We start from the raw sequence: 114,471 nt of genomic DNA on the forward strand, positions 1-114,471 counted from the left end.
GCCAGAAGGCGCAGCTGCGCGAGCGCATCGACCAGCTCCGCCAGGAGATCGATGGGCTCACCAAGCAGGCCGCCGCCAAGGATCGCGAGATTGGTCTCATCGGCCATGAGCTCGGCGGCGTGCGCGACCTCTACGCCAAGAACCTCGTGCCGCTCTCCCGCGTGACGGCACTTGAGCGCGACGCCGCCCGGCTCGAGGGCGAGCGCGGCCAGCTCATCGCCTCGACCGCTTCCGCCCGCGGCAAGGTTGCCGAGACCGAATTGCAGATCCTCCAGATCGACGGCGAGATGCGCACGGAGACCGGCAAGGATCTGGCCGAGATCCGCGGCAAGTGGTCGGAACTGCGCGAGAAGCGCGTCGCGGCCGAGGACCAGCTCAAGCGGGTCGAGCTGCGCGCGCCGCAGGACGGCTTCGTGCACCAGATGAGCGTGCACACGATCGGCGGCCTCGTCGTGCCGAGCGAGCCGGCCATGCTAATCGTGCCGGCCTCCGACCAGCTCCTGGTCGAGGTGCGGGTGCAGCCGCAGGACATCGACAACGTGCGGGTCGGGCAGAAGGCGGTCCTGCGCTTCCCCGCCTTCAACACCCGCACCACGCCGGAAATCGACGGCGAGGTGGTGCGGGTCTCCGCCGACGTGACCCAGGACGTGAAGACCGGCCAGAGCTACTACACCGCGCGCATCCGCATCCGCGAGGATCAGAAGGAGCGACTCGCGGGCTTGCGGCTGGTGCCGGGCATGCCGGTCGAGTCCTTCACGCAGATCGGGGAGCGCTCGGTGCTGTCCTACCTCACCAAGCCCCTGACCGATCAGATCGCCAAAGCGTGGCGGGAGCGCTGACAATCTTGCCTCGCAGGCGGGTTGTCTGATAAGGCGACCGCCTCCCCGCGATGTCGCCGACGTCATCGCCGGAGCGTCCTTGCGACGCTCCGTCCCTTCGAGACACCTTGAACAACAGGCGGCCGGTCTCGAATCCGTGCCGATGTGAGACCGATGAAGATTCGCAATTCGCTCAAGTCGCTCCGCGCCCGTCACCGCGACAACCAGCTCGTGCGCCGCAAGGGCCGCGTCTACGTCATCAACAAGACCCAGAAGCGCTTCAAGGCCCGCCAGGGCTGATCCCCGACGCCTGTCGGATTGGCCGCGAATCATACGCGGCACCGAAGCGCGTTGACGGGAGCCGGGTTCGGGGTGGAAGCTCCGGACCCATGGACGCTCGCCGCACTCCCCTCCTGACCGCCCTCTGCCTCGGCTTCGCGCTTGCGAGCGGCGGCCATCCGGCAGCAGCGGCGGAAAAGGCGCGACCTGAGAAGGAGCGCAAGGCGCACCCGCCGGTCAGCCTCGAAGACCTCTACACCCGCCTCAAGCTGGCAGGCGACGAGGGCGAGGCGAAGGCAATCGCCACCCTGATCGAGCGCCGTCTCGGCCGTTCCGGCAGCGCGACCGCCGATCTCCTCTCCGACCGCGCCCGGCAGGCGATGAGCGGCAACGATCTGCCGCTCGCCGTCGAACTGATGGACCGGGCCGTTGCCCTGGAGCCGAACTGGTCCGAGGGCTGGAGCCGGCGGGCGACCCTGTTCTGGCGCCTGTCCGATTCCTCGACCGCCATCGCCGACCTACAGCGCGCCCTGGTGCTGGAGCCGCGCCATTTCGAGGCCTGGGCGGCGCTCGGCAAGCTCTACCTCGCTCAGGACGACAAGGGCCGCGCCCTCGACGCCTTCCGCCGGGCGGAGGCGCTCTACCCGCAATGGGACGTGCTGAAGAAGGCGATCGAGCGGCTGAAACCCGACGTGGACGGTCGCGACCTCTGAGTCACCCGGTCGTGGGCCTCGCCGATCTCGTCCGCTTCGCCCTCGGCTCCTTCGCAGCGGCCGTCGGCCTCGTCGCGCTGGTGCTGGCCTGCGCGGCCGTTGCGACGCGGTTGATCGCCTGGCGCGTCGAGGCTCGCTATCCCGCCGCCGACCGCAGCATCAATGTCGAGAGCGGGCGCATCGCCTATCTCGAGGACGGTCCCACGACTGGAGTGAGGGCCACGGTCGTTCTCCTCCACGGCGCCTCGGCCAACGCCTACGACCCGATGGAGGGCGTCGGGCGTCATCTCGCCCGTGCAGGCTTCCGAGTCATCGCCTTCGACCGGCCGGGCTACGGCAACAGCGACCGAATCGCCGGCGCGCAAGCCGCCTCGCCGGCCTTCCAGGGCCGGGTTCTGGGTCAGGCTCTCGAACGGCTCGGCGCTGGACCGGTGATCCTTCTCGGACATTCCTGGTCGGGTGCGCTCGCCCTGCGGATGGCTCTCGACCGGCCGGAACAGGTCGCGGGGCTCGTCCTTGTCGCGCCCGTGGCGATGCCGTTCCCGCCGCGCCCGCTGCCCTGGTGGGCGGGGCTCGCCCTTACGCCGCCCGTGACGTGGCTGCTGACCCGGACGATCGCCGTGCCGCTCGGCCTGTCCTACCTTCCGTCGGTCTCGGTCGGCGTCTTTCGGCCGGAGCGGGCCGTCGAGAACTACATCGAGGCGAGCCGCGCGCCGCTGATCCTGCGGCCAGGCCCGGCGCTCGCCAACATTCAGGATCTGGCCGGCCTTCCCGCAGCCCTCGCCGAGCAGGCGCCGCGCTACGAAAGCCTCCGCGTGCCGAGCGTGATCGTGGCCGGCGAGGCCGACCCGATCGTGCAGACGCGCCTGCAGGCGGATCCGTTGAGCCGGGCGATGCCGCACGCCCGGCACGTCGTGCTGCCGGGCGCCGGACACATGATCACCTACACCGCCCCCGATCGGCTGGTGCGCGAAGTCGAGGGTTTGGCCGAGACGATGACTCGTTAGACCATTGTCTTGTCCCGAAAGCCGGCGGCCAGCTTTCGGGACGATGCTTCAGGCCCGCTCGGCGTGCTCGCGGGTGACGAAGGCGATGCGCACCATGTTCGTCGCGCCCGGAATGCCGAACGGCACGCCCGCTACGACGATCACGCGGTCGCCGATCTCAGCGAAGCGCTCGCGCACCGCGAATTTCGCCGCGCGGAACGCCATGTCGTCCACATCGCTGGCGTCCTTGGTGACGATGGGGTGCACACCCCAAGCCATGGTCAGGCGCCGCGCCGTCTCGCGCTTCGGCGTCAGGGCGATGACGCTGGCATTGGGCCGCGCACGCGCCAGCCGCAGCACCGTCGAGCCGGAATGGGTCCAGGCCATGATCGAGCGCAGGCCGAGGGCCTCGACGATCTGGTGCGCCGCCGCCGCGATGGCATCGGAGGCGGTCGGCTCCGGCTCGGAGCGCTGCGCCATCAGGATCGACCAGTAGAGCGCGTCGCGCTCCACCTGCTCGGCGATCCGGCTCATGGTGCTGATCGCCTCGACCGGGAACTGGCCGGCGGCGCTCTCGGCCGAGAGCATCACCGCATCCGCGCCCTCGTAGACGGCGGTCGCGACGTCCGACACCTCGGCGCGGGTCGGCACCGGTGCGGTGATCATCGATTCGAGCATCTGCGTCGCCACGACGACCGGCTTGCCGAGCCGGCGTGCGCCGCGGGTGATCCGCTTCTGCACGCCCGGCACCTGCTCGAGCGGCATCTCGACGCCGAGATCGCCACGGGCGACCATGATGCCGTCGGAGATCTCGATGATCTCATCGAGGCGTGAGAGCGCCTGCGGCTTCTCGATCTTGGCCATCACCTGGGCGCGCCCGGCAGCGACCTTCTTCACCTCGGCCACGTCCTCGGGCCGCTGCACGAAGGAAACGGCAATCCAGTCCGCGCCGGCGGCCAGACCGGCTTCGAGATCACCCCGGTCCTTCTCCGTCATCGCCGGCAGCGGGAGCACCGTGTGGGGCAGCGACACGCCCTTGCGATTCGAGATGCGCCCGCCGACCTCGACGCGAGTGACCGCGCGGCCCTCGCTCACCTCGGTGACGACGAGCCGAAGCTTGCCGTCATCAATCAGAATTCCGTGATCGGGCTCGAGCGCGGACAGGATCTCCGGGTGGGGCAGGAACACCCGATCAGTGTTGCCGGGCGTCGGATCCGAATCGAGCACGAAGGTCTGGCCGTTCTCCAGTTCGGCGGCGTCGCCGACGAAGGTGCCCAGACGCAGTTTCGGACCCTGAAGGTCCACGAGGATGCCGATCGGGCGCTTGGCCTCGCGCTCGATGGTGCGAATCACCTCGATCCGCTCGGGCAGCTTTTCGCGGGCCAAGTGGCTCATGTTGATGCGGAACACGTCCGCACCGGCGTGGAACAGCTTCTCGATCATCTCCGGCGTGTCGGATGCCGGGCCGAGGGTAGCGACGATCTTAGTGCGGCGCGAGCGCTTCAATGGAGCCTCCAACACCCGCTGGACCCGCCGATCGCGGACATCGCGCGCGGGAACGGCCCGGCAGATGTGCGGCACCTGATGAGGCGGTGCCGATGGCCGGACGGGGGCTTGCCGGCCACAAGCATCGCCCAGCCCCACAGGTCAAGGCCGCATCCCGAACCCGTGTCAGGAATTTTCCGACGGACGGAACCTTTGCTTCCAAACCTCATTCTCTCGGCCGTTTAACTTCGCGGTACTTGCAGCTTTAACGTTTCGTGAACGCAACCGGAGCGGCATCTGCGCTGCGTGTTGCTGGAAAGTCATAGGCAGCTTGGCCGCACCGCTGCTAACGTCAGCGTTGAAATCAGCACTTTCCGAAGGCGATCCACACCGTGATCAGAGCACTCCTCCTGGGCAGCGCCGCAGCGCTCGCGACCACCGCGGCCCTCGCCGCCGACCTGCCCCGCCGCGAGGCTCCGCCGGTCGCCTTCGCTCCGGTCCCCGTCTTCACCTGGACCGGATTCTATGCTGGCCTGCACACCGGCTACGCCTTCACCGACAACCCGAACATCCAGACCCGCGGCAACGACCCCTTCACCGGTGCCAACGTCGTGCTCGGCCGCCGCGCCGCCTCCCTCAAGAGCGAGGTCGACGGCTTCTCCCGCCTCGGCGGCGGCTTCGGCTACAACGTTCAGTTCACGCCCGGTTCCGGCTTCGTGGCGGGTATCGCCTTCGACGCCACCTGGCTCGATCTCGACAAGCGGACCGGCTTCTACGGCACGCCGAACCCGACCATCGGCAATGCCAGCGTCTACACGCAGAACCTCGACTTCCTCGGCACCGTCAACGGCAAGCTCGGCTACGCCTTCGACCGGTTCTTCGTCTACGGCACCGGCGGTCTCGCCTTCGGCCAAGTCAGCTACGGCGCCGACTTCTACAACCCGGGCGCCACCGTGCTGCAGTACACCGGCGGCGGTCGCAAGATCTTCGAGACCGGCTACAACTACGGCGGCGGCATCGAGTACGCCATCCCGGTCGACAGCTTCCTGAACTACTTCTCCATCGGTCGCTGGCTCGGCATCAAGTCGGACGTGACGATCAAGGCGGAGTACATCCGCTACGATCTCGGCAGCCGCAACGTGCTGGTCAACCAGACCGCTCCTGTCCCGCCCGGCTCCTACACCTCGCGCTTCTCCACTGAGGGCAGCCTGATCCGCGCCGGCTTCAACTACAAGTTCAGCGGCCTCTGAGCTTTACTCAGACGCTGACCAAGCCAGGCGGGCGCCCTTCGGGGCGCCCGCTTTCGTTTGAACGGATGGTGCATCCGACCCGGAAGGGCACCGCAGGCTTTCGGAAGAGGCGATGCGGAAACAAGAGGGATCGAGCATCGCGCTCGCTCCCGTGCGATGCCCTCGCAAAGCGATCCGCAGCACGACATCCTCGGACGGATCACGCCTGGCATTGCTTCGGGTTCGTCTCGCTATGTCGGGACGACCGAAGCAATCGGGCAACGATCGAAACTGCTTTTATCGCAAGCTCAATCGCCCGCCTCACGGTCCGCCCGCGAGCGGCTGTCCGGGATCGGAGAGCTGGATCGTCCAGTTCCGCTGTTGGCCGGTATCGACTTCGATGAAGCCATTGCGGTCGAAGCCGCGGGCGAGACAATCCTCAACCCCGCGGATCGTGAAAGCGGTGTCGCGGGTGCACATCATCGCGCGACCGCTCCACTCGCCGCCGCGCGTATAGTCGACGGCGTAGATATAATAGAACTGCGCCGCCAGGGACCCGCGAAGCAGAGTCTCGCAATTACGCGGTTTCAGCTCCCACCACCCTTCCGTCACCCAGCCCTGCGCATCGCGATAGCCCAGCGTCACGCCGACTTTGCTGGCGGTCTGGTTGCACAGGCGCAGGTCGGCTCGAGCGGGGACGGGGAGGGCGGCCAGACCCACCGCAAGGCTCAGAGCCGGAAGAGCCCGCCGCGGAAAGCGACGGACTTTGGATCGGGTCTCAGCCCACAAGGATGACGCGGCAATCGTTGACATTGGTTCGGGTGGGGCCCGGCTGAACGAGATCGCCGATTGTCGCGAAGAATCGCGTCGAATCGTTGTCCGTCAGCATCGCCTGCGGATCGAGCCCGGCCGAGCGCGCCCGTGCCAGCGTCGTCTCATCGACGAGGCCGCCCGCCGGGTCGGTCGCCGCGCCGCGCCCGCCATCGGTGCCATCGGTGTCGGCGGCGATGCCGGCGATGCCGGCGGCGCCGTCGAGGGCAAGGGCGAGGGCCAGTGCGTATTCCTGGTTCGGCCCGCCGTCACCCTCGCCGCGGATAGTGACGGTGAGTTCGCCGCCTGAGATCAGCGCAACGCGCCGGCCGGCCTGCTTTGCCTCCAGAGCGAGCCGGGCATGTTCGGCGGCAACCTCGCGGGCCTCACCCTCGAGGTCGGCCCCCAGCATCACCGGCTCGTAGCCGGCGCGCCGCGCCGCTTCGGCGGCCGCTTCGAGAGCATCGATCGGACGGGCGATGATGCGGTACTCGGCGCGCGCAAAGGCCGGATCGCCCGCCTTCGGCGTCTCATTGGCCGGATCGTTCAGAAGGGCCAGGGCGGAGTCGGGCAGGGTGATGCCGCGGCGCTCGCAGATCGTCCGCGCATCGGCCAGCGTCGAGGGGTCCGGCACGGTCGGACCGGAAGCGATCACCGACGGGTCGTCGTGCGGCACGTCCGAGATGGCCAGCGTCAGGATCGACTTCGCGTTCCGCGCGGCAACCGCGAGGCGACCGCCCTTGATGCGCGAGAGGTGCTTGCGCACGGCGTTGATCTCGTTGATCGGCGCACCCGAGCGCAGCAGCGCCTTGGTGATCGCCTGCTTCTCCGCCAGAGTCAGGTTGCCGGCCGGCGCGATCCAGTTCGCCGAGCCGCCGCCGGAGAGCAGCACCAGAACCTCGTCCTCCGGGCCGGCGCTCGCGGCGATGGCGAGCGCTTCCCTCGTCGCCTCGATGCCCGCAGCATCCGGCACCGGGTGGCCCGCCTCGACCATGCGGATGCCGGGCGCGTCCTCGCCGTAGCCGTGCCGCGCCACCGCGAGGCCGACGATCCGGTCCTCCGGCACGCCGTGCTCCTGGCGGTAGAACCGACTCGCCACCGCGGCCATGCTGCCGCCGGCCTTGCCCGCGCCGAGGATGATCAGCCGTCCCGGCGTCGGCGCCGGCAGGTGTCCCACGAGGCATTTGCGCGGGTGCGCGGCGGCGATCGCCTCATCGAGGATCGACGAGAGGAGGGCGCGACGCTCCGCGTTGGCCGGATCGGTCGGGCCAGGGGCGGTCATGGGGGCGGTCATGGGCGTCCTCGCACGTTCTTGTTTGAGCGTTTGCTTGCCCGAGCGCTGCCGTATCGGCAAGCCTCCACGCTTTCACAAAACTTTCGTGCCGCGGAGCATTCTTTTTGACCGCGGCGCGATCTATCCCGCCCGCAAGCCAGCCATACCGGGCCTGCCCCTTCCGATCCGGCCGCACCGGCCCAGATAGGTGCCTATGCTCTCCGTCGAACCTGAGATCCGAACACGCCCCGAACATCCTGTGGAACGCATCGAGGGCGATCCGTCCCGCGGTCTCCTGCTCATCTGCGAACACGCCTCGAATGCGGTGCCGGAGGATCTCGAGCGGCTCGGCGTTCCCGAGCGGGAATTCTCCCGCCACATCGCCTACGATATCGGCGCCGCCGAGGTCACACGCCGGCTCGCTGCTCGGCTCAACGTGCCGGCCGTGCTGACGCAGTTCTCGCGCCTCATCATCGACCCGAACCGGGGGAAGCGCGATCCCACCCTGGTGATGCGGCTCTCCGACGGCGCGATCGTGCCGGGGAACGCCCGCATCGACGCGGCCGGCATCGCCGAGCGGATCCGGCGCTTCTACGTGCCGTTCGACCGCGCCGTGGATGCGGCGGTCGCCGATGCGGAGGCCGCCAACGTGCGGCCGATGATCGTGACGATGCACAGCTTCACGCCGTTCTGGCGCACCATCGCGCGGCCGTGGCAGGTCGGGGTACTCTACGATCGGGATGCTGGCTTGAGCCGCCTGATCATCGAGGCGCTGAAAGCCGATCCGGCGGGTTTGTGCGTCGGCGACAACCAGCCCTATGGCGGCGGATTGCCGGGCGACACGATCGACCGGCACGCCACGGCTCGCGGCTTGCCCAACGCCCTGATCGAGATCCGTCAGGATCTCATCGGCGGCCCGGAGGGTCAGGAGGAATGGGCACAGCGCTTCGCCCGCATCCTCGGGCCGATGCTGCACCCGCCCGCTTGACGCAATGAGGTCGCGGGACGACCTCTGCGGCATCCGATCGACTGAGAGACCCGCACCATGTCCGAACCGATGAACGGAATCGACCCCGCGACGCAGACCGAGCTGGAGGCGGCCGTGTTCCGCCGCCTCGTCTCGCATCTGCGAAACCGCACCGATGTGCAGAATATCGATCTGATGAATCTGGCCGGCTTCTGCCGCAACTGCCTGTCGAACTGGCTCAAGGACGCGGCAGACGAGCGTGGCCTCGGCCTCTCGAAGGATCAGAGCCGCGAGCACGTCTACGGCATGCCCTACGAGGAGTGGAAGCAGAAGCACCAGACCGAGGCGAGCCCCGACCAGCAGGCGCGCTTCGCCTCCGGTCAGACCGGCGGCCACTGAGGGGCGGCCCCGGCATCAACGAGCGGGTAAGGTTGATGCCGTAACCCCTGGGCATTCGGCGTGGGTCTTCGGGCGCACGCCACCCCTCGCGTGAAGGAGCGCTGCCATGGCCGCCTCGCCTGCCCCCGCCGTCGATCCGTCCTCGGTCGCCGCCGACCAGCTCAAGAGCATCATCGAGCGCATCGAGCGCCTCGAAGAGGAGAAGGCCGGCATCGCGGGCGACATCAAGGACGTCTACGCCGAAGCCAAGGCCAACGGCTTCGACGTGAAGGTGCTGCGCAAGATCATCTCCCTGCGCAAGCGCGACCATGACGAGCGCCAGGAGGAGGAGGCGATCCTCGAATTGTACCTCCAGGCGCTCGGGATGGCGTAGGATCTGCCCGCGTCGCCGGGGCGGAGCTGAAGCGAACCGGCGACCAGCCTCGCGAGAGGGCGGGACCCTCGGTCTGCTCCGGCTCCGCCTCGTGAAGAGGCAGGCAAATTACGCCTCCGGCCGGGACCACCTCGATCCCGTCAGATTCGGCCATCCCTCCGAGCCGATGGTCGCGATGTTCTCGGCGCCACCCGCCCGTCGTGTAGTGATACGATCGCGCGGCGAAACCACAGCACCTCACCGAAGCCCCCATTCACGGCCTCGTCCTGCGTATTGCGGACATCCTCCGTCACACGGGCGAAGGCGCGCGGTGGGGTCGCGGGGCAGCAGCGGCGGCTCGGGCTAGCCTTCCCCGATGTCTTCGAGGATCACGGTCGATACGAAGATCCTGAGGTCGCCGTCGATCAGCACCGGCACCTCGGTGCCGCCGGTTCCGATGTCGTCGGGCCGCTCCGCCGCGAAAGTCACGCCCGTCTCGCGCAACGCGATCTTGATCTACTGGCTGTAGGACGAGACGGGGTGCTCGTAGAGCAGCATCGCGGGCCTCGGTTGGCGGGCGCGAGAAGTGGCGAGAGCGCCTCGCGCGTCAACGGGCGAGGGCGGGTCCGTTGGTGACGGAGCCGGTGAACCGCGTCGCCGAGAGCGGCCACGGCTTGGTCGAGAACCGGCTCGCGAGTGGCTCGGACGGAGTGTGCAGCGCCTCCGCAGGCAAGGCCTCGTCGGGGCGCGGCCGGGCGAGCGCCACGCGGACGGGAGCCGCCGGGGCCGTGGGCTCGGAGACACCTTCAACGGCCGCGAAGAGCAGGCCGCGCATCTGTTCGTGCGGATCGGCATCCGCGAGCACGCGGGGTGCCTCGGGTGCGCTGCGCTCCGTTGTATCGGATCCGGCTTCGCCCTCTGCCTGCGCCACATGCACCATGCCGCCGAGGCCTTCGCCGTTGAGGGAGGCGAGCCGCACCGGACGCTGCGGCGGAAGGGGAATGGTGAGAGCCGTGGCGACGACGGCGAATTCGGAGGGGCGCCGCGGTGGCAGCGGCGCGACCACGGATTGCTCCGTCTCGCCGGTCAGCAATTCCTTCGCCGAGGCCCCATCCCGGCGCAGGGTCGCCGCGCGCAGGGCCTCGGAGGCATTTGGTGCGGCATAGGCCATCGCTGCCGAGGCGTCGGCCGGATCGGCGCTCGCGACGGCGATGCTCGGCCTCGCCCGCGCCTTGGACGGCGTCGGCGCGTTGGCGAGCGCGGCCGGCGGCGCATCCGTTCCGGCGCCCCCGCCGAAGAGCGAGGCGAAGAAACCCTTGAGGCCCGGCCCGTCATCGATCTCGTCGGCGCTGGCGACCGCGGTGTAGCCGAGCACCGTGCCGCCGCGCGACAGGATTTCGGCGCGTGCCTCCTCGTAGCGGGCGAGCGGCTTGCCGTCGGCGGGCAGGTGGACGGTCTTGCCGTCCGGGAACAGGCGCGCGAGCTGATCGTGGCTCATGCGCGGCCAGGATCGGACCGAGCCGACATCGAGATGGACGAAGGGCGAGCCGGAGCGGGGATACCAGCCGACGCCGCCGCGCTGCATCTGCATGCCGATGGCACGGATCTGATCGATCGAGGCATCGGTCAGATAGAAATCCATGGCCTTGCCGAGCATGTGCTGGCTCGTCTCGGCCACGCCAGAGGAGCGGCGGCGCAGCATCCCGTTCGTCTTCGGGCTGCGATAGGCGGAGACGATCCGTAGCGGCGCGGTCGAACCGATGGAGCGCTGCGCCTCCCAGACCACATCGAACAGGCGCGGGTCCATCTTGATCGATTCGTTCTCGCGCCAATCTCGCAGGAGCCAGTTGAGCTGGTCGAGGGCGGCGCGATCGAAGCGCCCGTTGCGTTTGAACGTCACCGACAGACTCTCGCCGGTATGCTCGTGCGTCAGGGAGAGGCTACGCGTGTCGCCGTTGGCGACCGCGTTCTGGGTCTCTGCGGTCCCGACCAGAAGCAGGGCGGTCATGGCGCCGGCGGCCGAAGCGAGACGCCTCAGACGCGAAGTCCTGTTCGAGGGCAGGCGGTTCCGGATCGTGCGCAGCATGTCCTCACCTCGCGGAACGGGCGCGACATCGGCGATGCCGCGAAGGGCGCAAAGGTGGCCGAGGACCGGAAAGGTGGGTCGTCTCGGGGCCCATGCTGCTCGCCGTCTTCAGCGACCGCTACGGGCGAACCGTGGCAAAAAAGAGCCTCGCAAGCCCGTCACCCGGCGCTGTCCCGCACGGGATGCCGAAATTGCCGATCTAGGCGGGAACCGGCGGGGACTCGCGCCTACCAGAAGCTGCGCTGCGGATAGGCGTAGACCTGGCCGCCCTCCGTCTCGCCGAACATATCGGGCGCCCGACGCGGTGCGGCGCGGCGCTCGCTGCGCACCGCCTCGCGCGTCGCGGCCTGACGCGGCACCGAGCGGGCCTCGACGGCTTTCTTCGTTGCGGCGGGGGCCTTGGCCACCGCGTCCGAGCGGGAACTGAGACCCAGCGCCACCTTCATCGGGCCGTCATAGCCGTAGAGGTCGGGAAGGGTGCGGTAGGAGCCGAGATCGTCCACCTCCGCGGTGAAGTAGGCGAGATGCACCGGCAGCTTCTCGGGCAGGCGCAGCGTCCGCTCGCCTTTGCCGATCAGTTTCTTCAGGCGCTCCTGCGTCCAGTTCGGCAAGACCGCGTCGGCGAACCGGAACGGATCGTCCACGCGGACGCAGCCGTGGCTGAAGGCGCGGGTCGAGGCTGAGAACAGCGAGCGGTTCGGCGTGTCGTGCAGGTAGACCGCGTGCTGGTTGGGGAACATGAACTTGATGAAGCCGAGTGCGTTCCGCTCGCCCGGCGGCTGACGCAGGGAGATCGCGCCGCCCCGGCGCACGACCTCGAACCCGGCGGTGCGGCCGGAGGCGAGCATCTGCTTGAGGATCGACGGCGGCACGTACCAGGACGGGTTGACGACGGCATATTCCATCATCCCCGAGAAGGTCGGCGTCGGGCTCGTCGGCTTGCCGACGATCACCCGGGTCTCGTCGCGAAGGCGCCCCTCGCGAAAAACCTTCAGCTTGAATTCCGGCACGTTGACGAAGACGTAGTCCGGCCCGAGTTCGGACGGCAGCCAGCGCCAGCGCTCCATGTTGACGAGGAGGTCGGCCTCGCTCGCGCTTGCCTTCGGCACGCTCGGATTGGCGAGCGCAGCGACGGTGGCGCGTGTCAGCGTGCCGTTCGCCGGCAGGCCGCGGCTGCGCTGGAAGTCCCTTACGGCATCGGCGACGGAGCGGTCGTAGGCGTCGGACTCGCCAGGCGCGGCATCGAGCGTGCCGGCCGAGCGCGATTCCAGGCCGAAGCGGCTGCGCAGCAGCGGCACCCGCGGATCGTTCATCCCGAGCTTGAGGACGGGGCCGTCGGGAAGCTTGACGCTCGGCGCTCCCTGCGTCCGCCCGGCCCTTAGGCCGGCAAGCCGCTGCTTCAGGGCGAGGTAGCCCGGCTGACGCGGATTGTAGCCCTGCAGCGCCTCACCGGCCCCGGCGCCCGCCGCGGCGAGGCGGGTCAGCACCGCGTCGGCACTCGGCAGGTCGAGGGTAGGCGTGATCAGCTTCGAGATCGCGGCCGGGTTCACCCGTCCGCCGCGGGCATCGCGGGCGTAGAGGGCGAGCGAGGCGGAGAGCTTGAGGTCAGCCTCGGCGATCTCGGCATCCGTGTCCGGGCGGCTGAGCTTGCCCACCGCCGGAACCGGGTAGGCGTTCGGATCGAGCCCATCCTCGCCCGCGGCGCGTAGGCGCGCGATCGCCGCGTTGGCGGCGGCATTGAAGGCACCCTTCTCGATCCAGATCGGCTTGAAATCGCCGAGCGCGTAGAAAGCCTGGATCGCCTCGCGATCCTTGCCGGTCAGCCGCTGCAACAGCGGCGCGGTGTCGTTGAGGCGGGCATAGACGGCCGCTGGGAGCGGCTCGCTCGGGGCGACCGGCGCAGGCGGGCCTTGCATGACGGTGATCGGAGCCGGCTCCTCAGGCGGCGCCGAGGTTTCCGCAGCTGCAGGTGCCCCCTCGCTCGTGTCGGGGGAGAGGGCGGGGGCCTCCACCGGATCGACCGCGGCCTTGCGGATGACGACCTCGCCCCCGGCGACGGGCTCCTCGGCGCGGACCGGGGCCTGGCCGAAGGCGAAGAGGGCGGCCAAGGCGACGGACAGGGTCCGCGCGATGCCCGTTCCGGCTCCCGATGCAGCGCGCATGTCGGCAACTCCCTGGATACGGCCGAGAATGCCGCAGCTCTGCTTAAAGATCATCGACCCAAGCGGGACCGTGCGCAACCACACGGCCATGCTTTATGGCCAAGCCGGACCCTGAGAGCGAACAGCCGAGCCTGACCGACTGTTCCCTCCGCCCCCGGTATCAGGCGGCGTCCTCGGAGCGCTCCTCCTCGTCGAGGCCGAGCTCCTTGAGTTTGCGGTAGAGGGTAGATCGGCCGATTCCGAGGCGGCGCGAGACTTCGGACATTCGGCCGCGGTAAAATTGCAGAGCGAAGCGGATCACCTCCGCCTCGACCGTCTCCATCGTCTTCATGTCGCCGGTCTCCTCGACCACGAGGGACATGGCATGCGGATCACGCACTTCGATGCGGACGATCTCCCGCACCGGTTCCAGGCCGCCCGCGGGCAGGGCCGCCTGCACCGGGAGCGGCGGGATGCGCACGTCGAAGCCCTCGACCTGCGCGGCGATCTGCGGAAATTCGGCGACCGTCAGTTCGTCGCCGTCGGCGAGCACCACCGCGCGGAACAGCGCGTTCTCCAGCTGTCGCACGTTGCCGGGCCAGGGGTAGCGCGAGAGCAGCGCCATGGCTTCCGCCGTGATGCCGCGCAGGCGCTTGCCTTCCTCCGCCGCGAACCGCGCGCAGAACGAGCGCACCAGATCCGGAATATCCTCGCGCCGCGCCCGCAGCGGCGGCAGCGTCATCGGGAAGACGTTGAGACGGTAATAGAGATCCTCGCGGAACTTGCCCTGCTTCACGAGATCGAGCAGCGAGCGGTTGGTCGCCGAGATCAGGCGGATATCGACGCGCACGGCGCGCTTGCCGCCAACGGGATCGACCTCGCCCTCCTGCAGCGCCCGCAGGAGCTTCACCTGGGCGTCGAGCGGAAGCTCGCCGATCTCGTCGAGGAACAGCGTCCCGCCCGAGGCTTCGACGAACTTGCCGACATGCTTCTCGGTGGCGCCGGTGAAGGCCCCCTTCTCGTGGCCGAACAGGGTCGATTCGACGAGATTCTCGGGGATCGCGCCGCAATTCACGGTGACGAAGGGCTTGCCGCGCCGGTCGCCCGAGCCCTGGATCGCCCGGGCCAGCACCTCTTTGCCGACGCCTGACTCGCCCTCGATCAGGACGGGGATGTTCGACTTCGCCGCCCGCTCGGCGAGACGGATCACCCGCTCCATGTCCGGGCTCTTCGAGGCGAGGTCCTTGAAACCGAGCGCACCTGAGGCGCGACGGCGCATGCGGCGCACCTCCTCCTCAAGCTGATCCACCCGCAGAGCGTTCTTGATCGAGACCTGGAGTCGCTCGGCGCCGGCCGGCTTGACCACGAAATCGACGGCACCCGCCCGCATGGCGTTCACCACCGCGTCGATGGAGCCGTTCGAGGTCTGAACGATGACCGGCGTGTCGATCCCACTCTTGCGCATCTCGGCGAGCACGCCCAGCCCGTCCATGCCGCCCGGCATGACGAGGTCGAGCAGCACGACATCGACGTTCTCGCCGCCGCGCAGGAGGTTCAGCCCGTCATGCCCGTTCTCCGCGATCCGGGCCTCGAAGCCGAGGCGGCGCACCATCGCTTCGGCGAGGCGGCGCTGGACGGGATCGTCGTCGATGATGAGAACGGTGGTCGACATGCGGGGCGCCTCGCTTTCCGCTCGAGCCGGCCGCGGGCCGGCACCGTCTCCAAGGGAGATCGGCGGGCGCAGGGCGGCGGGCTGTTTCGTTTCGAGGCACAGGATCGCCCACGAGCGTAAAGCGCCGCTTAACGACGCTGAAAATTGATCGCGGCGACGCTCCAAAAGAGATTGCCGACGATCCGTGAGCCCTGCGGCTCACGGGATCGCGCAACGCGGTTGATCGTGCGGGCCTCGCGCTCGATATCTGACCCCGACCGTGTCGGGCTCCTTGCGCCGACCCGAGATCCGATGCGTCGAGGAAACAGCACATCATGTCGAGCCGAGCCGTTTTCGCTGCCCTGTCCGCGGAGTTGCCGAGGGGGGCCGAAGAGCTTGCGACCGTGCGCAGCGCGTTGCAGGCGGCCGATCTCGGCGTGCTGCCTGAATGGGACCTCACCGACCTCTATCCCGGCATGGATGCGTCCGCCTTCCGGGATGATCTCGACCGGGCTGAGGCTGAGAGCCGCGCCTTCGCCGCACGATATGCCGGCCGGATCGCCGAGATCGCCTCCGGACCGGACGCGTCTTCCGTCCTCGGTGAGGCGGTGCAGGCCTACGAGCGGATCGAGGATCTGATGGGGCGGCTGATGTCCTATGCCGGGCTCGTCTATTCCGGCGACACCACCGACGAGACCCGCGCTAAGTTCTACGGCGACACCCGCGAGCGGCTCACCACGGCGTCGGGCGACCTTTTGTTCTTTGGCCTGGAGCTGAATCGCGTCGAGGATGGCGTGCTCGACGCGGCGATGACGGACGGTCTGCTTGCGCGCTACCGGCCCTGGATCGAGGACCTGCGCCGCGAGAAGCCCTACCAGCTCGACGACCGCACGGAAAAGCTGTTCCTCGACAAGTCGGTGACGTCGAGCGCGGCCTGGGACCGGCTGTTCAACGAGACGATCGCCGCGCTGCGCTTCCCCGTGCAGGGCGAGCGCCTGACGCTGGAGCCGACGCTGAACAAGCTCCAGGATCCCGACGGCGCCGTGCGCAAGGAGGCGGCGCAGGCGCTCGGCGACACGCTGCGGGCGAACCTGCGCATCTTCACACTGATCACCAACACGCTGGCCAAGGACAAGGAGATCTCTGACCGCTGGCGCGGCTTCAAGGACGTGGCCGATGCCCGCCACCTCTCGAACCGCGTCGAGCCGGAAGTTGTCGCCGCGATGGTCGAGGCGGTGCGCGCGGCCTACCCGCGTCTGTCGCACCGCTACTACCGGCTGAAGGCCAAGTGGTTCGGCGTCGAGGCGCTGCCTTACTGGGACCGCAATGCGCCTTTGCCGAAGGTCGAGCAGCGCACGATCCCCTGGGCGCAGGCCCGCGATACGGTCTTGGAGGCCTACAACGCCTTCTCGCCGGACATGGCCGGCATCGCCAAAAGATTCTTCGATGGCGGCTGGATCGATGCGCCGACCCGGCCCGGCAAGGCGCCGGGCGCCTTCGCACACCCGACCGTCCCCTCGGCCCACCCCTACGTGTTGGTGAATTACCAGGGTAAGCCGCGGGACGTGATGACGCTGGCGCACGAACTCGGCCACGGCGTTCATCAGGTGCTCGCCGCTGGCAACGGCGCGCTGATGGCGCCGACCCCGCTGACGCTGGCCGAGACCGCCAGCGTGTTCGGCGAGATGCTGACCTTCCGCCGCCTGCTGAGCCAGACCACCGACCCGACCCAGCGCCGGGCGATGCTGGCGGCCAAGGTCGAGGACATGATCAACACGGTGGTGCGCCAGATCGCATTCTACTCGTTCGAGCGGAAGGTCCACCTCGCCCGCGCCAAGGGCGAGCTGACGGCTGAGCAGATCAACGAGCTCTGGATGTCGGTGCAGTCTGAGAGCCTCGGCCCGGCGATCACCCTCGACAAGGGTTACGAGCCGTTCTGGGCCTACATTCCGCACTTCATCCACTCGCCGTTCTACGTCTACGCCTACGCCTTCGGCGACTGCCTCGTGAACTCGCTCTACGGCGTCTACGCCCGCGCCGAGCCGGGCTTCGTCGAGCGCTACTTCGCCCTGCTCTCGGCCGGCGGCTCGAAGCCCTACGGCGAGCTGCTCAAGCCGTTCGGGCTCGACGCCAGCGATCCGGGATTCTGGCAGATCGGGCTCGGCATGATCGAGGGGATGATCGCCGAATTGGAGGCGATGGAAGACGCGTAGCCCACACTCCATGGGCTGGGGCCCAGCTGTGTTATACGCGTGTTGAACGCGGATGAGGCGCGAGGGCCACTTCCATGAAGCTCGAGATCAAGCGCATCGGAAATTCAACCGGTCTGATCCTGCCGAAGGAACTCGTCGGCAGGCTCAGGCTGGATCAAGGCGATTGGCTGCACGTCACCGAGAATCCCGATGGCACGCTGCATCTCTCGCCATATGATCCGACTTTCGAAAAGGGCATGAAGATCGCCGAGAAGGCGATGAAGACCTATAGAAACGCGCTCGCCGAGTTGGCGAAGTGAGCGAGATCGTCTGGCTGACCAGCGATCTCGTTCAGGCCATCCACTCACAGCAGCTCGAGCTTTTCGGCGGGCCTCCGGGCCTGCGCGACGAGGGTGTACTCGAATCGGCTCTCGGGCAACCCAAGAACCGTGCGGGCTAAGGTGAACCGGACCTGGCCGAACTCGCGGCCGCCTACGCCTTCGGCATCGTCAAAAACCACCCCTTCATCGACGGCAACAAACGTGCGGCGCTGCTGGCGCTCGTGACCTTTCTCGGCCTGAACGACATCGACTTTCTAGTTGCAGAAGCGGAGGCGGTTTTGATGATCCGTGGCCTCGCCGCGGGCGAGATCGACGAATCCGGTCTCACCCGTTGGCTTCGCGACAACGGGCCGAAGGCGTAACGCGATCCGCGGCGCGCCGTCCCAGCGCCCTGGGCGCGGCCCCGGACGGTGCCTATCTCCGGTGACGTCCCGTCAGGAATTGATCCCAGCCCATGGCCGAGACCGACCGCGAAGCCAACCGCTTTACCGCCCGCGCGAGCCGCTACGCCAGCGTCGGCGCCAATGTCGGAGGAGTGGCCGCGCGGATGGCGGCGGCGCGCCTGTTCGGCGGCAAGGACGGCGCGAGCCTGAACAACGCTGCGGCGCTTGCGCAGGCGCTCGGCGGCCTCAAGGGGCCGATCATGAAGGTGGCGCAGCTGCTCGCCACCGTGCCGGATCTCCTGCCGCCCGAATACGCCGCCGAGCTGCAGAAGCTCCAGGCCGACGCACCGCCGATGGGCGCGGCTTTCGTCAAACGGCGGATGATGGCCGAACTCGGGGCCGACTGGCAGACCCGCTTCGGCAGCTTCGACCTCAAGCCCGCCGCCGCGGCCTCCCTCGGCCAGGTCCACCGGGCCGAATCATGCGACGGCGCGCCGCTCGCCTGCAAGCTTCAGTATCCCGACATGCAGTCGGCGGTGGAAGCCGACCTCAAGCAGCTTCAGGTCGCCTTTGCCCTGCACCGTCGCATGAATTCCTGGCTCGATACCTCGGAGATCGCCAAGGAGATCGGCGCGCGGGTCCGCGAGGAACTCGATTACGGCCGCGAGGCCAAGCATGCCGCTCTCTACGGCGATGTGCTCAAGGACATCCCTGCGGTGCGGGTGCCGACGGTGCATCCCAGCCTCTCGACGAAGCGGCTCCTCACCCTCGGCTGGCTCGACGGTGAGCGGATCCTCAACTTCGCCGATGCCCCGATCGAGATCCGCAATCGCATCGCTCAGGCGATGTTCAAGGCGTGGTGGCACCCGTTCAGCCGCGCCGCCGTCATCCACGGTGACCCGCATCTGGGCAACTATACCGTCTTCTCGGAGGGTGGTGAGGCACAGGGCATCAACCTGCTCGATTACGGCTGCGTACGCATCTTCCACCCGCGCTTCGTCGGCGGCGTGGTCGACCTCTATCGCGGACTTCTGGAGGATGACCGGGACCGCGTCGTCCACGCCTACGAAGTCTGGGGCTTCAAGCGCCTCGACAAGGAAACCGTCGACATCCTCAACATCTGGGCCCGGTTCATCTACGGCCCCCTGCTCGAAGACCGCACGCGCACGGTCGCGGACGGCGTCGAGCCCGGCGCCTACGGACGTCGGGAAGCCTTCTCCGTGCATCAGGCGCTCAAAGAGCGCGGCCCGGTTACGGTTCCACAGGAATTCGTCTTCATGGACCGTGCGGCTGTTGGGCTCGGTGCCGTGTTCCTGCACCTGCGCTCCGAACTGAACTACCACCGCCTGTTCGAAGCCGAGATCGAGCGCTTCTCCCTCGAGACGCTCTCCGAGCGTCAGGAAACTGCTCTGGCCGAGGCTGGGCTACCGGCCCCGGCATAACAAAAGTCGGCTCACGATCCACCATCCTGACCGTCAAGCTGATTGCGAGTGGGTTAGCCTTGCGCTAAATCCGCGCGTGACAAGCAAAACGACAACAGGGAACGGGCGCGCAATGGCGGACACGAAGACCCTCACCGGCCTGAACTACAGCCCGGCGATGGACGAGAAGACCCACGAGCAGACCTACCGGGGCTTCGTCCGCTTCGTCGAAATCGGCACCGTCACCGTTCTGTGCTGGGTCGTGGCGCTGGCCATCGGCGGCGTGCACGAGGCCTGGGTGACCGCGATCATCGGCGTGCTGGTGTCCTGGGTGGCTGCGGCCGCCGGTGCCTTCGTCCCGGCCATTGGATGGAAGGCTCAGGCTTTCGTCCTCGCCGCACTCCTCGCGATCCTCTTCCTGAGCTGAGGGTCGAATGTTTCGGGCCGGCCCTCCGGGTCGGCCTTTTTCAGATCTGAACTTCCAAGAAGGCTCGGATACCGGCACGCCGAAAGGCGGCTGTAAGAACGGGAGCAACTGATGCGTATTGCCGTCTTGACGGAGACGGACCCGATAGAACCACGGGTCGCGGCCGTCCCAGAAACGGTCAAGAAGTTCATTGGTCTGGGCAGCGAGGTCGTCGTGCAATCGGGAGCGGGCGCCAAAGCCGGTGTCCCCGATGCCGAGTATGAGTCGGCCGGTGCCAAGATCGCCGGAAGCGTCGAGGAGGCTCTCTCCGGCGCCGATCTCGTCCTCAAGGTTCGCCGTCCGAACGCGGACGAACTGGCCAAGATCCAGAAGGGCGCCACGGTCGTCGCGATCATGGACCCCTACGGTCACGAGGATGCGCTGAAGGCCGCGGCCGAGGCGGGCGTGAACACCTTTGCCATGGAGCTGATGCCCCGCATCACCCGCGCGCAGGTGATGGACGTCCTCTCCTCCCAGGCCAACCTCGCCGGCTACCGCGCCGTCGTTGATGGCGCTGCCGAGTACGGCCGCTCCCTGCCCATGATGATGACCGCCGCCGGCACCGTTCCGGCCGCGCGCATCTTCATCATGGGCGTCGGCGTCGCCGGCCTCCAGGCGATCGCCACCGCCCGCCGCATGGGCGCCGTGGTCACCGCCACCGACGTGCGGCCCGCCACCAAGGAACAGGTCGAATCGCTCGGCGCCAAGTTCGTCGCCGTCGAGGACGACGAGTTCAAGCAGGCCGAGACCTCCGGCGGCTACGCCAAGGAGATGTCGGCCGAGTACCAGAAGAAGCAGGCGGAGCTAGTCAAGGGCCACATCGCCAAGCAGGACATCGTCATCACCACGGCCCTGATCCCGGGTCGCCCGGCCCCGAAGCTCGTCTCCGAGGAGATGGTCGCTTCGATGAAGCCGGGTTCGGTGCTCGTCGACCTCGCGGTCGAGCGCGGCGGCAACGTCGCCGGCGCCAAGGCCGGCGAGATCGTCACCGTCGGCAACGGCGTGAAGATCGTCGGCCACGTCAACGTGCCGGGCCGCCTCGCGGCGACCGCCTCGAGCCTCTACGCCCGCAACCTCTACGCCTTCGTCGAGACGATGATCGACAAGGAAGTGAAGGCGCTGGCGGTGAATTGGGACGACGAACTCGTCAAGGCCACCAACCTCACCCGCGACGGTCAGGTGGTCCACCCCAACTTTCAGCCTAAAGCCTGATCGGTCGCGGAGGATCTCACCATGGCAACCCCCCTTCCGCCCGTCTCGCCTGCAGAGCAGGCCCAGGCCGCCGCATCGGCCGCGCGCGCCGCGGCCGACATCGCCCATCAGAACGCCGCACAGGCGCAGTCGATTGCCGACTCGCTCGGACACGGTATCGCCGCCGCCACCCATGGCGCCGTCGATCCCACGGTGTTCCAGCTCGCGATCTTCGTGCTCGCGATCTTCGTCGGCTATTACGTCGTTTGGTCGGTGACGCCGGCCCTGCACACGCCGCTGATGTCGGTGACCAACGCGATCTCGTCGGTCATCATCGTCGGCGCGCTCCTGGCGGTCGGTGTGCCGCTCATCGAGAAGGGCACCGGCTGGGCCCGCTTCTTCGGCTTCATCGGTATCGTCCTCGCCTCCGTGAATATCTTCGGCGGCTTCCTCGTGACCCAGCGCATGCTCGGCATGTACAAGAAGAAGGCCTGAGGCGATGTCGGAAAACGTCTCATCCCTTCTCTACATCGTCGCCGGCGTCCTGTTCATCATGGCGCTGCGGGGTCTCTCGCACCCCACCACGTCGCGACAGGGTAACCTGTACGGCATGATCGGCATGGCGCTCGCCGTGCTCACGACCCTGATCGGCCATCCGCCGGCGGGACTTGGCGCCTGGATCCTGGTGCTGCTCGGCCTTGGTATCGGCGGTGGCGCCGGCGCGGTGATTGCCAAGCGGGTGCCGATGACGGCGATGCCGCAGCTCGTCGCGGCCTTCCACTCGCTCGTCGGCCTTGCCGCCGTGGCGGGTGCGGCGGCGACGCTCTACGCCCCCCAGGCGGTCGGCATCCTCGAGAACGGCCACATCCACAAGGAGTCGCTGTTCGAGATGGCGCTGGGCGCGGCGATCGGCGCGATCACCTTCACCGGTTCGGTCATCGCCTTCGCCAAGCTCGACGGGCGCATGTCCGGCAAGCCGATCATGCTGCCGCAGCGGCACGCCATCAACATCGCGCTGGGCATCGCCCTGGTGGTGCTGATCGCCGTGTTCATCGGCAACGAGAGCAAGCTGGTCTTCTGGTTGATCGTGCTCCTGTCCTTCGTCCTGGGCGGGCTGCTCATCATCCCGATCGGCGGCGCGGACATGCCCGTCGTCGTCTCGATGCTGAACTCCTACTCGGGCTGGGCGGCGGCCGGCATCGGCTTCACCCTGGGCAACCTCGCGCTCATCATCACGGGCTCGCTGGTCGGCTCCTCGGGCGCGATCCTGTCCTACATCATGTGCAAGGCGATGAACCGGTCGTTCATCTCGGTCATCCTCGGCGGCTTCGGTGGGGATTCCGCCGCAGCGGCCGGTGGCGGCCAGGTCGAGACGCGCCCCGTCAAGCAGGGCTCGCCGGACGACGCAGCCTACATCATGAAGAACGCCGAGAAGGTCATCATCGTCCCCGGCTACGGCATGGCGGTCGCCCAGGCGCAGCACTCCCTGCGTGAGATGGCCGACCTGCTGAAGAAGGAGGGCGTCGATGTGAAGTACGCCATCCACCCGGTGGCGGGCCGCATGCCGGGGCATATGAACGTGCTCTTGGCGGAAGCCAACGTGCCCTACGACGAGGTGTTCGAGCTGGAGGACATCAACGGCGAGTTCCCGCAGGCCGACGTGGCCTTCGTGATCGGCGCCAACGACGTCACCAACCCGGCCGCCAAGACCGACAAGGCGTCGCCGATCTACGGCATGCCGATCCTCGATGTGGAGAAGGCCAAGACCGTTCTCTTCATCAAGCGCGGCATGGGCTCGGGCTACGCCGGCGTCGAGAACGAGGTGTTCTTCCGCGACAACACGATGATGCTGTTCGGTGACGCCAAGAAGGTCGTCGACAACATCCTCAAGAACCTCTGATCGGCTAGAATCGGCGGTCAGATGCGGGGCGGGCGAGCAATCGTCCGCCCCGCTGTCGTTTGGAGGGCGCAGTTTTTGCCGTCTGAAGCGGCTATGGTCGCGCCGTGTCCGCTTCCATGTCCCTCGCCTCGCCCCTCGATCTGCCTCGCCCCTTCCTCGACGTCACCGCATCGGTGCTCGGGCGGCCCTGGCGCGAGCGGTGCGGGGATCCCGGTCTTCAGGCTCTGGCGACAACCATGACCCAGGCCTACGGCCTGCCGGATCTGCTCGCCCGCGTCCTCGTCGGGCGCGGCGTACGGCCGGCCGAGGCCGAGGCTTATCTGTCCCCGCGCCTGCGCGACCTGATGCCGGACCCCTCCGTGCTCGTGGATATGGAGGCGGCGGTCGATCGCCTCGCTCATGCCGTACGAACCCACGAGGCGGTGGCGATCTTCGGCGATTACGACGTGGACGGCGCGTCGAGCGCATCGCTCCTCGCAAATTATCTGCGGGCGCTCGGCGTCAAGGTGCGCATCCACATCCCCGACCGCATCACGGAAGGCTACGGCCCGAATGTCGGCGCCGTCACGGCTTTGCGCGAGGAGGGGGCGGGCCTGCTCGTCTGCGTCGATTGCGGCACTGCCGGCCACGAACCGCTGGCCGCCGCAGCGGCCCTCGGCCTCGACGTGATCGTGCTCGATCACCACGGTGCTCCAGAGGAGCTTCCGCAGACGCGCGCCCTGGTCAACCCGAACCGGCTCGATGACCTCTCCGGCCTTGGTCATCTCTGCGCGGCGGGCGTCGTCTTCATGACCCTCGTCGCGCTCGCCCGCCGCTTGCGGGGGGAGGGGGCTTTCGCTTCCACCGCCGAGCCGCGCCTCACCGACTTCCTCGACCTCGTGGCCCTTGCCACCGTCGCCGACGTGGTGCCGCTCGTCGGGCTCAATCGCGCCTTCGTTGTCCAGGGGCTTGCGGTGATGCGGGGCCGGGGCCGGCCGGGGCTGGCGGCCCTTCTCGACGCCGCAGGCCTGAGCGAGCCGCCGGAATCATGGCATCTCGGCTTTCTCGTGGGGCCGCGCATCAATGCCGGCGGCCGCATCGGCGACGCCGGCCTCGGCGCACGGCTCCTCACCACGGGTGATCCGATCGAGGCGCGCAGCATCGCCGAGGAACTGGACCGGCTCAATCGGGAGCGCCAAGCCATTGAGGCACAGGCGGTCGCCGAGGCCGAAGCCGAGATGGATACACGCCTCGCCCGCGACCCCGATCGTCCGGTGCTGATCGCCGCCTCGCCCGAATGGCATCCCGGTATCGTCGGACTCATTGCCGCCCGCTTGAAGGAGCGGTTCGGTCGGCCTGCCTTCGCCTTCGCCGTCAAGCCCGATGGAAGCGCCGTCGGCTCCGGACGCTCCGTGGTCGGTGCGGATCTCGGCGGGGCCGTGCGCGGCGCGGTCGAGGCCGGGCTCGCCGTGAAGGGCGGGGGACACGCGATGGCCGCCGGTGTCACCCTTGCGGCCGGCGGGCTCGAGGCCTTCGGTGCGAGTCTCTCCCGCGATCTGACCGAGGCCGTCGGCCGGGCGCGGGCGGCCGAGGCGCTGCTGATCGACGGCACCGTGAGCGCCGGCGGCGCGACCGCGGAACTCGTGCGGCTGATCCAGCGTGCCGGACCCTTCGGCCAAGGCGCGCCGGAACCGATGATGGCACTGCCGCGCCATCGCGTCGTCGATGCGGGTATCGTCGGCAACGGACATGTCCGCGCGCGTCTCGTCAGTGGGGACGGGCAAGCGGTCGGGGGCATCGCTTTTCGCGCCTCACAAGGACCGGTCGGCGCCGCTCTGCTTGGCGGCATCGGCCGCACGTTCCACGTCGCCGGAACGCTCTCCTGCGACCGCTGGCGCGGTGCGGAGCGAGCTCAGGTTCGAATCTGCGATCTCGCGCCCTGTGGATAGAAAACGGATCGAACGGATCGGTTGACACCCGATCAGACCCTCACCATAAGGGCCTCGCCCGCCGCGATTGAAACGCGGCGACCCGGTTTGGGGGAATGTCCCGAGCGGCAAAGGGGGCGGACTGTAAATCCGCTGCGTAAGCTTCGTAGGTTCGAGTCCTACTTCCCCCACCAAACACATCCCACAGAGACGGTGTAGACCTTCTGGATACTAGGCGGGCCCTGGATCCCGACCGGTCCGGCTGTGAGTGACGCCAAGAACCCGCAATCTCTCGTTGAATCTGTCGTCCTTCGAGCCGGGGGACGAGCGATGGTGCGCATCCGCACGAAGTCAGGAATCTGTTCACAGATTTCGGCACGCGCACGCCGATTAACCTGTGTTAGTTCCGCTGGCCTTTCGGAGCGCTAGGTTGCGGCGACTAGGCCAGGGAAACTCAGTGTCCAACCCGCTCGTCCGCAAGCTGGAAAACTTCGTTCGCCTTTCTCCGGAGGAGAAGCAGGCCCTGGAGAAGATCGCTCAGCCCGCACGAAGGTTGGGAGCCCGCGAGGATGTGATCCGCGACGGGGAGCGGCCGCGTCATGTTCATGTCGTCGTCGAGGGTTGGGCCTGCCGCTACAAGCAGCTCGAGGACGGCCGGCGCCAAGTCATCTCGATCTTTCTCCCCGGTGATCTCTGCGACCCGCATGTCTTCGTACTGCGCAAGATGGATCACTCGCTCGGAACGCTGACGCCTGTGGTTCTCGCCGAGATCTCCGAATCTGCGATACGCGAGATCGCAGTGCAGTTTCCGCGCGTGGCGGAGGCACTCTGGTGGGAGGTGCTGGTGACGGCGGCGATCCAGCGCGAATGGACCGTCAGCCTTGGCCAGCGGCTGGCGACGGAACGCCTGGGACACCTCTTCTGCGAGCTGTTCCTCCGGCTACGCGCCGTCGGAATGACGACTGAGGCCAGTTGTGAATTCCCGATTACACAAGCCGATCTCGGCGATGCGATGGGGCTCTCGACGGTTCATATCAACCGCACGCTTAAGGAGTTGCGGTCGGCAGGCTTGATCCGCTTACGTGGTCGTCAACTCACCATACCCGATTTCTCCGCTCTCCAGGCGGCCTCGCTCTTCGATTCTTCGTATCTACATCACGAGCGTGATCCATCGGTATTAGACGACGATTGAGGAGCGGCGCTTTAGCCGATTCAATCTGTTGAGGTCAGCGAACGGCTAAATCATGAAGCAGGATCCGCGGGACGCACGTATCGAGGAGTTGGAGGCGGAGAACCGGCGTCTGCGCCGCTTCCTCGACGAAACCGGTCTGCCGGCAGAGCTGCGCCACAAGGTCCGCAACACGCTCTCGATGCTGCGGGCGATCATCCGCCGCTCTGCTGAGACGAGCGACTCCGTGGAAACCTACGTTGCCCATCTCGATGGCCGCGTCGATGCCCTCGCGCGCGTACTCAACGCGCTGATGCGCAGCGTGCCGGAGGGAATTGGCCTGCATTCCCTCATCGCGGATGAGCTTCTCGTGCATCTCGCGCGCGAGGGCGAACAGGTGGCGATCTCGGGACCGAGCTTGCGTTTGCGCCCCGGCGCGGCGGAAGTGTTCGCCATGGCGGTCCACGAACTGGCCGTGAATGCGGTCGAGCATGGCGCGCTGACCGTGCCGCAGGGCCGCATTCACGTGACCTGGTCCCTGTCATCGCCGGCGACTCCGGCGGGAACCCCGCAGCAGCTCACCTTCATCTGGGATGAGAGTGGACTCGAAAACATCCCGTCGACCCCATCGCATCACGGCTTCGGCCTGGAAGTCCTCGAACGAAGCCTGCGCTACGAGTTGAAGGCGAAGACGGTGATGACCTTCAAGCCGGAGGGCCTGCACTGCTCGATCAGCCTGCCGCTATCGCCGCAGATGACGCTGATCGAGGAAGAGGAATAGCGCGTTCGAGCTTGATGCGACGGCCGTCGATCTGCGGCTGATCCGGCACACCGGGGCGTTGTCTGCACACCATTTCTCGATCAAGCGGTGTGCCAAGCGGGGCCGGGGTAGCCGCGCGGGTGATCGACGGGTACTTAACATTCAGATGCTTTTCTGGAGGCATCGCCCGCCAAGAGCCAGAGACCCAGCCTCGCGTATGCATGTCCGGATGAACTGCCTGCTGCGTTCGCCGGCCATCGGTGGCGTCCTCTTCGGCTTGGCGAGCGTGATCGTCCTTCCGGAGCCGGCGCGAGCTTTCGATCTGTTCGGCCTGTTCGGCTCCGAGGAGGAGCCGCCGGCGCCCAGCGCCGGAGCTTTGCCCTACAGCCTGCGCATCACCGGCACCGACGATTCGGACATCCTCCGGGCGCTTCAAGACACCTCGACGCTCTACCGTCTGCGCCAGGAGGCGCCGCCGGATGGCGAGGGGCTGGTCCGGCGGGCCGAGGCCGATCTCCGGCGCCTGACCGACGTGCTCTCGGGCTACGGCTATTGTCAGGGTACGGTGTCGATCCGCATCGACGGTGTGCCCGTGACGGGTGAGTCCTCGCTCGCCGCCGCCTCCCGCGCCGCAGAGGGATCGCGGGCCCGTGCCCTGGTGCCGGTGAAGATCGCCGTCGATCTTGGTCCCCTCTACACGCTGCGGACCGTGCGCGCCCTCGATCCGCGCGGCCGTCCGTTCTCGGACGAGGTGCTGCCCGAGCGCTTTACCCGCACCGGCGACGACGTACCGGCCCGCTCCGCCACGGTGCTCGCCCGCGAGGCGAAGATCGTCGATCGCTTCCGCGCGCTGGGCCATCCCTTCGCCAAAGCGGTGAGCCGCGACCCCGTCGTCGACGATGCGGCGCATGTCATGGACGTGACCTTCACCATCGATCCCGGCCCGATGGCCGGGCTCGGCGAGGTGTCGGTCAAGGCAACCGACGGCATCGATCCGGCGGTGATCCGCTCGTTCATCTATTCCGAGCCGGGCGATCCCTACTCGCCGAAGGCGGTCTCGGACATCCGCCGTTCGGTGGCCCGCATCGAAGGCCTCGGCGCCGTCCGTGTGCGCGAGGGCGAGACCCTCGATGCGCAGGGCAACCTGCCGATCTTCGTCGAGGTGAGCGAGCGCGAGCGCAACCTCATCGGCGTCGCGGCGCGCTACTCCACCGTCGACGGGCCGGGCGTGCGCGCCTACTACGCCAACCGCAACCTGTGGGGCGGCGGCGAGACCCTGCGGCTCGATGCCGACATCTACTATCTCGGCCTCGGCTACGATCCGTTCGCGACCCAGCGCAAGCTCGCCGGCATCGACACGACGGGATTGGGCGGGCGCCTCTCCGCCACCTTCGTGAAGCCGGCGCTCGGCGGCACCCGCAACGACCTTCTGGCCAATGTCTTCGTGACCCGCGAAGTGCAGCAGAGCTATTTCGTGGACGCGGCCGGCGCCTCGGTGGCCCTGCGTCACCGCTTCTCCGACACCTTCTCGGCCCAGATCGGCCTCGACGGACAGGTCGGCCGTTCGAAGGACGCCATCGGCACCGTCGATTACCGGCTGATCGGCCTGCCGCTCTCGGTCACTTACGATTCCACCGACAGCCTGCTCGACCCGACCGAGGGTTTCCGGGTGATCGCCTCCGCCGCGCCCTATCCCGGCTTTCTCGGCTCGGATCCGGGCATCTTCGTCGCGAAGGCACAGGGCTCGACCTACTACGCGCTGGACGACGAGCGGAAATACGTGCTCGCCGGCCGCCTCGGGTTCGGCTCGGTCTCGGGGGCGCGGCTCGACGAGATCCCCGACAATTTCCGCTTCTTCGCCGGCGGCGGCGGTTCCGTGCGCGGATTCGCCTTCCGGACGCTCGGTCCCCGCGGCCCCTTCAACCTGCCGATCGGCGGGCGCAGCCTGCTGGAGGCCTCGATCGAGGCCCGCATCAAGATCACCGACACGATCGGCATCGTGCCGTTCTTCGACGCGGGCACGGCGTTCGCCTCGACGCTGCCGGATTTCGATGAGCGTATCCGCAAGGCGGTCGGCATCGGCGTCCGCTATTACACCGGCATCGGTCCGATCCGCGCCGACCTCGCCTTCCCGCTCGACCGGATCAAGGGAAACCGCGAGCTGCCGGCCGCCCTGTACATCAGTCTCGGACAGGCGTTCTGAATGGAATTTCTTGTTCGTCGGCACCGCCCGAATCCCGTCTCCTTCGCAGGGGAGGGGGGCCGCCGGACGCGTGGTCAATGGATGCTGGCCGCGGCCTTCCTGTCGGTCGCCCTGCTTTTCGCCGCTCTCTTCGTCACCGACGACACCCGCGCCGCCGATGGCGAGAAGACGGTGCTCGGCGGGCTTCTCTCGAAGGCGCTCTCGACGCCATCCTCGCAGGTTTCGATCGGCGACGTCGACGGTGCGCTCTCATCGGACGCCACCATCCGCGACGTCGTCATCAGCGATTCCGACGGTCCGTGGCTGAAGCTCGACCGCGCCCGCCTCGCTTGGCGCCGGCTGGCGCTTCTGTCCGGCCGGCTCGAAGTCGACAGCCTGGAGATCGGCCGGCTCGAAGTGCTGCGCAAGCCGGTGCCCGGCCCGACGCCGGCCGAAGCGGAACCCGACGGCAGCCTGCTGCCCGAGTTGCCGGTGAAGGTCGAGATCAAGGGCTTCACCCTGGCCGAACTGGTGCTGGGGGAGAGCATCGCGGGCCAGCCGGCGCGTCTTGCGGGCGACGGCAAGGCCAAGCTCGGAAACCCATCCGAGGGACTCGACGTCAGCGCGGATTTCCGCCGGCTCGATGCGGCCGGGCGCTTCGTCGCCCGGCTTCTCTTCGTCCCCAAGGGCGAGCGGCTGGAGGTGAAGGCCAACCTCGTCGAGCCGCAGGGCGGTCTGCTCTCGAAGGCGGCGAATCTTCCCGGCACGCCGCCCATCAATTTCGACCTGAACGGAAGCGGCACCCTCGACGGGTTCAACGCGCGGCTCGATTTCGACGCCGGATCCGAGATCGGCGCCAAGGGCGGCGCCCGCCTCTCGCGCATCGGCACGGACCGGCGCCTAAGCCTCGACCTGATCGCGCGCATCGAGGGTCTCGTGCCGGGCCCGGCGGCGGCGATCTTCTCCGGTGAGACCAAGCTCGACGGCGGCATGGCCTTCTCCGATACGGGGTCGTTCCGCATCGACCGGCTCGACCTCACGTCACGGACCGCGCGGCTCGGGATCGGCGGCACCCTGACCGCCGACAGGGTGGCGGATTTCACGATTTCCGCCCGCGCCGTCCCCACCGAGGGCGGCGTCACCAAGGCGGCGGAAGCGGAACTGGAAACCCTGGTCTTCGACGGCAGCCTGAAGGGACCGCTCTCGTTGCCGCGGGTGAAGGGCAACCTCAAGGCCGCGGGCCTGCGCACGAAGGAATCGTCGCTCGATCGGGTCGAGGCGCTGCTGAGCGTCGAGCCGACCGGCGCCGATCCCAAGGCGCAGCGCTTCGCCGTCACCGCCGACGCGGCGATGGAGGGCCTGCGGCTCGCCGATCCGGCGCTCCGCCGCGCCGTGGGCAGCCGCGCCAAGCTGACCTTACGTGCCGCCGCGGGCTCGGACGGCGTGCTCGACGTCACGACGCTTACCCTCGATTCCGACACTGCCCGCGCCGCCTATGCCGGCCGCATCGGGCAGAACACGCTGACCGGCACCGTCGAGGCGGCACTGGCCGATATCGGCGCCTTCTCGGGCGTGGCGGGCCGGACGCTCGCCGGCCGTCTCGACGCCAAGGCGAACCTGAACGGCGATCCGGCCCGCAAGGCGCTCTCGGCCGATCTCGACCTCCGCGGCGGTAGCCTCGTTCTCGGCGAGCCGGCCGCCGACCGCCTGGTCGGCCGGACGCCGACGCTGACGGGGCGGGTGTCGCAGACCTATGACGGCTACGGCTTCGAGCGCCTGCGTTTCGAGGGGGCCGGGCTCGTCGCCACCCTTCAGGGTCAAGCCAACGCCAAGACCGCCGATGTCGCGGCTCGCGTCGATCTCAAGACCCTCGCGGCCCTCGACGAGCGGCTGGCCGGACCGGCGAGCGCCGATGCGAGGCTGACGGGCTCTCTCCTGAAGCCGTCCGTCACCGTCGCGCTGCGCGCGCCGGACGTGAGCGCCAACGGTCGCCCGATCCGCGATCTTCGCCTCGACGCGGCGCTGAGCGACCTGCGTGATGCCCTCGACGGAACTCTGCGCATGACCGGCGACATCGCCGGCAAGCCGCTGCGGGCCGAGGCCCATATCGCCCGGCCGAACCGGAACGACTACGCCCTCGACCGACTCACCTTCGCCCTCGGCTCCGTCGTGGCGGACGGGCAGGCCGTGGTCGATGCCGGAAGTCTCCTCGCGGAGGGCGCGGTGAATGTTCGCGCGGGCGATCTCGGCGACCTGTCGCCGCTGGCCCTCGCGCCCATGGGTGGCAGCCTCGACGCGGCGGTGACGCTCACCCGCATAGGCGGACGACAGGATGCGGTGGTCCGGGCCACGGGGACGAGCCTGCGCTACGACAGTTTGGGCCTCGCGCGGCTCGACGCGGATCTCACCGGCCGCGATCTACGGGCCCGTCCCGTCATCGACGGCCATGCAGCCGTCGACCGGCTCGTCGCCGCGGGCCAGAGCATCGACACGGTGCGGCTCAACGCCAGCGGCACCGCGGCGGCGAGCGACATCACGCTCACCGCCCAGGCCCGCGGCTTTTCCCTCGACGGCGCTGCCCGGCTGATTACGGCCGAGCGCACGCGGATCGAGATCGGCCGATTCTCGGCTCAGCGCGGCGGGGACCGTCTGGCGCTGGCGGGACCCGCTGCGATCACCCTCGATCAGGGCTCGGCCGTGATCGAGGGGCTCGTCGTTGCCGCCGGCTCCGGGCGGATCAGCGTCCAGGGGCGCGCGGGCTCCGATCTCGATCTCAAGCTCGGCATCCGCGCGCTGCCGCTGTCGCTCGCACGGATCGCCAGCCCGAGCCTGACACTCTCCGGCACGCTGGAGGGTGAGGCCGATCTGCGCGGGCCTCCCGCGCGGCCGGAGGGGCGCTACGCCCTTAACCTGGCCGGCCTCGTCACGCCCGAAACCCGCCGGGCCGGCCTGCCGCCGATCAACGCGCGCGCGAACGGCCGGCTCGCCGACGGCGAGGCTAGCATCGACGGCAAGGTCTCGGCCGGTCGGGGCGCCGACGTCACCGTCACCGGCACGGTGCCAGTCGAGGCGGGAGGCGGGTTGAGCCTGCGCGCCCGCGGCTCCCTCGATGCGGCGCTCGCCAACTCGATGCTGAGCGTGAGCGGCCAGCGGGTCGCGGGCCGGATCGCCCTCGATGCGGGCGTCACCGGTACGGTCGCGGTGCCGAAGGTCGAAGGCTCGGCCACCCTCTCGGGCGGCAGCCTCACCGATCCCCTCAACGGCATCCGCCTCACCGACATCCAGGGCCGCGTCACCGGCCGGGGCGACACCCTCGTCATCGAGCGGCTCACCGCCGCGACCCGCAACGGCGGACGCCTCGCGGTCGATGGGCGGGTTGCCGTCGAGCCGGCCTCGGGCTTCCCCGGAACGCTGCGCATCACCGCCGACCGGGCCGAGCTGGTATCGAGCCCGCTGATGACGGCAGTGTCGAGCCTCAACCTCGCCCTGTCGGGGCCGCTCGCCCGCAAGCCGGTCATCAAGGGCCGGGTCGATGTCGTCTCCATCGACGTTTCGGTGCCGGACCGTCTGCCCGCCACGGTGCAGCCGCTACCGGGCATTCGCCGGGTCAATGCGACACCGGAAGTGCGCGAGCGTCTCGCCAAGCGGGCCGAGCGCAAGGCACAGATTGAGGCGGCAAGCCGCCGGAAGAAGGCGGCACCGCCCTTCGATGCCATTCTCGACGTGACCGTGAGCGCGCCGAGCCGCATCTTCGTGCGTGGACGCGGCATCGATGCGGAGCTCGGCGGCGAGTTGCGCGTCACCGGCTCGTCGCGCGATCCGCGTGCCAATGGCGACTTCTCCCTGCGCCGTGGCGTGTTCAGCCTCGGCGGACAGCGCCTCGACTTCACCCGCGGCCGGGTGTTCTTCGCGGGCGATCTCGCGCAACCCGATCTCGACTTCGCCGCCGAGACCAAGGCTGCCGACGTCACCGCCCGTATCGCGGTCAACGGCCCAGCCGCGCAGCCGGTCTTCGCGCTCTCCTCCGATCCGAGCCTGCCGCAGGACGAGATCCTTTCGCGGATCCTGTTCAAGAAGGCGGCGGCCGGACTCTCCCCGTTTCAGGCGCTCCAGCTCGCCCAGGCGGTGGCGCAGCTCTCCGGCGGGGCAGGGGGACCGGACGTGTTCGAGGCGGCCCGCAAGGGGCTCGGCCTCGACAGCCTCGACGTCTCGACGGGGGCGAGCGGCGGTCCGGCCGTCGGCGCCTCGCGCTACATCAATGACCGCATCAGCGTCGGCGTGAAGGCTGGCGCCAAGCCCGCCGATACCGCCGCGACGATCAATTACGATGTGACACGGCGGATCAAGCTCAACGGCGAAGCCGGCAGCGACGGCCGCACCTCGGTCGGCGTCGGCGCCGAGTGGGAGTGGTAGAGGGGCCCGCGAGCCCCGGACAGCGAGCGGTTCAACGGGAGGATCGGTATCGGCAAGGCAACGGAGTGACCGGACATGAGGCGGGGACTCGCCTACGCGGTCGGATTATCGCAGCTTCTGTTCCTCTCCAGTGCGCCGGTGCGCGGCGAGGTGTTCACGGATCCCTCGACCGGCTTCTCGGTGACCGTACCGGCCGGGTTCGCCATTGGATCTCGGCGCAAAGATTCCAATCACGAAATCCTCGTCGATATCCTCAGCCAGACCGGGCAGCCGCCCGTCGCGGGACGAAGCGAAGCACTGTGTGCTGCAGGGTTCAGGCGGAACCCGCCGGGGGCAGTTTCTTCGCAGGCGGAGTTGAACGCCCTGCCGGCGCTTCGCGAGCGGGTCGCTGAAGCCAGGACGATCCTGGCGGGCCAGGGCCTGCAGACGGAAACCGTGGAGTCGATCAAGAGCAGCGAATTTGCGGGGTTTGAAGTCGTCTCGGTCCCGACTTCAGGGCCGGACCACCGAAATGTCCGCATCTACATGGCGATTATGGACCGCGTGATCGGTCGGATCGACATCGTGTGCGCGACGACGAAGCAGGCGCTACCCGACGCCCTTCCGATTTTTCGCGCGATACGCGACGGCACGCGCCCGCCCACACGGTAGAGAAACCGGGATGTCTGCATCGCCCCATCGGAGCGATACAGAGAAGCGCCCGGCGCCGACATGGCACCGGACCCCGCTGATCGTCGGCGCGCCTACGGCTCCTTGAAGCCGTATTCCGGCACGCCCTCGTCGTTGCCGTAATACTTGTAGGGCAGGAACTTGCCCGACATGGCGAGCTTGACCCGGTCGCCCTTGTTATTGGGCTCGCGCTCCATGGTCATGTTGAAATCGATCGCCGACATGATGCCGTCGCCGAACTCCTCCTGAATCAGCTCCTTCCAGGTGGTGCCGTAGACCATGACCAGCTCGTAGAAGCGGTAGATCAGTGGATCGGTCGGCGGCATCTGCGGGATCGAGCCACGATAGGGGGCCTCGTTCAGCATCCGCTCCTCGGCCTGGGACAAGCCGAACAACTCCGCGGCCTTGGCGGCCTGAGCCTTGGGCAGCTTCATCTGGCCCATGCAGGCCGCGGTGATGAGGATCGGCGAAATGCCGCCGATCTCGTCCTGGATGTACTTCCAGGTCCAGCCTTTCTCGCGCTTGATGTCGAGAAGCTTCTCGGTGAGGTCTTCGCGCTTCATGCTCATCTCCCTGTCGGGGTTAGGCCGTGATGGATGGCCGTTCGGATGCCTGGGGGCGTGGCGTCCGAACGGCCTGACCGTTCTGGCCGCCTGGGCGGACCGAACGGCACTCCGATGACGGATGCGCCCTGGGTTCCGTCATTGCCAAGATGATTCGCAAGCGGCGTGCCAAGCCTCCCGCTAAATATAAATCTCTTTCTATCAATGATTTATACTAGCCTCGCCACACTACGAGATTTCGTCTATTACGAACTCTCGTAGTTCCACTGCGGGATTTCGTCGTGCTGTCGCAGGTGTCGCGAGCGTCAACGACCTACGGCTCCGCCTTCGAGGAGAATGGCGAGGCGATGCTGGTGTTCGAGCCTCTGGCGGACCGTATCGCTGACGCCAACCCGGCGGCATCCCGGTTGCTCGGCCACAGCCGAGCCGCGTTGCGGGCAATGTCGGTGAGTGCCCTGCATCCCGATCAACGGTCCGCGCTCGTGGTGTTCACACAGGCGGTTCTGGCCGAAGGGCGATGGTGGACGCACGCCCTCACACCGCACCACGGCGACGGCAAGACGCTGCGGCTCGAGTATGCCGCCTCCGTGCTGGCGGGCGAGCCCGTGCGCCTCCTCGTCACCCTCCACGATCTCGACGAGCGCGAGCGCCGCCGCATCGACGGAGAGGCCGAGGCGCATATGCGTGCCGGCCTGCCCGAATGGCAGCGGATGGAGCGCATCTTCCGCGACATCGAGCGCGGCAACCGCCTGATCCTGCGGGCCGCGGGGGAGGGGATCTACGGCGTCAATGCAGAGGGGGTCACGACCTTCGTCAATCCGGCCGCCGAGCGGATGCTAGGCTGGCGCTCGGCCGATCTCGTCGGCAAGGACATGCACGCCACCGTCCACCACACCCATGCAGGCGGGCGCCACTATCCGCATCATGATTGCCCGATCTACGCCGCCTTCCGCGACGGAGCCGTGCGTCAGGTCGACGACGAGGTGTTCTGGCGCAAGGACGGAACCTGCTTTCCGGTCGAGTACACCTCGACGCCGATCCGCGAGGGCGGAGAGTTGCTCGGCGCGGTGATCGTGTTCCGCGATGTCAGCCAGCGCCGCGAGGCGGAGGATCAGCTGCGAGCGGCGCTGGCCGAGGTGGACTCACTGCGCGAGCGTTTGGAGCAGGAGAACGCTTATCTGAAGGAGGAAATTCGCGCCGAGAGCCACCACCAGGGCATCATCGGCCGCAGCCCGGCGATCGAGGCGTTGCGGCACCAGATCGACGTGGTGGCGGGCACCGATGCCACGGTCCTCGTCACGGGCGAATCCGGAACCGGTAAGGAGCTGATCGCCCGGGCGATCCACGAGGCGAGCCGACGCCGCGACCGGCCGCTGATCCGCGTAAACTGCGCAGCGATCCCGCGTGACCTGTTCGAAAGCGAGTTCTTCGGGCACGCCAGGGGCGCGTTCACCGGTGCGCTGCGCGACAGAGTCGGGCGGTTCGAACTCGCCGATGGCGGCACGCTGTTCCTCGACGAGGTTGGCGAAATCCCGCTCGACCTGCAGGGCAAGCTCCTGCGCGTGCTCCAGGAGCGCCAGTTCGAACGGGTCGGCGAGGAACGTACCCGCGCCGTCGATGTGAGGCTGATCGCGGCGACCAACCGGGATTTGAAGGAGGAGGTGCGCCGCGGACGCTTCCGCGAGGATCTCTACTTCCGCCTCAACGTCTTCCCCGTCACTTCGGCCCCCTTGCGTGAGCGCCGCGAGGACATACCGCTGATCGCGCAACATGTCCTCCGGGCGGCCGCCCGACGCCTCAACCGGGCGGATCTGCGCCTGACCGAGGCCGATGCCCGCCGCCTGAGCCGCTACGATTGGCCGGGCAATGTGCGCGAGTTGGAGAATGTGATCGAGCGCGCCGCGATCCTCGCCGAGCGCGGGCGCCTGCGCTTCGACCTGCCGGAGGCCCGTGGCTTCGGGCCCGAGTCTCGGGTGAGCGCGCCGCCCGTGGAGACCGGCCGGCCCCTGACCGAGGAGGAGCGCAGGACGCGGGCTCGCAGCGAGATCGAGGCGGCGCTTCAGATGAGCGGCGGAAGGATCTTCGGTGCCGGCGGCGCGGCCGAGTTGCTCGGCCTCAAGCCCACCACCCTCCGCTCGCGGATGAAGGTGCTGGGCGTCCAGCGAGTTTGACGGATGGCGATCGCTCGGCTTGCCCTCGAGCGAGCCCGCTTCGCAGAGCTGTCATTTGCACCTGCTTCAGTCCCGCTCGATAGGTTGCGACCGCGCCGCTCGCCTCGACCGAGGATCGCTGCCGGCGGACAACCTCCGTGCCTCGAGCCGAGCGATGATTTGAGAGAGAAACCGACACGCGGGCGATTGAGCGGAGCACTGCATCCTACGAGAGGTGGCTCGGTCCTCGCCCTGTCCGCTCTTCTCTGCGCTGCCTCCGGCCTGGCGGAGGCGCAATCCCTGCTGCCTCAATTTCCTCTGCCGCTGGCGCTCCCGCTGACGGGCGCGGGCGGCGATCCGCAGACCGCGGTCGCGCAATCCCGGACCTCGGACCAAGTCTCGGTGACGAACCAGGGCTCGCTTCAGGATGCGCTCGGGCCCTACGGCGATCCGTTCGGCCTGCGCGCTTCCCTCGCCGAGCGGGGCATCACCTACGTGCTGACCTATATCGGCGAGGGCTTCTCGAATGCCGCTGGCGGGTTGCGGCGCGGAACGACCTATGGCGGGCGTCTCGACACCTCGCTCGACATCGATCTCGACCGGTTCGTCGGATGGAGCGGCGCCCGCTTCCACACCGACTTCTTCCAGATTCACGGTCATGGTCTGTCGCGGCTTTACGCCAATAACCTGACGACGGTGAGCGGCATTGAGGCGCTGCCCTCCACCCGCCTGTTCGAGTTGTGGATCGAACAGCGCTTCCTCGACGATCGGTTCTCGGTGAAGATCGGGCAGATCTCGGCCGATACTGAATTCGCGATCGCGCAATCGGCAGTGGTGTTCGTCAATGCCGGCTTCGGCTGGCCAAATGTCGGCGCGGTGGTGCTGCCGAGCGGTGGGCCGATCTACCCGCTGGCGACGCCGGCCATCCGCCTGAAATACGAGCCGACGCTCGAACTCTCGTTTCAGGGCGCCCTGTTCAACGGCGATCCGGCAGGGACACCGCCGCCCGGTGACGACATCGATCCGCAGCGGCGCAACCGCACCGGCACGAGCTTTCGCGTCAACGATCCCGCGCTTCTGATCGGCGAAGTGGCTTACGCCTATCGCAGTCTGCCGGGCACCGATCACCTGCCCGGCACGGCAACCCTGGGCGGCTGGTATTATTTCGGCCGGTTCGACAGCCCGCGCCTCGACGAGGTGCGAGGGCGGTTCCTGGCCGATCCCGAGTCCAGCGGCATCGCCCGGCGCTTTCGCGGCGACGCTGGCCTCTACGCCATGCTCGACCAGACCATCTATCGGGAGCCCGGTCGGGAGAATGCCGGCGCCTCGGCCTTCCTGCGTGCCTCGGCGGTGCCGAGCGACCGCAACCTCATCGACCTCTACGTCGATGCCGGCATCGCCTATCGGGGGCTTTTCGCCGGGCGCCCCAACGATACGCTGGGGTTCGGCGTCATCCATTCGCGCATCAGCCCGGCCGCCCGCGCCTTCGACCGGGATGCGCGCCTCTTCGGCGTCGGATCGGGGCCGCTGCGCAGCAGCGAGACCGTGTTCGAGGCGACCTATCAGGCCGAGCTCGTCCCCGGCTTCACCCTTCAGCCGGATCTGCAATATGTCATGCGGCCCGGCGGCGGCCTCGCGGATGCCCGCGGCCGCCGGCTGCGCAACGCCACGGTCATGGGCCTGCGCGCCACCATCAACTACTGACGCTGGCGACCGGAACCGCTTTCAGTGCCTGTTACGGCCGCGGCGGCTCAGGTCCGATCGGCTGGTAAGCGGGCCCTTCCGCACCGTTATCGTCGAGGGATTCCATGAAGGCGATGAGGTCGGCCTTCTCCCGCGCCGAGAGATGGAGCGGGCGGATATCGCGGGAGCGGCTGGGCCGATCGATGCCGCCCCGGTCATAGAGATCGACCACTTCGGCCAGCGTCGCCAGCGATCCGTCATGCATGTAGGGCGGCCGGCGCGCGACGTTGCGAAGGGTCGGGGTCTTGAAGGCGTGGCGCAGCGCCGTCGAGTTCGGGAAGAATTTTCCTCGGCCGAGCGCACCCTCTCCCGCGACGCCGACGTCGTGGAACGAGCCGTCGGTGAAGTTCCAGCCCGAATGGCACGCCGCGCAGTTGGCCTTGCCGTTGAACAGATCGAATCCGCGTTTGGCCGCCGGATTGAGGGCATGCACATCGCCCTCGACCCAGCGGTCGAACGGTGCAGGGCCGGAGACGATCAGGCGCTGAAACGTCGCGAGCGCCTGTTCGATCCGCTCCTGCGTCACCGGTCCCCCTTCCGCAACCGGTTCGGGAAACGCCTTCGCGAAGGCCGCGACATAGTTCGGATCCGTCGACAGACGCCGGACCATCTCCTCGGGCGGCATGTTCATGTTGCCGGACGCGGTCAGCGGCAAGCGGGCCACCGTCTCGAGACCGCGGAACTTGCCGTCCCACCCGAAGATCGTCTCGATCCACGCGATGTTCAGCAGCGTCGGCGTGCGGAAATCCATGACACCGCCGTCGTTGCGCAACGCGCGCGGGTTCGAGTCGGTCCAATCCTTCCCGGGGATGTGGCAGGTGGCGCAGGTCCGATCGCCGTCCCGGGACAGGGCCGGCTCAAAGAACAGGGTGCGGCCGAGTTCGGCCTTGGCGGCCTGGAACGGATTGTCATCGGGAAATGGAATCGCCAGCGGTCGCCGGTATTCGGCAAACGCGGCCGTTCGGTCGGGCTCGCCGTTCGTCGCGACCGCCAAGCCTCCCAGCACAATCAACAGGAGGGCCGCCGCGCCCCCCACGATTTTCCAAGCCATTCCAACCTCGATGGGAGCGAGCTTCGTGGCTTTGGCTTAATTACACGTTAACGTATGCCGAAAACGCTACCATGTCGGAGAAGATTCAAGGCATCATTATGCTAGAATATCGAAGGATCTTTCCAACAGAGATGTATTGAAGCGTAAGCATCAATCGATGGCGCGGACTTACTTGACGGAAACGGCAAGCTTCATCTTCGGATGGATGCCGCACAGGATCGTAAAATGGCCCGCTTTAGGGAAGCGGACCACCGTCCTGCTTCCCGGGAGCTGCTCACCGGTGTCGAAGCTGAAATCCGAACTCTCGAGATAGGCGTGGTGCACAAGCTCGCCATCGTCGTTGACGATCGCGATCGCTTCGCCGGCCTGCAGCGAAATCGCTCCGGGAGCGAAGGCACGGCCCTTCTGGGTCACTTTGAGAGAGGCGGTGTCGCCGGTCAGCGCCAGAGCGGCGCCGGATGCGGTGAGGGATGTGAGCAGCAGGGCTGAGCCCGCACGCCAACGGTTGACCGCCCCCTTGTGCCGGCACGTGTCGCTCATCCTCGCCCCCTTTTTCAGAGCCCGCATCTGCGTGCTCGTCTTTGTCTGATAAGCATTCGCGAGGTTGCATTCGCATTAACGCAATCTCTGAATTTCCGGGCTACCTTTTGACGGGACAGACGCGTTGTAAATTGCCTTAACGATTATCGGACATGCTGGGCCCGAGAAGCGAACGGTTGCCTGATGAACCTTCCACGCCAACCTACAGGCGATCCGCGGTGGCGTGCGGCCCTTGATGCGGTGCTGCGCGGCGTGCGCACCATCCGCGGTCGCATCTTTCTCGCGTTCCTGATGCTGAGCGCGATCACGGCGATGCTGGGCGGCTATGCCGCGCTGGGCATCATGACGACGGGGTCACTGGTCGAAAAGACCTATGACCAGTCCCTGATGTCGATCAATTATGCCCGTGCTGCCGCCACCGATCTCGCCGCTCTGCAAGCGACGGTTGCGCGCGCACGCCTCGCCGGGGATGCCGAGGAACGGCGCACGCTCGAGACGCGGATCGAGAACCTGACGCAATCGTTCGAGGAGGATCTCGAAATCGCGGCCGGCCGTGCACAGTCGGAGCGCGCCACACGGGAGGCGGCCGCGGCGAAGGATGCCGTCATGCACTGGCTCGCCGCCCGACGCGAGTTCGGCCCGGATCAGCAGACGGCCGATGTCTGGCAGGCGCTCGACGCCCATGCGGCGGTGGCCGAGCAGCATATCGACCTCCTGATCAACTTCACTGCCGGAGACGGTTTCTCCTACCGGCAGGCCGCACGGGCGATCGTCGATCGCGACGTTCGCTTGAGCGTCTTCGTGACGTCGGCCGCCATCGTCCTCACCGGGATCGTCGCCCTGCTCCTTCTGCGGCAGATCGTTCGGCCGGTCGCGGACGCCTCGACGGTGGCCAGCCGCATCGCGGCGGGGGAGCTGACCGTGAAGGTGCCCGAGGGCGGTGCCGACGAGTTCGGTGCGCTGCTGCGCGCCATGGCGGTGATGCGCGACAACATCGCGGCGATGATGCAGGAGGAGGTGGCCCAACGGCGCTCCGCCCAGAGACTGCTGGCCGATGCGGTGCAGGGGTCGATCGAAGGGATCGTCGTCGTCGACGCCGAGGGCCGCATCGTCCTCGCCAACGATCGGGCGGCGGCGCTGCTCGGGCTCGATCCGGCAGACACGCAAAACCGCTCGCTGTCGAGTGCCAGCGGCTCGGCGGTCGCGGATACCCTTCTTTCGATGCCCGGAACCGGCAGCCTGACGGCCGAGACACGGAGCGCCGAAGGGCGTTGGCTGCGCATCAGCCGCAGCCCCATGCGGGGAGGCGGCTTCGTGGCTGTCTGCAGCGACATGTCTCTGCTGAAGGAGCAGGAGGAGCAGCTCAAGCGCAGCAATTCTCAGCTCGATGCGGCCCTTAGCAACATGCTCCAGGGGCTCTGCCTCTACGATGCCGAGGGCGGCTTGCTCGTCTACAACCGTCGCTTCTGCGACATGCTCGGCATCGATGCCGCCTCACTGCGCCCGGGCATGAGCCTCCATGAGGTCACCCGCCTCGTTGAAGCCGCGTCCGATGACGGCCGAGCCGTCGATCTCTTGTTACAGCAGCAATCCTTGCTCCTGCGCGGGGTCAGCGGATCGCTCTGCTGTCCGATCCGAAAGGATTGTATCGTCTCGCTCAAGCAGCAGCCGACCGCCGAGGGCGGCTGGATCGCGACCTACGAGGACGTCACCCAACGCTACGAGGCGGAGGAGCGGATCATCACCATGGCGCGCCGCGACGCGCTGACGGGATTGGCCAACCGCATGGTGTTCGGAGAGCGCCTGGAGGAGGCCGCGACGCGCTTGGTCGAGGGAGTCGGTCCGGGCTTCGCAACCCTCTGCCTCGACCTCGATCGCTTCAAGGAGGTCAACGACACGCTCGGTCATCCGATCGGCGACGGCTTGCTGCGCAGCGTCGCGGAGCGGCTGCAGGGCTGCCTGCGGGAGACCGATCTCGTCGCGCGGCTCGGCGGTGACGAGTTCGCCATCGTTCAGGCCGGCACGCAGGTGCGGAGCGATGCGAGTGCGCTCGCCAGACGCCTGATCGCCGCGTTCCAGCAGCCGTTCCTGCTCGATGGACACACCGTGATCGTGGGCGTCAGCATCGGCATCTCACTCGCGCCGGAACACGGAACGAGCCCGGAGAAGCTTCTGAAAAGCGCCGACCTCGCTCTCTACCGTGCCAAGGCCACCGGGCGCGGATGCTGGTCGTTCTTCGAGGAGGAGATGGACCTCGAACTGCGCAAGCGTCGCGCGCTCGAAAGCGACCTCCGCAACGCTGTCGACAACAACGAGTTCGAGCTCGTCTTCCAGCCGATCGTCAAGCTCGACCAGCAGCGGATCTCGACCTGCGAAGCGCTGCTGCGCTGGCGCCATCCCGAGCGCGGATACGTGTCGCCCGCCGACTTCATTCCGCTGGCCGAGGAAACTGGGACCATCAGTCAGATCGGCGAATGGGTCCTGCGCAAGGCCTGCTGCGAGGCAGCGGCTTGGCCGGGCGGTATCGGTGTCGCCGTCAACGTCTCCGCCGTGCAGTTCAAGAATGCCGCCGTGGTCCGGGCGGTGATGGAAGCGCTCTCCGCCAGTGGCCTGCCGGCGCATCGCCTGGAGTTGGAGATCACGGAATCGGTTCTGCTGAACGATAGCGTGACGACGCTGGCGACCCTTCACACCCTCAAGCGCCTCGGCGTGCGGGTGGCGATGGACGATTTCGGCACCGGGTTCTCGTCCCTGAGCTACCTTCAGAGCTTCCCCTTCGATAAGATCAAGATCGACCAATCCTTCGTGCGCAACCTCGACGCAACCGGGAATGCACGCCTGATCGTGCGCTCCGTGATCGGACTCGGGCGCAGTCTCGGCATCACGACCACCGCCGAAGGCATCGAGACCGAAGCTCAGCTCGAACAATTGCGCCTCGAAGGATGCGAGGAGGGGCAGGGATACTTGTTCAGCCGCCCTGTCTCCGCTGCGGCAATCCGCGACCTCGTCGCGAATCTGGGCCGGAACGCGGCTTGAACCGCCTCTCGCCTCGTGACGAGCAGGTCAAAACGGCAACGCGTCTCGCGGTCGGTCAAGAAGCCTATTATGAAAAAGATACATTATGCATCTTGCTATGTCAGCATAACATATGATCGCGTCGCTCTTTCGATGATTTTCTCCTGAACAAAGCGCCTATCCGGCGATTTCCCGAACCAGAAGCCGAGACATAGCCGTGTCTGAAGACCCGGCTTTGCTCCGCCCTGTGGGCAGTGCTTCGCCCATTCGAGGAATCGAGCCGATGTATTATTTCGACAAGCGTCTTCAATATCCTGTTAGGGTCGAAAGCCCGGACCCAATCTATGCCCGGATGCTGCAGCAGGCGATCGGCGGTGTCGAGGGCGAGATCCGCGTCTGTATGCAGTACTTCTTCCAGGCGTGGGGCAATCGCGCGCCCAACACGAAGTACCGCGACATGCTGCTCCACACGGCGACCGAGGAAATCGGTCACATCGAGATGCTCGCGACCGCCGTGGCGATGAACCTGGAGAACGCGCCCACCAAGGTTCAGGAGGCCGGCGCGGCCGATGCCATTGTCGGCGCCGTGATGGGTGGCGAAAACCCGCGCCACATCGCCGAGGGCATGCTGCACAAGCACCTGCTCTCCTCAGGCATGGCGGCCTTTCCCGGCAATTCCGACGGCGTGCCGTTCGACATGAACCACATCTACGCGAGCGGAAACCTCGCCGCCGATATGTATTGCAACGTCGCCGCCGAGGCGACGGGCCGGACGCTCGCGGTACGCCTGTCCAATGCCACCAACGATCCCGGCATGAAGGACATGTGGAGCTTTCTCATCGCCCGCGACACGATGCACCAGCAGCAATGGCTCTCGGTCATCGAGGAGGTCGGCGGTCACGAAGGCGCTCTGCCGATCCCGAACTCCTTCCCGCAATCGGAGGAGAACCAGAAGTACAATTACAGCTTCTTTGCCACCAACCGTGACGGCGTTCCGCCGCCGGAAGGCCGGTGGACGAGCGGCCGCTCTCTCGACGGCAAGGGCGAGTTCAACGTGGTTCAGAATGCGCCGATGGGTCAGGAGCCGGTGCTCGGCCCGGCCCGGCCCGACAGCGGTGCCCAGAGCGAGCAGATCGGCTGATCAAGGACCTGCCCGGCCGAAAGCATGGCCGGGCGCTTCAGGCCGGTTCACTCATTCCCTTCGCACAGGAGAAGCCGACGATGGCGCTCGATACCCGCGAAATCTACGTGACAGCCCTCAAGAACACGCACGCGCTCGAAATGCAGGCCCTGCAGATCATGGAGCGTCAGGTGGAGCGGCTCACCCGCTATCCCGAGATGGAGGAGGCGTTGCGCCGCCACATCGAGGAGACGCACGGCCAGCGGACGCGCCTGGAAGAAGCGCTCCAGTCGCTGGGCGACAGCCCCTCGACGATCAAGGAAGGCATTCTGGGTTTCGTCGGCAACATGATGGCGCTGGGCCATACGCCGGCGCAGGACGAGATCCTGAAGAACACCTACGCCAACCACGCCTTCGAGAATTTCGAGATCGCCGCCTACGAATCCCTGCTCACCATCGGCGAGGCGGCCGGGCAGGGCGGAAGCCTGACGGGCTTCCGGCAATCCCTGCAGGAGGAGGAGGCGATGGCGCGCCGGGTGCGCGAGCTGATCGGCCCGACGACGAAGCGCTACATCGATCTCACGGTCGCCGGCGAGAAGGCCGATCGCTGACCCCGCGAGCTCTTCCGGCGATGCTGCGATGCGTCGCCGGATCTCTCGATTAAGCGGCGCCTCCTAAGATCAGGGCCGCGTCGCGAGCCAGACGACGTGGCGCGGCCCGCTCGAACCGCTCGCCGAAAGGCGCACTTCCTCGACGGCAAAGCCGAGGCGCTGAAGCCGTGCCTTGAACTTCCGATCCGGCGAGCCCGACCATACCCCGAGCGTGCCACCCGGCTTGAGCGCCCATTGTGCCCGCTTCAGCCCCCACTCGTCGTACAGCCGGTTGTTGGCCTTTCGCATCAGTCCCTCCGGACCGTTGTCCACATCGAGGAGGACGGCATCCCATCCGGCCGGCTCGGATTGGATCAGTCGGTTCACGTCGATTTCGCGAAGTTCGACCCGCGGGTCATCCAGGCAATCGCCGAAGATCGGGGCCAGCGGTCCGCGTGCCCAGGCCGCCACCGCGGGGACAAGTTCGGCGACGACGATCCGCGCGTCCGGTCCGAGCCCCTGCAGTGCGGCGCGCAGCGTGAAACCCATGCCCAGACCACCGATCAGTACACGCGGCGCCGGCCTTTCCGATAGCCGGGCGCAGGTGAGCGAGGCCAGTGCCTCCTCCGAATCGCCGCGCGTGCTGTTCATCAGCTCGATGGTGCCGACGACGATCGAGAACTCGCTGCCCCGCTGCATCAGGGCGAGACTCTTGCCTCCGCCGGGCACATCACCGGTTGCGAGGTGAACCCACTCGTTCATCACAGCCCTTTCCGGCCGACCGCGGTGTATGGCCCCGCCTGCGTCCGCCGCCATTGCTCAAATCGCTCAAGGGCGCCTATCAGCGCGCATGTCCAAGCGCACCAAATCTCTGCCGCAACAGCGCGGCTTCGTCCTCTTCGACGTCGTCTTCGCGGACGGCTCACGCGCCTCCAATCGGCGCGTGCCGATGGAAATCCTCGGCGGCCTCGACGGCGACGAGCCGGCCCGCCAGCTCATCGCCGAGCAGGAAGCCGAGATCGCGCAGAAGGCCGGACGGCCGCCGCGTGAGATCCAGACCCTCTCCCGCTCGCCGATTGTGAAGCCGGTCGTTGTGAGCTGAGCCACGGAAGCGGCGGGACAACGGTCGCGTTGTCCTGCTTTTCCTGGCGTTTCGAAGCTGCCTTCGGGGGGCCGGGCCGAAACGAAGAAGGGGCTGGCACAGCGCCAACCCCTTCAAATTCGTACCGAATTGGATGGTACCACCGCCCCGGCTCGAACGGGGGACCCCTAGATCCACAATCTAGTGCTCTAACCAACTGAGCTACGGCGGCACGTGAGGGGGACTTATCGCGAGGCTCGCGGCATTTCAAGCGCCTTGAATGCCTCTCGCGACGGTTCGCACCGGCGATCCACGGGTGTTAGACCGCCAGTGCATAGGCGCCATGGCCTCCACCCGGCTCCCAATCCCCGCGAGTGCGATGAGTCCGTCCACATCTCCCCCTGCCACGGCTCCCCTGGTTCAGGCGCCGGCGCGGCTGCGGGCCTGGGTGCGGGGAAGCGAAGTGGCTCTCGTGCTGCTCGCAGCCGTCACAGGTTGTGTCGGAGGCCTCACCGTTGCGGCCATGAGCGGCGCCAGCCAGTTCCTGCGCGAGATGCTCTATCGGCTTCCCGCCGGCCAGCGCCTGAGCAGCCTCACGGATCTTCCTTCCGAGGGCCTGATGGGCCTTCCTTTTCTGGCTCCGGCGCTCGGTGGTGCGGTTCTCGGCCTGCTGCTCCTGATCTCGACCCGGGGCCGCGGCAAGAACAAGCGCGCCGTGGTCGATCCCATTGAGGCCAACGCGCTGCATGGCGGACGGATGTCGCTGCGCGGCTCCCTCGACGTGGCGGTGCAGAACGTGGTCTCGAATGGGTGCGGCGCCTCGGTCGGGCTGGAGGCGGGCTATACGCAGGTCGCCGCGGGGATCGCCTCGCGGCTCGGCATCGCCTTCGAGATGCGCCGCTCGGACTTGCGCACCTTGGTCGGCTGCGGCTCGGCCGCCGCCATCGCCGCCGCCTTCGGCTCGCCTCTTACCGGAGCCTTCTACGCCTTCGAACTCATCATCGGCACCTACACCATCGCGACGCTCGCCCCCGTCGTCGTCGCGGCCCTGTGCGGCAGTCTCGTCATGCGGGCGCTGGCGCCGCAGCCCGCTTTCGTCGATGTCGGCGCCCTGGCGCTCGCCAAGAACACGGCGGTGGATGCCGGCGACACGCTGCCCTGCCTCGCCCTCGGGCTCGTCTGCGCCGGGCTCGCGGTGCTGCTGATGCGCGGCGTCACGCTGGTGGAGCAGGCTTTTCGCGCCTCGCATCTGCCCGCACCGCTGCGGCCGATCCTCGGCGGCCTGTGTGTCGGGGGTCTTGCGCTGGCGACGACGCCTCAGGTGCTCTCCGCCGGTCACGGAGCGCTCCACATCTACCTCGCGCCCGAGGCGACCGCCGGGCTCGGAGCCCTCGCCGGACTCGTCGTCGCCAAGGCAGCGGCGTCCGCGATGTCGATCGGCTCGGGCTTTCGCGGCGGCCTGTTCTTCGCCTCGCTGTTCCTCGGCGCGCTGGTCGGCCGCCTGTTCGCCGGCATCGCGCCGGTGGTCTGGCCCGGTTTCGAAGCGTTCGGCCTCGCACCCGTCGGCTACGCCGTGGTCGGCATGAGCGCGTTTGCTGTCGCCATCGTCGGCGGGCCCCTCACCATGACCTTCCTCGCCCTCGAGATGACCGGAAGCTTTCCCGTGACCGGGCTCGTGCTCGCCTCGGTGATCGCCTCGTCGCTCACGGTGCGGAAGACCTTCGGCTACTCCTTCGCCACTTGGCGCTTCCACCTGCGCGGCGAGACCATCCGCAGCGCCCACGATGTCGGCTGGATGCGCAACCTCACCGTGGGGCGGATGATGCGCAAGGACATCCGGCCGGTCGCGCTCGATACGCCGATGGCGACGTTCCTTCGCGCGCATCCGCTGGGCTCGCCCTCGCGGGTGATCGTGGTGGATGCGCACGACCGCTATGCCGGCGTCGTGCTCGTGCCCGAGGCCCATGCCCGCGCCGCCGAGAACGGTGGCGAGACGCCGCGTCTTTCCGACGTCGTTCGCTATCCGAAGTCGTTCCTGCTCGCCGACATGAGCGTCAAGCAAGCGGCGGCGGCCTTCGACGAGGCCGAGAGCGAGACCCTCGCCGTGCTCGACGATGCGCAGAGCCGCAAGGTGATCGGATTGTTGACGGAGAGCCACACACTAAAGCGCTACAGCGAGGAACTCGACCGCCAGCGCCGCGCCATGCTCGGCGAAGCGGCGTGAGAAACACGGCCATGCTATGGACCGCCGCATGACCCTGCGCGCCCTTCTCGCCGGCCTTGTTCTCCTCTTCCTCGGATCGACTGTGCGGGCCGATTCCTGCGACGGCCTGACCGTTCGGCTGATCCGCGGCACTGGTGCCGCACTCGCTGGGCGCAGCGGCTCGCTCGTCGTGTTCCGTGCCGCCGATGCCGACCGGATGAGCCTCGATTGCGCCACGCCGCGACGCCTTCTGTTCCGCTCGGATCGGCGCGAGCCGCCGCGCGCCTTCTTCGTCCTGATCGGGCTCGCCGCGCGGACGCTGGCGGGTGCGCCGGCTGTGCCCGTGGAAGCCCTCGCCCTGCGCCTGCATCAGGACAGTCTGCTGACCGGCGCGCCGCAGCTCGGCCGCGTCGGCGGCGCGGTTCTGCGCTGTGATCCCGGCGACCGGGCGGATGGCTTCGGTGTCGGCAGCCTGTGCCGTCTGGCGGCGGACCGCCCGCGCCGCGGACTTTCCCGCGCGGCGGGGCCGGGCTAGAGCGGGCGCATGCCCGAGACCGCACCCAATCCCGGCCCCGTCGTCCAGACCGGCCGCGTCGCCTTCGCCAACCATCTGCCGCTGGCGCTGATCGCCGGCCCCTGCCAACTCGAGGGGCGCAACCACGCCCTCGAAGTCGCTGCCGCTCTCAAGGAAATGGCCGGCAAGCTCGGCATCGGCCTCGTGTTCAAATCCTCCTTCGACAAGGCCAACCGCACCTCCGGCCGCTCGGCCCGCGGCGTCGGCCTCGACGAGGCCCTGCCGGTCTTCGCCGAGATCCGCGAGAGCCTCGGCCTTCCCGTCCTCACCGACGTGCACGAGGCCGAGCAGTGCGAGCGGGCGGCGCAGGCCGTCGACATCCTGCAGATCCCGGCCTTCCTCTGCCGTCAGACCGACCTCCTGCTCGCTGCCGCCGCCACGGGGCGCGCGGTCAATGTCAAGAAGGGCCAGTTCCTCGCGCCTTGGGACATGGCCCATGTCGCCGCCAAGGTGACGCAGGCCGGCAATCCCAATGTCATCGTCACCGAGCGCGGCGCCTCCTTCGGCTACAACACGCTCGTGTCCGACATGCGCTCGCTGCCGATCATGGCCCGCGTCACCGGCGGTGCCCCGGTCGTGTTCGATGCGACGCACTCGGTGCAGCAACCCGGCGGACAGGGGGCCACCTCCAGCGGACAGCGGGAGTTCGTCGCGGTGCTCGCCCGCGCCGCGGTGGCGGTCGGCGTAGCGGGCGTCTTCATCGAGACCCATCCCGATCCCGACCGCGCGCCCTCAGACGGGCCGAACATGGTGGCGCTCGCCGACCTTCCCGCTTTGGTTGAAACACTGATGGCTTTCGACCGCCTCGTCAAAGCGTGAGAACGGCTCGCTTCGATTCGTTTCAGATTTCGTTCAGGCAGACGGCGTCATCATCCATTCCAATCGAGAGGAACGGCACTTCGGCGGGGGACTCAATCCTTCCCGGACGTGATGCCTGACTTGCCCGGAACTTCCCGGTGGGAACTACCGGCAAAGCTCGGGTGTTTGGTCGCCAAGATGCTTTTGGCAAGTCGCTTCTGGATCGGAAAGGACGCTATGCGTAAACTCGCCCTCGTTACCGCCGCCCTGATCTCGGTCGGCACTCTGACCGCCACCTCCGCCGATGCCCGTCCGTACGGCCGCGGCTACGGTCATCATCACGGCCATTATCATGGCGGCTACGGCCCGCGCGCCTATTACGGCGGCCGCCGTCGCGGCATCGGCACCGGCGCGGCCGTCGGTCTCGGCATCGCGGGTCTCGCGGCCGGCGCGATCGCGGCCGGTGCTGCGCGCGACGCCTATGCCCGCGACCGCTATTACGGGCGCCCGGCCTATGGCGGCGGCTACTACGATTACGGCTACTGAGATCTGAATCTCAAACAGTAGCGAAGGCGGCCGGGAAACCGGCCGCCTTTTTTCGTGTCCGCTTGCTTTCGGAGGTCGGACAAGGCCCGGCGATCAATCAATCCGGGTACAGGATACGGGATTGCACCCTGGGCGGCGATGAGACAGGTTCCGCCGCATCGCAACAGCGCCGGGGGAATCATGCCTGTCATCGCAGCCGTCGTCGGGGCCGTCATGACCGGGCTGATGTACTACTTCATCTACGGAAACGGGATGGAGCAGCTCGACCGCTTCCTCGGCGATCGGCGCAACGCCAAGCTGAGGGCGCGCAGTGCAGCTGCCTTCCGGGCAGCGCCGCTGCGCGCAATTCGCGACCCTGCCGATGCCGCAGGCGTGCTGATGATGCTGGTCGCGCTCGCCCGCGGCACCCCGACGCCGGAGCAGGAAGCGGCGATCGAGGCGGAGATGCGCAAGGTCACCTCTCCCCAAGACGATCACGGCACGCGCATGGCCTATATCCGGCATGCCGCCGCCCAGGCGTCAGACGCTGACACCGCGGTCGATCATCTCGCGCCCCTCTTGCGGGAAAAGCTCGATGACGCCGAACGCGACGAGTTGGAACAGATGCTAGAGGCGGTCGCCGTCATCCATGGCGGACCGATCGAGGCCCAGGAAAAGCTCATCGCCCGGACCGTGCGGGTGTTGGCCGAGCAGCACTGACGGCCGCGGGGTCGATCAGCCCCGGCCGCGATAGGGCGCGACGCCCTGGTCCGGCAACCACACGGATTTGGGTGGCTCACCGGTCTGCCAGAACACGTCGATCGGGATGCCGCCGCGGGGATACCAGTAGCCGCCGATGCGCAGCCAGCGCGGCTCGAGCACGGCCACGAGCCGCCGACCGATCCCCACGGTGCAATCCTCATGGAAGGCGCCGTGATTGCGGAAGGCCCCGAGATAGAGCTTCAGCGACTTCGACTCTACGAGCCAGCGGTCCGGCACGTAGTCGATGACCAGGGTGGCGAAATCCGGCTGACCCGTCACCGGACAGAGCGAGGTGAATTCCGGCGCGGTGAAGCGGGCAAGGTAATCGGTGTCGGCGTGCGGGTTCGGCACGCGGTCCAGCTCCGCAGCCTCCGGCGAGGTCGGCAGCGGCGTCTGCCGTCCGAGTTGCTTGGCGTGAGTCTCGATCGAATCCATGGTGGCCCTATACGCCGCCTTCTCGGGTCCGCCTATTGTGTGCGGTGAATGCCAGGGATTCCGCCCGATAGCCGGATAAAGGCCGAGAAAATTCGCGACATCGAGCGGATTTTATCGAAGTGGCCCGGTTCCGAGCCGCCTTCGGGAGCTTGCCGACATCCCGAGGTTGGCGGATAAGCCCGCGACGCAAAGCGTCGCAGGCTGCGCGGGTCTCGAAGACATCCGCGAGACGACCCCGCCGCGACGCGCCGCCAAGGAGCGCCCATGACCGCGATCACCAATATCGCCGCCCGCGAGATTCTCGACAGCCGTGGCAACCCCACCGTCGAAGTCGATGTCCTTCTGGAGGACGGCTCCTTCGGCCGCGCCGCGGTCCCCTCCGGCGCCTCCACCGGTGCTCACGAGGCGGTCGAGCTGCGCGACGGCGACAAGGGCCGCTACAACGGCAAGGGCGTGCTGAAGGCCGTCGATGCGGTGCAGACCGAGATTCTCGACGCCATCGGCGGCATGGATGCCGAGGATCAGGTCGCGGTCGACGAGGCGATGATCGCCCTCGACGGCACGCCGAACAAGGCGCGCCTCGGCGCCAACGCCATTCTCGGCGTCTCGCTCGCGGTGGCGAAGGCAGCGGCCGAGACCGCCGGCCTGCCGCTCTACCGCTATGTCGGCGGCGTGCAGGGCCGGGTGCTTCCGGTGCCGATGATGAACATCGTCAACGGCGGGGCGCATGCCGACAACCCGATCGACTTCCAGGAATTCATGGTGATGCCGGTCGGCGCCACCTCGCTCTCCGACGCGGTGCGGATGGGCGCGGAGATCTTCCACACCCTCAAGAGCGCGCTCAAGAAGGCCGGCCACAACACCAATGTCGGCGACGAAGGCGGCTTCGCCCCGAACCTCCCGTCCGCCGAGGCCGCCCTCGATTTCGTGATGGAATCGATCAACGCCGCCGGCTTCAAGCCCGGCAGCGACGTGGTGCTGGCGCTCGACTGCGCCGCCACCGAGTTCTTCAAGGATGGCGCCTACCGCTACGAGGGCGAGGGCCAGACCCGCTCGATCGAGGCCCAGGTCGATTACCTCGCCAAGCTGACCGAGGCTTACCCGATCCTCTCGATCGAGGACGGCATGTCGGAGGACGATTGGGAAGGCTGGAAGCTGCTGACCGACCGGATCGGCAGCCGGGTGCAGCTCGTCGGCGACGACCTGTTCGTGACCAATGTCGAGCGTCTCGCCCGCGGCATCGAGACCGGCACCGGCAACTCGATCCTCGTGAAGGTCAACCAGATCGGCTCGCTCACCGAGACCCTGGCCGCCGTCGATATGGCCCAGCGCGCCGGCTACACCGCGGTGATGTCGCACCGCTCCGGCGAGACCGAGGATTCCACCATCGCCGACCTCGCGGTCGCGACCAATTGCGGACAGATCAAAACCGGCTCGCTCGCCCGCTCGGACAGACTGGCCAAGTACAACCAGCTCATCCGCATCGAGGAGGGGCTGGGCGGCCAAGCGCTCTACGCCGGACGCAGCGCCATCCGCCAGCTCGCCGGACGCTGATCGTCCCTGAGTCGTGAGGCGCGGCGGCCTGGGAGGGTCCGCCGCGCCTTTTTGGTTCGCGGCACGTCCGATTTCGGCGCGCCGAAACGCTTTCTTCACCCTGTTGCGGTGAACCTCTCCCCTGCCATGGTTATTCGTCGCCGCGTCCGCGCCATCGTCGTGCCCGCCGTCCTCTGGACGGTCTCCGCACTTGTCGTCGGCTACTTCGTGCATCAGGCCGAGAGCGGTAGCCGCGGTCTCGAGGCCAAGCGCGTCCTCAAGGTCGAGGCCTACGGGCTCACCCAGGAGCTGAATGCCGCCAAGGCCGAGCGGTCGACCTGGGAGCACCGTGTCTCCCTCCTGCGAAGCGAGCAGATCGACCGCGACCTGTTAGAGGAGCGGGCCCGCGTGGTTCTCGGCCGCGTGCATGCCAATGATCTCGTCATCATCGGCCCATAAATTTTTATTTCCGCTAGAATAACCAAGCCAAACTTTCGTTTTCACTGACTTTGCAGATTGTCCACCGCTTCAACCGTGGCGGTAACAGCACATCATGGCTGTCAGCGCGCCTCTCGATTTCCGCAAATCGCTGCCCTAGAACCCCTCCCAACAGAGTGATTTCGGGAGGACGCCGATGGCTGCGGGCAACGAGGCAGGGAAACCTGCGGCGGAAAAAGGTGCGCCGCAACATCAACCGGCTCCGAATATTCCCCAGTTCACGAAAGACGAAGATCTTCACGCCTATCGCGAGATGCTGTTGATCCGCCGCTTCGAGGAGAAGGCGGGCCAGCTCTACGGCATGGGCCTGATCGGCGGTTTCTGCCACCTCTATATCGGCCAGGAAGCGGTCGTCGTCGGCATGCAGATGGCCGGCGAGGACGGTGACCAGAACATTACCGGCTACCGCGATCACGGCCACATGCTGGCTTGTGGCATGGACCCCAAGGGGGTGATGGCCGAGTTGACCGGGCGCCGCGGTGGCTATTCCCGCGGCAAGGGCGGCTCGATGCATATGTTCAGCCGGGAGAAGCAGTTCTTCGGCGGTCACGGCATCGTCGGCGCGCAGGTGGCGCTGGGCACCGGCCTGGCCTTCGCCGATGCCTACCTGAAGAACGGCAAGGTCAGCTTCACCTATATGGGCGACGGCGCGGCCAACCAGGGCCAGGTCTACGAGAGCTTCAACATGGCGGCCCTGTGGAAGCTGCCGGTGGTCTACGTCATCGAGAACAACCGCTACGCCATGGGCACCTCGGTGGCCCGCGCCTCGGCGCAGACGGACTTCTCCAAGCGCGGCCTCTCCTTCGGTATCCCCGGCGAGCAGGTCGACGGCATGGACGTGCGCACGGTCCGCGAGGCGGCGGCGCGGGCCATCCATCACGCCCGCTCGGGCGAGGGACCCTACATCCTCGAGATGCAGACCTACCGCTATCGTGGCCACTCGATGTCCGACCCGGCGAAGTACCGGTCGAAGGACGAAGTCTCGAAGATGCGCGACGAGCACGACCCGATCGAGATGGTGCGCAAGCGCCTGCTCGAAGCGCACGGCGTGCCCGAGGCCGACCTGAAGGGCATCGATGCCAAGGTCCGCGAGATCGTCAACGAGTCCGCCGACTTCGCGACCCACGATCCCGAGCCCGATCCCTCGGAGCTCTGGACCGATATCCTTCTCGAAGCGCGCGCCTGAACGTGCCCTGATACGCCCCGGGCCCTGGCGGCCCGGGAGTTCCGGCGAGGCCTTCGCAAGAACAAGCCCGCGAACATACGCCCGACCGACGCACCCGGATCGATAGAGCAGCGCAAATGGCGACCGATATCCTGATGCCCGCCCTCTCTCCGACCATGGAGGAGGGGAAGCTCGCCAAATGGCTGAAGAAGGAGGGCGACGCGGTCAAAGCCGGTGACGTCCTGGCCGAGATCGAGACCGATAAGGCGACGATGGAGGTCGAGGCGATCGATGAGGGCATCCTCGCCAAGATCCTTGTCGCGGACGGGACCGAGAACGTCGCCGTCAACACGCCGATCGCGATCATCGCCGAAGAGGGCGAGGACGTTTCGGCGGCAGCCGCAAGCGGGGGCAAGGGGAAGCCCAACGGCGCCTCCGGCGGCGCACCCGCCCCCACCCCCGACATGCAGGCCGAGGGCATGGCCGACGCCTCGGCCGCCTCCGCCAAGACCGGCGACGACGCGCCGAAGGCCCCTGCCTCTCCCGCCGTCATCACCAACAAGGCGCCCGACCCGGTGATGGAGGAGTTCCCCGCCGACTCGCCGATGAAGACCATGACGGTGCGCGAGGCCCTGCGCGACGCCATGGCCGAGGAGATGCGCAAGGACGAAGCCGTCTTCGTCATGGGCGAGGAAGTCGCCGAGTATCAGGGCGCCTACAAGATCACGCAGGGCTTGCTTCAGGAGTTCGGCGCGCGGCGCGTGGTCGATACGCCGATCACCGAGCATGGCTTTGCCGGCATAGGCGTCGGTGCGGCGTTCATGGGCCTCAAGCCCATCGTCGAATTCATGACCTTCAACTTCGCCATGCAGGCGATCGACCACATCATCAACTCGGCGGCCAAGACGCTCTACATGTCCGGTGGTCAGCTCGGCTGTCCGATCGTGTTCCGCGGCCCGAACGGCGCCGCCGCCCGCGTCGGCGCGCAGCACAGCCACGACTACGCCGCGTGGTACTCGAACGTGCCCGGCCTGAAGGTGATCGCGCCCTACACGGCCTCCGACGCCAAGGGCCTGCTCAAGGCCGCGATCCGCGATCCCAACCCGGTGATCTTCCTCGAGAACGAGATCCTCTACGGGCAATCATTCCCGGTGCCGGAGATCGACGATCTCGTCCTGCCGATCGGCACGGCGCGGGTTCATCGCCCCGGCAAGGACGTGACCATCGTCTCCTTCTCCATCGGCATGACCTACGCCCTCAAGGCGGCTCAGGCGCTCGCCGAAGAGGGCATCGAGGCGGAGGTGATCGACCTGCGCACGATCCGCCCGATGGACAGCGCCACGGTGGTGGAATCGGTCAAGAAGACCGGACGCTGCGTCTGCGTCGAGGAAGGCTTCCCGCAATCGGGTGTCGGCGCCGAGATCGTCGCCCGCCTGATGGTCGATGCCTTCGATTACCTCGATGCGCCGGTGCTGCGAGTGACCGGCAAGGACGTGCCGATGCCCTACGCCGCGAACCTCGAGAAGCTGGCGCTCCCGAGCGTGGCGGAAGTCATCGAGGCCGTCAAAGCCGTCTGCTACAAGTAATCGAGCATCAATGTCGGAAAAGTTCGAAGAACTCGAGATCCCGCCCGACGCCCTGGAACAGGGCGGGATCGAGATCGTGCGCGCCTCCATCGTCGACGGAGCTGTCAGCGTGGCGCTCCGGCGTGCCTTCGACGATCCGGCGACCTGGGGGCGCCTGCTGATCGATCTCGCCCGGCAGGCCGCCCGTGCCTACGCGATCGAGACGGACACCTCGGAGGAGGAAGCCTTCGAGCGCATCCGCGCCGGGTGGGAGGCAGAGAGCCTCGATCCCAACAATGCCCTCAACTGACCCTCCCTCTCAAGGCCGCTCGGGAACGACACGATGCCGATCAACGTCCTGATGCCCGCGCTCTCCCCGACCATGGAGAAGGGCAACCTCGCCAAGTGGCTCAAGAAGGAGGGCGACGCCATCAAGTCCGGCGACGTGATCGCCGAGATCGAGACCGACAAGGCGACCATGGAGGTCGAGGCGGTCGATGAGGGCGTGCTGGCCAAGATCCTCGTGGCCGAAGGCACCGCCGACGTCCCGGTTAACGAGCTGATCGCGCTGATCGCCGAAGAGGGCGAGGATCCGGGCAGCGTGCAGGCGCCGACGGGTCGCGCCGAGGCGAAGACCGCCCCCGTCGAGCCGAAGAGCACGCCCGACCAGAACGCCGCGCCCGACGGCGCCCACGCTTCCTACGCCCGGGTCGATCAGGCCCCCGAGGGCGCCAGACCGAATGGCGCGATACAGCCCGCGGCTCAGGGGTCCGGCGGTCGCGTCTTCGCCTCGCCGCTCGCCCGCCGCATCGCCAAGCAGGAGGGTGTCGATCTCTCTGCCGTGAAGGGCTCGGGTCCGCATGGCCGGGTGATTCAGCGTGACGTCCAGGCGGCGATCGAGGGCGGCACGGCCAAGGCCGGCGCCCCGGCGAAGCCCGAAGCGAAGGCGGCTGCCGCGCCCGCACAGGAGAAGGCCGCTCCGAAGCCGGCGCCCACCGGCAGCGCGCCGGCTGCGCTCAGCCTGGATCAGGTGCGGGGCTTCTACGAGAAGGGCAGCTTCGAGGAAGTGCCGCTTGACGGCATGCGCAAGACCATCGCGAAACGCCTGACCGAGGCGATGCAGGTGGCGCCGCACTTCTATCTCACCGTCGATTGCGAACTCGACGCGCTGATGAAGCTGCGCGAGACGCTCAATGGCTCGGCCGGCAAGGACAAGGACGGCAAGCCGCTGTTCAAGCTCTCGGTCAACGACTTCGTCATCAAGGCGATGGGCCTTGCGCTGACGCGCGTTCCAGCCGCCAACGCCGTCTGGGCGGAAGATCGCATCCTGCGCTTCAAGCACGCCGAGGTCGGCGTCGCCGTGGCGATCGACGGCGGCCTGTTCACGCCCGTCATCCGCAAGGCCGACCAGAAGACGCTCTCCGCCATCTCCAACGAGATGAAGGATTTCGCGAGCCGTGCGCGCGCCAAGAAGCTGAAGCCGGAAGAGTACCAAGGCGGCGTCACCTCGGTGTCGAACCTCGGCATGTTCGGGATCAAGCACTTCACGGCGGTGATCAACCCGCCGCAATCGACGATCCTGGCGGTCGGCGCCGGCGAGAAGCGGGTCGTCGTCAAGGATGGTGCACCGGCCGTCGTTCAGGCCATGACCGCGACGCTCTCCTGTGACCACCGCGTCCTCGACGGCGCGCTCGGCGCCGAGCTGATCGCGGCGTTCAAGAGCTTGATCGAAAACCCGATGGGGATGCTCGTCTGAGAGCTGCCGACAAGAGCCCTCGCTCGGGCTCCGTCGAATGAACGGGCGGAGCTCGGGCTGGAGATGACGCGTGGGGCGCCGTCATCAGCCCGCCGCCTCTCCCTTGATCCCGTTCATCACCGCCGACCGGGTGGTCCAATCCTCACTCTCGACCCCTCCTCACAGCCGGGAGGGGAGCAGGAGGCCTTGATGTCCGAAACCTATGACGTCCTCATCATCGGCGCGGGGCCCGGCGGTTACGTCACCGCGATCCGCGCGGCGCAACTCGGCTTCAAGACCGCGGTGGTCGACCGCGAGCATCTCGGCGGCATCTGCCTGAACTGGGGCTGCATCCCCACCAAGGCGCTGCTGCGCTCGGCCGAGATCTACCACTACATGCAGCACGCCACCGATTACGGCCTCTCCGCCAAGGAGGTCAGCTTCGATACGGCGGCGATCGTCAAGCGCTCCCGCGGCGTTTCGAGCCGGCTCAACGGCGGCGTCGGCATGCTGCTCAAGAAGAATAAGGTCGATGTGATCTGGGGCGAGGCCTCGATCGATTCGGCGGCCAAGGACAACGAGCCCGGCAAGGTCACGGTCAAGGAGACCAAGCGGGCGGAAGCTCCGAAGGGCGCCAAGGGCGCGGGCACCTATTCGGCCAAGCACATCGTCGTCGCGACCGGTGCGCGGCCGCGCGTGCTGCCCGGCATCGAGCCCGACAAGAAGCAGATCTGGACCTATTACGAGGCCATGGTTCCCGAGAAGATGCCCAAGAGCCTGCTGGTGATGGGCTCGGGCGCCATCGGCATCGAATTCGCCTCGTTCTACCGCACCATGGGCGCCGAGGTGACGGTGATCGAGCTGCTGCCGCAGATCCTGCCGGTCGAGGATGCCGAGATCGCCGGCCTCGCCCGCAAGCGCTTCGAGAAGCAGGGGATCAAGATCCTCACCGGTGCCAAGGTGACGAAGGTCGAGAAGGGCGCCGACTCGGTCACTGCCACGGTCGAGGATGACAAGGGCAAGACGCAGCAGCTCACCGCCGAGAAGCTGATCTCGGCCGTCGGCGTCGTGGGCAATATCGAGAACCTCGGGCTCGAGAAGCTCGGCGTGAAGATCGAGCGCGGCGTCGTCGTCAATGACGGGCTCGGTCGCACCAACGTCCCTGGCATCTACGCGATCGGCGACGTCGCCGGCCCGCCGATGCTGGCCCACAAGGCCGAACACGAGGGTGTCATCTGCGTCGAGACCATCAAGGGTCTTCACACGCACCCGATGGACAAGGCCAAGATCCCGGGCTGCACCTATTGCCACCCGCAGATCGCCAGCGTCGGCATTACCGAGGGCAAGGCCAGGGATCTCGGCCTCTCGATCAAGGTCGGCCGCTTCCCCTTCGCGGGCAACGGCAAGGCGATCGCGCTAGGTGAGCCGGACGGCCTGATCAAGACGATCTTCGATGCCAAGACCGGCCAGTTGCTCGGGGCCCACATGATCGGCGCCGAGGTGACGGAACTGATCCAGGGCTATGTCGTCGCGATGAACCTCGAGACGACCGAGGAAGAGCTGATGCACACGGTCTTCCCGCACCCGACGCTCTCCGAAATGATGCATGAGAGCGTGCTCGACGCCTATGGCCAGGTGATCCACACCTGACGGGATCGTTCGAGGCTGAAAATGCCAGGGGTGCGCAAGAGCGGTCTCGATACCGCCATCCTGCGCACCCCCAATTTTTGAGGTGAGGCCTGAGCCCTCTCCGTCGCTACACCGGACGATCAAACTTCCCGGTGGACGGTAGTACCGGTGCGCCTTGAATGCGCTTTGGTTGAATCTTCGCGAGAGCTGTTGCCCGTATACCGTGAGCCGAGCGCCCCTGGCGTAACAATCGGCCGGCCCATGATCATACGTACTCTCCTGCTCATTATCGGCCTCGCGGGCATCTACGCATCGCTGTCGGTGATGCGTGTCCACCTCTACGTCACGCTGCTGTTGCTGTTCCTTTGCGCCGGGCCGTTGAGCTACCTCGTCTTCCGTGAGGAGCACGAGTAGATGCGCCCGATCGACTGAGACCCGAAAGTTCGGAAACGCCGTCACGGGATGCCGCGGGGTCGGCCTCAGGATGTCTTCAGCCGGCGGGCCGAAGCGATGCCGGGCAGCGCGATCAGGGCCAACAATCCGGCAGCGACGAAGAGCAGGGCAATGCCGAGAACGCGCCATGCCAGCACGCCGGTGACACCCCCTGCCAGGAAGGCGGCCACCGTCACCCCGTAGAGCCGCATCTTCTCCCGGTCTGATCCCAACGCGTCGTCGCCCTGCGAAAGCCGGCGCGCGAGGCCGATCCCGAGATCGGTCACCATGCCTGTCACGTGCGTCGTGCGCACACGGGCGTCGGTGATCTGGGTGATCGTGGCATTCTGCAGGCCGAGCAGGAAGCTGAGTCCCGTGACGAGGACCGCGCCGTGCCACCCCGCGGGTAGCCAGAAGCCGAGAACGCCGAGGCCGACGAGCAACAGGGCCTCCGTCAGCACGCTGTAGGCGTAGACGCCGCGCAACCGATGATGACGGCCCGCGCTGATGAGAAGCGTCGCACTCATGGCCCCGACCATGAAGGCGGCGATGAGAGCCAGCATCGGCAGGGCGAGCGCTGCCTCCCCGAGACCGAGATGGTCGGCAAGGGCCGACACGTTGCCGGTCATGTTCGAGGAGAAGGTTCCGAAGGCGCAGAAGCCGGCGGCGTTCAAGGCGCCGGCAATCCCTGCGAAGGGCCAAGCGAGACGCCGGTCGATGCCGGGGGTGCGGTCGTGGCCTTCGTGGACGAGCATCGGGAGTAGATCGGCTGTCAGGCAGTCTGCGGCGCGATCATTTTAACGGCGTATTCCCTTACGCAACCTGTCCGAACGCTCGGCTGCGTCGCATCCGTTTCCTCGGCCCACGACCAGCGGAAACATCCCGCCCCTCCTTCTCGATGGCCGGGATCTCGAAACCCGGGTTTCGCCCTCCGCCCGGGGGCCGCTCCGGGCCACTCGAACTAAGACCTGTCGTCGCGCAACAGACCCGATCCGGTAGCGATCCGTGCATCCGACCGATGTGAGGGAAACTGCCTCGTCGAGCCGGCGTTGGTCATCCGCGCCCTCGAAGGCCGAGACGCGGGAGGACATCGCGATGGCGACGATGCGGATGCTTCGGTTCGGTTTTCTGCTCTCGGCCTTGCAACTCGGCGGCGTGCCTGCCCTGGCACAGACGTCGGTCGGCGGCCTGCCCTCTGGCTTCACCGCGCCCGGCCTCCCGTTCGGTCCGACTTCGACGGTTGCGACCGTCGCGTCCCCCACCGCAACCATGGCGCTGGCCAATCCCGGCGGCTTGCGCTTCGGTGGCGCGTCCGGGATCTCCGGCCTCGGAACGTCGGCGCCTGGACTCTCCGGCAATGCCGGCGGGTTGAACTTCGGCGGCGCAAGCGCCTCCGGCACTCCCGGCGGCGGCGGGCTGAGTTCCAGCGGCGGCGGGATCGCGAATGCGGCGCGGCGACGTCCGGACGACGTGGCCGGCAGCATCGGATCGGGCGGCGGCGGCGCCCCTGCGGGTGCCGGTATTTCCGGCGGTGCAGGATTCTCGCCTAGGCCGACCGATGCGTATTTCGACCCGCTCAGCGGCTCCGGACTGCGCTGAAGGCATGCACCTTGGCCGCTGGGCGGGATGTCCACAGCCTCGAAAGATCCCGGTAAGGTCTCGTTAACCGTTTCGGTATGTTCTATCTTCGTTCTCATGCCGAGTCGGAGGAAGACCATGCCCAAGCTGCAGACGAGCCACGGCCCGTCCACCCGCTTCGCGGATTCGGGATGGGAGAGAGTGGCTTCCTGCCCGGTGGAGGACATCGCCCAGGCCTATCTCAGCAGCACACAGGGCGATGCAGGGATCGCTCTGCGCTGTGCCATCACCGACGCGTTGTCCGATCTGATGGAGGCCGAGCGTCGAGCCCGTGAGAACAGCCGCCTCATCTCCCGCGGCTTCGTCCGCAGCGCGCCGGCCGATCGGTAAGAGGCGTCGTCTGCGGCTCCTGGCATCTCGGAGCAGCACCCCGAAAGGTGGACACCGGCTTTCGGAAAAAGACGATGCAAAAACAATAATCTAGAGCACCGCTTGAAGTGGGATGCGAGAAGGGCATGTTGCAGGCATCGAGCCTCGGAACCGTCCCCATGCGCTTGCCTCTTCTCGCGTTTCTCGCAAGCCTGACCCTGACCGCTGCCCCGGCGGCGCGGGCCGATCTTCTCATCGCCGTCGACAAGGATTCGCAACGCATGAGCGTCGTGGTCGACGGCACTCAGCGCTACGATTGGCCCGTCTCGACGGGAGTCGCGAGTCACGACACGCCGAACGGCAGCCATCGGCCGTTCCGCATGGAGAAGAGCCACTTCTCGCGCGAGTGGGACAACGCGCCGATGCCGCACGCGGTGTTCTTCACGCAGGTCGGCCACGCGATCCACGGCACTACGCAGACCCGCCGCCTCGGCCGCGCCGCCTCGCACGGCTGCGTCCGTCTCTCGCAGCGCAACGCCGCGACGCTGTTCTCCCTGGTGAAGCAGCAGAAGATGGCCAACACCCGTGTCATCATCGAAGGCAGCCTGAGAGACGCCCCGGTGGCCGAGGTCCAGCGGCCCATACGGACGCGCTCAGTCCGGCGCAGCGACGACGAAGGCGTAGTGGCGGTGCGCGCGCGGGGCCGGACCTGGGAGGACGAGGCCTACGGATCGCCCCCTCGCCGACGCTATCGGGACGTGTTCGACGAGGGTTACGGCGTCGGCTACGGCGACCTGTACTGACGGCGCCGAGCCGGATCAGTTCAGTTGGACGCCGTCGCTCCGGTCACCCGCCACACGGCGTTCCCGACATCGTCGGTCACCAGCAGCGACCCGGCCTTGTCGATTGCCACACCAACGGGCCGCCCTTGCGCCTTCTCCTCGGCATTGAGGAAGCCCGTCAGAGCATCGACCGGCGCGCCGGAAGGCTTGCCGTCTTGGAACGGCACGTAGATCACCTTGTAGCCGCTCTTCGGGCGGCGATTCCATGAGCCGTGCTGGGCTACGAACAGGCCGCTCTTCCAGGCGTCCGGCAGGTTCGATCCCATCGAGAAGGCGATGCCGAGCGACGCCGTATGCGTGCCGACGGCATAATCCGGCGCGATCGCCCGCTTCACCTTCTCCGGCTGCGGCGGCTGCACCCGCTCGTCCACGTGCTGGCCCCAGTAGCTCCAAGGCCAACCGTAGAAGGCGCCCTCCGTTACGCGAGTGATGTAGTCGGGCACGAGATCGCTGCCGATCTCGTCGCGCTCGTTCACCGCGGTCCACAGCGCGCCCGTCACCGGCTCGAAGGCGAGGCCGTTCGGGTTGCGCAGGCCGGTGGCATACTCGCGCATCGCCTTGGTGGCGACGGTGTATTCCCAGATCGCCGCGCGACCCTTCTCGATGTCGAGGCCGTTCTCGCCGACATTGCTGTTCGAGCCGACGGTGATGAAGAGCGTCTTTCCGTCCGGGCTCGCGACGACGTTCTTGGTCCAGTGGTGGTTGATGCCGGCGGGCAGGTCGACGACCTTTTCCGGGCTCTCCGTGATCTCCGTCTGACCCTCGGAATAGGGGACGCGCACCAGCGCGTCGGCATTCGCCACGTAGAGGTCGGAGCCGACCAGCGCCATCCCGAATGGCGAGGTGAGGCCCTTGAGGAAAACGTGGCGCTCCTCGGCCACGCCGTCGCCGTCCCGGTCGCGAAGGAGCACGATGCGGTCGGCGCTGGCGCCGCCGGCGCCGGCCATGCTCTTCACCTTGTCGGCGACCCAATCGGTGACGCTGGTGGAATGGTCACCAGATTTCGGCGCCTGGCTCTCGGCGACGAGAACGTCGCCGTTCGGCAGTACGTAGGGCCAGCGCGGATGATCGAGACCGGTGGCGAAGGCGACGACGCTCAGTCCCCGCGCAGCCTTCGGTTTGGCGCCGTCCTGCCAGCGCGCCACGCGGGCGATGTTGACGGTGGGCATCAAGGTCGGGTTCGGCGCCGGCAAGGATGGGCTCGCCCCGCTGCTCGCCGCCACGTCGAGCGAAGCGGATTCCGGATAAACGACGAAGCGCAGGAAGGCCGCCCCTCCGAGCAGCACGATGGCGAGCGCGGAAAGACCGATCTTGGCGGAGCGGCGCATCGAAACCTCGAAGGAAATAGATCAGACCGGCGTCGCGGCGGCTCGCAGCCCGGCCTCCTCGGCGCCGGGATGTCGGCGGGTCGAGTAGTAGAGCCCGATCGCGTTCCAGAACGCGTCGCGCTGCTTGTCGGTGAAGCGTTGCAGTGACGCCTCCAGCGCCGCGCGACCGGCCGCGGCGGCCTCCTCGCGCATCCGCTCGTCGAAGGTGCCCGGCAATTCCACGTTCGCGTCCACCATGGCCCGGCCCTTCGCTGACGATGCTCGAGGGTAGTGAACGCTCAAGTTCGCCACTCCGTTCAACCGCCTCGAAGGGACGGTTGAGAGCAAGCGTGTGCCAAAGGACACACCCCCCTGGATTCACGGTCCAGGCTTAACAGTTTCTTTGCTCCTGTGGGCAGAATGGTCCAGCTTTACCGCCGACCGTCGTCAGCCTTCAGGAGCCTGCATGCAAGCCGACCGGACCTTCCGTCTTCTCTGCCTCTTCGGGCTAGCGCTGACCGGTTCGGGTCTTGGGGGCTGCGGTGTGCTTCCGCATCAAGCTGAGTTGACGACGGGTTCGATCGCAACGAATGCCAAGGTCGTGCAGGCGCCGACCGCTGCCGACAAGGAATGCCTCGCCCGGGCGATGTATTTCGAGTCGATCCGCAGCGACGAGGACGGGCTTTTCGCCGTCGGCACCGTGGTGATGAACCGCCTCGACGCCCCGGCCTATCCGGGCCGGATCTGCGAAGTGGTGGGCCAGAAGCGGCAATTCGCCAACGGCGTGCTGACCAAGCCCGTGCGCGAGCAGGACCGGCCGCGCCTGGAAAAGGTCGCCGACGCTCTGCTCTCCGGCAAGCGACACGAAACGGTCGGCCCGGCGCTGCACTTCCACACCGCGGGCTACAAGTTCCCCTACAACAACATGCACTACGTCGCCGCCGCCGGCGGCAACGTCTTCTACGAAAAGAGCGACCGCGAGGGTTACCTGCCGGCGGTCCAGCCCCGCGCCGTGGTGCAGACCGCCACCGGCCGCCTGATGCCGCTTCAGGTCGCCGCTGTGAAGTCGGGTATGATCGGCCTGCCGCTCACCGGCCGCGTCCAGCCGACAATGACCGCCGACTACACCGCGCCCACCGCGCCGGAGTTGCGCGTGCCTGGCCCGGCCCGCTACGCCTCGGCGCCCGGACGCGACAAGAACTGACGATTGTCACACTGCAGGGTTACGGCCCGGGCAGGTTGTCGCCCCCGCCCTATGCGCCGGGAGCGCGACGCCTTAAGTCAGGAACGCGGCCGGGCTGCCCGGTCCGGCTCCCGTGAGGCTCACCCCGCATCGCCATGGCCGTCGTCCTCGATCTCCTGAACAACGACACGAGGCCCAAGGCGGATGCGCCCGCGCGGCCGCGCCATCCCGAGAAGGCGCACCGCCCCGACACCGCCATCCAGCGGAAACCCGACTGGATCCGGGTGAAGGCGCCGGGTTCGAAGCTCTGGGCCGAGACCAAGGATATCGTCCGCGCCAACAACCTCGTCACCGTCTGCGAGGAGGCGGGCTGCCCCAATATCGGTGAGTGCTGGGAGAAGCGGCACGCCACCTTCATGATCATGGGTGACACATGCACCCGTGCCTGCTCGTTCTGCAACGTGCGCACCGGCCTGCCGGAGGGGCTCGACGCGGCCGAGCCGGAGAAGGTCGCCGAGGCGGTGGCCAAGCTCGGGCTGCACCACGTCGTCGTTACCTCGGTGGACCGCGACGACCTCAAGGACGGCGGCGCCGAGCATTTCTCACGCACCATCGCCGCGATCCGCCGGGCCAGCCCCGGCACCACCGTCGAGATCCTGACGCCCGATTTCCTGCGCAAGCCCGGCGCCCTGGAAGTCGTGGTTGCGGCCAAGCCCGACGTGTTCAACCACAACCTCGAAACCGTGCCCGGCAAGTACGTCACCGTGCGGCCCGGTGCCCGCTACTTCCACTCCGTGCGCCTGCTGCAGCGGGTGAAGGAACTCGACCCGACGATCTTCACCAAGTCCGGCATCATGGTGGGGCTGGGCGAGGAACGGAACGAAGTCGTGCAGCTCATGGACGATTTGCGCTCGGCAGAGGTCGACTTCCTCACCATCGGCCAATATCTGCAGCCTACCCGCAAGCACCATGAGGTCGTGCGCTTCGTGCCGCCGGACGAGTTCAAAGCCTACGAGACCACGGCCTACGCAAAAGGCTTCCTGCTGGTCTCGGCGACGCCGCTCACCCGCTCGTCGCATCATGCCGGCGAGGATTTTGCCCGGCTGAAGGCGGCACGTCTGGCCAAGCTCGGACCCGCACCCGTCGCCGTCAGCGCCTGAGCCCGAATGCCCTCCTTCCGCATCACGAGGAACGTGCGCCACTCGGCGACGCAGATGTACGATCTCGTCGCCGATATCGAGCGCTATCCCGAGTTCCTGCCCCTGTGCGAGTCGCTGCGGGTGCTGCGGGACGCCGAGGGGCCGAACGGCACCAAGGTTCGAGTGGCGGAGATGGGCGTCGGCTACAAGGCGATCCGCGAGCGTTTCACCACCCGCGTGAGCCTGGACCGCGAGAACCGCAAGATCGTCGCCGAATATATCGACGGACCGTTCAAGCACCTCGAGAATCGCTGGACGTTCCGCGATGCGGAGGGCGGCGGCTGCGAAGTCGATTTCTTCATCACCTACGAGTTCAAGAGCCGGACGCTCGGCCTTCTCATGGGCACGATGTTCGACCGGGCCTTCCGCAAGTTCACCGACGCGTTCGAGGGCCGCGCCGCCGCGATTTACGGCGCACCTGCCTGACCTGGCTGCTCCGCTCACATGCCCTTACGAGCAGCGAGCAGGATGCTGGTCTCGGAATTGGCGATCCCCTCGAACTGCCGGATCGTCCGCAGCAGCGTGTCGAAATCGCCGAGCGTCGGAACCTCGATCTCGGCGACGATGTCCCAGCGGCCGTTGGTTGTGTGAAGAGCACGGATCTCCGGTAGGCCGGACAGGCGGCGGATCACGCTCTCGGCATGGCGCCCATCCACCTCGATCAGTGTCACCGCGCGCACGCCACCGGGCTCCGGGTTCCGCACCGTGACGGTGAAACCGGTGATGACGCCGGTGGTCAGCAGACGATCGAGCCGTGCCCGCGCCGTCGCCCGCGTGATGCCGAGCGCCGCGGCGAGTTTCGCCAGGGGCATCCGCGCGTCGGTCCGTAGCAGGGCTATGAGCCGGCGATCGATCGAGTCGAGCATGGCCTTCGCACTCTGATCAGTCGAGCTTAGCCGATCGGGCGATGGCCTGTCCCGATCGTGCAGTTCTGCGGCTATCGACCATCCACTTGTCTCCATCATGCTTGTGCCAGGACAAGCTCGGGAGAGGGTCGTGATACGCTATGTCGGCAGCCGCGAGATGGCAGATCTTCTGCGCCGTGAAGGGCCCGAGGCCATCCTGCGTCGTCTCATCGCTTCGCTGCGCGCCGATTTCCTGCGTTGGCCGGAATTCGATCTCGCTCCGCGCCTGGCCAGCCACTCGGCCGGCGGCGTGATCGAACTGATGCCGATCGCCGACGCCGCGTTCTACAGCTTCAAGTTCGTCAACGGCCATCCCGGCAACACCCGGCTCGGCAAGCAGACGGTCGTCGCCTTCGGCGTGCTCGCCGACGTGGCGACGGGCTATCCGCTGCTGATCTGCGAGATGAGCGTGCTGACGGCCCTGCGCACCGCCGCGACTTCGGCGCTCGCGGCCTGCCATCTCGCCCGGCCCGAGAGCCGCTCCATGGCCCTGATCGGCACCGGCGCCCAGGCGGAGTTCCAGGCACTCGCCTTCAGGCTCGCCCTCGGCATCGACGAGATCCGGCTGTTCGACCTCGATCCGGCGGCCATGGCGAAGGCGCGGACCCATCTCGAAGGCCATGGCCTGAAGATCGTCTGCGCGAAATCCGTCGATGAGGCCGTAGCGGGCGCCGACATCGTGACCACGGCGACCGCCGACAAGACTCGTGCCACGATCCTCACACCCGATCTCGTGGAGCCGGGCCAGCATCTCAACGCCATTGGCGGCGATTGCCCCGGCAAGACCGAGTTGCACCCGGACATCGTGGCACGCGCCCGCACCATCGTCGAGTACGAGCCGCAATCGCGCATCGAGGGGGAGAGCCAGCAGATGTCCCCGGATTATCCCGTCACCGAGTTGTGGCGCGTGCTGCGCGGCGACGCACCGGGCCGCGTCGGCCGCGACGAGATCACCCTGTTCGACTCGGTCGGGTTCGCGCTGGAGGATCTTTCAGCCCTGCGCATCCTGCGGGAGATCGCGGGTCCCGGGCCGGGGCTCGATCTCATTCCTGAACCGGACAATCCCAAGGATCTGTTCGGATTGGTGTTTTCGAAAGGCCACGCGTTCGAACGGGCCGCTTGATCAAACCGGCTTCCGGATGGTCAGGAAGCGCCCCGCCCGCGCCTCCAGCAGGCTCACCAGCGCCGGTTCCATGAAGGCGTAGTCGTCGCGCACGTCGAGGCAGACGATCCGGACGTGACGCAGGGCCGGTCCGAACCGGCGCATCAGCTTCCGCCGGTGCGCGCGCTCCATCACCACGACGATCTCCGCCCAGGCCAGATGATCAGTCTCGATGGGTTCGTCTGCATCGTCGGAGACGCCCGCCGAGGCCGTTTCAACGCCGGGCCATCGCGAGAAGATCTGCTCCGCGGTCGGGCTGCGGGCGCGGGCCCGGCCGCAGACGAACAGGATCCTCACGCGCTCTCCGCCAGCACCGATTGCCGCTCGAACAGGGCGCGATAGGCCCCGTCCGGACGCCGCATCAGCGCGGCATGCGGCCCGTCCTCGACGATGCGGCCGCGCTCGAACACCAGGATGCGGTCGAGCGCACGCACGGTCGAGAGGCGGTGGGCGATGACGATGGCGGTGCGCCCCTGCATCAGCCGCTCCATCGCCTCCTGCACCAACGCTTCTGATTCCGAGTCGAGACTGGACGTCGCCTCATCGAGGATCAGGATCGGTGCGTCGGCCAGGAAGGCGCGGGCGAGCGCCACCCGCTGCCGCTCACCACCGGACAGCTTGACGCCGCGCTCGCCCACCGGCGTGGCGTACCCTTTCGGAAGCCGCGCGATGAAGTCGTGCGCATTGGCGAGCCGCGCCGCCCGCTCGATCGCCTCCGCCGAGGCGCCGGGCCGGCCGTAGGCGATGTTCTCGGCGAGCGAGCGGTGGAACAGTACCGGCTCCTGCGGCACGATGGCGACCTGCGCCCGTAGGCTCGCCTGCGTCGCACCCGCCACGTCCTGTCCGTCGATGCGCACGTGTCCGCCGCTCACATCGTAGAGCCGCTGGACCAGCTTGACGAAGGTCGTCTTGCCCGACCCCGAGCGCCCGACGAGACCGACCCGCTGACCGGCGGGGATCGTCACCGACAGCCCATCGTAGAGCGGCGTGCCGTGGGTGCCGTAGTGGAAGCGCACCGCCTCGAAGCGGATCGCGCCACCCTCGACCGCGAGCGGCACGGCCCCCGGCCGGTCGGCGACACCGACGGGCTCGGATTCGAGGGCCACCAGCTCCTCCATCTCGTTGACCGAGCGTTGCAGATGGTTGATGTGGCCGCCGATGTCGCGGAGATAGCCGTGCACCACGAAGTAGGTGGTGAGCACGTAGGCGACCTCGCCGGGGCTGGCCTGCCCCTGCCACCACAGCCACAGAGCCGTGGCGACGATGGCGGTACGGAAGGCGAGAAGCAGCCCGAGTTGGGCCGTTCCGCTCCATGTCACGATCATCCAAGTGCGCCGGGTGCGCCGCCGCCACTTCGATAGGACGCGGGCGAACCGATCATCCTCCCGCGCCTCGGCACCGAAGGCCTTCACCACGGCGTTGTTGCCGATCGTGTCGCTGAGGGCGCCGCCGAGCCGCGTATCGAGGGCGTTCGACAGCGTCGCCGCGGGCGCGATCACCCGAGTCGCCAGGATGACGGCGGCGCCGACATAGACGAGCGCGCCGATCCCGATCACCGCGCCCATGGCCGGCCAGTGCAGGCCGAGCACGATCGTCGTCCCCGCCAGCACCACGACGGAGGGCAGGATCGACAGCAGCAGAACGTCGTTGAGCCCGTCGAGCGCCCACATGCCGCGCGAGATCTTGCGCACCGTGGAGCCCGAAAAGGTATTGGCGTGCCATTCGATCGAGAAGCGCTGGACACGGGCAAAACTCCGACTCGCGATGTCGGACATGGTGCCGAGCGTCAGCGGCACCACGAGACTCCAGGCGATGTGGCGCAACAGCACCGTCCCGAGGCTCAGAACGGTCATCACCGCGAAGGCCGGCAGCGCGGCTTGGAGCGCGGCGTGCCGCTCGGCCCCGGCAAGCGCATCGACGAGGCGGCCGGCATAGAGCGGCAGCATCACGTCTACCAGCGTAGCGAGCGTGATCGCGGCAACGAGGGCGCCGACGAGGCCGAGGCGTTCGCGCCAACCGCGGACGACGAAGGCGAGGACGCGGCGGACGGCATCCGCGCGCCGGGGGGAAGACAGGGACATGGCAACGCCCGACGGCGAAGCGTCGGCTCCGGAAGGCGCGGACACCGCGGGCCGAAGCGTGCGGTCCGGCAGGATCAGATCGGGAGGGACTTGTGCGCCGCGCCGACCGTGGGGCCGCGCAGCGGAGGAATGCGCCTAGGCGATTCCGGCAGGAGCGATCACGCTTCCTGCGCGATGGGAGACGATGCCGACAAACATACTGCGCCTCCCTTTTCAAAAGAAACTGAAACGAGCGGTACTGGACTGCAACCCGATTTGCAATGTGCAGGACAGTTAATGCACGCGTCCGACTTTTCAGACATCGAAGGCGGCGAAGCCTCCGAAAACGCGCGGCATGAAATTTTGCGCGAAAACGCGCCACTAGGTTGAGGACTCTGCAACGATATCATCAGGCAAGACGAAGATTTTGCGCCAATCACAAGTCCGATTTTATCGTAGATTTTCCTAATCCATCTCATAGTTTTCATAAATTGCAAATATAAACCGTTTTGCTTCCTTTCATATAGTCATGAAAATCGAAAAATCATCTCATTAACAGACGAATCTGGTCTCACTGACACGATTCACATACGTAAATTCCTATCAACCTTTCGATCTAACTGTTTTCTTTTCTCGCGCGACGTGGGAAACCCGTCTGAGAGAAGGCCGGCTTGAGCAAACCTCGCCCCGGTCTCGGCGGCAAAGTGCAAGACGCGGCGGATGGGGGAGCCGGTTGACGGCGACGAGTCTCGGCAGACAGGTGCAATCGGACCTGACTTGGCAGCCGTTGCAACCGCGCGACAGACGCTGGGCGCGAATGGGTCAACGCCCGGCCATTGCGTGGCTGACCGGTCTGTCCGGCGCGGGCAAATCCACCATCGCCGATGCGGTCGATCGGGCGCTGACCGAGGCCGGCCGCTGCAGCATGGTGCTCGACGGCGACAACCTGCGCCAGGGGCTCAACCGCAACCTCGGTTTCACGGCGGCGGATCGGGTCGAGAATATCCGCCGCGCTGCCGAGGCTGCCCGTCTCATGGCGGATGCCGGCCTCGTGGTAATCGTATCGCTGATCTCACCATTCCGCCGAGCGTGCGGCGGCACGGGCGGTCGCCGGCGACATTCCGTTCCTCGAAGTCTTCATCGACACGCCGCTCGCGGTCTGCGAGGCCCGCGATCCGAAGGGGCTTTACGATCGCGCTCGGGCCGGGAAGATCCCGAACTTTACCGGGATCTCGGCTCCGTACGAGGTGCCGGAGGCTCCGGATCTCGTTCTCGAAACTCGAGATCGCGCCGTCACAGCGAGCGCGCAGCCGCTCATCGACGCGCTGCTGGGCCTGAGCGCCGGGGCGCGGAGCGGGCCGGCGTAAAGCATCGTCCCCGGATCGCGTCGGGCGAGCGAGAACTCCGAACCGGCATTCGTGGGAGGGCGAACGACCGAAAGGATCCGTTTGGCCGCACTGGTCGCCGGAAACAGCCGGGCTAATTGAAACGCTTCCAGACAGGACACGGACCAGGAGCCGTCTCCACATGACGTTTCGTCTGACGCTGACCGTCAATGGTGAGCCCCGCGCGATCGAACTCGACGATCCGCGCGTCACCCTCCTCGATCTCTTGCGCGAACGGCTCGGCCTGACCGGCTCGAAGAAGGGCTGCGACCGAGGGCAGTGCGGCGCCTGCACCGTCCTCGTGGACGGGCGGCGGGTGAATTCCTGCCTCGCTCTGGCTGTCAGCCTCGAAGGCGCCGATATTCTGACCATCGAAGGCCTGGCGCAGGGCGACGCGCTTCACCCGGTCCAAGCCGCCTTCATCGACCATGACGGCTTCCAGTGCGGCTTCTGCACGCCGGGGCAGATCATGAGCGCCGTCGGGCTGATCCGCGAGGGCCATGCGGGCGACGATCCCGAGCGGGTGCGCGAGGCCATGAGCGGCAATCTCTGCCGTTGCGGCGCGTATATCGGCATCACTCAGGCCGTCCTCGACGCCCAGGCGCGTATGGCCGGGTCCGCGCAGGGAGGTGCGGCGTGAACCGCTTCGACTATCTCCGCGCGAGCAGCGTCGCCGAAGCCGTCGCGGCGGCCAGCGAGCCGGGCGCCGCCTATCTCGCCGCCGGCACCAACCTGCTCGACCTGATGAAAGGCAACATCGCGCGTCCCGCCCGGCTCGTGGACGTCACGCATCTGCCCGGCCTCGACAAGATCGAGCACCTGCCCGATGGGGGCGTGCGCATCGGCGCCCTCGTGCGGAACAGCGATCTCGCCTACGACACGGACTTCGCGACCTCGCACCCGGCGGTGGCCGAAGCGTTGCTGTCCGGCGCCTCGGCGCAGTTGCGCAATGCCGCCACCGTCGCCGGCAACCTGCTGCAGCGGACCCGCTGTCCCTACTTCTACGACCCGGCCAGCGCCTGCAACAAGCGCGATCCCGGCGCCGGCTGCGACGCGCGCGGCGGCGAGACGCGGCTTCACGCCGTGCTTGGCTGGAGCGAGCACTGCATCGCCACGCACCCGTCCGATTTCTGCGTGCCCCTGGTCTCGCTCGACGCAACCGTCGAGATCGAGGGCAAGGCCGGCGCCCGCGAGGTGCCGTTCGACGCTCTCTACCGCCTGCCGGACGACCGACCGGACCGGGAGACGGTGCTGGAGCCGGGCGACCTGATCGTGGCGCTACGCCTGCCGGCCGAGGCCGCGGGCTTCGCCGGGCATTCCCGCTACCTCAAGGTCCGCGACCGCACCTCCTACGCCTTCGCCGTGGTCTCGGCGGCGGCCTCGCTTCGACTGGACAACGGACGGATCGGTGAAGCGCGGATCGCGCTCGGCGGCGTCGCCCTCAAGCCCTGGCGCGCCCGCGCGGCCGAGGACGTGCTGGCCGGCGCGGAGCCGAGCGAGCAGTGTTTTCGTGAGGCGGCCGACGCCGCCCTGGCCCAGGCCCGGCCCTCCGGCGACAACGCCTTCAAAATCGAGCTGGCCCGGCGCCTCATCGTGCGGACCTTGACCCTTGCCACCGCTGGCACCCCGGAGCGCATGCCGGCGCTCCCGGCCTCCGCCTTCTCGGGAGATGCGCTCCATGCCTGACATCGCCTACGAGCAGGCCCGGCACGGGTCGAGCATCGGCCAGCCGCTCACCCGCCGCGACGGCCTCCTGAAGGTGACGGGACAGGCGACCTACGCCGCCGACAACCGGCCCGAGGGCTTGCTCCACGCGGTGGTGGCGGTGAGCCGCATCGCCCGCGGCCGGGTCGCCAGCCTCGACATCGCGGCGGCCAAGGCCCATCCGGGTGTGGTCGAGGTGATGACGGGCGCCAATGCCCCACGTCTCGCCCAGGACCCGGACGCGAAGGACAACCCCTTCATGTTCAGGCTCGATCTGCTGCAGAACGACCGGGTTCGCTACGCCCACCAGCCGATCGCAGTGGTGATCGCGCAGACTCTGGAGGCCGCGACCGAGGGCGCCGAGTTGCTGGCGCCGCGCTACGAAGTTGACCCGCCGCGGATCGGGCTCGACGCGGACGAGCCGATTGCGCCCGAAGGCGTCGGTGCGGGCGACAAGACGATCATGTCGCGCGGCGATGTCGAGGCCGGGCTAAGGCGGGCCGAGCGTCGGGTCGAGGCGACCTACGAGACGCCGGCGCAGTATCACAATGCCCTCGAACCCCACGCCATCGTGGCGCAGTGGGACGGTGATCGACTCGTCGTCGAGACCCCGAGCCAGGGGTTGGCGATGGCCAAGATGCGGCTCGCCGGTCTGTTCGGCCTGGATCCGAAGAACGTCCTCGTTCGCTCGCCCTTCCTCGGGGGCGGTTTCGGCTCGAAGGGCTTCCTGTCCGGGCCGCAAGTGCTCGGTGTGATGGCGGCCAAGCTCGTCGGCCGGCCGGTGAAGCTCGTGCTTCGCCGGGAGCAGATGTTCGGACCCGTCGGGCACCGTGCGGAGACGCGCCAGACGCTCCGGCTCGGCACCGACGCGTCCGGCGCGCTCACCGCCCTCGACCACCACACGTTGACCGCGACGAGCCGCTTCGACGAGTTCTACGAACCGGCCAGCGCCATCTCCCGCTACCTCTACGCCGCGCCCGCGGTCGCCACGCGCCATTCCGGCGTGCGGGTCGATACCGGTACGCCGCTCTTCATGCGCGCGCCGGGCGAGGCCTCGGGGAGCGTTGCCCTCGAGGGCGCCATCGACGAGATGGCGGAGGCCTGCGGTCTTGATCCGCTGGAATTCCGGCTCAGGAATTACGCCGAGTCCGAACCGATCTCGGGCCGCCCGTTCTCATCCAAGGCCCTGCGCGAATGCTACGCGCAGGGCGCTGCTCGCTTCGGCTGGGACAAGCGGGCGAAGGAGCCGCGCTCGATGCGCGATTCCGCCGGCCGTCTCGTCGGCTACGGCATGGGCACGGCCCTGTTTCCGGCTCTGATGATGCAGGCCGAGGCACGGGCGGAGATCCGCGCCGACGGCAGCGGCACTGTGGCGCTCGGCGCCCAGGATATGGGGCAGGGCGCCTGGACCGCGCTGGCGCAGATCGCCGCCGACGGGCTCGGGATCGACCTCGACCGGCTCGATTTCCAGAGCGGCACTTCGGACCTGCCGAATGCCGGCATTGCCGGCGGATCGGCGCATACGGCCACGGCCGGCTCGGCAATCCACTCCGCCGCCGCCGCGGTGCTAGCGCAATTGGCCAACCTCGCCACGAACGACGAGCGCTCGCCGCTCTTCGGCGCCGGCAATGCCGGCGTCTTCGCCCGCGGCGGCCGATTGGTGCGGCGAGACGACGAGGGACGCAGTGAATCCTTCTCCGAGATCCTGAACCGCGCCGGCCGCGCCTCCGTCTCGGCGCAGGGGCAGGGCGCCGCCGATCCGGCTTCCCGCGAGGCTTACGCCATGCACGCTCACGGCGCGGTCTTCGCGGAAGTGAGCGTCGATCCCGATCTCGGTCAAATCCGCGTCACGCGCCTCGTCGGCGCGTTCGCCGCCGGCCGAATCGTCAACCCGCGCCTCGTCACCAGCCAATATTACGGCGGCATGATCTGGGGCGTGTCCTTCGCGCTCCACGAGAACGCCATCGTCGATCCCCGTTCGGGCCGCGTCATGAACGCCAATCTCGGCGAGTACCACGTGCCCGTGAATGCCGACGTGCCGTCGATCGAGGCGATTCTCGTGGATGAGCACGACCCGCACGTGAACCCGCTCGGCATCAAGGGCGTCGGCGAGATCGGCATCACCGGCACGGCCGGCGCCATCGCCAACGCGGTGTATCATGCGACCGGCGTGCGGGTGCGCAAGACGCCGATCACGCTCGACCGGCTGCTGGGGTAGGAGCGAGGCTCGATCCTGCCTTCGTCATTGCGAGGCGGAGCCGAAGCAATCCAGCGCTCGCCCTATCCGGAGGTATCGCGCCGCTCGATTGCTTCGCCATACGGCTCGCAATGACGGAACGGATCAATCGCGCCCTCCAGTAGTGCCAACGCCTGCGCCACCGACAGCCGCCGGATCTCCGCCCGACCCAGATCGCCGAAGCGGCGCTCGACATGCCGGGTCGGGCCATCCTTCGTCGCCAGACCGAAATGCACCAGCCCGACCGGCTTGGCCTCGCTGCCGCCGCCCGGCCCAGCAATGCCGGTGACGGAGACCGCCACATCGGCCCGTGAAGCCTTGAGCGCCCCTTCCGCCATGGCGCGGGCCACCGGCTCGCTCACCGCGCCGTGGGCCACGATGAGGTCGATCGGCACGCCGATGGATTCGCTCTTGGCCTCATTGGAATAGGTGACGAAACCTCGCTCCACCACCGCCGACGAACCGGGCACCGCGGTGAGCAGCCCGGCCACGAGACCGCCGGTGCAGGACTCGGCCGTCGCGATCTTTTTGCCCGCCGCCGCGTAGGCCCGCACCAGCGCCTCGGCGCGAGCGAGCAGGGCGGCGTCTTTGATCACGAGCGGCGCTCGTTGGTCTCCGCCTCGGTTTCGATTTCGGCGCAGATCTCGGGCAGCCGCACCGTGGCCGCCGCCTGGGCGGCGAGGCCCTCGGCCCGGCCGACGAAGCCGAGCTTTTCCGTCGTCGTCGCCTTGATCGAGACGGAGGAGAGCGGCACGCCGGCGATCTCGGCAATGCGCGCGCGGATCGCCTCGCGGTGCGCGCCGATGCGCGGGGCTTCCGCCAGCACCGTGATGTCGAGATGGTCGATCTTGCCGCCGCGCGCCCGCACCAATTCGCAGGCATGGGCCAGGAACTGGTCGGAGGCCGCGCCGCGCCACTTCTCGTCGGAGGGCGGGAAATGCGTGCCGATATCGCCGTCGGCGATGGCGCCGAGCAGCGCATCGGTGAGCGCGTGCAGCGCCACGTCGCCGTCGGAATGGGCGAGCACGCCGCGATCGGCAGGAATTTTCACGCCGCCGAGCCAGACATGGTCGCCCTCCGTGAAGGCGTGAACGTCGAAGCCGGTGCCGAGGCGGGTCACATACGTGGTCATGGGGTCATCAGATATCGCGGTCGTAGGTTCAGAGAAAGCCCGGCCGGAGAAGGCCCGGTCTGCCTCGATCAGATCCGCCGCCTGGGTGATCTTGCGGTTGTGGGAATCGCCCTCGAACACCACGACCGGCAGCCCGGCCCATTCGGCGAGCGCCCCGTCATCGGTGAAGCCGTCGCGGCCTTCGGCCACCGCCCGGCGATGGGCGTCGAGCAACAGGCTGAAGCGGAAGCTTTGCGGGGTCTGCACCGCGCGAAGATTCTCGCGGGCCGGAGTCTCGCGAACGGCGCCGATGCCGGGCGCAATCGCCTCCACGAGCTTGATCGTGTCAGACACCGCAATGCCCGGCACCGACGCGCCGTGCTCGGCGCCCGCCGCAATGGCACGGGCGATCAGGGCTTCGTCGACGAAGGGCCGCGCCGCGTCGTGGACAAGCACCAGGTCCGGCGTACCGGAGCGGGCAAGCCCTTCGAGCCCGGCCGCGACCGATTGCTGGCGCGTGGCGCCGCCCGGCACCGGCTCGGCGAGCTTTTCGCGCATCGCCGGCTCGAGGTCGGCGACGCACTCGCGATAGAAATCCTGGGCGTCGGGCGCGATCACCGGCTGAATGCGGGTGATGCGGGGGGATGCCGCCAACGCCGCCAGGGTCCGCGTCAGCACGGCCCGGCCGCCGACGCGGCGATACTGCTTGGGCAGGTCACCGCCGACCCGCAACCCTTTGCCGGCTGCGACCACGACCGCCGCAACCGTCTCGCCGCCCTGCGGCCACGCGGCTTCATCGGACATGCTGTGGCCTCGAGTGAAAATCATCTGGGGATGGATGGGGATCGCCGCGTGCTTATGCGTCAAGAAGCGCGAAGGCAAACGCACCGAGCGCTTGCGTCTGCCGGCCATTTGGCTATTTCTTGTGCACAATGACACGTGACCATTATTTGAGCGCGCTGCGCGGGGCTGATGATCGGGGGGTGAAGAACCCGCCGGTTCTGCTGGCGCCGCTGTCCGGTGTCACCGATCTCCATATGCGCCGCCTCGCCCAGCGGCTCGGCGCCAGCGCAGTGATCTCCGAGATGGTCGCGGCGGCCGAACTCGCGAAGGGCGATGCCGAATCGCAGGTTCGGGCCGAGGGGGCTGGGGTGAACCCCCACGTGGTGCAGCTCGCCGGCTGCGCGCCCGAACCGATGGCCGAGGCCGCCCGCATCGCGGTGGCCAACGGTGCGGACGCCATCGACATCAATATGGGCTGCCCGGCCAAGACCGTGACCGGCGGCGAGTCCGGCTCGGCGCTGATGCGTGACCTCGACCACGCCGCCCGCCTGCTCGCGGCGGTTCGTGATGCGGTCGATGTACCGGTCACGGTGAAGATGCGGCTCGGCTGGGATCACGCCAGCCTCAATGCTGCCGAGCTTGCGCGCCGCGCCGAGGCCATCGGGCTCAACGGTGTGACCGTCCATGGCCGCACCCGGCAGCAATTCTATAAGGGCCGGGCCGATTGGACGGCGATCCGGCCCGTGGTCGAGGCGGTGCGCATCCCCGTCATCGCCAACGGCGACGTCACGAGCCTGGACGAGGCCCGCGCCTGCCTCGCGCAATCCGGCGCAGCGGGCGTGATGGTCGGGCGCGCGGCGGTCGGCCGTCCCTGGCTCGTCGGCGAAATCGCCGCCGGCCTCGCCGGCCAGACGATCGTTGCGCTTACGGCAGAGCAGCGCGCCGCGGTCGCGACCGAGCATTACGAGGGTCTGATCGCGCTTTACGGCGTGGCCATGGGCGTGCGCCACGCCCGCAAGCATCTGGCCGCCTATGCCGACGCGGCTGGCGGCTTGAGCCTGGACGACCGTCGCCGCCTCGTCACCACCCACGATCCCGCGGAGGCCCTGCGCCTTCTGCGGCGCGCTTTCCTCGAACCGGCCGGGACGGCGACCACGCCCCTCGGCGAGGCGGCCTGATGCCCTTTTCCGATGAGCCCGCCCCCGAATCCCTGCCGCCGGCCGAGGCGGTGCTGAATTCGCTGCCGCTGCCGGTTCTCACCATCGGGCCGGACGAGCGGATCCTCAGGGTCAACCACGCCGCCGAACTGTTCTTCGACGCCTCCGCCCGGCTCATGCTGCGCGGACGGCTGCGCGACATCATCCCCTTCTCCTCGCCAATCATCGCCCTCGTCGCTGAGGTGCGCCGCCGCCGCTCCTCCGTCTCGGAATATCGCGTCGAGCTGGTCCAGCCGCGCTCGGGGACCGAGCGCAGCGTCGATGTCTTCGCCACGCCCCTGCGCGACGAGGACGATTCCGTGGTGCTGATGCTGCAAGAGCGCACCATCGCCGACAAGATGAACCGGCAGCTCACCCATCGGGGTGCCGCCCGCTCGATGATCGCGCTCGGCGCCATGCTCGCCCACGAGATCAAGAACCCGCTCGCCGGCATCCGCGGCGCGGCGCAACTGCTCGAACAGGAGCGCGACGACGAGGATCGTCTTCTCACCCGTCTGATCTGCGACGAGTCGGACCGGATCGTGCGCATCGTCGAACGCATGGAGCTGTTCGGCGACGAGCGGCCGGTGGAGCGCGGACCCGTCAACGTCCACGGCGTGCTCGATCAGGTGAAGCGCTCGGCGCAGTCGGGCTTCGCCCGTCACATCCGCTTCATCGAGAACTACGACCCCTCTCTGCCGCCCGTTCTCGGCAACCGGGACCAGTTGATCCAGGTGATCCTCAACCTGGTGAAGAACGCGGCCGAGGCGATCGGCACCGACACGGTCGAGGGCGAGATCACCCTCTCCACCGCCTTCCGCACCGGCCTGCGCCTTCAGATCCCCGGCTCGCGCGAGCGTGTCAGCCTGCCGATCGAGGTGGCGGTGCGCGACAACGGGCCGGGCATCCCGACCGACATGCTGTCGGACCTGTTCGATCCCTTCGTCACCACCAAGGTGCAGGGTTCCGGCCTCGGACTTGCATTGGTGGCCAAGATCGTCGGGGACCATGGGGGCATCGTCGAATGCGATCCTGTTCCCCGCCGCACCGCCTTCCGGATCCTGCTGCCTATGTCGAGCGCCCGCGACGGGCGTGAATCGTCTGCGGAGCGCTGAGTCGAGAGCCATGCCCAACGGCCACATCATCGTCGCGGACGACGACGCCGCGATCCGCACCGTTCTGAACCAGGCTCTCTCGCGAGCCGGCTACGAGGTGCGCACCACCTCCAACTGCTCGACGCTCTGGCGCTGGGTCGCGCAGGGTGAGGGCGACCTCGTCATCACCGACGTGATGATGCCCGACGAGAACGTGTTCGACCTGCTGCCGCGCATCAAGCGGGTGCGGCCGGAACTGCCGATCATCGTCATGAGCGCGCAGAACACCTTCATGACCGCCATCCGCGCCTCGGAGCGCGGCGCCTACGAATACCTGCCCAAGCCCTTCGACCTGAAGGAACTGACGGCGATCGTCGGCCGCGCGCTGTCCCGGCCACGCGGGACGCCGGCGCCGGGTGCGGGCCCGGAAAACGAGGACATCCCGCTGGTCGGCCGCTCGCCCGCGATGCAGGAGATCTACCGGGCGCTCGCCCGGCTGATGCCGACCGACCTCACCGTGATGATCACCGGCGAATCCGGCACCGGCAAGGAGCTAGTCGCCCGGGCGCTGCACGATTACGGCCGCCGCCGCACCGGGCCGTTCGTGCCCGTCAACATGGCGGCGATCCCGCGCGACCTGATCGAATCCGAGCTGTTCGGCCACGAGAAGGGCGCCTTCACCGGCGCGCTCTCCCGCTCCGCCGGCCGGTTCGAGCAGGCCGAGGGTGGCACGCTGTTCCTCGACGAGATCGGCGACATGCCGATGGAGGCGCAGACCCGGCTGCTGCGCGTGCTGCAGCAGGGCGAGTACACCACCGTCGGCGGCCGCGTGCCGATCAAGACCAACGTCCGCATCATCGCCGCGACCAACAAGGACCTGCGCGTCTCGATCCAGCAGGGAATCTTTCGCGAGGATCTGTTCTTCCGCCTCAACGTCGTTCCGTTGCGCCTGCCGGCCCTGCGCGAGCGCTCGGAGGACGTGCCGGACCTGATCCGCCACTTCTTCGTGCTGGTGGAGCGCGAGGGCCTGACCCGAAAAACCCTCGATGGCGACGCCATGGAACGGCTCAAGCGCTACCGTTGGCCGGGCAACGTGCGCGAGCTCGAAAACCTTGTTCGTAGGCTCGCCGCGCTCTACCCGCAGGAGACGATCACCGGGCCGGTGATTGAGGCGGAACTCGACACCCTGCCGCTCGCCCAGCCCGCCGCCGTGAACGGCAGCGGCGCGGCGCGCAAGAACGGGGCGTCCGACAGCGAGACGCTCTCCGGCGCGGTCGAGCGGCACCTCGCCGACTACTTTTCGGGGTATCGCGACACGCTTCCCCCGCCCGGCCTCTATCACCGCATCCTGCGGGAGATCGAAGGCCCGCTGATCGGCGCGGCGCTCGCCGCCACCCGCGGCAACCAGATCCGCGCGGCGGAGCTGCTGGGCGTCAACCGCAACACCCTGCGCAAGAAGGTGCGCGATCTCGACCTGCAGGTGTTTCGCACCTCGCGGTGATCTCCCTCTGTTCTCCACGGCCGCGCTTCGCTAAAGGCGCGCCATGCTGCGCCTTCGCGAGTACCAGCGCGCCGCCCTCGACGCGCTCGACCGACACTGGGACCAGGGCGGCGGCCCCGGCCTCGTCGTGCTGCCGACCGGAGCCGGCAAGGCGCTCGTCATCGCCGCGCTGATCCGCGAATGGCTCGAGAAGGCACCGGGGGCGCGGATCTGCGTCCTCACCCATGTCCGCGAACTCGTGGTGCAGAACCACGGCGAGCTGCTGGCCTACTGGCCGGAGGCGCCTGCCGGTATCTTCTCCGCTGGCGTCGGGCGGCGCGAAGTCCACGCGCAGGTCGTGTTCTGCTCGATTCAGTCGGTGCGCGACAGGGCCGAACTGTTCGGTGCCATCGATCTCATCGTCATCGACGAGGCCCATCTCGTGCCCCGCGCGAGCGAGACCGGCTACGGCCGCTTCCTCGCCGCGGCGCGGGCCGGCAACCCGGATCTCAAGGTCGCGGGCTTCACCGCTACGCCCTACCGCCTCGATTCCGGCCGACTCGACGAGGGCGAGGGGAGGGTGTTCGAGCGGATCGTCTATGAGTCGCTCGTCGGCGACCTGATCCACCAAGGCTTCCTCGCACCCCTCGTCTGCAAGGCCACCGCGCTCGCTCTTGACGTATCGGGGGTGCCCAAGCGCGGCGGCGACTATGTCCCCTCGGCGCTGGAGGCGGCGGTCAACCGCGAATGGATCACCCGCGCGGCGGTCGAGGAGATGGTCGGCTACGGCTGCGAGCGGCGGGCCTGGCTCGCCTTCTGCGCCGGGCTCGCCCACGCGGCCTCCGTGCGCGACGCGATCCGTGCGGAGGGGTTCTCCTGCGAGACCGTGACCGGCGAGACGGGCAAGCGCGAACGCGACCGGATCGTGCGCGATTTTCGCTTAGGCAGAATCCGCTGCCTCGTCTCGGTCGGCGTGCTCTCGACCGGCTTCAACGTACCGGAGGTCGATCTCATCGCGCTGTTGCGTCCGACACAATCGGCCGGGCTCTACGTGCAGCAGGTCGGGCGGGCGCTTCGCCGGGCGCCGGGCAAGGCGGACGCGATCGTGCTCGACTATGCCGGGCTGGTGCGGATGCACGGCCCCGTCGATGCCGTGACGGCCCGCAGCGTCGCTCTCGGTCCCGCCGCACCGGGCAGCATGCGGGCAAAGCCCTGCCCGGGCTGCGGCGCGCTGATCGCGCTGAACGCCAGCACCTGCGAGGCCTGCTGGGTCGAGCCCGAGCCGGAAGAGGAGGACGCGCCCCACGCGGCAACCGCCGAGGATGCTCTGCCGATTCTGTCCGAATCGATTTCTCCCTGGCGCGAGGTGACCGGCTGGCGCCTCGACCGTGGCCACGGCGGCTCCGGCCCGGACCGGCTCGAAGTGGCCTTTCGCTGGCGCGGCGGCGGCTGCCGGGTCGAGGTCTGCCTCGAACATTCGGGCCACGCCCGCGAGAAGGCGGTGCTGTGGTGGCGCGCCTTCGGCGGGGCCGAACCGGTGCCGATGTCGGTCGCCGCCGCCCTGGAACGGGCCGACGAGCTGGAGCGGCCGGACAGCGTGAAAATCGATGCCGCCGGTCGCCTCTCGGAGAGCGTCACGGTTCGCTTTTCCGACGGGCGCCGCTTCCGCGACTTGCGCCGCTGGGGCGGTCTGGCGGCCTGATCTGCTGAGCAAGCTTGGCTGATTCGTATTAATTTCGCCACACTGTTGTGGCCCCGCATCAGCGATGCCGCTGCTGTCGCGACGTTCTCAGGAAGCACCGTCCGATGCCCCGTCCGTAGAGGACGGCGCGGAGGCGGTCGCGCGCCGGTTCGATTCCCCGCCGCGGGGGCCCGGCTGGATCGGCGCTGCGGTGGTGCTGACGGCGCTGATCTCGGCCTCCGTCACCTTCCTCATCCTCGCGGGCATCATCCAGATCACCCGGACCCCGACCTCGGGCGTGGTGCTGCTCTCGGTCAACGCGGTGCTGGTCCTAGCCCTCGTGGTGGTGATCGTCTGGGAGGCGCGGGTCTTCCTCCACGCCCGGCGCACCCACGCCTCGGTGGCGCGGCTGCACACCCGCATCGTCGGCCTCTTCAGCCTGATCGCGATTCTGCCGACCATTCTGCTCGCCATCGTCGCCTCGGTGACGATCGATGTCGGGCTGTCGCTGGGCTTCACCGACCGGGTCCGCGACGTGGTGCTGAAATCCGTGCAGGTCGCGGACGCCTACCAAGAGAACCACTGCCAGTCGCTCGCCCGCGAGATCCGCATCTTCGCCGACGACCTGACCCGCGCGCGGCCGAATTTCGACGTGAACCGCGAGTGGTTCGAAAACTTCATGACGACCCGCGCCCAGGCCCTCGGCCTGCCGATCGTCAAGATCATGCGCGGGCCCAACGAGGTGGTGGCGCGCGCCAATATCGACGTGCTCAAGCAGACGCGCCTGCCTTCGGCGGCGGCCTTCGAGGATGCGGCGAAGTCGAGCGACCCGATCTGCCTGCTGCCCAACGAGGGCCGGGTCTTCGCCGCGCTGATGCGGATGCCGGCCTACGACAATGCCGTGCTGCTGGTGCAGCGCGAGGTGAGCCAGCTCGCCATCGACTTCCCCGGCGTCGCCCGCGCCGCGGCGGCCGAGTACCTGACCTTCGACGAGCTGCGCCGCTACGTGCAGATCGCCTTCGCCTCGGTCTTCATCCTGATCGCCCTGATCACGCTGCTCTCGGCGGTGTGGTTCGGTCTGAACTTCGCCAACCGCTTCGTCGCCCCGATCCGCCGTCTCATCAACGCCGCCGACGAGGTCGCCGCCGGCAATTTCTACGCCCGCGTGCCGGCGCGGAAATCCGACGGCGACCTCGCCCATCTCGGCGAGAGCTTCAACACCATGACGCAGGAGCTTCGCCGCCAGCACGACGGCCTGCGGGCGGCCAACGATCTGATCGACCGCCGCCGCCGGTTCACCGAAGCCGTGCTTTCAGGCGTGTCGCCGGGCGTGCTCGGCGTCGATGCCGACGGGGTCATCACCATCGCCAATCCGGGCGCGGAACGCACGCTGGGACTCACGGCCAAGGAGCTCGTCGGCCAGCCCCTGACGAGCGTCGTGCCGGAGATCGCCGCCCTGTTCCCCGAGGCCGAGGGCCGCCAGCGGGCGCTTCAGCAGCAGATCCAGCTCGTGCGCGGCGGGCGCGAGCGCACGATTGCCGTGCGCGTCACTAGCGAGCAGGCGCAGGGCGAGGCGCGCGGCTACGTGGTGACGCTCGACGACATCACCGATCTCGTGACGGCGCAGCGCACGTCCGCCTGGGCGGATGTCGCCCGCCGCATCGCCCACGAGATCAAGAATCCGCTGACCCCGATCCAGCTCTCGGCCGAGCGCATCCGCCGCAAGTACGGAAAAGTGATTACTGCCGACAAGGAGGTGTTCGAGCAGTGCACCGCCACGATCGTGCGGCAGGTCGACGAGATCAAGCGGATGGTGGACGAGTTCTCCTCCTTCGCCCGGATGCCCAAGCCCGCCATCACGCAGCAGGATCTCGCCGAGATCGCCCGGCAGAACCTGTTCATGCTGCGCATGGCGCATCCCGATCTGGATTTCCCCTTCGATACGGTCGGCGCCGACGAGCGGGGCCGCGTCGTGGCCGCCTTCGACGTGCGGCTGTTCTCCCAGGCGCTCACCAACATCCTGAAGAACGCCGTCGAGGCGGTCCAGGCGGTGCCGGAGGATGTGCTGACCGCCGAGGGCGGCAAGGGGCGGGTGGCGCTGAAGCTGGTTGTCGAGGATGCCTTCGTGGTGATCGAAGTCACCGACAACGGAAAAGGCTTTCCGGCAGAGGGGCGCCAGCGCCTTCTCGAACCCTATATGACGACCCGCGAGGGCGGGACCGGCCTCGGTTTGGCGATCGTTTCCAAGGTGCTCGAAGAGCATGGCGGCGGGATCGAGCTGAACGACAACCCGGAGGGGCGCGGCGGACAGGTCCGCATGCGGCTGCCGCGGGAAGTCGGTCGGCAGGACGGACACAATGCCGAGCCCGGTGCGGGAGGGGAGCGGACACGCTCCGCGGCACTGGGCGCGCGTGACGGGACAACGATGGACAAGAACACGGAGGGCGCCATGGAAGCGCGACGCGTCGCGGAGATGCAGCCATGAGCGCCGACATCCTGATCGTCGACGACGAGGCCGACATCCGCGATCTGGTCGCGGGCATCCTGGACGACGAGGGGCATCGCACCCGCACCGCCGCCGGGTCCGACGAGGCGCTGGCGGCGATCGAATCGCGCCGGCCCCACCTCGTCTTCCTCGACATCTGGCTCCAGGGCTCGCGCCTCGACGGATTGCAGGTGCTCGACCTGATCAAGGCCGGGCATCCGGACCTGCCGGTGGTGATGATCTCGGGCCACGGCAACATCGAGACCGCGGTGGCGGCGATCAAATCCGGCGCCTACGACTTCATCGAGAAGCCGTTCAAGGCCGACCGCCTGATCCTCGTGGCCGAGCGCGCGCTCGAAGCCTCCCGCCTCAAGCGCGAGGTGCGCGACCTCAAGGTCCGCTCGGGTCAGGCGAGCCGAATCGTCGGCGCCTCGGTGGCGGTCAACCAATTGCGCCAGACCATCGAGCGCGTGGCCCCGACCAATGCCCGCGTGATGATCTCGGGCGCGCCGGGCGCCGGCAAGGAACTCTCGGCGCGCACCCTGCACGCCGCCTCCTCGCGGGCGAGCGGACCCTTCGTCGTCATCAATGCGGCGACCATCACGCCCGAGACGATGGAGGCTGAGCTGTTCGGCGTCGAGGGTGGCGAGGGCCGGGTGCGGCGCGTCGGCGCCCTGGAGGAGGCCCATGGCGGCTCCCTCTACATCGACGAAGTCGCCGACATGCCGAAGGAGACGCAGAGCCGGATCCTGCGCGTCCTCGTCGATCAGAACTTCCAGCGCGTCGGCGGCACGGCGCGCGTCCACGTCGATGTGCGCATCATCTCCTCCTCGTCCCGCGACCTGACGGAGGAGATCGCCGCAGGCCGCTTCCGCGAGGATCTGTTCCACCGCCTCTCGGTGGTGCCGATCCGCATTCCCTCGCTCGCCGAGCGGCGCGAGGACGTGCCGGAACTGATCTCCTTCTTCATGGAGCAGATCTCGGCGGCCACCGGCCTGCCGCGGCGGCGTATCGCCGAGGATGCGATGGCGGTGCTGCAATCCCACGACTGGCCGGGCAACGTGCGTCAGCTGCGCAACAACGTCGAGCGGCTGATGATCCTGACCCAGAGCGATCCGGAACAGGAGGTCACCTCCGAGATGCTGCCGACCGAGATCGGCGCGCTGGTGCCGACGACGCCGACGGGCGCGGGCGGAGAGAAGCTGATGAGCCTGGCCCTGCGCGAGGCCCGTGAAATCTTCGAGCGCGAATACCTCATCGCGCAGATCGCCCGCTTCTCCGGCAACATCTCCCGCACCGCCGAGTTCATCGGCATGGAGCGCTCCGCCCTCCACAGGAAGCTGAAGTCGCTCGGCATCGGCCCGTGACGCGCCTCGCCGCCGGTTCGCGCGGACGAATCGGTGGCGGGTACGGTTGCAAGGGGTGGATATTGACGCTCGGCCCTAGGGGCTGCCTCTTGCATCGCGGCAAGCTTCGCCCTGTAATGGAAACGCTCGGCAGAGCGGTCCCATCACGAGAGAGTCGCCGTCCCGCGACTCAGGGCACGGGGCCGTGCCGATCCGCGGTTGCGTTCTGGAAACAAGGATAAAAAGAAATGGCGGGCGAGCGCGCTCAGAACCTCCAGGATACGTTCCTGAACCATGTCCGCAAAAACAAGATCCCGCTGACGATCTTCCTCGTCAATGGCGTCAAGCTTCAAGGTGTCGTGACCTGGTTCGACAACTTCTGCGTCCTGCTCCGCCGCGACGGGCACTCGCAGCTCGTCTACAAGCACGCGATCTCGACGATCATGCCGGGACACCCGGTGCAACTGTTCGAGCCGGACGAGACGGCGCCCGAGAAGGCGTGACACGGCGGCAGGCGCACTCGGCCGCTCCGGGCCGACACACCTCTCCTCCCGTTGCTTTTTCACGTCGATCCGGCCTCGCTGTCAGCGAAATGCGGTCCCGACGAGCCGTATCGCGACATTTGCGTAGGCCGCCGGATGCAAAATGGCGTCATCGTTCCGACATAAGGGAACGATGACACGGAGACGCCATGACTGAACTCCTTCCGCCCGGCGAAGCGCGCCTGCAGGCGAAGGCCGCCCCCGAGGGCGAGATTGCCGCCGCGACCCGCACCTTGGTCGTCGGCCCCTACCTCACCCGTGCCGCCCAGCGTCCCGTACCCGGACAGACCGAGATCGTGCGATCCGACGAGGCGCGGCTCGACGAGGCGATGGGCTTGGCGGCCGCGATCGATCTCGACGTCGCCTACGCGCTCTCGGTGCACATCCAGCGCCCGCGTCCCTCGACCTATCTCGGGAAGGGCCGGGTGGAGGAGGTCGCCGGGATGATCAAGGCCGAGGAGATCGGCCTCGTCGTGATGGATTGCGCCCTTTCGCCGGTGCAGCAGCGCAACCTTGAGAAGGCCTGGGGCGCCAAGGTGATCGACCGGACCGGCCTGATCCTCGAGATCTTCGGCCGTCGCGCCTCGACCCGCGAGGGCACGCTCCAAGTCGAGCACGCCCACTTGGCCTACCAGAAATCCCGGCTTGTTCGCTCGTGGACCCACCTGGAGCGTCAGCGCGGCGGCTTCGGCTTCCTCGGCGGCCCCGGCGAAACCCAGATCGAGGCCGACCGGCGGATGATCCAGGAGCGGATGACCCGGATCGAGCGCGATCTCGATGCGGTGACGCGCACCCGCGGCCTGCACCGCAAGAGCCGCGCGCGGGTGCCGTACCCGATCGTGGCGCTGGTCGGCTACACGAACGCGGGCAAGTCGACGCTGTTCAACGCGCTGACCAAGGCCGAGGTGCGGGCGCAGGACATGCTGTTCGCCACTCTCGACCCGACGGCGCGGGCGACCAAGCTGCCGCATGGCGAGACCGTGATTCTTTCCGACACAGTCGGCTTCATCTCGGACCTGCCGACCTCGCTGATCGCCGCCTTCCGCGCCACGCTGGAGGACGTGATCGAGGCCGATATTCTGCTCCATGTGCGCGACGTCTCGCACGGCGACACCCAGGCCCAGGCCGAGGATGTCGAGGGCGTGCTGCGCGAACTCGGGATCGAGCCGGACGCGGAGCGGATCATCGAGGTCTGGAACAAGGCCGACCTTCTGGACGAGGGCGAGCGGACCCGGCTCGTCAACCTCAGCGCCGCTCACCGCGGTGCCGGGCCGGGGCCGATTCTCGTCTCGGCTCTGACGGGGGAAGGGCTATCGGCGCTTGCCGAGCGGATCGAGGGACAGGTGGCGCGGGCGCGCTCAACCTTCGCGGTGACGCTTCCGCCGGAGGACGGCGCCGCCCTGAACTGGCTCTACGAGAATGCCGAGGTGCTCGATCGGCAATCCGAAACCACCGGCGCCATCGCGCTGACCATCCGCATCGCACCGGAGAAGGAGCCGCGCTTCCTCAACCGGTTCGAGGCGGCCCAGCGCATCGGGGGACCGCAGGGCGTGCCGGCTGCGTAGAGCGGTCTCTTCGCCGCCTCGTCCCGAAGGGCGGCAGATCGACCGTCCAGAGCAAGACGGTGTGAGGGACCGATAATATGAAAGGGGCCGGTGCCGCGCGTTGCGGCACCGGCCCCTTTTTTTGTCCGCCCTGGGTCAGTCCTTCGGCGCGGCGTGGGCGACCATGGCGAGGCTGTGGTGCAGGCCGCTCGCGCCGCCGCCGACGACCTCGACACGCGCGCCCGTCTTTGCCCGCCGGGTCGCCCATTCCCGGATCATCTCCAGGCAGGTGTGATCGACGTGGCGCAGATCCTCCGCCGCGAGGCGGACCGGCGTGCCCTCCGGTGTGCGCTCCAGCGCCGCGTTGAGGTGCGGCAATTGCAGGAAGGTCGCCGAGCCCGACAGCTTCAGCTCCGGCACAGCCCGAACGGCACCGGCCTGGACCGTCTGCGCCGCGCCGCCCTCGATCTTGAGCGGACCCCGGATGTAGTGCGGGATCACCTGGGCGAGGCTGAGCGCGAGGCCCGTGAGCACGCCGGTGAGCAGGTCGGTGGCGACGACCATCACCATCGTGGCGAGCCAGATCGCGGCGGTGGGCAGGCCGTAGCGTTCGTGCAGATGGAAGGCGTGGGCGGGGCTCACAAGGCGCCAGCCCGTCACCACGAGGATGCCGGCAAGCGCCGCGGTCGGCACGACCTTGAGCACCATCGGCAGGACCAGCAGGAAGGCGAGGATCCAGCTACCGTGCAGGATGGTGGAGGCCCGCGAGACCGCTCCCGCCTGGACGTTGGCCGAGGAGCGGACGATCACGCCGGTCATCGGCAGGCCGCCGGCCAAGCCGCACAGGACGTTGCCGATGCCCTGCGCGCCGAGTTCGCGGTTGTACTGCGTGCGCGGGCCGTCATGCATCCGGTCCACCGCCGCCGCCGAGAGCAGGCTCTCCGCGCTGGCGATGACCGCGAGGGTGATCGCCATCAGGATCATCGCCGGCTCGGCCAGTCGGCTCCAATCGCCCGCGCCTGGCAGGGCGACGGCCGAGAGGATGTTTTCCGGCACCTCGACGCGCTTGACGTCGAGGTTGCCGAAAACGGCGACAAGGGTGCCCGCCACAACGCCGACCAGGGCGCCGGGGATCAGCTTGAGCTTGAGCGGGCGGATCTTCTCCCAACCCAGCATCGCGACGATGGTGGCGATGCCGACGACGACCGCACCGGGGCGGTTGCCTTCGGGGCTGGAGACGAAGTTGAAGAAGGCGCCCGGAATAGCCACGAGGTTGTCGAGGCCGCTGGCCTTCGGCAGCGCATCGGTCAGCACATGGATCTGTGCCAGCACGATCAGGATGCCGATGCCGGCAAGCATGCCGTGGACGACGGCCGGGGAGATCGCCCGGAACCATCCGCCGACCCGCAAGGCGCCCGCGAGGAGCTGAATGGCGCCGGCCGCGACGAGAACCGGTCCGAGGGCATCGATGCCGTGCTCGCGCACAAATTCGAAGACGATGACGGCGAGGCCCGCGGCCGGACCGCTGACCTGAAGCGGCGAGCCGGCGAGGAAGCCGACGATGATGCCGCCGATCACGCCGGTGATGAGGCCGCGTTCGGCCGGCACGCCGGAGGCGATGGCGATACCCATACAGAGGGGCATCGCCACGAGGAAGACTACGAAGGAGGCCGGGAGATCCCGGCCGAGGGTCGATGGCATCAGCTTGGCGAAGGAGGCGCGCATTGCAAGATTCCTACTCCGCCGCGATGGCATGGGCGCCGGCAAACTCCGGCGTAGCGATCCGCGCAGCCGAAGCCTGCGCGACGGGGACATCCGTGGCTTCGTCGATGGGGACGAAGCGCCCACGCTCGCCGCAATACGCGAGCACGAGACCGCTCTCGATCTCGAAGAACCAGCCGTGCAGGCGCAGCTTGCCGCGGGCCAGAGCCGCCGCCACGCTCGGGTGGGTGCGCAGGTTGTTGAGCTGCACCACGACGTTCTCGAGGGCCAGCGCCCGGTGCCGCTCCTTCGGGTCCATGCCCTCGGGATAGGCCTCGCAGACGATCCGGTTCGCCGCGTGGCTGTGGCGGAGCCATGCCGCCACGTTGGGCATGTTGCCCAGCGCCTCGGGGTTCATGAGCCCCTTCATGGCGCCGCAATCGGAATGGCCACAGATGACGATGTCGCGCACGCCGAGTGCGACCACCGCGTACTCGATCGCGGAGGACACGCCGCCGTTCTGTTGAGAGAAGGGCGGCACGATGTTGCCGGCGTTGCGGCACACGAAGAGGTCGCCCGGACCGGCCTGCGTGATGTGCTCGGGCGAGACACGGGAATCGGCGCAGGCGATGATGAGCGCCTGAGGCTGCTGACCGTCGCGGACCAGTCGCTGATACATCTGTTGCTGGCCCGGGAAGACCGTGCCGCGGAAGTTCGAAAGACCTTGAATAATGCCGTCCACGGCTCACCTCGCTGTCCGTCGCCACGCGTGAGCAGACGCGCTGGGACGTATGGAATGCTGGCTGGAAGACAGACGGCGACCCGCCTGTCGGTGCGCGAAGTCCAAGAAATTCGATGTGACGGGACGCGGCGCGGGCGCCGTCTCCGTCAGGCACAAGGCCGCTCGCGCCGTGGCGAGGATCGCGACGGCGTGTGAGCCGGTCCCATGTCGCCCGGAATGCTCGGCCGCTCCTCAAGCGTAGCGACCGAGGATGGGTTGAGGGCGCGACCGGCGGCGCGGATCGTGAGGCGCCGCCGGACGGGCCTGTTTTACCGCGTCCGGCGGCGCGGCGCGGTGCCGGCGGCCCAATGCGGCTCGACGGTGCCGCGGCGGACAGCCGTGCGGGCGACGCCGCCCTTGGCGCCGGCGTTCTCGCTCAGCATCGGCGCGCCAAGGATCTGGCCCGTCCCCAGCCGCTGCGAGCGGACCGAGCGGGGGTCATGGTAGGGATCGTCCACGTAGCTGCTCATGAAGGCGCCGCCAGCCTGCTGGCGGCTGCCGCTTCCACCACCCTCGGCCTGTGCCGCGATCGGCAGAACAACCGCTGCCATTGCGATGAAACCAACCGTCATCATGCGCTTCATATCAAAATCCTCTCGTAATCCCTGAGTTGCGAAATTTTTTTCTGACTTCTTGCCGCACAGAGACAGTAATTACGAGATTAGTATTTTGGAAGTGCGTTTTGTCACCGATATAATTTCGAGATTTAATCCTGAAGGACCGCGATTTTGGTGCGAGATAGCACCATTCATCTCTGAATTTCTTGCGATGTAGGGATGAAAATCTGACTCGTTCCGTCAGATTTTAATCCGTCCCTGCGGCAATGAAGCGTGCCTTCATCCTGCCGATGCAGGATGCGGCGTTCGATCGAAGAGATTGAAGAGGGTCGTCAGTCCTTCGACGGCCTGTTTCGACATGAGAAGCGATGTCGGAGGGGCAAAAACTTGTGCGGCAGAGCGTGCGAACGGCACCCGCGCTTGGCCCGCGAATAAAATCGAACCAACGATGAATCTGAAGTCATCAATCGTTGAAATCGCGATCAGGCAGTAACGAGCGCGACATCGCCTGATGAAGTGATGTCCGATGAAGCCGTTATGAGCTGAACACTGGAGGACGGTGTCCTTCGCCCGCCGAGTGGCGGCCCGTCGCGATGCGGGAAGCGTTGGCGATTCATGATCCAATAGCGAGCGGGCCTCGACCCCCGCAGGGTCGTGCCGCAGAGTTTGTCCTTTCCCGAAAGCCGGTAGCCACCTTCCGGGACGATTCTCTAGAGCGCGTTCCGACGAAGTGGATTCCGGTTCGTCGGAACGCGCGACAAGACAAGGGACGAGAGCCGCCGGCCTGATGAAATCAGGTCGGGTACGGCTTTAGCGACCCGGTGCGGCCTCCTTGCGCTTCAGGATCGCTTCCATCTGCGCGATCTCAGTCTCCTGTGCCTTGATGATCTCTTCGGCGAGCTTGCGGATCTCGGGATCCTTCGAGTGTTCGCGGGCAATGATGGCCATCTCGATCGCGCCGCGGTGATGCGGGATCATCCCGCGCACGAAATCGACATCGACATCGTTGGTGTAGCGGATGTCCATGTCGCGATGCATGCGGGCGTCGGCATCGCGGAACGCCTTCGTTGCCGCGCTGTCGCTCGCAGCGGTCTGCACGTCCGGATGGCCGTGCGAGTGGTGGTGATGCCCGTCGCCGGCGACGGCCGGACCGGAAAGGAAGCTGGCAAGACAGCCGACGAGGAGGGCGGCACGATAAGCTTTCATCATCAGGTGTATCCTTGAAACGAACGGATCATCAGTCGAAGCGGGCACTGGCGGCGGCACCGCCGGGCGCAGTGATGCGGACGGCCCCGGTGGGCCGCTCTCCGAGTGCCGTGTCGGCCTTGCCGGTGAGCCGCCCGCCCTCCGGACTGAGGGGGATGCGCACGGCCTTGGCGCCGGATTTGAGGATCGCGACGGCCGAAAAGCCCTCGACTGGCAACGGTTTGCCGTCACCGTCGGTGAGATAGACCGAGACGGTCTCGGCTCGTGTGACGAGTTCGGCGTGCCAGGAACCCGCCCCCTCGACACGCCCGCCATTGGGACCGGGCGGATGGTCGTGATCGTGAGGGCTGCCTCGGTGGTGCTGGGCGCCTGCCGGCGCGGCGAACAGGGCGAGCGCCAGAACGGCGCAATGCAAGGCACGATTCAACGGCTTTCTCCTTACGGGATGGAATTCGGATTCCCGCTCACAGCTGACCGCGCTCTGCTGGCGGCGGTCGGCGCATGGAGCGGCACGTTGCCGAGATTTACGGTGCGGGTCAGCGGCATCGAGGCGGCTTGGCTTCATTTCGCGCGGCCGCTGATCCGGCGCGGATGCGCAGGCGTGTCGGAGCGACAGGGCCGGCGCTCGCAGCGCCGCGACGGAATCGTCGGACGACGCGATCGAACCCTCGACGCAGAGGCGACGTCACGCGGAAGCGCGGCTGCCGCAGGACACGCGATCAGACGGGGCGTCTGGGAGGTTCAACCTGCATCTCGGGCACGATGCTCGCCTGATGCGGCCCATCGCCGGCTCGAGCCCGATCGCGCGCGGCCATCGGAGCCAGTCCCGGAACCGGCGAAGGCGCGAGGGCGACCGCACAGCAGAACACGGAGGCCTGTCCGCAGACCCCCTCGGCCGAGCAGGTCGGGCAAGCAAGAGCGGTATGAACAGCCTCGACCACGGTGCCGGCACCCGCCCGAACAGTCGCCGCCGAACCCGAGACGCGGATATCCGCGCCGATACCGGCCAAGACCAGAGAGTCGGCGGGTGGGGCGGCGACAGGTTGCGAGCGAGGCGCATGCCGATGGCCGCCATGCGCATGGGCGCCGGAGGTCATCAGCGACGCGGCGATCGCGACGATCACCGCTGCCAACCAGAGCGCAATGGGACGGGCGGACTTCATGGGTGCCGACCCGTAGCATAGACCGGCGGGTGCAGACAGGGGCAAGGAAGGCTGCGATGGGCATCTCGCTCGTGCCGTGCCGTCAATGTTGGCGTCAGCGCGATCCGAGATTCAGAATTGCAATCCGCAATCAAGTCGTTCGGCGCGATTGAACTCAAATCGGTCGACCTGAGCATTTGACCTTGAGTCAGAGTCCGCGCGACCGATCGCCTCTCGCAGGCTTTGGCGGTTCGGGCGCGGAAGCCGCGAAGGCCGGAGCCACGCCCGTCCTCGCCGGACTTCGAGCCTGTCACCACAGATTGCGAACACGGCTCAGAATTTCGAGCTCTCGTCGTCGCTTAGATCAAAATTCGGGGGCGGCCCTGCCGTCCGAATCGCACGAGTCAGCCTGGAAAAGGTCTAGCTCAGATGCACCTACGGCCCGCCCGAGCTTGGGCTCGACTTAACCTTCTACGCTTCGCCGACGACGATGAACTTGCGTGCTCTCCCCTCAATACCCACAAGCCTGACGTAGTTTTTTTAATTCTTCTCTTGCATCGCTGCGCATCACGTATGATTTTGGCGCCCGGGGGCCCTCGGAACGGATACGCAGAATGGCAGAAGAAAACCAAAAATCGTTCAACGATTTCGTAGAGCTGGCGAGCGATATCGTCTCGTCGTACGTGTCGAACAACTCAGTCCCCGCTTCCGAGCTTCCGGGCCTGATCATCAACGTTCACGCCGCATTGACCGGCCTGAGCAGTCCCGAGGCCGCCGCCGCTCCCGCCGAGGAAGTGATCGAAAAGCCGTCTTCCGCACAGATCCGCAAGTCCGTGACGCCCGACGCGATCATCAGCTTCATCGACGGCAAGCCCTACAAGACCCTGAAGCGCCACCTCGGCACCCACGGTCTCGATCCCTATTCGTATCGCCAGCGCTACGGACTGCCGAACGACTATCCGATGGTCGCTCCGAACTACGCCGCGCAGCGCTCCGCGCTGGCGAAGTCGATTGGCCTCGGCCGGCCGGGCGGTCGGATCGAGGAAGAGGCTCCCGCGCCCGAGCCGAAGTCCCGTTCGCGCCAGAAGGTCGCCTGATTCGGCGCTCGCCGCTGCAACGACCGACTGATTCGGCCGGTCGTGAAACCTTTGCCTTCGGCGAGCGTCAACCGCATGATCGAGACGAAGAGCGGACCCTTGTCCGCTTCCGGCGGCGTGCCGCCCCGAGGACATGCGATGCCGGGTTTGCCCACCCTTCTTCTGGATCTCGCCGGCACGACCTGCGCGCTGCCGCGGGCCGAGATCCGCGAGATCCTCCCGTTGCCGCGTCTGCACGCGCCGCCGGCCGCGGGGGGGCCGCTCGCCGGCTTCCTCAACCTGGCCGGTGAGCCGGTGCCCGTCGTCGATCTCGCCGCCTTGTTCGACCTTCGCGCCGCGGGCGGCGACGACCTCTACCGGCACGTCCTGCTGGCCCGGCAGGGCACGATTGCCTTCCTCGTCGACCGTGCACTCGATCTCGTCCAGGTCGAGACCGATGCGCTGCGGCCGGTCGAATCCGGCCGCAGCCTGAACGGCTGCGTCGTCGGCGAATTCGCCTGGGCCGATCGGCTCGTGCATCTCCTCTCGCTTGACCGGATCCTCACTCTGGAAGAGCGGACCCGGCTCGACGCCCTGACCCGGCACGCGACGACGCGGCTCGCCCGGTTCGAACCCGAGGGTGCGCGCCCGGCCTGAGGCACCCGACCGTGACTGGCCCTACCGAGCGGACCCGGCGCGCCGCGAGCGCGACGGTCGATCCCGTCTTTCCCGCCCTGAAGGCGCGCGTGATCGCCCGGACCGGGCACAATTACTACGAAGACAAGGACGACCTGCTCTTCGACCGCCTGCGCAAGCGGATGCGCGTACGCGGCCTGGCCGATTGCGCCGCCTATCTGACGCTGCTCGACGGGGCGGCCGGGCGCGAGGAATGGGCGGCGCTTGAGGCCGAGATCACCATCGGCGAAACCTTCTTCTTCCGCTACGCCGAGCAATTCGCCGCGCTGCGTGGGACGATCCTGCCCGAACTGATCGAGGCGCGTGGCGAAACGCGCCGCCTGCGGATCTGGAGCGCCGGCTGCTCGACCGGGGCGGAGCCCTATTCGATCGCCATCCTCGTCCACGATCTCCTCGGCGAGGCGCTCGCCGACTGGTCCGTGACTATCCTCGGCACCGATCTCAGCGCGGCGGCGCTCGCCACCGCCCGCGCGGCGGAGTTCGGACCCTGGGCCCTGCGCACCCTCGACACCGAGGAGCGCGCCCGGTGGTTCCGCCGCACGCCGGCCCGGCCGGGATTGCCCCATGGCGGCTACGCCTTGCGGCCCGCCTTCCGGCGTATGGTCCGCTTCGAGCGGCAAAACTTGCTGAGCCTGATCGACGGGAGCGATCGCACGCCGGCGAGCTTCGATCTCATCCTGTGCCGCAACGTCCTGATCTATTTCAGTCCTGAACACGTCAACCGCATCGTCCGGGCCCTGGGCGAACGGCTCAACCCGCGAGGGTGGCTCCTGATCGGCCATGCCGAGCCCAACCCGACCTTCTCCCAATGGCTGCAACCGGTCGCCCTGCCGGGCACGGTCGCCTACCGTCCGCTCGACACCCCGACGATCGAGCCGCCGCCGGTTCTCATCCCCGCGATCCTCGATGCGGCCCCGATTCCACTCGCGCCGCCGACCGTGCCGCTGGATGTCCCGGACATCGCCGTCGCGCCTCCAAAGGCGCTCCCGCCTGAGCCGGTGCCGATTCCGGCGGCGCCCGCGACGGATCACCCGCTCTCGCCGGGCGATCTCCTGGCCGAGATCCGCGTGATGGCCGATGCCGGCGAGACGGCGCGGGCATGGCGCCGGCTGCGCGATGAGATCGACGGCTACGCCACAGATCCGGCGCTGCGCTACTACGAGGGCCTTCTCGCGCTCGACCTCGGGCGGGAGCGGGAGGCCGAGCGGGCTCTGCGGGGCGCGCTGTTCCTCGACCGCGGCTTCATCATGGCCCATTTCCAGCTCGGGCTGCTCCTTTCCCGCGGCGGGCGCCGCTCCGAGGCCATCCGCGCCCTCGACAATGCGCTGCGCCTCGCGCAAGGACTGCCGCCCGAGACGATCCTGCCGGAGGGAGACGGAGTGAGCGCCGCACGCTTGGCCGAGAGCGCACGCCGCGTCCTGGCCGGAATCACGGTCAGCGACGCATGAAGATCGGCCTGACCGCCGGAGCGGACCCGAAGGCACGTCACGCCGCGCTGCTCGATGCGCGTGCCGCCGCGTTGGCCGCACGCAGGGCGGGCGAAGAGGAGACGGTCGAGACCGCCGCCTACCTCGTCTGCGCCTGCGGGCCGGAGCGTTACGGCCTGCCGCTCGCTGCGGTGGCGGGCGTCGCGCCCGAGCGGCCCTGCACCGGCCTGCCCGGCGCGCCCCCGGCGCTGAAGGGCATCACCGCCGTGGCGGGCGCGATCGTCAGCGTGCTCGACCTCGCCTCCTGCCTCGGGCTCGACACGAAAGGCGAGGACGAGGCCGGCCACGTGGTGCGCCTGCGCGCGCAGGAGCCGCCGGTGGCGCTCGCCGTCGATCGGGTGCTCGGCATCGCGCGGATCGACGCCGCGCTGGCGCGGCCGACGGCCAAACCGGAAAGTCTGGGACGCGGCCCGCTTTCGGGCTATGCACCGCCCGGCTCGGACAGGACGGGCGACATCCGCGAGGGATTCTCCCTCGTCGATCTGCCGGCCCTGCTCGCCCGCTTCATGACTTGACCGTCCAAGTCTCTCATCGAGCCACGGACGACGTCTCGAACCTTCCCTGCACCGCCTGCCGGAGCCATGTCAGCCGTGTCGCTCTCGATCGGAAAACGCATCCTCCTCGGCTTCGTGGCGGCCAGCCTGATCGTGGCGGCTCTGGGCGCCTACGCCCTGCGCCAGATCGGCAGCGTGCGCGACATGACGGACCTGATCGTCACCCGCGACGTCGGCGTGCTGCGCCAGCTCGACGATCTCGGCAACGTCTCGCGCAACATGGGTCTCGTGCGCCGCAATGCGGTGATCGCCGTCCTGACGCAAGGACAGGGACAATCGGCGCAGGCCCGGCAGGACGATTTCCTGGGAAGCTGGCGCCAGAACGTGGCGGAACTGGACCGGCTCCTCGCCACCATCACCGGAGAGGTGAAGGAGTACCAATCCGGCGCCCTCTCGGCGGAGCGCGTGGTGGCCTGGGGTCGCCTCAGCACGGTGATGACCGAGACCGCCGAAGCCTTCCGCGCGGTCCGCAACGCCAGCGAGCAGCAGCTGCGCGCGGTGGATGCCCGCGACATCGCAACGGTCGAGGGCAAGAACGAAGAGGTCAACCGGCTCCACGACGGATTGCTGCGCAGCATCGCCAACGCCCGCACGGCACTCGACGGCGTCATCGGTGCGGGCCAGCGCAGCGTCAGCGAGATCTACCGCAACAGCATCCTCTCGGTGGCGATCACCGTCGCCGCCTCGATCCTGCTCTCGATCCTGGTGACGGTGCTGATCAGCCGCGCGGTGGTTCGCCCCCTGGAAGACGTGATGCGCTTCGTCGCGCAGATCGGCGAGGGCGACTTGACGGGCCGTCTGAATCGGGCCGGCAACGACGAGATCGGTCAGCTTGGCGACACTCTGAACCGCATGGTGGCCGGTCTGTCCGATCTCGCCCGCACCAACCGTGCCGCGACCGCCGACCTCAACGCGGCCGCCGCCGAGATCCGGGCCTCGGCTCAGGAGCAGGCGGCGAGCGTCGAGGAGCAATTCGCCGCCGTGCAGGAGACCGCGGCGACGGTTGACGAGATCACCCATTCGGGCGCGCAGATCTCGAAGCGGGCGACCGAGGTCATCGCGACCGCCCAGGCCGCGGCGCAGACCGCCCGCTCGGGCCTGCGCGCCGCCACCGACACCGCCAAGGCCATGGAATCGATCCGCGAGCAGGGCGAGGCGGTCGCCGGTAACATCGTTGCGCTTTCCGAGAAGACGCAGGCGATCGGCGAGATCATCGTCACGGTCAACGACATCTCCGAGCGCACCCACCTGCTCGCCCTCAACGCCGCCATCGAGGCGGCGGCGGCGGGAGAGAGCGGGCGCAGCTTCGCCATCGTCGCTTCCGAGATGAAGCTGCTCGCCGATCAAGCTAAGGGCGCCACCGCGCAGGTGCGCGGCATCCTCGGCGAGATTCAGCGCGGCATCAACGCCTCGGTGATGCTGACCGAGGAGGCGGTCAAGCGCGCCGCCGCGGGCAAGAACCGCACGGATTCCACCGTCCGCACCATCGAGGAGATGGCCGCGCGAGTGGAGGAGGGCGTGCAGACCTTCCAGCAGATCGTGGCCTCGACCAACCAGCAGCAGCTCGGCATCGAACAGGTGATGGGCGCGCTGCAGAATATCCGGCAGGCGAGCCAGCAGACGGCCGCCGGCACCCGCGAGGTCGAGACCGCCTCGGCGAATCTGACGGAACTGGCGCAGGGCCTGATGGCGCTGGCCGAGCGCTACCGGCTCTAGGTCCGGACGAGCGCTCCGCCGCATGGATATCCGCCAGCAGCTCCTCGCCGCCTTCGAGATCGAGCACCGCGAGCATCTCGACGCGATCCGCACCGCGCTCGCCGCGGAGGGGCCGGTCGATTGGCACGACGTGTTCCGCCGGGCCCACAGCCTGAAGGGCGCGGCTCGTGCCGTCGACCTGCCTCCGGTGGAAGCGGTCTCACACCAGTTGGAGACCCTGTTCGAGCGCATCAGCGCCGGACAGCGTCCGCTCGACCGTGAGGCGCGGGCTGCGACCCATCTCGCCCTCGACCGGATCGAGGCCTTCGTTGCCGCGAGCGCGAGCGGGGCGGCCGCGATGCCCGAGGATGCGCTGGCGGCGTTGAACGCCTGCCTCGATCCCGGTGCACCGGCTGCCCCGGCGGAGGCTCAGACCCCGGCGCCCGCCGCTGTACCTCCGACGCCGGCCATACCGCCCGCGCCCGCTGCCGAACCGTCCAGCGAGCCCACGCAGGCCGTGCTGCGCATTCCCGCCTCGGCGGTGGAGTCGTTGTCGCGGGCGAGCTACGGCCTCTGGGCGGCGCTGCCGGGTCAGGGTGGCGTCGGCGAGCGCATCGCGCGGTTGTCGGCGAACGCGACCGCGCTTCGACGGCGGACCGAGGCCGTCCGCCGCGTTTCCGTTTCCGCGCCCGCCGGTGCGGAGGCGGCCGAGATGGCCGCGTTGCGTCAGGGGCTGGCCGAGGTTGAGACCGGTTTGGCGGCGCTTGCCCGCGAAGCCGCTGACCTCGCGCAGGGGCACAAGTCCGTGGTCCTGTCCGTGGAGACAGCGGCCCGCCGGCTACGCGAGGAGACCGAACGCCTCGCCCTGGTGCCCGCGGAGACGGTGTTCGGCGGTCTCGCCCGCGCGGTGCGCGACATGGCGCGCGCCGACGGCCAGGAGGTGGACGTCACCACGCGCGGGCTCGACGTGCCGGTCGACCGGGCGATGCTCCAGGCGCTTAAGGACCCGGTGCTGCACGCCCTGCGCAACGCGCTGAGCCACGGCGCCGAGAGCCCGGAGGTCCGGCAGCGGCGAGGCAAACCTGCCGCCCTCGCGATCATGCTCACCGTGGAGGCGCAGGGCGGACGGCTGGTGCTCGGCATCCACGACGACGGACGGGGCCCGGACCTCGCGGCGATCGAGGCGACGGGCCGCGAGCGCGGACTGATCGCGCCGGGTGAGCGCCTGGAGGCCGAGGCGCTGCTCGCGCTGCCGTTCGAGCCCGGCTTCTCCACCGCCGGGTCGGTCGATGCGCTGTCGGGCCGCGGCATGGGCCTGTCGGTGGTGGCGGAGGTCGCTCGCGCCCTGCACGGCCAAGTGCAGCTCGCCCGCCGCGAGCCGCACGGCACTTCGTTGATCCTCACCCTGCCGCTCTCGGCCGCACGGCGCCCGGTGGTGATCGTCACCGCCGGCGGAAGCCGTTTCGCCCTGCCGAGCGGATCCGCGGAGGCGCTCACGCGGCTCGATCCCTCGGCACTCTCCACCGTTGCGGGCCGCCCGGTCGCGCAGGTCGCAGGTGAGGGCGGCGAGGACGTGACGCTGCCGGTCGCCGAACTCGGCGACCTGCTCGGCCTCGGCGTGGGCCGCGCGGAGGGGGGGACGATCCCGGTCGTGCGACTGCGCGGCACCCGCGGTCGCTGCCTGCTCGCCGTCGATCGCCTAGAGGAAGTGCGCACGCTCCTCGTCCTACCGGCACCCCCGATCGGAAGCGATCCGGCGCTCGTGACCGGAACCGTGATCCTCGGCACCGACACCCCCGCCCTCGTGCTCGATCCCGACGGACTCATCGACCGGATCGGCCGCGCCGGCCCAAGGGCCGTGCGGCTTCCGACGAAAGGAGGGGACGACGGCAACGGAACGATCCCGGAAAAGCGACGTTCGACGATTCTTGTCGTGGACGACTCGATCACGACCCGCACCCTGGAGAAGAGCATCTTGGAAGCGGCGGGCTACCGCGTGATCGTCTGCGTCGACGGGCAGGAGGCGCTCGACCGCCTGCGGGCACGGATCGAACCCGTCGACCTCGTGGTCGCCGACGTCGAGATGCCGCGGCTGACCGGCTTCGGCCTCGTCGAGGCGCTGCGGGCCGAGGAGGACTTCGCGCGGCTCCCCATCGTGCTGATGACGTCGCGCGGCGACGAGGAGGATGTGGCGAGAGGGTTGGAACTCGGCGCCGACGCCTACCTGACAAAACAGAAATTCGATCAGCGCGAACTCCTGGATACCATCGGTCAATTGCTGTGAACGGAGGGACTGAGAATCCGCGCGTGCGCGTTCTGGTTGTCGAGGACTCGCTCGTGGTGCGGATCCTCCTCACCCACATCATCGGCCGCGATCCGCGTCTGGAACTGGCCGGCGCGGTCGAATCCGGCGAGGCAGCCCTGGCAGCGATCGAGACCGTACGGCCGGACGTGATTTCCATGGACATCCGCCTGCCCGGCATCGACGGGTTGGAGACCACCCGTCGCATCATGGCGAGCCGGCCGACGCCGATCGTGGTGATCGCCGATTCGGTCGAGGATTCCTCGCTCAAGATCTCGATGAACGCCCTGCGGGCCGGCGCACTCTCCGTGGTGGAGAAGCCTGTGGCCACCACCAACGATGGCTATGAAGCGGTCGCGGGCCAGATCTGCACCCAGTTGCGCATCATGGCCGCCGTACCGGTGATCCGCCGCCGGCCGATCGGCGCTGAATGGAGCGCCCGCAAGGCCGCCCCCGCACCGGAGTTGCCGCTCCTCTCGGAACCGGGGGCCGCGCCGAGCGTGCTGGCGGTTGCCGCCTCCACCGGCGGCCCGCCCGCGCTCGCCAAGGTGATCGGCGGCCTCGCGGCGGATTTTCCGCTCCCCATTCTGCTCGTCCAGCATATGGGTGCGGCCTTCATGGACGGCTTCGCGAGTTGGCTCGACGGCGTGGTGCCGCTGGCCGTCGGCGTGGCGCGGGACGGTCAGACGATTCAGCCCGGCCACGTCTATGTCGCGCCGGGCGACCGGCATCTCGAACTCGGTGCGAGTGGGACGCTGCGGGTCAGCGACGCCGCGCCCGTCGGCGGCCAGCGCCCGGCCGCGACCGTCCTGTTCCGCTCCGTCGCCCGGCAGGCCGGGGCGCAGGGCATCGGCGTGCTCCTCACCGGGATGGGCGAAGACGGGGCGCAGGGCCTGCTCGACATGCGCAAGGCCGGCGCCGCGACGGTGGCCGAGCACGAGAGCAGCGCCGTCGTCTACGGCATGCCCGCCGCAGCGGTGCGCCTCAACGCGGCCGCCCGCGTGCTGCCCGTCGATCAGGTGGCGCCCCATCTCGTGCGGCTCGCACAGAGGAAGCCGGCATGACCGCGAGCGCAAAGCCCGCCACCGCCCCCGGCCATCGGCTGTTGCTGGTGGAGGATTCGGAGACTCAGGCGCTCGAACTGCGCCTGCAGCTCGAAGCCCAGGGCTTCTCGGTGAAGCGCTGCGCCACGGCGGAGGCTGCGCTCGACCTGCTCAACACCGACCTCCCCGATCTCGTCGTCGCCGACCACCATCTGCCAGGCATGAACGGCGACGAATTCACCCGGCAGATGCGCTTGTCGCTGCGCACCCGCGCGCTTCCGGTGGTGATGCTCACCGGCACCCGCAACGGCGAGCGCCACGGCTTCGAGAGCGGCGCCGACGCCTATGTCGAGAAGTCCGCCGACCGTGATCTCCTCGTGCTGCGCATCCGGGCGCTGCTGCGCGAGCGCAAGAACAGCGCCACGGAAGGCCCGTCCGGCGCCGCCTTCCGCCGTGGCCGGGTGCTCGTCGTCGACGGCAGCGCCACCTACCGCGCCTTTTTCACCGGGCTCCTCACCCAGGAGGGCCACACCGTGGTCGCCGCGGCCGACCGCTCGGCGGCGCTGGCTGCGCTCGACGAGCCGGGCGCCGGGTTCGACTGCGTCACCCTGGACCTCGTCGGCAGTGCCTATGACGGCATCGCGCTCTGCACCGAGATCGCCGAGCGCCGCATGAAGGCGCCGGAGGGCGGCGGCAACGCCTTCCCGCTCGTCGGCATGGCCGGGGACAAGCCGGACAAGAGCCTGCTGGTGGCCGCCTTCGCCGCGGGCGCGGACGATGTGGTCTCGAAGGCCGACGGCGAGGTGCTGGCGATGCGCGTGCGCGGCCTCGTCCGCCGGCGCCTGCTTGAGGAGGACAACCGCCGCATCTCCGGCGAATTCGGCGACCGCGAGCGGGCAGTCGAGCGCGCCCGCGCCGAGGCCGAGGCCGCCGCCGCCCGCGCTGCTTTGGCCGACGCGCTGGAACAGGCCAACAGCGACCTGGAGGACGCCAACCGCAAGCTCACCGAAGCGCAGGCCAAGCTCGTCCAAGCCGCCAAGATGGCCTCGCTCGGCGAGCTGGTGGCCGGCATCGCCCACGAGATCAACAACCCGCTCGCCTTCATCCTCGCGCATCAGGGCACGGTGGAGCGCCTGCTCGGCGAATTGCCGCCGCCGGAGGCACCGGAGGGACAGCGGGCGCTGACCAAGGCGCGCGACCGCGTCGGCTCGATGCGGCTCGGCCTGACCCGCATCCAGGATCTCGTCCTCAACCTGCGCAAGTTCTCGCGGCTCGACGAGGGCGAGCGCGGCCTCGTCAACGTGCCGGAAGCGATCGAGACGGTGCTGGCGTTGATCCAGCACAAGCTCGGCACGCGCATCCACGTGACCCGCGACTTTTCCGGGCGGCCGGAGATCTCCTGCACCCCAGCGCTCCTCAATCAGGTCGTGATGAACATCCTCGGCAACGCCGCGGACGCGATCCACGGCGAGGGCACGATCACGGTGGCGACCTATTCGGACGCCGAGACCGACATGATCCGCATCAGCGACACCGGGCCGGGTATTCCGGAGGATCTACGGGAAAAGATCTTCGAGCCGTTCTTCACGACCAAGCCGGTCGGATCGGGGACCGGACTCGGCTTGGCGATTGCGTACAGCGTCGTTCAGGCGCATAGCGGCTCGCTGACCGTGGAGACGACGCCGGGCGGCGGCGCGAGCTTCGTCATCGGCATTCCGAGGCAACCGGCACCGGTATGAGCAAAGGCACGATCCTGGCCGTCGATGACGAGCCGGACATCCTGATCGCTCTGGAGGATTTGTTCGAGGACGAGTACCGGGTGCTCACCTCGGCCAAGCCCGAGGAGGCGCTCGACATCCTGCGCGCCGATCCCGACATCGCCGTCGTGGTTTCCGATCAGCGCATGCCGGGTATGACCGGCGACGCCCTGCTGGCCGAGGCGCGGAGCTTCCACGAGGCGCAGGCCATCCTGCTCACCGGCTACGCCGACATCTCGGCGGTGATCGCGGCGCTCAACCGCGGCGGCATCATCGGCTACGTCGCCAAGCCCTGGGATCCGACCCTGCTGCGCGCCACGGTGCGCAACGCCTACGAGCGCCACCGCCTCGGCCGGGATCTGGCCACCGAGCGCGCCTTGCTGCGCGGCCTCCTTGACCACGCCGAGGAAGCGATCTCCTTCAAGGACGCGAAGGGTCGCTTCGTGCGTCTCAACGCGCGCAAGGCCAGCCTCGTCGGCAGCACGGTCGAGGCCTGCCTGGGCCGCACCGAAACCGAGGTCGCAGACACGGCCGAGGCCCGCGAGGCAGAGGCTGTGGACCGCCGCGCGATCGCCGCCGGAGAGGCGGGATCGACGGTGATCGCCCGGGGTGCGCTCGGCGCCGAGCGCTGGTCGCACATCATCCGCGTGCCGATCCGCGGCGGCGTCGGCGAGGTGACGCATCTCGCCACGATCGAGCGGGACGTGACCGAGCAGAAGAGCCTGGAGGCGCGCCTGCGACAGTCGGACAAGATGCAGGCGCTCGGCACGCTGGCCGGCGGCATCGCCCACGATTTCAACAATCTGCTCACGGCCATCCTCGGCAGCCTCGAATTGGTCGGCCCGAAGATCGCCGACCAACCGCGGGTCAAGCGCCTCGTCGACAACGCCACCGGCGCGGCGCAGCGCGGCTCGGCCCTGACCAAGCGGCTCCTGAGCTTCAGCCGCTCCAACGACGCCCATGCCCGCCCCGTGGACCCGAACGCTTTGATCGAGGGCATGAGCGCGCTGTTCGGCTCCAGCCTCGGCAGCCTCGTGCGGGTCGAGCGCGACCTCGAACCCGACATGCCCTTCGCCCTGGTCGATCCCGACCAGCTCGAATTGGCCGTGCTCAACCTCTGCATCAACGCCCGCGATGCGATGCCGGACGGCGGCACCGTCACCATCTCGACCCGCCGCGCCGAGATCCACGACGACTCCGACCTCAAGCCCGGCACCTACGCCGTCGTCACCGTCGCCGACGAGGGCACCGGCATTCCGCCGGAAATCCTGGAGCGGGTCTGCGAACCGTTCTTCACCACCAAGGCGGTGGGGCAGGGGACAGGCCTCGGGCTCGCCATGGTGTTCGGCCTCGCACAGCAGGCGGGCGGGCGCCTGCGCATCACCAGCGAAGTCGGGCAGGGCACCCGCATCGAACTCGCCCTGCCGCGCGCTGACGGCACCGTCGAGGGCACGGAGTCGGAAGTCGCGCCCGTGGTGCCGACCGCCGTGAGCCCGGCGCGTATCCTCGTGGTCGACGACGACCCGGAGGTTCGGCACGTCACCGCTTCCTTCCTCAACGATTTCGGGTACTCCGAAACGGAGGCGTCCGACGGCCGCAGCGCCCTTGCCCTGCTCGAACAGGGGCACAGCTTCGACCTCGTCGTGGCCGATCTCGCCATGCCGGGCATGACCGGCGTCGAACTCGCCAGCGCGATCCGGCAGCGCTTCGCCGGCGTACCGGTGTTGCTGCTGACGGGCCATGCCGAGGCCGTGCAGATCCCGGAGGATCTGCCGGTGATGACGAAGCCCTTCGCCTCCGCCGAACTCGCCGCCCGCGTGTCGCAGCTCCTCGAAGCGGCGGTCTGATTCAACATCGTCCCGATCGCCTCGTTCTGAGGTCGGTCGTCGCGAGGCAGGGCCGTCCGTCGGATCGGCGAGCCCGATGTGCCGCCCTTGTCACGCCTGCAAAAGATGTGCGCGCAAGGATTGCACTGCGCCGGGGGGCGAACGAAGATGATCGCGCGCAGCCGATCCGGCCTGCGCGAAAGAATTTTTCCGAACCGAAGGATCACTCCCATGGCCAGCGTCGATGTTGAGATGGTGAAGTGCGCCTGCCCGGATTGCGTCTGCGTCGTCTCGCTGTCCAAGGCCGTGACCCGCGACGACAAGGCGTTCTGCTGCGATGAGTGCGCCGAGGGTCATCCCGACCATGCCGGCTGCGACCACGCCGGCTGCACCTGCCACGGCTGATCTGAATCGACGTCGATCGGGCCCGACTCAGTTCGGCCCGGTCGCATGCGGCTGCGTCGCCTTGGCGAGGAAGCGCATGAGCGCGTCGCGGTCCTCGGCGCTGTTGATCGTCTGCTCCGGCATGCGGGTACCCGGCGTGTAGCGCGCAGGCCCGACCTCGAACAGGCGGGCAACTGTCTCCGGGGTCCAGACGATGTCCATGCCCCGCAGCGCCTCCGAGTAGCGATAGCCCGGAACGGCGGCGATGCGCCGGCCGAAGATGCCGGCGAGCGTGGGACCGGCGCGGGGCGGCTCGTCGGGCGTCAGGGTGTGGCAGGCCACGCAGGCGCGGAACACCTCCGCGCCACGCTCGCCGTGGAAGGCTGCCAGCGCGTCCGCCGGCCGGGGCATGGCGAGCGGACCGATCGGCTCGCCGCTGCTCGCGTTCCAGCGCCGCACGAGGCGGTCGCCGCCGCCGGTGACGAGTTCGCTCCCGTCCGGACGCCACGCCACCGACCAGACCGGCAGGCCCGGCCCGACAAGATTGAACAGGACCTTCCGGTCGGCCCGCGCGATCATCGCGACGGTTCCGCCGGCGCTGGCCGCAGCGATCCGGGTGCCGTCGGGGGAGGGCGCCAGCGCGATCACCGGCGCGGGCCCGAGTTCGACCTGCCCCCGCTCGCTCCCGTCGCGTCCGAGAAACCGCACCGTCGCATCCGCCCCCGCCGCGGCGATCTCGCCGTCGGCGGTGACGGCCAGCGCGCTGAGCGGGCTCGGCAGCGTCGCCGACGTGACGGGCTGGCCGTCTCCCGTCCAGATCCGCACGCTCGCGTCGGCTCCGGCCGTGACGAGTCCGCCATCCGGCAGAAAGGCGACGGCGTTGACGTTGCCCTTGTGTCCCTCAAGGATCCGCGCCGGCCCGCCCTCGAGCGGCCAGATCCGCGCAGTGCCGTCCCAAGCGGCGGAGGCCAGAGCCGCGCCGTCCGGCGAGACGACAAGCCCGGCGACCGGGCCGGCATGCCCTTCGAGAACGCGCTCCGGCTCGGCCTGCCCGAGCCGCCAGAGGGCAATGCGCCCGTCCTCCGAGCCGCTGGCGAAGCGGCCGTCCGGCAGGGCGGCCACTGCGTTCACCGCACCGTCGTGAAAGCGCAGGACGCTCAGGGCCGCGCCGGTGTCGAGCCCCCAGACGATCGCCGCCTGATCGAACCCACCCGAGACCGCGAGCCGGCCGTCGCCTGTGATCGCGAGCGCCCGCACCGGCCCGCCGTGACCGCGCATCTGCGCCGCCGCCGGCAGCGCGAGCAACAGGGCAGCGATCACTCCGACAAACCGCGTCACCCGCATCGTCAACCCACCTCGCTTCCGCGCGGCGGACCATAGGCGAGAGGCCGGGGCCGTGTCCGCCCGCGCGGGTGAGAGTTTCTGTCTCATGCGGCGGGCGGGAAGAGCACCGAACGAAGAGCGCCCAACCTTGATCCGCGACCCGCGATGGCGCATCGCTCACGACGATGAGACAGGACGGCGCCTCGCAGGTCATCCCCGTTCCGCACACCGCAGATTCGCGCGCCGCACGGTCCGCGCGCGTGGACGGCTGACCTATGCGCACGCCCTCGGCCGCCCTGATGCCACTGGCTGAAGCCCTTGCCGGGCTGCGCAGCCTCGCCGCGCCGGTCGCGCCGCGAACCGTCCCGCTGGTCGAGGCGCAGGGAGGCATCGCCGCTGCGACGATTCACGCTCCCCAAGCCATCCCGCCCCAACGCACCGCCCTACGCGACGGCTTCGCGGTGGAGGCTGCCGCGGTCGGCGGCGCCTCCCCCTACGCGCCGGTGATGCTGCCGCGCGCGCCGGTCTGGGTCGAGGCCGGCGATGCCATGCCGCTCGGCACGGACGCCGTGCTGCCTGCCGAGGGGCTGGAGGGCCGTGACGCCGTCGCTGAGATCGGCGCGGGCGAAGGCACCCGCGGGCCGGGCGACGACTGGTCTGAGGGCGATATCCTCGTTGCGGCGGGCGAGCGGATCACGCCGCGCCATTGCCTCGCGCTCGCCGCCGCGGATGTGCGCAAGGTCGCGATCCGCGCTCCTCGGATCCGCCTGATCGCGACGGGCGCGCCCGAGCCGGATGCGCTGTCGCCGATGCTCGCCGCCCTCATCGCAGCTTCGGGCGCCACCGCCGAGACGGTCGCGGTACCGGACGACCCGGAACTGATCGCAAGGGCCATCACCGCCGCGGGGGCTGACGCGATCTTCGTCCTCGGCGGCACCGGCTTCGGCCGCAGCGACCGCAGCGCCGAAGGACTGGCCGAAGCTGGCCGCGTGCGCGCCTACGGCCTCACCCTGCGGCCCGGCGAGACAGCCGGCTTCGGCGAGGCGGGGGGACGGCCGGTGCTGCTCCTGCCCGGACGGCCCGACGCGGCGCTCGCCGCCTTCCTGGCACTCGGCCGGCCGCTGATCGCCGCCTTGGCCGGAGCCGTCAAACGGACGCCGCGAACCGGCACGCTCCGGCGCAAGATCACATCGACCGTCGGCCTCGCCGAGATCGTCTACCTTCGCCGCTACGGATCGGAGATCGAACCGCTCGGCGGGGCCGATCTGCCGTTGCGGCGGTTGATCGAGGCGGACGGCGCGGTGCTGGTGCCGCCGGAGCGGGAGGGTTATCCCGCAGGCAGCGAGGTCGAGGTGGTGCCGCTGTGAGCACGGAGCGCGAGATGGAATTCGCCCGGCGCCTCGCCGCGGCGGCTAGGCAGGAGCAGTTCCTCACGGTGATGAGCCGGGAGGAGGCGCTGGCTGCTTTCCGGGCCGGGGTTGCTCACGCGGCGCTTCCCCCGGAAACCTTGCCCCTGGCGGACACGCTCGGCCGCGTGCTCGCGCGGGATGTGGCCTCGCCCATCGACGTTCCGCCCTTCGATCGCGCCCTGGTCGACGGCTTCGCCCTACGCGCCACCGATACCGAGGGCGCCAACGCCGATCGGCCGCGCCGTCTCGCGCTCAACCGCGAGATCCTGGCCTGCGGCGTCGCCTCGGCGCTCCCCGTAGACGCCGGCACCGCCACGCCGATCGCCACCGGTGGCGTGATCCCGCGCGGCGCGGACGCGGTGGTGATGGTCGAGCAGACCGAGTTCTTCGAGGACGCCCTCGCCGTCGATGTGACAAATCCGGTCCGGCCGGGCCAGTTCGTCGGCTATGCCGGCGCCGACATGGCCTTCGGCGAAACCGTCCTGCGCAAGGGCACGGTGGTGACCGCCCGCGAGATCGGAATGCTTGCTGCCTGCGGGCTGTCCGAGATCGCGGTCGTGCGCCGACCGCGAGTGGCCGTGCTCTCGACGGGGGACGAACTCGTCGCGCCGGGCGAGGCACTGCGGCCGGGCGCGATCTACGATTCGAACGGGGCCATCGTCACGGCGTCGGTGTCCGAGAACGGGGGCGAGCCGGTGCCGCTCGGCATCGTGCGCGACGACGAGGCCGCCCTCGAGCAGGCTTTGCGCGAGGCGCTGGCGCAAGCCGATCTCGTCGTTCTGTCGGGGGGCACCTCCAAGGGGGCGGGCGACGTCTCCCACCGCATCCTGTCGCGGCTGGGCAAGCCCGGCATCCTCGTTCACGGCGTGGCGCTGAAACCCGGCAAGCCGCTCTGCCTCGCCGTGTCTGAGGGCAAGGCGGTGGTGGTGCTGCCGGGCTTCCCGACCTCGGCGATGTTCACGTTCCACGAATTCGTGGTGCCGCTGGTGCGCGCGCTCGCGGGGCTTCCGCCGCGGGAGGAGGAGGCCGTCCCGGCCCGCCTGCCGCAACGGCTCGCCTCCGAACTCGGCCGCACCGAATTCGTTATGGCCTCCCTCGCCAGAGGGCAGGACGGCCCGGTCGCCCTGCCGCTGCCGAAGGGCTCGGGCTCGGTCACCGCCTTCTCCCAGGCGGATGGTTTCTTCGCCGTTCCCGCCGCGCGCTCGGGGATGGAGGCCGGCGAGACGGTCTCCGTCGTGCGCCTGGGCGCCGGGGTGCGGCCGCCGGATCTCACCCTCATCGGCAGCCACTGCATCGGGCTCGACCGCATGGTCGGGCTCCTGGCCGAGCGGGGTTTTCGCGCCCGCACGGTTTGGGTCGGCTCGGCCGGGGGGCTCGCAGCCCTGCGCCGGGGCGAGTGCGACCTCGCCGCCCTGCACCTGCTCGACCCCGAGACCGGCTGCTACAACGCGCCCTTCCTCGAACCCGGCATGGCGCTGGCCCCCGGCTGGCGCCGCCTGCAGGGCGTGGTCTTTCGCGAAGGCGATGCCCGCTTCGAGGGCCGCATCGCGGCGGACGCGGTGAGCGCGGCCCTCGCCGATCCGGACTCGGTGATGGTCAACCGCAATGCCGGCTCCGGCACCCGCCTCCTCGTGGACGGGCTGATCGGCGCCGCCCGGCCGCCGGGCTTCTGGAACCAGCCGCGCTCGCACAACGCCGTCGCGGCCGCCGTCGCGCAGGGCCGGGCCGATTGGGGCGTGGCGATCGCGAGCGTCGCGCGCGCCTACGGCCTCGGCTTCCTGCCCCTGGCGCAGGAGCACTACGACTTCGCCTACCGCGCGACGGACCGCGACAAGCCCGCGCTCGCCGCTTTCCTCGCGCTGCTCGGCACCGCGGGGGCCGAGGCGGCCCTGACCGAATTCGGCTTTGAACCCGGCGGAGGCGACTCGTGAACGGTTTGCGTGTCATCGGCCTCGCCGGATGGAGCGGGGCGGGCAAGACGACCCTGCTCGCCCGCCTCATCCCCGTGCTCGTCGCGCGCGGCGTGCGGGTCGCGACCCTGAAACACGCCCACCACGCCTTCGACATCGACCATCCGGGCAAGGACTCCTTCGTCCACCGGCAGGCCGGTGCGAGCGAGGTGATCGTCTCCTCCGTCCGGCGCTGGGCGCAGATCCGCGAAGTCGAGGAGGGCGGGGAAGCGACGCTGCCCGATCTGCTGCGGCGGCTGACGCCGAGCGGGCTCGCCCTGATCGAGGGCTTCAAGCGCGAGGCGCATCCGAAGCTCGAGGTCTTCCGCGCGGCCAACGGCCGTCCGCCGCTGCACGGGCAGGATCCGCACATCGTCGGCATCGCCAGCGACGTGCCGTTCCCTCAGGCCGGCCTGCCGGTGGTCGGGCTCGACGACATCGAGGCGATCGCCGCTCTCGTTCTCGAGCGCGCCGAGGCGCTTGAGCCGGTGCTCGCCCGGCTGGAAAGATCCTGAGCGATGGCACAGCTCACCGACGACTGCTTCGCCTTCGGCGGCAAGCTGATGCGGGTGGAGGAGGCGTTGGCCTCGATCGCCGAGCCCTTCCCCGTGATCGCCGGCACCGAGAGCGTGCCGCTCGGCCTCGCCGACGGGCGGATTGCGGCCGAGGACGTCTTCGCCGCGCACGATCTGCCGCCGTTTGCCAACACCGCGGTCGATGGCTACGCGGTGCGTTTTTCCGACCTCGCCACGGTGGGCGACACCGTTCTGCCGGTGGCCGGACGGCTCGCGGCCGGTGCCGCCGCGGATGCCATGCCGGAGGGGGCGGCCATCCGCATCTTCACCGGTGCGCCGATGCCCCCGGGTGCCGACACGGTGTTCATGCAGGAGGATGTGAGCCGCGAGGGCGACCGCGTCACCCTGCCGGCGGGTCTGAAACGCGGCGCCAACGCCCGGCCGGCGGGGGAGGATTTGGGCCGGGGCAGCCTTGCAATTCCCGCCGGGCGGCGCTTGCGCCCGCAGGATCTGGCGCTCGCCGCTGCCACCGGGCATGCGCGCATCACGGTGCGCCGCCGCCTGCGCGTCGCCCTGTTCTCCACCGGCAACGAGCTGAACGAGCCCGGCGTGCCGCTGCGCCCCGGCGCGATCCACGATTCGAATCGCGTGCTGCTCGCGACCTTGCTGACCCGGCTCGGCGTCGCGGTGGACGATCTCGGCATCCTGCGCGACGACCCCGCGACCCTACCGGCCCATCTCGCCGAGGCGGCGCGTGACCACGACCTGATCCTCACCTCCGGCGGCGTCTCGACCGGCGAGGAGGACCATGTGAAGGCGGCGGTCGAGGCGCAGGGGCGCCTGATGCTCTGGCGCCTCGCGATCAAGCCCGGCCGCCCGGTCGCGGCGGGGCTAGTGGCGGGCACGCCGTTCATCGGCCTGCCGGGCAATCCCGTCGCGGTCTACGTCACGTTGCTCTTCGTGGTGCGCCCGCTGCTCGCCCGCCTCGGCGGCGCGCTCTACGAGCCGCCGCTCTCCTGGCCGGTGCGAGCGGGCTTTGCCTACCGCAAGAAGACCGGACGGCGCGAGTTCGTCCGCGTCAGCCTTTTTCGCGACGCGGGAGGAGGGCTGGAAGCCCGAAAATTTTCACGCGATGGGGCGGGCGTGCTGACGTCGCTCACCGAGAGCGACGGCCTCGTGGAACTGCCCGACGACACGACCGGCATCGCCCCCGGCGACACGCTGGCCTATTATCCGCACGCACTGCTCTGGTAGGTGGCCTCCGGGTCGAGGTCGGACAATTGAGAAGCTCCGGCAAGGTCGACGCGCGGCCCATCGTGGACCCTGCGAGGGTCCACTTTCGGGTTGGCGATGGGGCGGAGGCGACCGACCGGGTTCGGTAGATTTGCTTCCGTCCGCTTCCATTCGCACGTTTGACGGAAGCGAACGTCGGACTGACCAGTCATACCTAATCCGGTCGATCCCATCGGGATGGCGGATTTGGCTTTGGCGGGTACCCATCGCGCCCGCGCGATGGGATCCCTCAAGCGCCGCGCGGGCTGGCTGATCCGCTCCCCGTTCTGATCGAGCAGAGACCGGATCAGGTCGTTCACGTTGCCCAGTTCTGCCGAGTCGAGGTCAGGCTGCCCGAACGGTGGCGAGGAAACGCGTCACCTCGGTTCCGAGATGTTCGGACTGGCGGGAGAGTTCGGAGGCCGCGGACAGGACCTGGCTGGCAGCGGCCCCCGTGCCCTCGGAGGCTTGCGCCACGGTTGCGATGTTGGTCGTCACCTCGCTGGTGCCTGCGGACGCCTGGGCGACGTTGCGCACGATCTCCTGGGTCGCCGCGCCCTGCTCCTCCACCGCGGCGGCGATCGAGGAGGCCACCCCGTTGATCTCGCGGATACGCTTCGTGATCGAGCCGATGGCGGCCACGGCCTGCCCGGTAACGTCTTGGATCTGACCGATCTGTGTTCCGATTTCATCGGTCGCCCGCGCCGTCTGCGCG

At 68.3% G+C, this 114,471-nt stretch carries 100 protein-coding genes, 2 tRNA genes and 2 pseudogenes (2 of these 104 only partly in view); 76 read left to right on the plus strand and 28 right to left on the minus strand.

Translation table 11 applies throughout. The features are described 5' to 3' along the window. The 4 genes from MFF24_RS02800 to MFF24_RS02815 form a co-directional block, all read left to right on the plus strand. Positions 1 to 839, plus strand: partial view of an HlyD family type I secretion periplasmic adaptor subunit gene (locus MFF24_RS02800; RefSeq protein ID WP_238222226.1) — the 3' portion only. Its footprint begins 538 nt before the window's first position; only the last 839 of its 1,377 coding nucleotides appear in the window; its start codon lies off the left edge, out of view; it ends in the stop codon at positions 837 to 839. A 153-nt stretch (positions 840 to 992) separates the two neighbouring features. Further along, the gene (gene ykgO / locus MFF24_RS02805; RefSeq protein WP_017486015.1) at positions 993 to 1,118 is read left to right on the plus strand and encodes a type B 50S ribosomal protein L36; all 126 of its coding nucleotides are present in this window, start codon (positions 993 to 995) and stop codon (positions 1,116 to 1,118) included. 89 nt (positions 1,119 to 1,207) lie between these two features. Beyond that, on the plus strand, positions 1,208 to 1,810 hold the full coding sequence (locus tag MFF24_RS02810) for a tetratricopeptide repeat protein (protein ID WP_238222235.1): 603 nt from the start codon (positions 1,208 to 1,210) through the stop codon (positions 1,808 to 1,810). 11 nt (positions 1,811 to 1,821) lie between these two features. Then, positions 1,822 to 2,817 (plus strand): alpha/beta fold hydrolase, encoded by a 996-nt coding sequence (locus MFF24_RS02815; protein ID WP_238222237.1) that lies wholly within the window; start codon positions 1,822 to 1,824, stop codon positions 2,815 to 2,817. 48 nt (positions 2,818 to 2,865) lie between these two features. Here MFF24_RS02815 and pyk read toward each other — a convergent pair whose 3' ends face one another. After that, a complete protein-coding gene (gene pyk / locus MFF24_RS02820; RefSeq protein WP_133088467.1) occupies positions 2,866 to 4,302 on the minus strand; it encodes a pyruvate kinase in 1,437 nt (478 codons plus the stop codon). A 371-nt stretch (positions 4,303 to 4,673) separates the two neighbouring features. Between pyk and MFF24_RS02825 the strand changes: the two genes are divergently transcribed. Continuing rightward, complete coding sequence (locus tag MFF24_RS02825) at positions 4,674 to 5,531, plus strand: outer membrane protein (RefSeq protein ID WP_238222240.1); 858 nt, start codon at positions 4,674 to 4,676, stop codon at positions 5,529 to 5,531. Between the two features lie 300 nt (positions 5,532 to 5,831). Here MFF24_RS02825 and MFF24_RS02830 read toward each other — a convergent pair whose 3' ends face one another. Further along, positions 5,832 to 6,323, minus strand: a complete 492-nt coding sequence (locus MFF24_RS02830) for a DUF1036 domain-containing protein (RefSeq protein WP_238222241.1) — start codon at positions 6,321 to 6,323, stop codon at positions 5,832 to 5,834. Next, entirely contained in the window at positions 6,289 to 7,602 is a 1,314-nt protein-coding gene (locus MFF24_RS02835) for a glycerate kinase type-2 family protein (RefSeq protein WP_238222891.1), read from the minus strand. Before MFF24_RS02835 ends, MFF24_RS02830 begins: the two co-directional genes overlap by 35 nt. A gap of 205 nt (positions 7,603 to 7,807) precedes the next feature. Here MFF24_RS02835 and MFF24_RS02840 point away from each other — a divergent pair, with 205 nt between their 5' ends. From MFF24_RS02840 to MFF24_RS02850, 3 genes are all read left to right on the plus strand, one after another. After that, a complete protein-coding gene (locus tag MFF24_RS02840; protein ID WP_238222243.1) occupies positions 7,808 to 8,581 on the plus strand; it encodes an N-formylglutamate amidohydrolase in 774 nt (257 codons plus the stop codon). 57 nt (positions 8,582 to 8,638) lie between these two features. Further along, complete coding sequence (locus tag MFF24_RS02845) at positions 8,639 to 8,959, plus strand: DUF1244 domain-containing protein (RefSeq protein WP_238222245.1); 321 nt, start codon at positions 8,639 to 8,641, stop codon at positions 8,957 to 8,959. 106 nt (positions 8,960 to 9,065) lie between these two features. Further along, positions 9,066 to 9,332, plus strand: coding sequence for a DUF2312 domain-containing protein (locus MFF24_RS02850; protein ID WP_003601858.1), 267 nt, complete (start codon positions 9,066 to 9,068; stop codon positions 9,330 to 9,332). 342 nt (positions 9,333 to 9,674) lie between these two features. Here MFF24_RS02850 and MFF24_RS02855 read toward each other — a convergent pair whose 3' ends face one another. The 4 genes from MFF24_RS02855 to MFF24_RS02870 all read right to left on the minus strand — a co-directional run bounded on the left by MFF24_RS02855 (position 9,675) and on the right by MFF24_RS02870 (position 15,210). Beyond that, the gene (locus MFF24_RS02855) at positions 9,675 to 9,815 is read right to left on the minus strand and encodes a glutathione S-transferase N-terminal domain-containing protein (protein ID WP_238222247.1); all 141 of its coding nucleotides are present in this window, start codon (positions 9,813 to 9,815) and stop codon (positions 9,675 to 9,677) included. Positions 9,816 to 9,918: 103 nt separating this feature from the next. Continuing rightward, entirely contained in the window at positions 9,919 to 11,397 is a 1,479-nt protein-coding gene (locus tag MFF24_RS02860; RefSeq protein WP_238222248.1) for a peptidoglycan L,D-endopeptidase MepK, read from the minus strand. Positions 11,398 to 11,624: 227 nt separating this feature from the next. After that, positions 11,625 to 13,559 carry a L,D-transpeptidase family protein gene (locus tag MFF24_RS02865; protein ID WP_238222251.1) on the minus strand — a complete coding sequence of 645 codons (1,935 nt, stop codon included), beginning with the start codon at positions 13,557 to 13,559 and terminating at the stop codon, positions 11,625 to 11,627. Positions 13,560 to 13,719: 160 nt separating this feature from the next. After that, on the minus strand, positions 13,720 to 15,210 hold the full coding sequence (locus MFF24_RS02870) for a sigma-54-dependent transcriptional regulator (RefSeq protein ID WP_238222253.1): 1,491 nt from the start codon (positions 15,208 to 15,210) through the stop codon (positions 13,720 to 13,722). Positions 15,211 to 15,524: 314 nt separating this feature from the next. Between MFF24_RS02870 and MFF24_RS02875 the strand changes: the two genes are divergently transcribed. From MFF24_RS02875 to MFF24_RS02945, 15 genes and pseudogenes are all read left to right on the plus strand, one after another. Beyond that, positions 15,525 to 17,402, plus strand: a complete 1,878-nt coding sequence (locus MFF24_RS02875) for a M3 family oligoendopeptidase (protein WP_238222255.1) — start codon at positions 15,525 to 15,527, stop codon at positions 17,400 to 17,402. 74 nt (positions 17,403 to 17,476) lie between these two features. Beyond that, positions 17,477 to 17,701 carry an AbrB/MazE/SpoVT family DNA-binding domain-containing protein gene (locus tag MFF24_RS02880; protein WP_108940640.1) on the plus strand — a complete coding sequence of 75 codons (225 nt, stop codon included), beginning with the start codon at positions 17,477 to 17,479 and terminating at the stop codon, positions 17,699 to 17,701. Then, positions 17,698 to 18,084: pseudogene (locus tag MFF24_RS02885) on the plus strand (type II toxin-antitoxin system death-on-curing family toxin). Before MFF24_RS02880 ends, MFF24_RS02885 begins: the two are co-directional and overlap by 4 nt. A gap of 92 nt (positions 18,085 to 18,176) precedes the next feature. After that, entirely contained in the window at positions 18,177 to 19,547 is a 1,371-nt protein-coding gene (locus MFF24_RS02890) for an ABC1 kinase family protein (RefSeq protein WP_238222256.1), read from the plus strand. 112 nt (positions 19,548 to 19,659) lie between these two features. Further along, complete coding sequence (locus MFF24_RS02895; protein ID WP_108940643.1) at positions 19,660 to 19,953, plus strand: aa3-type cytochrome c oxidase subunit IV; 294 nt, start codon at positions 19,660 to 19,662, stop codon at positions 19,951 to 19,953. A gap of 111 nt (positions 19,954 to 20,064) precedes the next feature. Continuing rightward, positions 20,065 to 21,204, plus strand: coding sequence for a Re/Si-specific NAD(P)(+) transhydrogenase subunit alpha (locus tag MFF24_RS02900; RefSeq protein ID WP_238222258.1), 1,140 nt, complete (start codon positions 20,065 to 20,067; stop codon positions 21,202 to 21,204). A 21-nt stretch (positions 21,205 to 21,225) separates the two neighbouring features. Beyond that, positions 21,226 to 21,678, plus strand: a complete 453-nt coding sequence (locus MFF24_RS02905; RefSeq protein ID WP_108940645.1) for a proton-translocating transhydrogenase family protein — start codon at positions 21,226 to 21,228, stop codon at positions 21,676 to 21,678. A 4-nt stretch (positions 21,679 to 21,682) separates the two neighbouring features. Continuing rightward, positions 21,683 to 23,083 carry an NAD(P)(+) transhydrogenase (Re/Si-specific) subunit beta gene (locus tag MFF24_RS02910; RefSeq protein ID WP_108940646.1) on the plus strand — a complete coding sequence of 467 codons (1,401 nt, stop codon included), beginning with the start codon at positions 21,683 to 21,685 and terminating at the stop codon, positions 23,081 to 23,083. A 116-nt stretch (positions 23,084 to 23,199) separates the two neighbouring features. Then, positions 23,200 to 25,011 (plus strand): single-stranded-DNA-specific exonuclease RecJ, encoded by a 1,812-nt coding sequence (gene recJ, locus MFF24_RS02915; protein ID WP_238222260.1) that lies wholly within the window; start codon positions 23,200 to 23,202, stop codon positions 25,009 to 25,011. An 89-nt stretch (positions 25,012 to 25,100) separates the two neighbouring features. After that, a tRNA-Tyr gene (locus MFF24_RS02920) sits at positions 25,101 to 25,184 on the plus strand. A gap of 263 nt (positions 25,185 to 25,447) precedes the next feature. Further along, entirely contained in the window at positions 25,448 to 26,182 is a 735-nt protein-coding gene (locus MFF24_RS02925) for a Crp/Fnr family transcriptional regulator (RefSeq protein ID WP_238222262.1), read from the plus strand. 52 nt (positions 26,183 to 26,234) lie between these two features. After that, entirely contained in the window at positions 26,235 to 26,939 is a 705-nt protein-coding gene (locus MFF24_RS02930) for a sensor histidine kinase (RefSeq protein ID WP_238222264.1), read from the plus strand. A gap of 196 nt (positions 26,940 to 27,135) precedes the next feature. Then, positions 27,136 to 29,121 carry an autotransporter assembly complex protein TamA gene (locus MFF24_RS02935; RefSeq protein ID WP_238222265.1) on the plus strand — a complete coding sequence of 662 codons (1,986 nt, stop codon included), beginning with the start codon at positions 27,136 to 27,138 and terminating at the stop codon, positions 29,119 to 29,121. Beyond that, a complete protein-coding gene (locus tag MFF24_RS02940) occupies positions 29,122 to 33,513 on the plus strand; it encodes a translocation/assembly module TamB domain-containing protein (RefSeq protein ID WP_238222267.1) in 4,392 nt (1,463 codons plus the stop codon). Between the two features lie 75 nt (positions 33,514 to 33,588). Beyond that, positions 33,589 to 34,164, plus strand: coding sequence for a hypothetical protein (locus MFF24_RS02945; RefSeq protein WP_238222268.1), 576 nt, complete (start codon positions 33,589 to 33,591; stop codon positions 34,162 to 34,164). Positions 34,165 to 34,256: 92 nt separating this feature from the next. Here MFF24_RS02945 and cynS read toward each other — a convergent pair whose 3' ends face one another. Beyond that, positions 34,257 to 34,745 carry a cyanase gene (cynS, locus tag MFF24_RS02950; RefSeq protein WP_133088441.1) on the minus strand — a complete coding sequence of 163 codons (489 nt, stop codon included), beginning with the start codon at positions 34,743 to 34,745 and terminating at the stop codon, positions 34,257 to 34,259. A 281-nt stretch (positions 34,746 to 35,026) separates the two neighbouring features. Here cynS and MFF24_RS02955 point away from each other — a divergent pair, with 281 nt between their 5' ends. Further along, a complete protein-coding gene (locus tag MFF24_RS02955; protein WP_343898737.1) occupies positions 35,027 to 36,916 on the plus strand; it encodes a sigma 54-interacting transcriptional regulator in 1,890 nt (629 codons plus the stop codon). 159 nt (positions 36,917 to 37,075) lie between these two features. Further along, positions 37,076 to 38,599, plus strand: a complete 1,524-nt coding sequence (locus MFF24_RS02960; protein WP_373322641.1) for a carbohydrate porin — start codon at positions 37,076 to 37,078, stop codon at positions 38,597 to 38,599. A 31-nt stretch (positions 38,600 to 38,630) separates the two neighbouring features. On the opposite strand, the gene MFF24_RS02965 is transcribed toward MFF24_RS02960, so the two are convergent. Further along, positions 38,631 to 39,689: a cytochrome-c peroxidase gene (locus MFF24_RS02965; protein WP_238222270.1), complete on the minus strand. Its 1,059-nt coding sequence runs from the start codon at positions 39,687 to 39,689 to the stop codon at positions 38,631 to 38,633. 168 nt (positions 39,690 to 39,857) lie between these two features. Then, positions 39,858 to 40,229 carry a cupredoxin domain-containing protein gene (locus tag MFF24_RS02970; RefSeq protein WP_133088433.1) on the minus strand — a complete coding sequence of 124 codons (372 nt, stop codon included), beginning with the start codon at positions 40,227 to 40,229 and terminating at the stop codon, positions 39,858 to 39,860. Between the two features lie 183 nt (positions 40,230 to 40,412). Between MFF24_RS02970 and MFF24_RS02975 the strand changes: the two genes are divergently transcribed. The 3 genes from MFF24_RS02975 to MFF24_RS02985 all read left to right on the plus strand — a co-directional run bounded on the left by MFF24_RS02975 (position 40,413) and on the right by MFF24_RS02985 (position 44,975). Further along, entirely contained in the window at positions 40,413 to 43,265 is a 2,853-nt protein-coding gene (locus tag MFF24_RS02975; protein ID WP_238222271.1) for an EAL domain-containing protein, read from the plus strand. A 262-nt stretch (positions 43,266 to 43,527) separates the two neighbouring features. After that, positions 43,528 to 44,385 carry a manganese catalase family protein gene (locus MFF24_RS02980; RefSeq protein ID WP_133088431.1) on the plus strand — a complete coding sequence of 286 codons (858 nt, stop codon included), beginning with the start codon at positions 43,528 to 43,530 and terminating at the stop codon, positions 44,383 to 44,385. 80 nt (positions 44,386 to 44,465) lie between these two features. Continuing rightward, positions 44,466 to 44,975, plus strand: a complete 510-nt coding sequence (locus tag MFF24_RS02985; RefSeq protein ID WP_108940658.1) for a ferritin-like domain-containing protein — start codon at positions 44,466 to 44,468, stop codon at positions 44,973 to 44,975. A 69-nt stretch (positions 44,976 to 45,044) separates the two neighbouring features. Here the strand turns inward: MFF24_RS02985 and MFF24_RS02990 are convergent, their stop codons facing one another. Then, complete coding sequence (locus MFF24_RS02990) at positions 45,045 to 45,716, minus strand: polyamine aminopropyltransferase (RefSeq protein ID WP_238222272.1); 672 nt, start codon at positions 45,714 to 45,716, stop codon at positions 45,045 to 45,047. An 88-nt stretch (positions 45,717 to 45,804) separates the two neighbouring features. Here MFF24_RS02990 and MFF24_RS02995 point away from each other — a divergent pair, with 88 nt between their 5' ends. Then, a complete protein-coding gene (locus MFF24_RS02995) occupies positions 45,805 to 46,056 on the plus strand; it encodes a hypothetical protein (RefSeq protein WP_133088425.1) in 252 nt (83 codons plus the stop codon). Positions 46,057 to 46,190: 134 nt separating this feature from the next. Here MFF24_RS02995 and MFF24_RS03000 read toward each other — a convergent pair. Next, positions 46,191 to 46,267 (minus strand) — tRNA-His (locus tag MFF24_RS03000). A gap of 147 nt (positions 46,268 to 46,414) precedes the next feature. On the opposite strand from MFF24_RS03000, the gene MFF24_RS03005 reads away from it, so the two are divergent. The 5 genes from MFF24_RS03005 (at position 46,415) to MFF24_RS03025 (ending at position 50,855) form a co-directional block, all read left to right on the plus strand. Further along, a complete protein-coding gene (locus MFF24_RS03005; RefSeq protein ID WP_238222273.1) occupies positions 46,415 to 48,259 on the plus strand; it encodes a chloride channel protein in 1,845 nt (614 codons plus the stop codon). A 28-nt stretch (positions 48,260 to 48,287) separates the two neighbouring features. Further along, complete coding sequence (locus MFF24_RS03010) at positions 48,288 to 48,773, plus strand: hypothetical protein (RefSeq protein ID WP_238222274.1); 486 nt, start codon at positions 48,288 to 48,290, stop codon at positions 48,771 to 48,773. A gap of 9 nt (positions 48,774 to 48,782) precedes the next feature. Then, positions 48,783 to 49,631 (plus strand): 3-deoxy-8-phosphooctulonate synthase, encoded by an 849-nt coding sequence (gene kdsA, locus MFF24_RS03015; RefSeq protein ID WP_238222275.1) that lies wholly within the window; start codon positions 48,783 to 48,785, stop codon positions 49,629 to 49,631. Positions 49,632 to 49,847: 216 nt separating this feature from the next. Next, complete coding sequence (locus MFF24_RS03020; RefSeq protein ID WP_108940663.1) at positions 49,848 to 50,156, plus strand: hypothetical protein; 309 nt, start codon at positions 49,848 to 49,850, stop codon at positions 50,154 to 50,156. A gap of 252 nt (positions 50,157 to 50,408) precedes the next feature. Then, complete coding sequence (locus tag MFF24_RS03025) at positions 50,409 to 50,855, plus strand: hypothetical protein (RefSeq protein WP_238222276.1); 447 nt, start codon at positions 50,409 to 50,411, stop codon at positions 50,853 to 50,855. Positions 50,856 to 50,870: 15 nt separating this feature from the next. Here the strand turns inward: MFF24_RS03025 and queF are convergent, their stop codons facing one another. Further along, on the minus strand, positions 50,871 to 51,332 hold the full coding sequence (gene queF, locus MFF24_RS03030; RefSeq protein WP_108940664.1) for a preQ(1) synthase: 462 nt from the start codon (positions 51,330 to 51,332) through the stop codon (positions 50,871 to 50,873). A gap of 264 nt (positions 51,333 to 51,596) precedes the next feature. On the opposite strand from queF, the gene eno reads away from it, so the two are divergent. From eno to MFF24_RS03070, 8 genes are all read left to right on the plus strand, one after another. Continuing rightward, on the plus strand, positions 51,597 to 52,886 hold the full coding sequence (gene eno, locus MFF24_RS03035; protein ID WP_166059665.1) for a phosphopyruvate hydratase: 1,290 nt from the start codon (positions 51,597 to 51,599) through the stop codon (positions 52,884 to 52,886). Between the two features lie 126 nt (positions 52,887 to 53,012). Further along, a complete protein-coding gene (locus MFF24_RS03040) occupies positions 53,013 to 53,324 on the plus strand; it encodes an FtsB family cell division protein (RefSeq protein ID WP_133088416.1) in 312 nt (103 codons plus the stop codon). A 175-nt stretch (positions 53,325 to 53,499) separates the two neighbouring features. Beyond that, positions 53,500 to 54,549 (plus strand): pyruvate dehydrogenase (acetyl-transferring) E1 component subunit alpha, encoded by a 1,050-nt coding sequence (gene pdhA / locus MFF24_RS03045; protein ID WP_133088414.1) that lies wholly within the window; start codon positions 53,500 to 53,502, stop codon positions 54,547 to 54,549. 116 nt (positions 54,550 to 54,665) lie between these two features. Further along, positions 54,666 to 56,114, plus strand: coding sequence for a pyruvate dehydrogenase complex E1 component subunit beta (locus MFF24_RS03050; RefSeq protein WP_238222278.1), 1,449 nt, complete (start codon positions 54,666 to 54,668; stop codon positions 56,112 to 56,114). A 10-nt stretch (positions 56,115 to 56,124) separates the two neighbouring features. Further along, on the plus strand, positions 56,125 to 56,403 hold the full coding sequence (locus tag MFF24_RS03055) for a DUF5076 domain-containing protein (RefSeq protein WP_108940668.1): 279 nt from the start codon (positions 56,125 to 56,127) through the stop codon (positions 56,401 to 56,403). 33 nt (positions 56,404 to 56,436) lie between these two features. Then, entirely contained in the window at positions 56,437 to 57,849 is a 1,413-nt protein-coding gene (locus tag MFF24_RS03060) for a pyruvate dehydrogenase complex dihydrolipoamide acetyltransferase (RefSeq protein WP_238222280.1), read from the plus strand. Positions 57,850 to 58,038: 189 nt separating this feature from the next. After that, positions 58,039 to 59,478 carry a dihydrolipoyl dehydrogenase gene (gene lpdA / locus MFF24_RS03065; RefSeq protein WP_238222281.1) on the plus strand — a complete coding sequence of 480 codons (1,440 nt, stop codon included), beginning with the start codon at positions 58,039 to 58,041 and terminating at the stop codon, positions 59,476 to 59,478. A 240-nt stretch (positions 59,479 to 59,718) separates the two neighbouring features. Continuing rightward, a complete protein-coding gene (locus MFF24_RS03070) occupies positions 59,719 to 59,871 on the plus strand; it encodes a hypothetical protein (RefSeq protein ID WP_238222283.1) in 153 nt (50 codons plus the stop codon). A 65-nt stretch (positions 59,872 to 59,936) separates the two neighbouring features. Here the strand turns inward: MFF24_RS03070 and MFF24_RS03075 are convergent, their stop codons facing one another. After that, on the minus strand, positions 59,937 to 60,644 hold the full coding sequence (locus MFF24_RS03075) for a YoaK family protein (protein ID WP_238222285.1): 708 nt from the start codon (positions 60,642 to 60,644) through the stop codon (positions 59,937 to 59,939). A 340-nt stretch (positions 60,645 to 60,984) separates the two neighbouring features. Between MFF24_RS03075 and MFF24_RS03080 the strand changes: the two genes are divergently transcribed. The 3 genes from MFF24_RS03080 to MFF24_RS03090 all read left to right on the plus strand — a co-directional run bounded on the left by MFF24_RS03080 (position 60,985) and on the right by MFF24_RS03090 (position 62,639). After that, on the plus strand, positions 60,985 to 61,488 hold the full coding sequence (locus MFF24_RS03080; protein ID WP_238222286.1) for a 1,3-beta-glucanase: 504 nt from the start codon (positions 60,985 to 60,987) through the stop codon (positions 61,486 to 61,488). Positions 61,489 to 61,605: 117 nt separating this feature from the next. Next, positions 61,606 to 61,857 (plus strand): hypothetical protein, encoded by a 252-nt coding sequence (locus MFF24_RS03085; RefSeq protein WP_108940673.1) that lies wholly within the window; start codon positions 61,606 to 61,608, stop codon positions 61,855 to 61,857. Between the two features lie 158 nt (positions 61,858 to 62,015). After that, complete coding sequence (locus MFF24_RS03090) at positions 62,016 to 62,639, plus strand: L,D-transpeptidase (protein ID WP_238222289.1); 624 nt, start codon at positions 62,016 to 62,018, stop codon at positions 62,637 to 62,639. 20 nt (positions 62,640 to 62,659) lie between these two features. Here MFF24_RS03090 and MFF24_RS03095 read toward each other — a convergent pair whose 3' ends face one another. Beyond that, positions 62,660 to 64,006 (minus strand): PQQ-dependent sugar dehydrogenase, encoded by a 1,347-nt coding sequence (locus MFF24_RS03095; protein ID WP_238222291.1) that lies wholly within the window; start codon positions 64,004 to 64,006, stop codon positions 62,660 to 62,662. Positions 64,007 to 64,027: 21 nt separating this feature from the next. Next, the gene (locus MFF24_RS03100) at positions 64,028 to 64,243 is read right to left on the minus strand and encodes a hypothetical protein (protein ID WP_108940675.1); all 216 of its coding nucleotides are present in this window, start codon (positions 64,241 to 64,243) and stop codon (positions 64,028 to 64,030) included. 208 nt (positions 64,244 to 64,451) lie between these two features. Here MFF24_RS03100 and MFF24_RS03105 point away from each other — a divergent pair, with 208 nt between their 5' ends. The 3 genes from MFF24_RS03105 to MFF24_RS03115 all read left to right on the plus strand — a co-directional run bounded on the left by MFF24_RS03105 (position 64,452) and on the right by MFF24_RS03115 (position 66,793). Beyond that, on the plus strand, positions 64,452 to 65,189 hold the full coding sequence (locus MFF24_RS03105) for a cell wall hydrolase (RefSeq protein ID WP_108940676.1): 738 nt from the start codon (positions 64,452 to 64,454) through the stop codon (positions 65,187 to 65,189). Positions 65,190 to 65,323: 134 nt separating this feature from the next. Continuing rightward, complete coding sequence (gene lipA / locus MFF24_RS03110) at positions 65,324 to 66,328, plus strand: lipoyl synthase (protein WP_238222293.1); 1,005 nt, start codon at positions 65,324 to 65,326, stop codon at positions 66,326 to 66,328. A 6-nt stretch (positions 66,329 to 66,334) separates the two neighbouring features. After that, a complete protein-coding gene (locus MFF24_RS03115) occupies positions 66,335 to 66,793 on the plus strand; it encodes a type II toxin-antitoxin system RatA family toxin (RefSeq protein WP_108940678.1) in 459 nt (152 codons plus the stop codon). Between the two features lie 14 nt (positions 66,794 to 66,807). Here MFF24_RS03115 and MFF24_RS03120 read toward each other — a convergent pair whose 3' ends face one another. Continuing rightward, a complete protein-coding gene (locus tag MFF24_RS03120) occupies positions 66,808 to 67,233 on the minus strand; it encodes an Lrp/AsnC family transcriptional regulator (protein WP_238222295.1) in 426 nt (141 codons plus the stop codon). 130 nt (positions 67,234 to 67,363) lie between these two features. On the opposite strand from MFF24_RS03120, the gene ocd reads away from it, so the two are divergent. Continuing rightward, the gene (gene ocd, locus MFF24_RS03125) at positions 67,364 to 68,395 is read left to right on the plus strand and encodes an ornithine cyclodeaminase (protein WP_283214470.1); all 1,032 of its coding nucleotides are present in this window, start codon (positions 67,364 to 67,366) and stop codon (positions 68,393 to 68,395) included. On the opposite strand, the gene MFF24_RS03130 is transcribed toward ocd, so the two are convergent. Then, positions 68,396 to 68,731: a low molecular weight protein tyrosine phosphatase family protein gene (locus MFF24_RS03130; protein ID WP_238222296.1), complete on the minus strand. Its 336-nt coding sequence runs from the start codon at positions 68,729 to 68,731 to the stop codon at positions 68,396 to 68,398. After that, positions 68,728 to 70,515 (minus strand): ABC transporter ATP-binding protein, encoded by a 1,788-nt coding sequence (locus MFF24_RS03135; protein ID WP_238222297.1) that lies wholly within the window; start codon positions 70,513 to 70,515, stop codon positions 68,728 to 68,730. The genes MFF24_RS03130 and MFF24_RS03135 overlap by 4 nt, the downstream gene beginning before the upstream one ends. A gap of 174 nt (positions 70,516 to 70,689) precedes the next feature. Here MFF24_RS03135 and MFF24_RS03140 point away from each other — a divergent pair, with 174 nt between their 5' ends. The 5 genes and pseudogenes from MFF24_RS03140 to MFF24_RS03160 all read left to right on the plus strand — a co-directional run bounded on the left by MFF24_RS03140 (position 70,690) and on the right by MFF24_RS03160 (position 75,801). Next, positions 70,690 to 70,884 (plus strand): hypothetical protein, encoded by a 195-nt coding sequence (locus MFF24_RS03140; RefSeq protein WP_238222298.1) that lies wholly within the window; start codon positions 70,690 to 70,692, stop codon positions 70,882 to 70,884. Positions 70,885 to 71,311: 427 nt separating this feature from the next. Beyond that, a pseudogene (gene cysC, locus MFF24_RS03145) lies at positions 71,312 to 71,861 on the plus strand (adenylyl-sulfate kinase). Between the two features lie 160 nt (positions 71,862 to 72,021). After that, the gene (locus MFF24_RS03150; protein WP_133088387.1) at positions 72,022 to 72,519 is read left to right on the plus strand and encodes a (2Fe-2S)-binding protein; all 498 of its coding nucleotides are present in this window, start codon (positions 72,022 to 72,024) and stop codon (positions 72,517 to 72,519) included. Continuing rightward, complete coding sequence (locus tag MFF24_RS03155) at positions 72,516 to 73,565, plus strand: FAD binding domain-containing protein (RefSeq protein WP_238222299.1); 1,050 nt, start codon at positions 72,516 to 72,518, stop codon at positions 73,563 to 73,565. The genes MFF24_RS03150 and MFF24_RS03155 overlap by 4 nt, the downstream gene beginning before the upstream one ends. Next, positions 73,558 to 75,801 (plus strand): xanthine dehydrogenase family protein molybdopterin-binding subunit, encoded by a 2,244-nt coding sequence (locus tag MFF24_RS03160; protein WP_238222300.1) that lies wholly within the window; start codon positions 73,558 to 73,560, stop codon positions 75,799 to 75,801. The genes MFF24_RS03155 and MFF24_RS03160 overlap by 8 nt, the downstream gene beginning before the upstream one ends. Before the next feature lie 62 nt (positions 75,802 to 75,863). Here the strand turns inward: MFF24_RS03160 and MFF24_RS03165 are convergent, their stop codons facing one another. Together MFF24_RS03165 and MFF24_RS03170 are read right to left on the minus strand one after the other, a co-directional pair. Continuing rightward, positions 75,864 to 76,415: a CinA family protein gene (locus MFF24_RS03165; protein WP_238222301.1), complete on the minus strand. Its 552-nt coding sequence runs from the start codon at positions 76,413 to 76,415 to the stop codon at positions 75,864 to 75,866. Beyond that, positions 76,412 to 77,734 carry a bifunctional 2-C-methyl-D-erythritol 4-phosphate cytidylyltransferase/2-C-methyl-D-erythritol 2,4-cyclodiphosphate synthase gene (locus MFF24_RS03170; protein ID WP_238222302.1) on the minus strand — a complete coding sequence of 441 codons (1,323 nt, stop codon included), beginning with the start codon at positions 77,732 to 77,734 and terminating at the stop codon, positions 76,412 to 76,414. The genes MFF24_RS03165 and MFF24_RS03170 overlap by 4 nt, the downstream gene beginning before the upstream one ends. Positions 77,735 to 77,862: 128 nt before the next feature. On the opposite strand from MFF24_RS03170, the gene dusB reads away from it, so the two are divergent. The 8 genes from dusB (at position 77,863) to hflX (ending at position 89,102) form a co-directional block, all read left to right on the plus strand. Beyond that, positions 77,863 to 78,891, plus strand: coding sequence for a tRNA dihydrouridine synthase DusB (gene dusB / locus MFF24_RS03175; RefSeq protein ID WP_238222303.1), 1,029 nt, complete (start codon positions 77,863 to 77,865; stop codon positions 78,889 to 78,891). Beyond that, on the plus strand, positions 78,891 to 80,024 hold the full coding sequence (locus tag MFF24_RS03180) for a two-component system sensor histidine kinase NtrB (protein ID WP_108940689.1): 1,134 nt from the start codon (positions 78,891 to 78,893) through the stop codon (positions 80,022 to 80,024). Before dusB ends, MFF24_RS03180 begins: the two co-directional genes overlap by 1 nt. A gap of 10 nt (positions 80,025 to 80,034) precedes the next feature. Then, positions 80,035 to 81,504, plus strand: coding sequence for a nitrogen regulation protein NR(I) (gene ntrC, locus MFF24_RS03185; RefSeq protein WP_231342533.1), 1,470 nt, complete (start codon positions 80,035 to 80,037; stop codon positions 81,502 to 81,504). A gap of 43 nt (positions 81,505 to 81,547) precedes the next feature. Then, positions 81,548 to 83,185, plus strand: coding sequence for a DEAD/DEAH box helicase (locus MFF24_RS03190; protein ID WP_238222305.1), 1,638 nt, complete (start codon positions 81,548 to 81,550; stop codon positions 83,183 to 83,185). A 64-nt stretch (positions 83,186 to 83,249) separates the two neighbouring features. Beyond that, entirely contained in the window at positions 83,250 to 85,649 is a 2,400-nt protein-coding gene (locus tag MFF24_RS03195) for a sensor histidine kinase NtrY-like (protein WP_238222307.1), read from the plus strand. Then, positions 85,646 to 87,016: a nitrogen assimilation response regulator NtrX gene (gene ntrX, locus MFF24_RS03200; protein WP_108940693.1), complete on the plus strand. Its 1,371-nt coding sequence runs from the start codon at positions 85,646 to 85,648 to the stop codon at positions 87,014 to 87,016. The genes MFF24_RS03195 and ntrX overlap by 4 nt, the downstream gene beginning before the upstream one ends. A 227-nt stretch (positions 87,017 to 87,243) precedes the next feature. Further along, positions 87,244 to 87,498 (plus strand): RNA chaperone Hfq, encoded by a 255-nt coding sequence (gene hfq, locus MFF24_RS03205; protein ID WP_003600267.1) that lies wholly within the window; start codon positions 87,244 to 87,246, stop codon positions 87,496 to 87,498. Positions 87,499 to 87,686: 188 nt separating this feature from the next. Beyond that, positions 87,687 to 89,102, plus strand: a complete 1,416-nt coding sequence (gene hflX, locus MFF24_RS03210) for a GTPase HflX (protein ID WP_238222310.1) — start codon at positions 87,687 to 87,689, stop codon at positions 89,100 to 89,102. Between the two features lie 135 nt (positions 89,103 to 89,237). Here hflX and MFF24_RS03215 read toward each other — a convergent pair whose 3' ends face one another. From MFF24_RS03215 to MFF24_RS03235, 5 genes are all read right to left on the minus strand, one after another. Further along, positions 89,238 to 90,806 carry a SulP family inorganic anion transporter gene (locus MFF24_RS03215; protein WP_238222312.1) on the minus strand — a complete coding sequence of 523 codons (1,569 nt, stop codon included), beginning with the start codon at positions 90,804 to 90,806 and terminating at the stop codon, positions 89,238 to 89,240. Positions 90,807 to 90,816: 10 nt separating this feature from the next. Continuing rightward, positions 90,817 to 91,524, minus strand: coding sequence for a carbonic anhydrase (locus MFF24_RS03220; protein WP_238222313.1), 708 nt, complete (start codon positions 91,522 to 91,524; stop codon positions 90,817 to 90,819). Between the two features lie 308 nt (positions 91,525 to 91,832). Beyond that, entirely contained in the window at positions 91,833 to 92,147 is a 315-nt protein-coding gene (locus MFF24_RS03225) for a hypothetical protein (protein WP_133088373.1), read from the minus strand. Between the two features lie 783 nt (positions 92,148 to 92,930). Continuing rightward, positions 92,931 to 93,326 (minus strand): CopM family metallochaperone, encoded by a 396-nt coding sequence (gene copM, locus MFF24_RS03230; protein WP_373322652.1) that lies wholly within the window; start codon positions 93,324 to 93,326, stop codon positions 92,931 to 92,933. Between the two features lie 31 nt (positions 93,327 to 93,357). Continuing rightward, positions 93,358 to 93,753 (minus strand): hypothetical protein, encoded by a 396-nt coding sequence (locus MFF24_RS03235; protein WP_238222317.1) that lies wholly within the window; start codon positions 93,751 to 93,753, stop codon positions 93,358 to 93,360. 1,329 nt (positions 93,754 to 95,082) lie between these two features. On the opposite strand from MFF24_RS03235, the gene MFF24_RS03240 reads away from it, so the two are divergent. From MFF24_RS03240 to MFF24_RS03285, 10 genes are all read left to right on the plus strand, one after another. Continuing rightward, the gene (locus MFF24_RS03240) at positions 95,083 to 95,565 is read left to right on the plus strand and encodes a Ros/MucR family transcriptional regulator (RefSeq protein WP_133088706.1); all 483 of its coding nucleotides are present in this window, start codon (positions 95,083 to 95,085) and stop codon (positions 95,563 to 95,565) included. Positions 95,566 to 95,703: 138 nt separating this feature from the next. After that, the gene (locus MFF24_RS03245) at positions 95,704 to 96,201 is read left to right on the plus strand and encodes a chemotaxis protein CheW (protein ID WP_238222319.1); all 498 of its coding nucleotides are present in this window, start codon (positions 95,704 to 95,706) and stop codon (positions 96,199 to 96,201) included. An 11-nt stretch (positions 96,202 to 96,212) separates the two neighbouring features. Next, positions 96,213 to 97,688 (plus strand): CheR family methyltransferase, encoded by a 1,476-nt coding sequence (locus MFF24_RS03250; RefSeq protein ID WP_238222321.1) that lies wholly within the window; start codon positions 96,213 to 96,215, stop codon positions 97,686 to 97,688. Beyond that, on the plus strand, positions 97,685 to 98,242 hold the full coding sequence (locus MFF24_RS03255; protein ID WP_238222326.1) for a chemotaxis protein CheW: 558 nt from the start codon (positions 97,685 to 97,687) through the stop codon (positions 98,240 to 98,242). Before MFF24_RS03250 ends, MFF24_RS03255 begins: the two co-directional genes overlap by 4 nt. A gap of 66 nt (positions 98,243 to 98,308) precedes the next feature. Continuing rightward, complete coding sequence (locus MFF24_RS03260) at positions 98,309 to 99,997, plus strand: methyl-accepting chemotaxis protein (RefSeq protein WP_238222328.1); 1,689 nt, start codon at positions 98,309 to 98,311, stop codon at positions 99,995 to 99,997. Between the two features lie 22 nt (positions 99,998 to 100,019). Beyond that, positions 100,020 to 102,260, plus strand: coding sequence for a hybrid sensor histidine kinase/response regulator (locus MFF24_RS03265; RefSeq protein ID WP_238222330.1), 2,241 nt, complete (start codon positions 100,020 to 100,022; stop codon positions 102,258 to 102,260). Then, complete coding sequence (gene cheB / locus MFF24_RS03270; RefSeq protein WP_238222333.1) at positions 102,257 to 103,342, plus strand: chemotaxis-specific protein-glutamate methyltransferase CheB; 1,086 nt, start codon at positions 102,257 to 102,259, stop codon at positions 103,340 to 103,342. Before MFF24_RS03265 ends, cheB begins: the two co-directional genes overlap by 4 nt. Beyond that, entirely contained in the window at positions 103,339 to 105,060 is a 1,722-nt protein-coding gene (locus tag MFF24_RS03275; RefSeq protein ID WP_238222335.1) for a response regulator, read from the plus strand. The genes cheB and MFF24_RS03275 overlap by 4 nt, the downstream gene beginning before the upstream one ends. Continuing rightward, positions 105,057 to 106,925, plus strand: a complete 1,869-nt coding sequence (locus MFF24_RS03280) for a response regulator (protein ID WP_238222337.1) — start codon at positions 105,057 to 105,059, stop codon at positions 106,923 to 106,925. Before MFF24_RS03275 ends, MFF24_RS03280 begins: the two co-directional genes overlap by 4 nt. 210 nt (positions 106,926 to 107,135) lie before the next feature. Then, positions 107,136 to 107,309, plus strand: coding sequence for a metallothionein (locus tag MFF24_RS03285; protein WP_017486100.1), 174 nt, complete (start codon positions 107,136 to 107,138; stop codon positions 107,307 to 107,309). A 27-nt stretch (positions 107,310 to 107,336) separates the two neighbouring features. On the opposite strand, the gene MFF24_RS03290 is transcribed toward MFF24_RS03285, so the two are convergent. Continuing rightward, on the minus strand, positions 107,337 to 108,632 hold the full coding sequence (locus MFF24_RS03290) for a c-type cytochrome (protein WP_238222339.1): 1,296 nt from the start codon (positions 108,630 to 108,632) through the stop codon (positions 107,337 to 107,339). A gap of 254 nt (positions 108,633 to 108,886) precedes the next feature. Between MFF24_RS03290 and MFF24_RS03295 the strand changes: the two genes are divergently transcribed. Genes MFF24_RS03295 through MFF24_RS03310 form a run of 4 tightly spaced genes read left to right on the plus strand, consistent with a single transcriptional unit; the run spans position 108,887 to position 113,738 of the window. Next, positions 108,887 to 109,978 (plus strand): molybdopterin-binding protein, encoded by a 1,092-nt coding sequence (locus tag MFF24_RS03295; protein ID WP_238222341.1) that lies wholly within the window; start codon positions 108,887 to 108,889, stop codon positions 109,976 to 109,978. Next, entirely contained in the window at positions 109,975 to 111,951 is a 1,977-nt protein-coding gene (locus MFF24_RS03300; protein ID WP_238222343.1) for a molybdopterin biosynthesis protein, read from the plus strand. The genes MFF24_RS03295 and MFF24_RS03300 overlap by 4 nt, the downstream gene beginning before the upstream one ends. Continuing rightward, positions 111,948 to 112,484, plus strand: a complete 537-nt coding sequence (gene mobB / locus MFF24_RS03305; protein WP_133088360.1) for a molybdopterin-guanine dinucleotide biosynthesis protein B — start codon at positions 111,948 to 111,950, stop codon at positions 112,482 to 112,484. The genes MFF24_RS03300 and mobB overlap by 4 nt, the downstream gene beginning before the upstream one ends. Positions 112,485 to 112,487: 3 nt before the next feature. Then, positions 112,488 to 113,738, plus strand: coding sequence for a molybdopterin molybdotransferase MoeA (locus MFF24_RS03310; RefSeq protein ID WP_238222345.1), 1,251 nt, complete (start codon positions 112,488 to 112,490; stop codon positions 113,736 to 113,738). A gap of 363 nt (positions 113,739 to 114,101) precedes the next feature. Here MFF24_RS03310 and MFF24_RS03315 read toward each other — a convergent pair whose 3' ends face one another. Next, positions 114,102 to 114,471, minus strand: the final stretch of a protein-coding gene (locus tag MFF24_RS03315; protein ID WP_238222348.1) for a methyl-accepting chemotaxis protein. 1,307 nt of this gene lie beyond the right edge of the window; the window shows 370 of its 1,677 coding nt (coding positions 1,308-1,677); its start codon lies beyond the right edge, outside the window; its stop codon occupies positions 114,102 to 114,104.

Origin of the sequence: Methylorubrum aminovorans, from assembly GCF_022179725.1 — a bacterium.
GTDB classification, from domain to species: domain Bacteria; phylum Pseudomonadota; class Alphaproteobacteria; order Rhizobiales; family Beijerinckiaceae; genus Methylobacterium; species Methylobacterium aminovorans.

Coding starts and splice junctions, on each gene's coding strand:
- ykgO (WP_017486015.1), top strand. CDS start 993: ATGAAGATTCGCAATTCGCTCAAGTCGCTCCGCGCCCGTCACCGCGAC.
- MFF24_RS02810 (WP_238222235.1), top strand. CDS start 1,208: ATGGACGCTCGCCGCACTCCCCTCCTGACCGCCCTCTGCCTCGGCTTC.
- MFF24_RS02830 (WP_238222241.1), bottom strand. CDS start 6,323: ATGTCAACGATTGCCGCGTCATCCTTGTGGGCTGAGACCCGATCCAAA.
- MFF24_RS02835 (WP_238222891.1), bottom strand. CDS start 7,602: ATGACCGCCCCTGGCCCGACCGATCCGGCCAACGCGGAGCGTCGCGCC.
- MFF24_RS02840 (WP_238222243.1), top strand. CDS start 7,808: ATGCTCTCCGTCGAACCTGAGATCCGAACACGCCCCGAACATCCTGTG.
- MFF24_RS02845 (WP_238222245.1), top strand. CDS start 8,639: ATGTCCGAACCGATGAACGGAATCGACCCCGCGACGCAGACCGAGCTG.
- MFF24_RS02850 (WP_003601858.1), top strand. CDS start 9,066: ATGGCCGCCTCGCCTGCCCCCGCCGTCGATCCGTCCTCGGTCGCCGCC.
- MFF24_RS02860 (WP_238222248.1), bottom strand. CDS start 11,397: ATGCTGCGCACGATCCGGAACCGCCTGCCCTCGAACAGGACTTCGCGT.
- MFF24_RS02865 (WP_238222251.1), bottom strand. CDS start 13,559: ATGCGCGCTGCATCGGGAGCCGGAACGGGCATCGCGCGGACCCTGTCC.
- MFF24_RS02870 (WP_238222253.1), bottom strand. CDS start 15,210: ATGTCGACCACCGTTCTCATCATCGACGACGATCCCGTCCAGCGCCGC.
- MFF24_RS02875 (WP_238222255.1), top strand. CDS start 15,525: ATGTCGAGCCGAGCCGTTTTCGCTGCCCTGTCCGCGGAGTTGCCGAGG.
- MFF24_RS02880 (WP_108940640.1), top strand. CDS start 17,477: ATGAAGCTCGAGATCAAGCGCATCGGAAATTCAACCGGTCTGATCCTG.
- MFF24_RS02890 (WP_238222256.1), top strand. CDS start 18,177: ATGGCCGAGACCGACCGCGAAGCCAACCGCTTTACCGCCCGCGCGAGC.
- MFF24_RS02895 (WP_108940643.1), top strand. CDS start 19,660: ATGGCGGACACGAAGACCCTCACCGGCCTGAACTACAGCCCGGCGATG.
- MFF24_RS02900 (WP_238222258.1), top strand. CDS start 20,065: ATGCGTATTGCCGTCTTGACGGAGACGGACCCGATAGAACCACGGGTC.
- MFF24_RS02905 (WP_108940645.1), top strand. CDS start 21,226: ATGGCAACCCCCCTTCCGCCCGTCTCGCCTGCAGAGCAGGCCCAGGCC.
- MFF24_RS02910 (WP_108940646.1), top strand. CDS start 21,683: ATGTCGGAAAACGTCTCATCCCTTCTCTACATCGTCGCCGGCGTCCTG.
- recJ (WP_238222260.1), top strand. CDS start 23,200: ATGTCCCTCGCCTCGCCCCTCGATCTGCCTCGCCCCTTCCTCGACGTC.
- MFF24_RS02930 (WP_238222264.1), top strand. CDS start 26,235: ATGAAGCAGGATCCGCGGGACGCACGTATCGAGGAGTTGGAGGCGGAG.
- MFF24_RS02935 (WP_238222265.1), top strand. CDS start 27,136: ATGCATGTCCGGATGAACTGCCTGCTGCGTTCGCCGGCCATCGGTGGC.
- MFF24_RS02940 (WP_238222267.1), top strand. CDS start 29,122: ATGGAATTTCTTGTTCGTCGGCACCGCCCGAATCCCGTCTCCTTCGCA.
- MFF24_RS02945 (WP_238222268.1), top strand. CDS start 33,589: ATGAGGCGGGGACTCGCCTACGCGGTCGGATTATCGCAGCTTCTGTTC.
- cynS (WP_133088441.1), bottom strand. CDS start 34,745: ATGAAGCGCGAAGACCTCACCGAGAAGCTTCTCGACATCAAGCGCGAG.
- MFF24_RS02965 (WP_238222270.1), bottom strand. CDS start 39,689: ATGGCTTGGAAAATCGTGGGGGGCGCGGCGGCCCTCCTGTTGATTGTG.
- MFF24_RS02970 (WP_133088433.1), bottom strand. CDS start 40,229: ATGAGCGACACGTGCCGGCACAAGGGGGCGGTCAACCGTTGGCGTGCG.
- MFF24_RS02975 (WP_238222271.1), top strand. CDS start 40,413: ATGAACCTTCCACGCCAACCTACAGGCGATCCGCGGTGGCGTGCGGCC.
- MFF24_RS02980 (WP_133088431.1), top strand. CDS start 43,528: ATGTATTATTTCGACAAGCGTCTTCAATATCCTGTTAGGGTCGAAAGC.
- MFF24_RS02985 (WP_108940658.1), top strand. CDS start 44,466: ATGGCGCTCGATACCCGCGAAATCTACGTGACAGCCCTCAAGAACACG.
- MFF24_RS02990 (WP_238222272.1), bottom strand. CDS start 45,716: ATGAACGAGTGGGTTCACCTCGCAACCGGTGATGTGCCCGGCGGAGGC.
- MFF24_RS02995 (WP_133088425.1), top strand. CDS start 45,805: ATGTCCAAGCGCACCAAATCTCTGCCGCAACAGCGCGGCTTCGTCCTC.
- MFF24_RS03005 (WP_238222273.1), top strand. CDS start 46,415: ATGAGTCCGTCCACATCTCCCCCTGCCACGGCTCCCCTGGTTCAGGCG.
- MFF24_RS03010 (WP_238222274.1), top strand. CDS start 48,288: ATGACCCTGCGCGCCCTTCTCGCCGGCCTTGTTCTCCTCTTCCTCGGA.
- kdsA (WP_238222275.1), top strand. CDS start 48,783: ATGCCCGAGACCGCACCCAATCCCGGCCCCGTCGTCCAGACCGGCCGC.
- MFF24_RS03020 (WP_108940663.1), top strand. CDS start 49,848: ATGCGTAAACTCGCCCTCGTTACCGCCGCCCTGATCTCGGTCGGCACT.
- MFF24_RS03025 (WP_238222276.1), top strand. CDS start 50,409: ATGGAGCAGCTCGACCGCTTCCTCGGCGATCGGCGCAACGCCAAGCTG.
- queF (WP_108940664.1), bottom strand. CDS start 51,332: ATGGATTCGATCGAGACTCACGCCAAGCAACTCGGACGGCAGACGCCG.
- eno (WP_166059665.1), top strand. CDS start 51,597: ATGACCGCGATCACCAATATCGCCGCCCGCGAGATTCTCGACAGCCGT.
- MFF24_RS03040 (WP_133088416.1), top strand. CDS start 53,013: ATGGTTATTCGTCGCCGCGTCCGCGCCATCGTCGTGCCCGCCGTCCTC.
- pdhA (WP_133088414.1), top strand. CDS start 53,500: ATGGCTGCGGGCAACGAGGCAGGGAAACCTGCGGCGGAAAAAGGTGCG.
- MFF24_RS03050 (WP_238222278.1), top strand. CDS start 54,666: ATGGCGACCGATATCCTGATGCCCGCCCTCTCTCCGACCATGGAGGAG.
- MFF24_RS03055 (WP_108940668.1), top strand. CDS start 56,125: ATGTCGGAAAAGTTCGAAGAACTCGAGATCCCGCCCGACGCCCTGGAA.
- MFF24_RS03060 (WP_238222280.1), top strand. CDS start 56,437: ATGCCGATCAACGTCCTGATGCCCGCGCTCTCCCCGACCATGGAGAAG.
- lpdA (WP_238222281.1), top strand. CDS start 58,039: ATGTCCGAAACCTATGACGTCCTCATCATCGGCGCGGGGCCCGGCGGT.
- MFF24_RS03070 (WP_238222283.1), top strand. CDS start 59,719: ATGATCATACGTACTCTCCTGCTCATTATCGGCCTCGCGGGCATCTAC.
- MFF24_RS03075 (WP_238222285.1), bottom strand. CDS start 60,644: ATGCTCGTCCACGAAGGCCACGACCGCACCCCCGGCATCGACCGGCGT.
- MFF24_RS03080 (WP_238222286.1), top strand. CDS start 60,985: ATGGCGACGATGCGGATGCTTCGGTTCGGTTTTCTGCTCTCGGCCTTG.
- MFF24_RS03085 (WP_108940673.1), top strand. CDS start 61,606: ATGCCCAAGCTGCAGACGAGCCACGGCCCGTCCACCCGCTTCGCGGAT.
- MFF24_RS03090 (WP_238222289.1), top strand. CDS start 62,016: ATGCGCTTGCCTCTTCTCGCGTTTCTCGCAAGCCTGACCCTGACCGCT.
- MFF24_RS03095 (WP_238222291.1), bottom strand. CDS start 64,006: ATGCGCCGCTCCGCCAAGATCGGTCTTTCCGCGCTCGCCATCGTGCTG.
- MFF24_RS03100 (WP_108940675.1), bottom strand. CDS start 64,243: ATGGTGGACGCGAACGTGGAATTGCCGGGCACCTTCGACGAGCGGATG.
- MFF24_RS03105 (WP_108940676.1), top strand. CDS start 64,452: ATGCAAGCCGACCGGACCTTCCGTCTTCTCTGCCTCTTCGGGCTAGCG.
- lipA (WP_238222293.1), top strand. CDS start 65,324: ATGGCCGTCGTCCTCGATCTCCTGAACAACGACACGAGGCCCAAGGCG.
- MFF24_RS03115 (WP_108940678.1), top strand. CDS start 66,335: ATGCCCTCCTTCCGCATCACGAGGAACGTGCGCCACTCGGCGACGCAG.
- MFF24_RS03120 (WP_238222295.1), bottom strand. CDS start 67,233: ATGCTCGACTCGATCGATCGCCGGCTCATAGCCCTGCTACGGACCGAC.
- MFF24_RS03135 (WP_238222297.1), bottom strand. CDS start 70,515: ATGTCCCTGTCTTCCCCCCGGCGCGCGGATGCCGTCCGCCGCGTCCTC.
- MFF24_RS03140 (WP_238222298.1), top strand. CDS start 70,690: ATGGGAGACGATGCCGACAAACATACTGCGCCTCCCTTTTCAAAAGAA.
- MFF24_RS03150 (WP_133088387.1), top strand. CDS start 72,022: ATGACGTTTCGTCTGACGCTGACCGTCAATGGTGAGCCCCGCGCGATC.
- MFF24_RS03160 (WP_238222300.1), top strand. CDS start 73,558: ATGCCTGACATCGCCTACGAGCAGGCCCGGCACGGGTCGAGCATCGGC.
- MFF24_RS03170 (WP_238222302.1), bottom strand. CDS start 77,734: ATGTCCGATGAAGCCGCGTGGCCGCAGGGCGGCGAGACGGTTGCGGCG.
- dusB (WP_238222303.1), top strand. CDS start 77,863: ATGACACGTGACCATTATTTGAGCGCGCTGCGCGGGGCTGATGATCGG.
- MFF24_RS03180 (WP_108940689.1), top strand. CDS start 78,891: ATGCCCTTTTCCGATGAGCCCGCCCCCGAATCCCTGCCGCCGGCCGAG.
- ntrC (WP_231342533.1), top strand. CDS start 80,035: ATGCCCAACGGCCACATCATCGTCGCGGACGACGACGCCGCGATCCGC.
- MFF24_RS03190 (WP_238222305.1), top strand. CDS start 81,548: ATGCTGCGCCTTCGCGAGTACCAGCGCGCCGCCCTCGACGCGCTCGAC.
- MFF24_RS03195 (WP_238222307.1), top strand. CDS start 83,250: ATGCCGCTGCTGTCGCGACGTTCTCAGGAAGCACCGTCCGATGCCCCG.
- ntrX (WP_108940693.1), top strand. CDS start 85,646: ATGAGCGCCGACATCCTGATCGTCGACGACGAGGCCGACATCCGCGAT.
- hfq (WP_003600267.1), top strand. CDS start 87,244: ATGGCGGGCGAGCGCGCTCAGAACCTCCAGGATACGTTCCTGAACCAT.
- hflX (WP_238222310.1), top strand. CDS start 87,687: ATGACTGAACTCCTTCCGCCCGGCGAAGCGCGCCTGCAGGCGAAGGCC.
- MFF24_RS03215 (WP_238222312.1), bottom strand. CDS start 90,806: ATGCGCGCCTCCTTCGCCAAGCTGATGCCATCGACCCTCGGCCGGGAT.
- MFF24_RS03225 (WP_133088373.1), bottom strand. CDS start 92,147: ATGAAGCGCATGATGACGGTTGGTTTCATCGCAATGGCAGCGGTTGTT.
- copM (WP_373322652.1), bottom strand. CDS start 93,326: ATGAAAGCTTATCGTGCCGCCCTCCTCGTCGGCTGTCTTGCCAGCTTC.
- MFF24_RS03240 (WP_133088706.1), top strand. CDS start 95,083: ATGGCAGAAGAAAACCAAAAATCGTTCAACGATTTCGTAGAGCTGGCG.
- MFF24_RS03245 (WP_238222319.1), top strand. CDS start 95,704: ATGCCGGGTTTGCCCACCCTTCTTCTGGATCTCGCCGGCACGACCTGC.
- MFF24_RS03255 (WP_238222326.1), top strand. CDS start 97,685: ATGAAGATCGGCCTGACCGCCGGAGCGGACCCGAAGGCACGTCACGCC.
- MFF24_RS03260 (WP_238222328.1), top strand. CDS start 98,309: ATGTCAGCCGTGTCGCTCTCGATCGGAAAACGCATCCTCCTCGGCTTC.
- MFF24_RS03265 (WP_238222330.1), top strand. CDS start 100,020: ATGGATATCCGCCAGCAGCTCCTCGCCGCCTTCGAGATCGAGCACCGC.
- MFF24_RS03275 (WP_238222335.1), top strand. CDS start 103,339: ATGACCGCGAGCGCAAAGCCCGCCACCGCCCCCGGCCATCGGCTGTTG.
- MFF24_RS03280 (WP_238222337.1), top strand. CDS start 105,057: ATGAGCAAAGGCACGATCCTGGCCGTCGATGACGAGCCGGACATCCTG.
- MFF24_RS03285 (WP_017486100.1), top strand. CDS start 107,136: ATGGCCAGCGTCGATGTTGAGATGGTGAAGTGCGCCTGCCCGGATTGC.
- MFF24_RS03290 (WP_238222339.1), bottom strand. CDS start 108,632: ATGCGGGTGACGCGGTTTGTCGGAGTGATCGCTGCCCTGTTGCTCGCG.
- MFF24_RS03295 (WP_238222341.1), top strand. CDS start 108,887: ATGCGCACGCCCTCGGCCGCCCTGATGCCACTGGCTGAAGCCCTTGCC.
- MFF24_RS03310 (WP_238222345.1), top strand. CDS start 112,488: ATGGCACAGCTCACCGACGACTGCTTCGCCTTCGGCGGCAAGCTGATG.